This is a genomic window from Cupriavidus sp. FW305-F7 (genome assembly GCF_058782875.1).
In genome coordinates, this window is record NZ_JBYSYC010000039.1 from 1 (window position 1) to 85,451 (window position 85,451).

79 protein-coding genes and 3 tRNA genes are annotated in these 85,451 nt (G+C 65.6%); 27 read left to right on the forward strand and 55 right to left on the reverse strand.

What is annotated here, in order from left to right; genetic code table 11:
• Window positions 1-102: 102 nt before the first annotated feature.
• The 11 genes from phoR to AC3WL8_RS29230 all read right to left on the reverse strand — a co-directional run bounded on the left by phoR (window position 103) and on the right by AC3WL8_RS29230 (window position 12,302).
• Entirely contained in the window at window positions 103-1,485 is a 1,383-nt protein-coding gene (gene phoR / locus AC3WL8_RS29180; RefSeq protein WP_013957279.1) for a phosphate regulon sensor histidine kinase PhoR, read from the reverse strand.
• Window positions 1,486-1,620: 135 nt separating this feature from the next.
• Window positions 1,621-2,328 (reverse strand): phosphate regulon transcriptional regulator PhoB, encoded by a 708-nt coding sequence (phoB, locus tag AC3WL8_RS29185; protein WP_013957280.1) that lies wholly within the window; start codon window positions 2,326-2,328, stop codon window positions 1,621-1,623.
• 28 nt (window positions 2,329-2,356) lie between these two features.
• Window positions 2,357-3,061, reverse strand: a complete 705-nt coding sequence (phoU, locus tag AC3WL8_RS29190) for a phosphate signaling complex protein PhoU (protein WP_013957281.1) — start codon at window positions 3,059-3,061, stop codon at window positions 2,357-2,359.
• Window positions 3,062-3,108: 47 nt separating this feature from the next.
• On the reverse strand, window positions 3,109-3,897 hold the full coding sequence (pstB, locus tag AC3WL8_RS29195) for a phosphate ABC transporter ATP-binding protein PstB (protein ID WP_013957282.1): 789 nt from the start codon (window positions 3,895-3,897) through the stop codon (window positions 3,109-3,111).
• 52 nt (window positions 3,898-3,949) lie between these two features.
• On the reverse strand, window positions 3,950-4,849 hold the full coding sequence (gene pstA, locus AC3WL8_RS29200) for a phosphate ABC transporter permease PstA (RefSeq protein WP_013957283.1): 900 nt from the start codon (window positions 4,847-4,849) through the stop codon (window positions 3,950-3,952).
• Window positions 4,846-5,814: a phosphate ABC transporter permease PstC gene (pstC, locus tag AC3WL8_RS29205; RefSeq protein ID WP_011615657.1), complete on the reverse strand. Its 969-nt coding sequence runs from the start codon at window positions 5,812-5,814 to the stop codon at window positions 4,846-4,848. The genes pstA and pstC overlap by 4 nt, the downstream gene beginning before the upstream one ends.
• Before the next feature lie 118 nt (window positions 5,815-5,932).
• On the reverse strand, window positions 5,933-6,964 hold the full coding sequence (gene pstS / locus AC3WL8_RS29210; protein WP_211979906.1) for a phosphate ABC transporter substrate-binding protein PstS: 1,032 nt from the start codon (window positions 6,962-6,964) through the stop codon (window positions 5,933-5,935).
• Between the two features lie 231 nt (window positions 6,965-7,195).
• A complete protein-coding gene (gene glmM / locus AC3WL8_RS29215; RefSeq protein ID WP_153954723.1) occupies window positions 7,196-8,539 on the reverse strand; it encodes a phosphoglucosamine mutase in 1,344 nt (447 codons plus the stop codon).
• A gap of 58 nt (window positions 8,540-8,597) precedes the next feature.
• A complete protein-coding gene (folP, locus tag AC3WL8_RS29220) occupies window positions 8,598-9,464 on the reverse strand; it encodes a dihydropteroate synthase (RefSeq protein WP_492379411.1) in 867 nt (288 codons plus the stop codon).
• 135 nt (window positions 9,465-9,599) lie between these two features.
• Window positions 9,600-11,483 carry an ATP-dependent zinc metalloprotease FtsH gene (gene ftsH, locus AC3WL8_RS29225; RefSeq protein ID WP_013957288.1) on the reverse strand — a complete coding sequence of 628 codons (1,884 nt, stop codon included), beginning with the start codon at window positions 11,481-11,483 and terminating at the stop codon, window positions 9,600-9,602.
• 153 nt (window positions 11,484-11,636) lie between these two features.
• Window positions 11,637-12,302: an RlmE family RNA methyltransferase gene (locus AC3WL8_RS29230; protein ID WP_010814316.1), complete on the reverse strand. Its 666-nt coding sequence runs from the start codon at window positions 12,300-12,302 to the stop codon at window positions 11,637-11,639.
• Between the two features lie 299 nt (window positions 12,303-12,601).
• Here AC3WL8_RS29230 and AC3WL8_RS29235 point away from each other — a divergent pair, with 299 nt between their 5' ends.
• Window positions 12,602-13,105: a YhbY family RNA-binding protein gene (locus AC3WL8_RS29235; RefSeq protein ID WP_010814317.1), complete on the forward strand. Its 504-nt coding sequence runs from the start codon at window positions 12,602-12,604 to the stop codon at window positions 13,103-13,105.
• Between the two features lie 86 nt (window positions 13,106-13,191).
• Here AC3WL8_RS29235 and AC3WL8_RS29240 read toward each other — a convergent pair whose 3' ends face one another.
• The 15 genes from AC3WL8_RS29240 to gloB form a co-directional block, all read right to left on the reverse strand.
• A complete protein-coding gene (locus tag AC3WL8_RS29240) occupies window positions 13,192-13,695 on the reverse strand; it encodes a DUF4149 domain-containing protein (protein ID WP_211979910.1) in 504 nt (167 codons plus the stop codon).
• 54 nt (window positions 13,696-13,749) lie between these two features.
• Window positions 13,750-14,226: a transcription elongation factor GreA gene (gene greA, locus AC3WL8_RS29245; protein ID WP_013957290.1), complete on the reverse strand. Its 477-nt coding sequence runs from the start codon at window positions 14,224-14,226 to the stop codon at window positions 13,750-13,752.
• Window positions 14,227-14,474: 248 nt separating this feature from the next.
• Window positions 14,475-17,723: a carbamoyl-phosphate synthase large subunit gene (carB, locus tag AC3WL8_RS29250; protein WP_013957291.1), complete on the reverse strand. Its 3,249-nt coding sequence runs from the start codon at window positions 17,721-17,723 to the stop codon at window positions 14,475-14,477.
• A gap of 100 nt (window positions 17,724-17,823) precedes the next feature.
• Window positions 17,824-18,501: a leucine efflux protein LeuE gene (gene leuE / locus AC3WL8_RS29255; protein WP_013957292.1), complete on the reverse strand. Its 678-nt coding sequence runs from the start codon at window positions 18,499-18,501 to the stop codon at window positions 17,824-17,826.
• A gap of 38 nt (window positions 18,502-18,539) precedes the next feature.
• Window positions 18,540-19,676, reverse strand: coding sequence for a glutamine-hydrolyzing carbamoyl-phosphate synthase small subunit (gene carA, locus AC3WL8_RS29260; RefSeq protein WP_013957293.1), 1,137 nt, complete (start codon window positions 19,674-19,676; stop codon window positions 18,540-18,542).
• Between the two features lie 334 nt (window positions 19,677-20,010).
• Window positions 20,011-20,421, reverse strand: coding sequence for a RidA family protein (locus AC3WL8_RS29265; protein ID WP_013957294.1), 411 nt, complete (start codon window positions 20,419-20,421; stop codon window positions 20,011-20,013).
• Between the two features lie 48 nt (window positions 20,422-20,469).
• Entirely contained in the window at window positions 20,470-20,895 is a 426-nt protein-coding gene (locus AC3WL8_RS29270; RefSeq protein ID WP_013957295.1) for an acyl-CoA thioesterase, read from the reverse strand.
• Window positions 20,892-22,580: an AMP-binding protein gene (locus AC3WL8_RS29275; RefSeq protein WP_211979911.1), complete on the reverse strand. Its 1,689-nt coding sequence runs from the start codon at window positions 22,578-22,580 to the stop codon at window positions 20,892-20,894. The genes AC3WL8_RS29270 and AC3WL8_RS29275 overlap by 4 nt, the downstream gene beginning before the upstream one ends.
• A 59-nt stretch (window positions 22,581-22,639) precedes the next feature.
• Window positions 22,640-23,809: an acyl-CoA dehydrogenase family protein gene (locus AC3WL8_RS29280; protein ID WP_013957297.1), complete on the reverse strand. Its 1,170-nt coding sequence runs from the start codon at window positions 23,807-23,809 to the stop codon at window positions 22,640-22,642.
• Window positions 23,810-23,815: 6 nt separating this feature from the next.
• Window positions 23,816-24,667, reverse strand: a complete 852-nt coding sequence (locus AC3WL8_RS29285) for an enoyl-CoA hydratase family protein (protein ID WP_013957298.1) — start codon at window positions 24,665-24,667, stop codon at window positions 23,816-23,818.
• A gap of 35 nt (window positions 24,668-24,702) precedes the next feature.
• Entirely contained in the window at window positions 24,703-25,506 is an 804-nt protein-coding gene (locus tag AC3WL8_RS29290) for an SDR family NAD(P)-dependent oxidoreductase (RefSeq protein WP_013957299.1), read from the reverse strand.
• On the reverse strand, window positions 25,503-27,857 hold the full coding sequence (locus AC3WL8_RS29295) for a bifunctional salicylyl-CoA 5-hydroxylase/oxidoreductase (protein ID WP_153954719.1): 2,355 nt from the start codon (window positions 27,855-27,857) through the stop codon (window positions 25,503-25,505). Before AC3WL8_RS29295 ends, AC3WL8_RS29290 begins: the two co-directional genes overlap by 4 nt.
• 171 nt (window positions 27,858-28,028) lie before the next feature.
• Window positions 28,029-29,921, reverse strand: coding sequence for a propionate--CoA ligase (locus AC3WL8_RS29300; RefSeq protein ID WP_041228002.1), 1,893 nt, complete (start codon window positions 29,919-29,921; stop codon window positions 28,029-28,031).
• 184 nt (window positions 29,922-30,105) lie between these two features.
• Window positions 30,106-31,788, reverse strand: coding sequence for a transglycosylase SLT domain-containing protein (locus AC3WL8_RS29305; protein ID WP_013957302.1), 1,683 nt, complete (start codon window positions 31,786-31,788; stop codon window positions 30,106-30,108).
• Window positions 31,789-31,930: 142 nt separating this feature from the next.
• Window positions 31,931-32,731: a hydroxyacylglutathione hydrolase gene (gene gloB / locus AC3WL8_RS29310; RefSeq protein ID WP_211979912.1), complete on the reverse strand. Its 801-nt coding sequence runs from the start codon at window positions 32,729-32,731 to the stop codon at window positions 31,931-31,933.
• A gap of 12 nt (window positions 32,732-32,743) precedes the next feature.
• On the opposite strand from gloB, the gene AC3WL8_RS29315 reads away from it, so the two are divergent.
• The 6 genes from AC3WL8_RS29315 to AC3WL8_RS29340 all read left to right on the forward strand — a co-directional run bounded on the left by AC3WL8_RS29315 (window position 32,744) and on the right by AC3WL8_RS29340 (window position 36,631).
• Window positions 32,744-33,544, forward strand: a complete 801-nt coding sequence (locus AC3WL8_RS29315) for a methyltransferase domain-containing protein (protein WP_211979913.1) — start codon at window positions 32,744-32,746, stop codon at window positions 33,542-33,544.
• Between the two features lie 71 nt (window positions 33,545-33,615).
• On the forward strand, window positions 33,616-34,053 hold the full coding sequence (gene rnhA / locus AC3WL8_RS29320; protein ID WP_013957305.1) for a ribonuclease HI: 438 nt from the start codon (window positions 33,616-33,618) through the stop codon (window positions 34,051-34,053).
• Window positions 34,054-34,102: 49 nt separating this feature from the next.
• On the forward strand, window positions 34,103-34,843 hold the full coding sequence (gene dnaQ / locus AC3WL8_RS29325) for a DNA polymerase III subunit epsilon (protein ID WP_211979914.1): 741 nt from the start codon (window positions 34,103-34,105) through the stop codon (window positions 34,841-34,843).
• A 90-nt stretch (window positions 34,844-34,933) separates the two neighbouring features.
• Window positions 34,934-35,008 (forward strand) — tRNA-Val (locus AC3WL8_RS29330).
• Between the two features lie 272 nt (window positions 35,009-35,280).
• Window positions 35,281-35,985: a VIT1/CCC1 transporter family protein gene (locus AC3WL8_RS29335; RefSeq protein ID WP_211979915.1), complete on the forward strand. Its 705-nt coding sequence runs from the start codon at window positions 35,281-35,283 to the stop codon at window positions 35,983-35,985.
• 1 nt (window position 35,986) lies between these two features.
• Window positions 35,987-36,631 (forward strand): hypothetical protein, encoded by a 645-nt coding sequence (locus tag AC3WL8_RS29340; protein WP_211979916.1) that lies wholly within the window; start codon window positions 35,987-35,989, stop codon window positions 36,629-36,631.
• A gap of 720 nt (window positions 36,632-37,351) precedes the next feature.
• Here the strand turns inward: AC3WL8_RS29340 and AC3WL8_RS29345 are convergent.
• Window positions 37,352-37,957: a cysteine hydrolase family protein gene (locus tag AC3WL8_RS29345; RefSeq protein ID WP_211979917.1), complete on the reverse strand. Its 606-nt coding sequence runs from the start codon at window positions 37,955-37,957 to the stop codon at window positions 37,352-37,354.
• A 310-nt stretch (window positions 37,958-38,267) separates the two neighbouring features.
• Between AC3WL8_RS29345 and AC3WL8_RS29350 the strand changes: the two genes are divergently transcribed.
• Window positions 38,268-40,265: a sensor domain-containing diguanylate cyclase gene (locus AC3WL8_RS29350; protein WP_249221183.1), complete on the forward strand. Its 1,998-nt coding sequence runs from the start codon at window positions 38,268-38,270 to the stop codon at window positions 40,263-40,265.
• 40 nt (window positions 40,266-40,305) lie between these two features.
• Here the strand turns inward: AC3WL8_RS29350 and AC3WL8_RS29355 are convergent, their stop codons facing one another.
• From AC3WL8_RS29355 to AC3WL8_RS29380, 6 genes are all read right to left on the reverse strand, one after another.
• Entirely contained in the window at window positions 40,306-42,033 is a 1,728-nt protein-coding gene (locus tag AC3WL8_RS29355; protein WP_211982287.1) for an ABC transporter substrate-binding protein, read from the reverse strand.
• Between the two features lie 119 nt (window positions 42,034-42,152).
• The gene (locus AC3WL8_RS29360; RefSeq protein WP_013957313.1) at window positions 42,153-42,461 is read right to left on the reverse strand and encodes a DUF2160 domain-containing protein; all 309 of its coding nucleotides are present in this window, start codon (window positions 42,459-42,461) and stop codon (window positions 42,153-42,155) included.
• Between the two features lie 42 nt (window positions 42,462-42,503).
• Window positions 42,504-43,334 carry a carbohydrate ABC transporter permease gene (locus tag AC3WL8_RS29365; protein ID WP_013957314.1) on the reverse strand — a complete coding sequence of 277 codons (831 nt, stop codon included), beginning with the start codon at window positions 43,332-43,334 and terminating at the stop codon, window positions 42,504-42,506.
• Window positions 43,327-44,211 carry a carbohydrate ABC transporter permease gene (locus AC3WL8_RS29370; RefSeq protein WP_013957315.1) on the reverse strand — a complete coding sequence of 295 codons (885 nt, stop codon included), beginning with the start codon at window positions 44,209-44,211 and terminating at the stop codon, window positions 43,327-43,329. Before AC3WL8_RS29370 ends, AC3WL8_RS29365 begins: the two co-directional genes overlap by 8 nt.
• Window positions 44,208-45,314 (reverse strand): ABC transporter ATP-binding protein, encoded by a 1,107-nt coding sequence (locus AC3WL8_RS29375; RefSeq protein WP_013957316.1) that lies wholly within the window; start codon window positions 45,312-45,314, stop codon window positions 44,208-44,210. The genes AC3WL8_RS29370 and AC3WL8_RS29375 overlap by 4 nt, the downstream gene beginning before the upstream one ends.
• A gap of 1 nt (window position 45,315) precedes the next feature.
• A complete protein-coding gene (locus AC3WL8_RS29380) occupies window positions 45,316-46,446 on the reverse strand; it encodes an ABC transporter ATP-binding protein (protein ID WP_013957317.1) in 1,131 nt (376 codons plus the stop codon).
• 156 nt (window positions 46,447-46,602) lie between these two features.
• On the opposite strand from AC3WL8_RS29380, the gene AC3WL8_RS29385 reads away from it, so the two are divergent.
• Window positions 46,603-47,373, forward strand: coding sequence for a DeoR/GlpR family DNA-binding transcription regulator (locus tag AC3WL8_RS29385; RefSeq protein ID WP_153954679.1), 771 nt, complete (start codon window positions 46,603-46,605; stop codon window positions 47,371-47,373).
• 91 nt (window positions 47,374-47,464) lie between these two features.
• Here the strand turns inward: AC3WL8_RS29385 and purU are convergent, their stop codons facing one another.
• Entirely contained in the window at window positions 47,465-48,331 is an 867-nt protein-coding gene (gene purU, locus AC3WL8_RS29390; RefSeq protein ID WP_013957319.1) for a formyltetrahydrofolate deformylase, read from the reverse strand.
• A 96-nt stretch (window positions 48,332-48,427) separates the two neighbouring features.
• Window positions 48,428-49,315 carry an NUDIX hydrolase gene (locus tag AC3WL8_RS29395; protein WP_153954678.1) on the reverse strand — a complete coding sequence of 296 codons (888 nt, stop codon included), beginning with the start codon at window positions 49,313-49,315 and terminating at the stop codon, window positions 48,428-48,430.
• Window positions 49,316-49,371: 56 nt separating this feature from the next.
• Between AC3WL8_RS29395 and glpK the strand changes: the two genes are divergently transcribed.
• The 4 genes from glpK (at window position 49,372) to AC3WL8_RS29415 (ending at window position 53,494) form a co-directional block, all read left to right on the forward strand.
• Window positions 49,372-50,943 carry a glycerol kinase GlpK gene (gene glpK / locus AC3WL8_RS29400; protein WP_013957321.1) on the forward strand — a complete coding sequence of 524 codons (1,572 nt, stop codon included), beginning with the start codon at window positions 49,372-49,374 and terminating at the stop codon, window positions 50,941-50,943.
• Window positions 50,944-50,983: 40 nt separating this feature from the next.
• Window positions 50,984-52,588, forward strand: a complete 1,605-nt coding sequence (locus AC3WL8_RS29405) for a glycerol-3-phosphate dehydrogenase/oxidase (RefSeq protein WP_114132479.1) — start codon at window positions 50,984-50,986, stop codon at window positions 52,586-52,588.
• A 78-nt stretch (window positions 52,589-52,666) separates the two neighbouring features.
• Complete coding sequence (locus tag AC3WL8_RS29410) at window positions 52,667-53,044, forward strand: MliC family protein (protein ID WP_013957323.1); 378 nt, start codon at window positions 52,667-52,669, stop codon at window positions 53,042-53,044.
• 69 nt (window positions 53,045-53,113) lie between these two features.
• Window positions 53,114-53,494 carry a hypothetical protein gene (locus tag AC3WL8_RS29415; protein WP_013957324.1) on the forward strand — a complete coding sequence of 127 codons (381 nt, stop codon included), beginning with the start codon at window positions 53,114-53,116 and terminating at the stop codon, window positions 53,492-53,494.
• 55 nt (window positions 53,495-53,549) lie between these two features.
• Here AC3WL8_RS29415 and AC3WL8_RS29420 read toward each other — a convergent pair whose 3' ends face one another.
• The 6 genes from AC3WL8_RS29420 to AC3WL8_RS29445 all read right to left on the reverse strand — a co-directional run bounded on the left by AC3WL8_RS29420 (window position 53,550) and on the right by AC3WL8_RS29445 (window position 55,974).
• Window positions 53,550-53,831 (reverse strand): hypothetical protein, encoded by a 282-nt coding sequence (locus tag AC3WL8_RS29420; RefSeq protein ID WP_041228006.1) that lies wholly within the window; start codon window positions 53,829-53,831, stop codon window positions 53,550-53,552.
• 77 nt (window positions 53,832-53,908) lie between these two features.
• Window positions 53,909-54,133, reverse strand: coding sequence for a hypothetical protein (locus AC3WL8_RS29425; protein WP_010814355.1), 225 nt, complete (start codon window positions 54,131-54,133; stop codon window positions 53,909-53,911).
• 113 nt (window positions 54,134-54,246) lie between these two features.
• The gene (locus tag AC3WL8_RS29430) at window positions 54,247-54,654 is read right to left on the reverse strand and encodes a YXWGXW repeat-containing protein (protein ID WP_013957326.1); all 408 of its coding nucleotides are present in this window, start codon (window positions 54,652-54,654) and stop codon (window positions 54,247-54,249) included.
• Between the two features lie 117 nt (window positions 54,655-54,771).
• Entirely contained in the window at window positions 54,772-54,975 is a 204-nt protein-coding gene (locus AC3WL8_RS29435) for a hypothetical protein (RefSeq protein ID WP_010814357.1), read from the reverse strand.
• A 68-nt stretch (window positions 54,976-55,043) separates the two neighbouring features.
• Window positions 55,044-55,448, reverse strand: a complete 405-nt coding sequence (locus tag AC3WL8_RS29440; protein WP_114132474.1) for a lysozyme inhibitor LprI family protein — start codon at window positions 55,446-55,448, stop codon at window positions 55,044-55,046.
• Window positions 55,449-55,512: 64 nt separating this feature from the next.
• A complete protein-coding gene (locus AC3WL8_RS29445) occupies window positions 55,513-55,974 on the reverse strand; it encodes a CopD family protein (protein WP_041228008.1) in 462 nt (153 codons plus the stop codon).
• A gap of 305 nt (window positions 55,975-56,279) precedes the next feature.
• Here AC3WL8_RS29445 and yfiR point away from each other — a divergent pair, with 305 nt between their 5' ends.
• From yfiR to yfiB, 3 genes are read left to right on the forward strand one after another with little or no spacing between them, the layout of a single operon-like run.
• Window positions 56,280-56,879 carry a regulatory sequestration protein YfiR gene (yfiR, locus tag AC3WL8_RS29450; RefSeq protein WP_013957329.1) on the forward strand — a complete coding sequence of 200 codons (600 nt, stop codon included), beginning with the start codon at window positions 56,280-56,282 and terminating at the stop codon, window positions 56,877-56,879.
• Entirely contained in the window at window positions 56,876-58,141 is a 1,266-nt protein-coding gene (gene dgcN, locus AC3WL8_RS29455; protein WP_211979921.1) for a diguanylate cyclase DgcN/YfiN, read from the forward strand. The genes yfiR and dgcN overlap by 4 nt, the downstream gene beginning before the upstream one ends.
• An 8-nt stretch (window positions 58,142-58,149) precedes the next feature.
• Entirely contained in the window at window positions 58,150-58,671 is a 522-nt protein-coding gene (gene yfiB / locus AC3WL8_RS29460) for an outer membrane lipoprotein YfiB (RefSeq protein ID WP_211979922.1), read from the forward strand.
• A 16-nt stretch (window positions 58,672-58,687) separates the two neighbouring features.
• Here yfiB and AC3WL8_RS29465 read toward each other — a convergent pair whose 3' ends face one another.
• From AC3WL8_RS29465 to acs, 6 genes are all read right to left on the reverse strand, one after another.
• Complete coding sequence (locus AC3WL8_RS29465; protein ID WP_013957332.1) at window positions 58,688-58,963, reverse strand: hypothetical protein; 276 nt, start codon at window positions 58,961-58,963, stop codon at window positions 58,688-58,690.
• 51 nt (window positions 58,964-59,014) lie between these two features.
• On the reverse strand, window positions 59,015-59,863 hold the full coding sequence (locus tag AC3WL8_RS29470) for a D-amino acid aminotransferase (protein WP_211979923.1): 849 nt from the start codon (window positions 59,861-59,863) through the stop codon (window positions 59,015-59,017).
• Window positions 59,864-59,981: 118 nt separating this feature from the next.
• The gene (locus tag AC3WL8_RS29475) at window positions 59,982-60,503 is read right to left on the reverse strand and encodes a GNAT family N-acetyltransferase (RefSeq protein ID WP_492379419.1); all 522 of its coding nucleotides are present in this window, start codon (window positions 60,501-60,503) and stop codon (window positions 59,982-59,984) included.
• A gap of 337 nt (window positions 60,504-60,840) precedes the next feature.
• Window positions 60,841-60,931, reverse strand: a tRNA-Ser gene (locus AC3WL8_RS29480).
• Window positions 60,932-61,016: 85 nt separating this feature from the next.
• Window positions 61,017-63,068, reverse strand: coding sequence for a VC_2705 family sodium/solute symporter (locus tag AC3WL8_RS29485; protein ID WP_013957335.1), 2,052 nt, complete (start codon window positions 63,066-63,068; stop codon window positions 61,017-61,019).
• 100 nt (window positions 63,069-63,168) lie between these two features.
• Complete coding sequence (gene acs, locus AC3WL8_RS29490) at window positions 63,169-65,151, reverse strand: acetate--CoA ligase (RefSeq protein ID WP_211979952.1); 1,983 nt, start codon at window positions 65,149-65,151, stop codon at window positions 63,169-63,171.
• A 284-nt stretch (window positions 65,152-65,435) separates the two neighbouring features.
• Here acs and AC3WL8_RS29495 point away from each other — a divergent pair, with 284 nt between their 5' ends.
• The 4 genes from AC3WL8_RS29495 to murI all read left to right on the forward strand — a co-directional run bounded on the left by AC3WL8_RS29495 (window position 65,436) and on the right by murI (window position 69,683).
• Complete coding sequence (locus AC3WL8_RS29495) at window positions 65,436-66,395, forward strand: DMT family transporter (protein ID WP_013957337.1); 960 nt, start codon at window positions 65,436-65,438, stop codon at window positions 66,393-66,395.
• Between the two features lie 112 nt (window positions 66,396-66,507).
• A complete protein-coding gene (locus AC3WL8_RS29500; RefSeq protein WP_013957338.1) occupies window positions 66,508-67,053 on the forward strand; it encodes a TIGR00645 family protein in 546 nt (181 codons plus the stop codon).
• A 201-nt stretch (window positions 67,054-67,254) separates the two neighbouring features.
• Window positions 67,255-68,778, forward strand: coding sequence for a fumarate hydratase (locus tag AC3WL8_RS29505; RefSeq protein ID WP_010814713.1), 1,524 nt, complete (start codon window positions 67,255-67,257; stop codon window positions 68,776-68,778).
• A 95-nt stretch (window positions 68,779-68,873) separates the two neighbouring features.
• Window positions 68,874-69,683, forward strand: coding sequence for a glutamate racemase (gene murI / locus AC3WL8_RS29510; RefSeq protein WP_211979954.1), 810 nt, complete (start codon window positions 68,874-68,876; stop codon window positions 69,681-69,683).
• A gap of 73 nt (window positions 69,684-69,756) precedes the next feature.
• On the opposite strand, the gene AC3WL8_RS29515 is transcribed toward murI, so the two are convergent.
• Window positions 69,757-72,057, reverse strand: coding sequence for an AAA family ATPase (locus AC3WL8_RS29515; protein WP_013957341.1), 2,301 nt, complete (start codon window positions 72,055-72,057; stop codon window positions 69,757-69,759).
• Between the two features lie 486 nt (window positions 72,058-72,543).
• On the opposite strand from AC3WL8_RS29515, the gene AC3WL8_RS29520 reads away from it, so the two are divergent.
• The 4 genes from AC3WL8_RS29520 (at window position 72,544) to AC3WL8_RS29535 (ending at window position 74,999) form a co-directional block, all read left to right on the forward strand.
• Entirely contained in the window at window positions 72,544-73,203 is a 660-nt protein-coding gene (locus AC3WL8_RS29520) for an energy transducer TonB (RefSeq protein ID WP_013957342.1), read from the forward strand.
• A gap of 62 nt (window positions 73,204-73,265) precedes the next feature.
• Window positions 73,266-73,994 (forward strand): MotA/TolQ/ExbB proton channel family protein, encoded by a 729-nt coding sequence (locus AC3WL8_RS29525; protein ID WP_013957343.1) that lies wholly within the window; start codon window positions 73,266-73,268, stop codon window positions 73,992-73,994.
• A gap of 21 nt (window positions 73,995-74,015) precedes the next feature.
• Complete coding sequence (locus AC3WL8_RS29530; protein WP_013957344.1) at window positions 74,016-74,429, forward strand: ExbD/TolR family protein; 414 nt, start codon at window positions 74,016-74,018, stop codon at window positions 74,427-74,429.
• Window positions 74,430-74,669: 240 nt separating this feature from the next.
• Window positions 74,670-74,999 (forward strand): hemin uptake protein HemP, encoded by a 330-nt coding sequence (locus AC3WL8_RS29535; RefSeq protein ID WP_211979955.1) that lies wholly within the window; start codon window positions 74,670-74,672, stop codon window positions 74,997-74,999.
• 274 nt (window positions 75,000-75,273) lie between these two features.
• On the opposite strand, the gene AC3WL8_RS29540 is transcribed toward AC3WL8_RS29535, so the two are convergent.
• The 3 genes from AC3WL8_RS29540 to AC3WL8_RS29550 form a co-directional block, all read right to left on the reverse strand.
• Complete coding sequence (locus AC3WL8_RS29540; RefSeq protein WP_041228012.1) at window positions 75,274-75,681, reverse strand: heme-binding protein; 408 nt, start codon at window positions 75,679-75,681, stop codon at window positions 75,274-75,276.
• A 158-nt stretch (window positions 75,682-75,839) separates the two neighbouring features.
• Window positions 75,840-76,133, reverse strand: coding sequence for a hypothetical protein (locus AC3WL8_RS29545; RefSeq protein ID WP_492379412.1), 294 nt, complete (start codon window positions 76,131-76,133; stop codon window positions 75,840-75,842).
• A gap of 276 nt (window positions 76,134-76,409) precedes the next feature.
• A complete protein-coding gene (locus AC3WL8_RS29550; protein ID WP_013957348.1) occupies window positions 76,410-76,757 on the reverse strand; it encodes a hypothetical protein in 348 nt (115 codons plus the stop codon).
• 162 nt (window positions 76,758-76,919) lie between these two features.
• Between AC3WL8_RS29550 and AC3WL8_RS29555 the strand changes: the two genes are divergently transcribed.
• Window positions 76,920-77,006: transfer RNA gene (locus AC3WL8_RS29555), tRNA-Leu, on the forward strand.
• 138 nt (window positions 77,007-77,144) lie between these two features.
• Window positions 77,145-78,143 (forward strand): site-specific integrase, encoded by a 999-nt coding sequence (locus tag AC3WL8_RS29560; RefSeq protein ID WP_492379413.1) that lies wholly within the window; start codon window positions 77,145-77,147, stop codon window positions 78,141-78,143.
• A 227-nt stretch (window positions 78,144-78,370) separates the two neighbouring features.
• On the opposite strand, the gene AC3WL8_RS29565 is transcribed toward AC3WL8_RS29560, so the two are convergent.
• Together AC3WL8_RS29565 and AC3WL8_RS29570 are read right to left on the reverse strand one after the other, a co-directional pair.
• Entirely contained in the window at window positions 78,371-78,925 is a 555-nt protein-coding gene (locus tag AC3WL8_RS29565; protein WP_492379414.1) for a hypothetical protein, read from the reverse strand.
• A 738-nt stretch (window positions 78,926-79,663) separates the two neighbouring features.
• Window positions 79,664-79,978 carry an H-NS histone family protein gene (locus tag AC3WL8_RS29570; RefSeq protein WP_492379415.1) on the reverse strand — a complete coding sequence of 105 codons (315 nt, stop codon included), beginning with the start codon at window positions 79,976-79,978 and terminating at the stop codon, window positions 79,664-79,666.
• 158 nt (window positions 79,979-80,136) lie between these two features.
• Between AC3WL8_RS29570 and AC3WL8_RS29575 the strand changes: the two genes are divergently transcribed.
• On the forward strand, window positions 80,137-81,492 hold the full coding sequence (locus AC3WL8_RS29575) for an ATP-binding protein (protein ID WP_492379416.1): 1,356 nt from the start codon (window positions 80,137-80,139) through the stop codon (window positions 81,490-81,492).
• Window positions 81,493-82,329: 837 nt separating this feature from the next.
• On the opposite strand, the gene AC3WL8_RS29580 is transcribed toward AC3WL8_RS29575, so the two are convergent.
• Together AC3WL8_RS29580 and AC3WL8_RS29585 are read right to left on the reverse strand one after the other, a co-directional pair.
• Window positions 82,330-84,579, reverse strand: a complete 2,250-nt coding sequence (locus tag AC3WL8_RS29580; RefSeq protein WP_492379417.1) for a hypothetical protein — start codon at window positions 84,577-84,579, stop codon at window positions 82,330-82,332.
• Window positions 84,576-85,409 carry a hypothetical protein gene (locus AC3WL8_RS29585; protein ID WP_492379418.1) on the reverse strand — a complete coding sequence of 278 codons (834 nt, stop codon included), beginning with the start codon at window positions 85,407-85,409 and terminating at the stop codon, window positions 84,576-84,578. Before AC3WL8_RS29585 ends, AC3WL8_RS29580 begins: the two co-directional genes overlap by 4 nt.
• Window positions 85,410-85,451: the final 42 nt, after the last annotated feature.

Sequence of the window (85,451 nt, forward strand, 5' to 3'; positions counted from 1 at the left end):
AAGTTAACAGCTCGACACCTTGTTTACAACCCCTGCAAAGAAAAATGCCGTTCAGACTTAACTGAACGGCATTACCGCCGCGGCGGGGTTTTCCTTTACGGGTCAGGCGGCGCGGCGCGAGGTGTCCGGCGACTGCGGCGGCGCGGTCGGGCCGGTGCCTGGCGTTGGCATGTCCGCACCCTCCCCAGCCGAACGCAGGCTGCGCTCAAGCGGAAAGATCACGCGGAACACGCTGCCCCGGCCCTCCTCGCTGGTCACGCGCAAGTCCGCATGGTGGCGTGACAGCACGTGCTTGACGATGGCCAGCCCCAGCCCGGTGCCGCCGGTGTCGCGCGAGCGGCTGCGGTCCACGCGGTAGAAGCGCTCGGTCAGCCGGGGAATATGCTCGGGCGCAATGCCCAGGCCGGTATCGGCCACGGAGAACACGGCATGGCCCTCTTCCCAGGCCAGGCGCATGGTGATACGCCCGCCATCCGGCGTGTAGCGCACCGCGTTCGACACCAGGTTGCCCAGCGCCGAGAGCAGTTCGGTTTCCGCGCCGCGCACCCCCACGGTCGGGTCGATATCGGCCGAGACCTGGTGCCGTCCCTGCGAGAGCGCCTCGGCGTCGTGGCTCAGGTGCGCCACCATGGCACGGATCGGCACGATGTCATTGCCGGGCGGCTGCGCATCGCTTTCCAGCTTGGCCAGCGCCAGCAGGTCTTCGACGATGCTCTGCATGCGCACCGACTGCGCCAGCATCATGTCGATGTAGCGGCGCCGGTCGTCCTCCGACACCGGCAGGTCACGCACGGTCTCCAGGAAGCCGGTCAGCACCGTCAGCGGCGTCTTCAGTTCGTGCGACACGTTGGCAACGAAGTCGCGCCGCATCGCCTCGGTGTTTTCGAGCTTGGTGATGTCCTGGGTGATCACCAGCTTGCGGTTGTCGCCATAGGGCAGGATCTGCACCGCGATCACGCTGTGCTTGTGTTCGCCCATGTCGCGCATCACCAGCGGATCGTCGAAACGCTGCCGGGTCAGGTAGTGGACGAACTCGGGGCGGCGGATCAGGTGGGTGATGCGCTGGCGCACGTCGCGCCGCGCGTTCAGGCCGAAATGCTGCTCTGCCACGTCGTTGCACCACTCGATCTGGTCGGCGTCGTCCAGCATCAGCACTCCGTTGGGCGAAGCCTGGATGGCCTGGATAAAGCGCGTGTGCTGCTGCTCGACCTGCAGCACCTGGGTGCGCCAGCGCTTGACGAGCCGGTGCAGCCGGTAATACACCTCGCCCCAAAGCCCGAGTGCACTGGGGATCTCGCCGTAGACCGGCGCATCGAGCACCTTCCACAGGCGGTTGATCTGGTACAGGTAGTAGAACAGCAGCCCGAGCAGCGATACGCACGCCAGCGCCAGCGCCGGCACCGGGCCCACGGCCAGGTAGACACCGGCGGACAGCACCAGCAGGCTGATCAGGATGGCCACGGAACGGGCCCAGATGACATTCATGCGCAGGCTTCAGGCTCGCAGCCATGGAAGGCTGCAGGGTTGCGACGGAGTGTGCCACGAATTCGCCGCGCCCTGCCAGCAGCGTGGGCCATCCTGGCCGGACGGTACGTCAGCCGCCCGGCCATGCCCGGCGCGTCAGGCGCCGGGCGTGCGCGCCAGGCGGTAGCCACTGCCGCGCACGGTTTCGATCATATTGCTGTAGCCGCCGGGGGTGAGCGCGGCGCGCAGGCGCTTGATATGGACATCGACGGTGCGCTCCTCGACAAAGACATGGTCGCCCCAGACCTGGTCGAGCAGTTGCGAGCGGCTGTGCACGCGCTCCGGATGTGTCATCAGGAAGTGCAGCAGGCGGAACTCGGTCGGACCCAGGTCCAGCTTGATCGCGCCGCTGTCGTCCTGGCCGGTGACGCGGTGCGTGGCCGGGTCCAGGCGCAGGCCGTTGATGGCCACCACGTCGTCGGTCAGCTGCGGTGCGCGGCGGCGCAGCACGGCCTTGATCCGCGCCAGCAGTTCCTTGGGCGAGAACGGCTTGGTGACGTAGTCGTCGGCGCCGGCCTCAAGCCCCATCACCTTGTCCTGCTCATCGCCGCGGGCAGTCAGCATGATGATGGGGATCTGGCGGGTGCGGTCGTTGGCCCGCAACTCCTTGGCGAAGTTCGCGCCCGACTTGCCCGGGAGCATCCAGTCGAGCAGCACCAGGTCGGGCAGCACATCGCTCATCAGCGACAGCGCCTGCTCGGCGTTGTAGGCCCGGATCGGATAGTGCCCCGCGTGCTGCAGGTTTACCGCGATCAGTTCGGCGATCGCCGGTTCGTCTTCGACAACGAGAATACTGCTTGGCATGTGTATTGTTCTCCGTGGGCGGCTGAGTTCAGCTCAGCGCTTCGCGCTCCATGTCCTCGCGCGAGACATGGCGGACGTCCGTCCCCTTGACAATGTAAATGATAAATTCCGCGATGTTCTTGGCGTGATCGCCAATGCGCTCCACCGCCTTGGCGATAAACAGGAAATCCAGCGCGACCGAGATCGTACGCGGGTCTTCCATCATGTACGTGATCAGCTTGCGCACGAAGCCGCGGAATTCCTCGTCGATGGCCTTGTCGTCCTTGACGATGCGCGCCGCCGCCACGGTGTCCAGGCGCGCAAAGGCGTCCAGCGCCTGGCGCAGCAGCGAAATCGCCATCTCGCCCGAGAGCTTGACCTCGGCGTAGTTGATGCTGTGCGCCGACGCGTCTTCCATGATGTGCTTGGTACGCTTGGCGATCTTCTCGGCTTCGTCGCCGGCGCGCTCCAGGTTGGTGATGGTCTTGGAGATGGCCATCACCAGGCGCAGGTCGCGCGCGGTCGGCTGGCGCCTGGCGATGATGTTGCCGCAGTCGGCATCGATCTCGACTTCCAGCGCGTTGAGCTGGATCTCCCGGGCGATGACCTGGTCCGCGGTCTCGCCGTCGAAGTCGGTCAGCGCGCGCATGGCGAGTTCGATCTGCGACTCGACCAGGCCGCCCATCTGCAGCAGCTTGGTGTTGATCGCGTTGAGGTCAGCGTCGAACTGGGTCGACAGGTGCTTGTCTGGCATGGGATTCTCCTGGCCGCTTATGGATATGCTACGCCCTGCGGTGACGATCAGCCGAACCGGCCGGTAATGTAGTCTTCCGTTTCCTTGCGGTGCGGCTTGATGAAGATCTTCTCGGTCTCGCCGAACTCGATCAGCTCGCCCAGGTACATGTAGGCGGTGTAGTCGGAGCAGCGCGCCGCCTGCTGCATGTTATGGGTGACGATCACGACCGTGTACTCGTCCTTCAGTTCCGCGATCAGCTCTTCGATGCGGCCAGTGGAGATCGGGTCCAGCGCCGAGCACGGCTCGTCCAGCAGCAGCACTTCGGGGCGGATGGCAATGCCGCGCGCGATGCACAGGCGCTGCTGCTGGCCGCCGGACAGGCCGTAGCCCGACTGGTGCAGCTTGTCCTTGGCTTCGTTCCACAGCGCCGCCTTGGTCAGCGCCCATTCCACGCGGTCGTCCATCTCCGAGCGCGACAGCTTCTCGAACAGGCGCACGCCGAAGGCGATGTTGTCGTAGATCGACATCGGGAACGGCGTCGGCTTCTGGAACACCATGCCGACCTTGGCGCGCAGCAGCGCGATGTCCTGGCGGGCGGTCAGCAGGTTTTCGCCGTCCATGTTGATCTCACCCTCGGCGCGCTGTTCGGGGTACAGCGCATACATCTTGTTGAAGGTGCGCAGCAGCGTCGACTTGCCGCAGCCCGATGGCCCGATGAAGGCCGTGACCTTGCGGTCCGGGATCGACATGTTGATGTCTTTCAGCGCATGGAACTGGCTGTAGTAGAAGTTCAGGTTGCGCACGTCGATCTTGGCGCGTACCGAATCGGGAATGTCGATGACGGTGGAGGTCATTGCGTTTCTCGCTTGCAGTCTTTGGGGCGGGACGGATTACCGGCCGCGCCGCTTATTTCTTGAACAGGATGCGCGCCAGGATATTCAATGCCAGCACGCCGAGCGTAATCAGGAACACACCCGCCCAGGCCAGCTGCTGCCATTCGGTGAACGGACTCATGGCAAAGCGGAAGATCGTCACCGGCAGGTTGGCCATCGGCTTGTTCAGGTCGCTGGTCCAGAACTGGTTGGACAGCGCGGTGAACAGCAGCGGCGCGGTCTCGCCGGCGATACGCGCGACGGCCAGCAACACCCCGGTCACAATCCCGGCGTAGGATGACTTCACGGTGATCGACAGCACCATCTTCCACTTGGGCGTGCCGAGTGCGAAGGCAGCCTCGCGCAGCGCGTTGGGCACCAGGTTCAGCATGTTCTCGGTGGTGCGCACCACGATCGGCACCTGCAGCAGCGCCAGCGCACAGATCCCGGCCCAGCCCGAGAAGTGGCCCATGCGGGTCACCACCAGCGCGTAGACAAAGAGGCCGATCACGATCGACGGCGCCGACAGCAGGATGTCGTTGATAAAGCGGATAAGGCTGGCCAGCGGCGAGCTCTTGCCGTACTCGGCCAGGTAGATGCCGGCCAGGATGCCCAGCGGCGTACCGAACAGCGTGGCCATGCCGACCATCACGAAGCTGCCGAAGATGGCGTTGGCCAGGCCGCCGCCGGCTGTATTGGGCGCTGGCGTCATCTGCGTGAACAGGTCCAGCGACAGGCCGCCCACGCCCAGCGTGACGGTGGTCCACAGGATCCACGCCAGCCAGAACAGGCCGAAGCCCATCGCCGCCAGCGAGGCGGTCAGTGCGTACAGGTTGGTGCGGCGGCGGCGCGCCTGCAGCCGGGTGCGGATGGCATCCGCGTCGGGGCGGACCGCCGGGATCGATACGGTAGACACGGCTTGACTCACGCTCATTTGGTTCCCTCATTCTTTGCCAGTCGCAGCAGCAGCAGCTTGGACAGCGCCAGCACCACGAAGGTAATGAAGAACAGGATGAGGCCCAGTTCCATCAGCGCGGCGGTGTGCAGGCCGGCGCCGGCTTCGGCGAACTCGTTGGCCAATGCCGAGGTGATGCTGTTGCCCGGCGAGAACAGCGAGGCGCTGTCCAGCAGGTTGGTATTGCCGATCACGAAGGTGACGGCCATGGTCTCGCCCAGTGCACGGCCCAGGCCCAGCATCACGCCGCCGATGACGCCGGCGCGGGTGTAGGGCAGCACCACGTTCCACATCACCTCCCAGGTGGTGCAGCCCACGCCGTAGGCGGATTCCTTGAGCAGTACCGGGGTGACTTCAAACACGTCGCGCATCACCGAGGCGATGTACGGGATGATCATGATCGCCAGAATCACGCCCGCACACAGCAGGCCGATGCCCAGCGGCGCTCCCTGGAACAGCTTGCCGACCACCGGCAGCTGGCCGACCGTGGCGGCCAGGGGCTTCTGGAAATACTCGCCGAAGATCGGTGCGAACACGAGCAGGCCCCACATGCCGTAGACGATCGACGGCACTGCGGCGAGCAGTTCGATGGCGGTGCCCAGCGGGCGGCGCAGCCAGGCGGGCGACAGTTCGGTCAGGAACAGCGCGATGCCGAAGCTGACCGGCACCGCGATGATCAGCGCGATCAGCGAGGTCACGATGGTGCCGTAGATGGGCACCAGCGCACCATAGACATCGGCGGGAGGATCCCACTCCGCGGTCCACAGGAAGCGCGCGCCGAAAGTCTGGATCGACGGCCAGGCGCTGATCGCGAGCGAGACGATGATGCCGCCCAGCAGCAGCAGCGTCACGATCGCGGCGCCTCGCGTCAGGCCGCCGAACAGGATGTCGCCCATGCGGCTCGGGGGCTGGACGTTGCGGATCTCGGAGGGGGTAGTCGCCATGTCGGGAATTCAGGGTGGATCGCCGCTCCCGCCTGGGCGGGAGCCCGGTGTCCGGGCCAGTTGCGGGCAGCCCGGCCACCGGCCCCGCACTCACGCGGGGCCAGCGATGCCGTCAGGATCAGTACAGCGCCTTGCCCGAGGCGTCCTTGACGCTGGTCTTCCAGGTCGAACGGATCTGGTTCACAACGTTTTCCGGCAGCGGCACGTAGTCGAGGTCGGCAGCCATGTTGGCGCCGCTCTTGTAGGCCCAGTCGAAGAACTTCAGCACTTCGGCGCCCTGCGCGGCCTTTTCCTGGTTCTTGTGGACCAGGATGAAGGTGGCGCCGGCGATCGGCCAGGCTTCCTTGCCCGACTGGTTGGTCAGGATCTGGTAGTAGCTCTTGCTCCAGTCCGCACCGGCGGCGGCGGCCTTGAAGGCGTCGTCACCCGGCTTGACCACGGCACCCGACGCGTTCTTCATGTTCAGGTGGGTCATCTTGTTCTGCTTGGCGTAGGCGTACTCGACATAGCCGATCGCGCCATTCAGGCGCTGCACGAAGGCGGCCACGCCCTCGTTGCCCTTGCCGCCGGTGCCGCCGCCCGGCCAGTTGACCGTGGTGCCTTCGCCCACCGCGCTCTTCCATTCCGGGCTGACCTTGGACAGGTAGTTGGTGAAGATGAAGGTCGTGCCCGAACCGTCGGCGCGGCGCACCGGCAGGATGTCCTGGCTCGGCAGCTTGGCTTGCGGGTTCAGCGCCTTGATCGCGGGGTCATCCCACTTCTTGATCTTGCCCAGGTAGATATTGGCCAGCACTTCGCCCGTGATGGTCAGTTCGCCCGGCTTCACGCCCTGCAGGTTGATCACCGGCACCACGCCGCCGATCACGGTCGGGAACTGGACCAGGCCCTGCTTGTTCAGGTCCTCGTCCTTCAGCGGCGCGTCCGAGGCACCGAAATCGACCGTCTTGGCCCCGATCTGCTTGATCCCGCCCGACGAGCCGATGGATTGATAGTTGACCTTGTTACCCGTTGCTTTTTGGTATGCGTCGGCCCACTTGGAATACACGGGCGCCGGGAAAGAAGCGCCTGCACCGGTAATTTCCGCCGCGAACGCAGTACCCGCCACCACCATCGAAACGATGCCTGCCACGGCAGTCTTGACCAGCTTCATATGTCCTCCAGAGAACATTGGTTGGGAATGACAAATTTTTGACAAGACGAACTCTATGCTCCCTGTATGACAATTCCGTGACATCTTCAAATCTTCTTGGAACCGGCCTCCAGCAAGGGATCGCCGCTGCCATCCGGCTGTCATGCCGGCCCAATATTACGGCGGTTAATTGCGATATCTGGCAAAAAAACGCCGGGACTAGCCCGGCGTTCCTGGTCAAGGTGCGGCGTATCAGGCGCCCAAGGCATCCGCCAGCCGCCTGGCCGCGCGCTCGGCCATTTCGGCCTGCTCGGCCTCGACCATCACGCGCACCACCGGTTCGGTGCCGGAGGCACGGATCAGCACCCGGCCGCGTCCTTCCAGCTCAGGCTCGACCGCCGCGCGCGCGGCCTGTAGGCCGGCATGCGACTGCCAGTCGAAGCCCTTCTGCACGCGCACATTGATCAGCGTCTGCGGGAACAGCCGTACGCCCTCGAGCAACTGCGCCAGGGTCTTGCCGCTGCGGCGCAGCGCGGCCAGCACCTGCAGCGCCGACACGATGCCGTCGCCGGTGCTGTGGCGGTCCAGGCACAACAGGTGGCCGGAACCCTCGCCGCCCAGCGTCCAGCTGCGCTTGTTTAACTCTTCGAGCACATAGCGGTCGCCCACCTTGGCGCGCACGAATTCCACGCCCTGGCGCTTGAGCGCCAGCTCGACCGCCATATTGGTCATCAGCGTGCCCACGGCACCGGGCACCGCCTGGCCGGCGGCCTGGCGGTCGCGCACGATCAGATACAGTAGTTCGTCGCCGTTGTAGAGACGGCCGTCGGCATCCACCACCTGCAAGCGGTCGGCGTCGCCGTCAAAGGCCAGGCCCAGGTCGGCGCCATGGGCCTTGACAGCCTCAATCAGCTTGCCCGGCGCGGTGGCGCCGTAGCCGTCGTTGATATTGCGGCCGTCCGGCTGGTTGCCGATCGAAATCACGTCGGCGCCCAGTTCATGGAACACGTGCGGCGCGATGTGGTAGGCCGCGCCATGGGCGCAGTCGACCACCAGCTTCAGGCCGTACAGGTCCTGCTCGTGCGGGAAGGTGCTCTTGCAGAACTCGATATAGCGCCCGGGGGCATCGTTGATGCGGCGCGCGCGGCCCAGGTCATCGGATGGCGCGCACACCATCGGCTCTTCGATGGCAGCCTCGATCTCCGCCTCGACCTCGTCGGGCAACTTGTCGCCGTCGGCCGAAAAGAACTTGATGCCGTTGTCGTAATAGGGATTGTGGCTGGCCGAGATCACCACGCCGGCGGACAGCCGCAGCGCCCGCGTCAGGTAGGCGATGCCCGGCGTCGGCAGCGGGCCGGTCAGCAGCACGTGCACGCCAGCCGAGGTAAAGCCGGCCTCCAGCGCCGCTTCCAGCATATAGCCGGAAATGCGCGTGTCCTTGCCGATCAGCACGGTCGGCTTGCCTTGCCCGGTCTTGGCGCCGTGGGCCAGCACCTTGCCGGCAGCATGGCCCAGCCGCATCACGAAGTCCGGCGTGATCGGCGCCTCGCCGACCCTGCCCCGCACGCCATCTGTCCCGAAATACTTGCGTGTCATTCGCTGATTCCCTTTCTGTACTCTGATCGTTGTTCTGTCCGCAGTGGCCGCGGCCGGTTCAGGCCGCGCCAACGGACTCGTTGCGCACCGCCCACCAGGTCTTCGCGGCATCCACCGTCTGCTCCACATCATGCACGCGCACGATAAATGCTCCGCGCTCCAGCGCACACACCGCGGCGGCAATGCTGGCCGCAACACGCTGCTGCGGCGGCCGGCCACCGAGGACGGCGCCCAGCGTGGACTTGCGCGAAATGCCCGCCAGCACCGGCAGGCCCTCCAGCGCCAGCCGCGGCAATTGGCCGAGCAGGCGCAGATTATGATCGGGTGTCTTTCCGAAGCCAAACCCCGGATCGAGGGATATGCGCGCGTCGTCGATGCCGGCAGCGCGCAGCACGGCAATGCGCTCGGCAAGGAACCCGGCCACCTCGGCGACCACGTCGTCGTAGTGCGGGTCTTCCTGCATGGTCTGCGGATCGCGCTGCATATGCATCACGCACAGGCCCGCCTGCCCCGCCGCCACGGCCTCGACCGCGCCCGGCATGCGGAAACCCCAGATATCGTTGATGAGATCGGCTCCGGCCGCAAGTGCGGCGCGCATGACCTCGGGCTTGTAGGTATCGATCGACAGCGGCTTGCCGCAGTTGCGCAGCGCTTCCACCACGGGGATCACGCGTGCCAGTTCGTCCTCAAGCGGCAGCGCGGCCGAGCCCGGGCGGCTCGACTCGCCACCGATATCGATGATGTCCACCCCCTCCTGGATCATCTGCTCCGCGTGGCGCAGCGCCGCATCGCGGCTGGCGTGCTGGCCGCCGTCGGAGAACGAATCTGGCGTGACATTGAGAATGCCCATGACCAGCGGGCGCTGGTCCAACGCATAGCGGAAACGTCCGCACTGGAAGTACCGGGTCTGAGGAGTCTGCTGCAAGGTCGGAATACTTGAGGAAAGTCTGTGCGCGAACCCGTCGCGCAAAAGGAAAAGCCGGTGCACCAGGCACCGGCTTCGGATACAGCCACTACACAGCCACCACCACTACGTCGTCAGCCAGACGAAGTCGCGGGATCAGGCCGTGGCAGGCGCGTTGGTCGGCGCCACCGGCGAGCCGCCCGAAGGCGTGCTGCCGCCACCATTCTGGCCCGACGCACTGCGCGGCGGACGCGGCGGCTTGCCGGCCATGATGTCATTGACCTGGTCGGCATCGATGGTTTCCCACTCCATCAGCGCGTTGGTCATGGCTTCGACCTTGTCGCGGTTCTCTTCGAGCAGGCGCTTGGCCAGCGCGTATTGCTCGTCGATGATGCGGCGGATCTCGGCGTCGACCTTCTGCTGCGTGGCTTCCGACACGGTCTTGGACGACAGCTTGCCGAACATGCCATCCTGCTCGGTATCCACGTAGACCATGGCGCCGAGCGAATCGCTCATGCCGAAGCGGGTCACCATGTCGCGGGCGATCTTGGTGGCGCGCTCGAAGTCGTTGGACGCACCGGTGCTCATGGCGTTGAGGAAGACCTCTTCCGCCGCACGGCCGCCGAAGAGGATAGCAACCTCTTCCAGCATGCTGTCCTTGTACTTCGAATACTTGTCATGCTCCGGCAGCTGCCAGGTCACGCCCAGCGCCCAGCCACGCGGCATGATCGTGACCTTGTGCACCGGGTCGGCCTTGGGCAGCAGCTTGGCCACCACCGCATGGCCCGACTCGTGGTAAGCCGTGGCACGGCGCTCTTCCTCGCGCATGACCGTCGACTTGCGCTCCGGACCCATGTAGATCTTGTCCTTGGCGTCCTCGAAGTCCTGCATGTCGACCACGCGCTTGCTGCGGCGGGCGGCAAACAGCGCGGCCTCGTTGACCAGGTTGGCCAGGTCGGCGCCCGAGAAGCCCGGGGTACCACGCGCGATCACCGAGGCGTCGACGTCGTTGCCGATCGGCACCTTGCGCATATGGACCTTCAGGATCTGCTCGCGGCCGCGGATGTCCGGCAGGCCCACATAGACCTGGCGGTCGAAACGGCCCGGACGCAGCAGCGCCTTGTCCAGCACGTCGGCACGGTTGGTCGCGGCGATCACGATCACGCCCGAGTTGGCCTCGAAGCCATCCATCTCGACCAGCATCTGGTTCAGGGTCTGCTCGCGCTCGTCGTTGCCGCCGCCCATGCCGGCGCCACGATGGCGGCCGACCGCGTCGATTTCATCGATGAACACGATGCAGGGGGCCTGCTTCTTGGCGTTCTCGAACATGTCGCGCACACGGGCCGCGCCCACGCCGACGAACATTTCAACGAAGTCGGAACCCGAGATGCTGAAGAACGGCACCTTGGCCTCGCCGGCGATGGCACGTGCCAGCAGCGTCTTGCCGGTACCCGGAGGGCCAACCAGCAGCACGCCGCGCGGGATGCGCCCGCCCAGCTTCTGGAACTTTTGCGGGTCCTTCAGGAAGTCGACCAGTTCGACCACTTCTTCCTTTGACTCATCGCAGCCGGCCACGTCCTGGAACGTGACGGCGTTCTGGTTTTCATCGATCAGGCGCGCACGCGACTTGCCGAATGAGAAAGCGCCGCCTTTGCCGCCACCCTGCATCTGACGCATCATGTAGAACCAGAACACGATGATCAGCAGGGTCGGCCCGAGGTAATACAGGGCCTGGACCAGCACGTTGGGTTCGTCGTCCGCCTTGCCGGTCACCTGGACGCCGTACTTCATCAGGTCGCCGACCATCCAGATGTCGCCCGGCGAGATGATGGTGTACTTGGCGCCCTCCTTAGGCGAGACCACCAGGTTGCGGCCCTGCACGTCGACACGCGACACCTTGCCGTTCTTGGCGTCATCCATGAACTGCGAATAGGTGACGCTGTCCTGCGCACGGGGCTTGTCGAACTGCTTGAAGACGGTAAACAGCACCAGCGCGATCACTAGCCAGATTGCCGCCTTTTGAAACAGGTTGTTATTCAAGGCCGAACTCCTTTGCAATTGCCTTGCCAACGGATAGCTGCATTGTAATGCAGCGCCCGCCCTCGGGGGGAAACAGAGAAACTATGATGCCGATAGCACCGGGTGGGGCACTTTCCACGCTTCTTTTTTCGCCCTGGCTTGTATCGAGACCGGTCAATCCACTGCCTTGAGGTAGCGCCCAAGGATAAAGGTTTCGGAAGACTTGTCGCGAGACGCCTTGGGCTTGCGTTTCGCAACCACTTTGAAATGCCGCTTGAACTTCTCCACGATCTGGCTGTAGCCGCTCCCGTGGAAGCACTTTACCAGCAATGCCCCCTCCGGCTTAAGGTGGGCCTGCGCAAATTCCAGCGCCAGGTCGCACAGGTACTCGATCCGTGCTGCATCAGCGAAGGCTACACCGGACAAATTGGGGGCCATGTCGGACAAAACAAGGTCAATCTTGTTACCGCCGGAGGCGTCCAGCACCACGCTTTCCAGTTCGCGGAAGACCGATTCCTCGCGGAAGTCACCCTGGATGAAAGTGACGTCGGCGACAGGTTCCATCGGCAGCAGGTCGATCGCGACCACGGCGCCATCGATCCTGCCGTCCTTGGCCCTGGGCGAGTCCGCCAGCTTGTTGCGGGCGTACTGGCTCCAGCTGCCGGGCGCCGCGCCCAGGTCGACGATCACCTGTCCCGGGCGGATCAGCTTGTCCTGCTCGTCGATCTCCTTGAGCTTGTAGGCCGCGCGGGCGCGATAGCCCTCGCGCTGCGCCATTTTCACGTACGGATCGTTGATGTGGTCGTGCAGCCACGAATGATTGAACTTGTTTTTTGCCATGCCAGTTACCAGCCTGTTCCCTGCCCCCGCCCGCCGGTCAATGCCATCCGCGAAGGTTTTCCTACTGTTTTGATGATTTTGCTGCCCGACAGTGCCGGATTGACGGATAATACGCGCCAATCCGCATCCCGACCGCCAGCTCGCCTTATCAGCGGCCGGCTTGCCGCCCCCCGGGGCGGCCGTCGGCAGCCTGTCCTTGCCCGACCCGCCGTGTCACGACCGGCGCGGGCTGCAGCGCCCGATTTCCAGCGCCCAGCGCTCTATCACTATTTCAAGCGCCTAATAATCAGCGCCAACCTATGCCCGCTCTACAACTAGTCCCTGCCCAGCGCTCTGACCTGCGCTCCCGTGCCCATGCCCTGAACCCGGTCGTGATGGTCGGCGCCGAAGGCCTGACCCGTGCCGTACTGGCCGAGATCGACCGCAGCCTGGCCGCCCACGACCTGATCAAGATCCGCGTGTTCGGCGACGATCGCGATGCGCGCATCGCCATCTACGAGGAAATCTGCGACCAGCTCAGCGCCGCGCCGATCCAGCATATCGGCAAGCTGCTGGTGGTCTGGCGTCCGGGCGAAGCGCGCCTGAAGGAAAACCAGGCCGAAGACCTGGGCCGCCACACCCCCGCCCGCCGTGGTGGTGCGGCCCCGCGCACGGTGACGGTCAAGAAGCCCAGCGCTGCGCCGAACCGCCGTCCGACCCGCAAGGAAGTCACGGTGCTTGGCAACGAGCGCGTCACCGCCGGCGGCAATGTGAAGCGTTCGCGCGCACGCCCGACCAGCCAGAAGAAGAAGGCGCTGGGCTAAACACTGCCAGCTGAAGCATGACGGGGTCGCCGCCAGGCGCCCCCGATGCCGGCACGCCACGCCTGTGGCCGTGCCGGCGGCCGGTCTCACTCCCCGGCCGAACGCGGCGCCGAAGCGCGCCACACCAGCACCAGCGCCAGCAGGCTTTGCAGCAGGTAGAAGGCGCTCGACACGCCGTGCAGCATGCCGAACTGCGCCTTGTAAGGCGATTCCGAAACGCCGACACCCAGCGCCAGCGCCTTTTCCTTCAGGCCGGCCATGAACGGCTGGGTGCCGAAGTAGCCCGCCAGCACGCAGCACAGCATGCCCAGCACCAGCCAGCGCAGGCCGCGATAGCGGTGGGCGCCGCGCCGGATCATCACGTTGCACAGCACCAGCTGCAACACACCGATGGTGACCCCGACGATGGCTTCAGTATGGAACAGGTGCCCGGCGATCATGCCCGCCGTCTCGCGGCTGGGCAGCACCGAAAACAGCGTCGGCGCCACCATGTAGCCGACGGTCCAGAGGCTGCCCGCCCACACCACCGTCAGCAGCAGGAATATGCGGTGCGGCAGCGGCGGCAGATTGTTATAGGAATTGGAGAACACGTGCCGGTCTTTCCGGGGGCCGGGCCAGGTGCAAGCCTGCCGGCCGGGCCGGCGTCAGATATAGCGTACGGTAATGACTTCGTACTCGCGCTCGCCGCCAGGGGCCAGCACGGTTGCGACGTCGCCTTCGAACTTGCCGATCAGCGCACGCGCGATGGGCGAGCTGACCGAGATCTTGCCGACGTCAATGTCGGCCTCGTCATCGCCCACGATCTGGTAGCTGACGGGACTGCCGGACTCCAGGTCCTCCAGGTCAACGGTCGCGCCAAAGACGATGCGGCCGTCGGTGTCCAGCTGGGTCGGGTCGATGACCTGCGCGGCCGACAGCTTGGCCTCCACTTCCAGGATGCGGCCTTCGATAAAGGCCTGCTTCTCCTTGGCGGCGTCGTATTCGGCGTTTTCAGACAGGTCGCCCTGTGCGCGGGCTTCCGAGATTGCATTGATCACCGCCGGACGCTCGACAGCCTTCAGGCGCTGCAGTTCCTCCTTCAGGAGCTCTGCGCCACGCTTGGTAATCGGAATGGTGCTCATGTCTTCGTTCAACAAAAAAATGAGCCGCAGCGGAGCTGGAGCCATCCCTGGCCAATGCTGCCAGGGCACTTCCGCTCAACCGCGGCTTTCAGACAGGACCGAATGCGGGCACGCCGCATCGATCGACGAATTTGACGTAGTTTAGGCCAGGAAGCCCGCCGGCAGCAACTCCGGCGGGCTTCCTGGCCTTGACCGGGCGCAATGCGCCCGGCCAGTGGCGATGTGCCGCTTGCCTTACGTACGGGGCTTCAGGCCAGCGAGGCGTGCAGGCTCTGCAGGTCGTAGACCTCCAGGCTCTGCATGTGCTTCAGGCCCTCCACCGCGGCGCGGGCGCCGGCGATGGTGGTGTAGTAAGGAATGCGGTGGGCCAGCGCCGAGGTACGGATCGAGCGCGAATCGGCAATCGCGGTGCGGGTCTCGTCCACGGTGGTGAACACCAGCGCCAGTTCGCCGTTCTTGATCATGTCCACGATATGCGGACGGCCGTCCTTGACCTTGTTGACCGTCTTGACCGGGATACCGGCGGCCTCGATGGCCGACGCGGTGCCGCGGGTGGCGACGATCGGGTAGCCCATGTCGTGCAGCATGCGGGCCACGCCGACTGCGCGCGGCTTGTCGCTGTCCTTCACGGTGATCAGCACGGTGCCCTTCTCCGGCAGGCGCGAACCCGCGGCCAGCTGGCTCTTGAACAGCGCCTCGCCGAAGGCCTTGCCCACGCCCATCACTTCGCCGGTCGAACGCATTTCAGGTCCGAGGACCGGATCGACGCCCGGGAACTTGTTGAACGGGAACACCGCTTCCTTGACGCTGTAGTACGGCGGGATGACTTCCTCGCCGATGCCCTGCTCGTCCAGCGACTGGCCGGCCATGCAGCGCGCGGCGATCTTGGCCAGCTGCAAGCCGGTGGCCTTGGATACGTACGGCACGGTACGCGAGGCGCGCGGGTTCACTTCCAGCACGTAGACGGTATCGACGCCGTCGTTCTGCTGGATCGCGAACTGCACGTTCATCAGGCCGACCACGTTCAGGGCGCGGGCCATGGCGGCGGTCTGGCGCTTCAGTTCGGCCACGGTCTCGGCCGACAGCGAGTACGGCGGCAGCGAGCAGGCGGAGTCGCCCGAGTGCACGCCAGCCTGCTCGATGTGCTCCATCACGCCGCCGATGAAGACGCGCTTGCCGTCGGAGATCGCATCGACGTCGCACTCGATGGCGTCGTTCAGGAAGCGGTCCAGCAGCACCGGGGAATCGTTCGAGACCTTGACGGCCTCGCGCATGTAGCGCTCGAGGTCGCGCGGCTCATGCACGATTTCCATGGCGCGGCCGCCCAGCACGTACGACGGGCGCACCACCAGCGGGTAGCCGATCTCTTCGGCCAGGCGCAGCGCTTCGTCCTCGGCACGCGCGGTGCGGTTGGGCGGCTGGCGCAGGCCCAGCTCCTGCAGCAGCTTCTGGAAGCGCTCGCGGTCTTCGGCCGCGTCGATCATGTCGGGGCTGGTGCCGATGATGGGCACGCCGTTGGCTTCCAGGTCCAACGCCAGCTTCAACGGGGTCTGGCCGCCGTACTGCACGATCACGCCGACGGGCTTTTCCTTGTCGACGATTTCCAGCACGTCTTCCAGCGTCAGCGGCTCGAAGTACAGGCGGTCCGAGGTGTCATAGTCGGTCGACACGGTTTCCGGGTTGCAGTTGACCATGATGGTCTCGTACCCGTCTTCGCGCAGCGCCAGAGCGGCGTGCACGCAGCAGTAGTCGAACTCGATGCCCTGGCCGATCCGGTTTGGGCCGCCGCCCAGCACCATGATCTTCTTCTTGTCGGTCGGCTGCGCTTCGCACTCGCCATGCTCGGCCTCGTAGGTCGAGTACATGTAGGCGGTGTTGGTGGCGAACTCGGCCGCGCAGGTGTCCACGCGCTTGTAGACCGGGCGCACGTTCTGGGCGATGCGCGCCTCGCGCACGGCCTTGGCATCGGTCTTCAGCAGCTTGGCCAGGCGGCGATCGGAGAAGCCCTTCTGCTTCAGGAAGCGCAGCTCGGCGGTCGACAGGCTGTCCAGCGTGCGCGCCTTGACCAGGCCTTCGGTCTTGATGATGTCTTCGATCTGGGCCAGGAACCAGGGGTCGATGTCGGTCTCGGCATAGACCTCTTCCAGCGACATGCCCAGGCGGAACGCGTCGCCCACGTACCAGATGCGGTCGGGGCCGGCTTCGCCGATTTCCTCGACAACCTCATCACGGTCCGACGACTTTTCATCCAGGCCGTCCACGCCCACTTCCAGGCCGCGCAGTGCCTTCTGGAACGATTCCTGGAAGGTGCGGCCCATGGCCATCACCTCACCCACCGACTTCATCTGAGTGGTCAGGTGGCTGTCAGCCTGCGGGAATTTCTCAAACGCGAAGCGCGGCACCTTGGTGACCACGTAGTCGATCGACGGCTCGAACGAAGCCGGGGTCGCGCCGCCGGTGATCTCGTTCTTCAGCTCGTCCAGCGTGTAGCCCACGGCCAGCTTGGCCGCGACCTTGGCGATCGGGAAGCCGGTGGCCTTGGACGCCAGCGCCGACGAACGCGACACGCGCGGGTTCATCTCGATGACGATCATGCGACCGTCCTTCGGGTTGATCGAGAACTGCACGTTGGAACCGCCGGTGTCGACGCCGATTTCGCGCAGCACGGCCAGCGACGCGTTGCGCAGGATCTGGTATTCCTTGTCGGTCAGGGTCTGGGCCGGGGCCACGGTGATCGAGTCGCCGGTGTGGATGCCCATCGGGTCCAGGTTCTCGATCGAGCAGATGATGATGCAGTTGTCCTTCTTGTCGCGGACCACTTCCATCTCATACTCTTTCCAGCCCAGCAGCGACTCTTCGATCAGCAGCTCGCGCGTCGGCGACAGATCCAAGCCGCGCTTGCAGATCTCTTCGAACTCTTCGCGGTTGTAGGCAATGCCGCCGCCGCTGCCGCCCAGCGTGAACGACGGGCGGATCACGATCGGGTAGCCGCCGCTGCCGGTTTCCTGGGCAATGCGCGACTGCACGGCCATGGCTTCGTCCATCGAGTGGGCGATGCCCGACTTGGCCGAACCCAGACCGATCTTGGTCATGGCGTCCTTGAACTTCTGGCGGTCCTCGGCCTTGTCGATGGCTTCCGGCGAAGCGCCGATCAGTTCGACCTTGTACTTCTCCAGCACGCCGTGGCGATACAGGTCCAGCGCGCAGTTCAGCGCGGTCTGGCCGCCCATGGTCGGCAGGATCGCGTCCGGGCGCTCCTTCTCGATGATGCGCTCGACCACTTCCCAGGTGATCGGCTCGATGTAGGTCACATCGGCCGTGTTGGGATCGGTCATGATGGTCGCCGGGTTCGAATTGACCAGGATGACCTTGAAGCCTTCCTCGCGCAGCGCCTTGCAGGCCTGGGCGCCGGAGTAGTCGAACTCGCACGCCTGGCCGATGATGATGGGGCCCGCGCCGATGATCAGGATGCTCTTGATGTCTGTGCGTTTTGGCATTGCACGCTCTCTTTGTTGGCCGGCCCGCTTGCATGCGGGCCGCGCCGGTAATCAGGGAATCCGTCCGGATTCGAAAAGGTCAGCTTGTCCGCCGCCGCGCCTAGTTCATGGTGGCCGTCGCCAGCTTGGCGCCGAAACCGATGAACATCGCCCCCACCCCGCTCGACATGCCGGCCGACAGGCGCCGGCGGCGCCGGAATGCGTCGGCCAGCTTCGCGCCCACGAAGATGATCGTGGTCAGGTAGGCGAAGCTGCAGATCTGGCAGACCAGCCCCAGCACGCCGAACGACAGCACCGGGTAAGCGAAAGCCGGATCGACGAACTGGATGAAGAACGAGATGAAGAACAGGATCGCCTTCGGGTTCAGCAGGCTGATCAGGAGCGCCTTGCGGAACGGATCGGACTGGTCGGCCGTGCCCGCCGGCACGGTCGCGGCCGCGGCCGCATCGCCGCGCGCGGCCCAGTTGCGCACCGCGCCGCGCAGCATGTTGAAGCCGATCCACGCCAGGTAGGCCGCGCCGATGTACTTCACCACGTAGAACAACGCCGGGCTGGCCTTGAGCAGCGAGGCCACGCCCGCTGCCGACAGCACCATCAGCACGAAGTCACCCAGGAACACCCCGCATGCGCCCTTGTAGCCGGCACGCACGCCGCGCTGCGCCGCCACCGACAGCACATACATCGAGTTCGGCCCGGGCAGCAGCACGATAAAAATCGTGCCCAGCACATAGGTCCAGAAATCGGTGATGCCGAAGGCGGTATGTATGAAGGCGTTCATGGGATGTCCCTGAGGTCTGCGCTGTTCTTCTTGCCCGCTTACTTGCGCGCGTCCGTCATCAGCTTGATGAAGCGGTCGAACAGGTAAGCCACGTCGTTCGGGCCGGGCGAGGCTTCCGGGTGACCCTGGAAGCAGAAGGCCGGCTTGTCGGTCAGCGTGAAACCCTGCAGCGAACCGTCGAACAGCGACTTGTGCGTCACGCGCACGTTCGACGGCAGCGTGTCCGCGTCCACCGCGAAACCGTGGTTCTGCGACGTGATCACCACGCGGCCGTCGTCCAGGTCCTTGACCGGGTGGTTGGCGCCATGGTGGCCGAACTTCATCTTCAGGGTCTTGGCGCCGACCGCCAGGGCCATGATCTGGTGGCCCAGGCAGATGCCGAAGGTCGGGATGCCGCGCTCGATGAACTCGCGCGTGGCGGCGATGGCGTAGTCGCACGGCTCGGGGTCGCCGGGGCCGTTGGACAGGAACACGCCGTCCGGATTCAGCGCCAGCGCGTCGGCGGCACTCGCCTGCGCGGGCAGCACCGTCACCTTGCAGCCGCGCTCGGCCAGCATGCGCAGGATGTTGTACTTGACGCCGTAGTCATAGGCGACCACGTGGAACTGCGGCTTGTCCTGCTTGCCGTAGCCTTCGCCCAGCTTCCACTCGGTCTGGGTCCACTCGTACGGCTCCTTGACCGAAACCACCTTGGCCAGGTCCATGCCGGCCAGGCCGGGGAACGAGCGGGCCAGGTCGATGGCCTTCTGGACATTGTCTTCGCCGGCCAGGATGCAGCCGTTCTGGGCACCCTTTTCGCGCAGGATACGCGTCAGCTTGCGCGTATCGATGCCGGCGATGGCCACCACCTTTTCCTGCTTCAGGTAGTGGGCAAGGGTGTGCTCCTTGCGGAAGTTCGAGGCCAGGATCGGCAGATCCTTGATGATCAGGCCGGCGGCATGGACTTTCGTGGCTTCGACATCCTCAGGATTGACCCCGTAGTTACCGATATGCGGATACGTCAGCGTGACGATCTGCCGCGAGTAACTCGGGTCGGTGAGGATTTCCTGGTAACCGGTGATGGCGGTGTTGAACACCACTTCACCGATGGTATGGCCGGAAGCGCCAATGGAATAGCCACGAAAGACCGTGCCGTCTGCTAGCGCGAGAATGGCGGACGGAAAAGACGGTAACACGGGTAGGCTCCTGCTGGACTCACCCCGTGACCGACCAATCGACGCCTCGTGCCTCCCAGGCTGGATCCGTGACGGCGGCAGCGGCATTGCGCCGATGCGGTCGGATCCGGTCGCGACCTGCTTCTTGCGTCACATTGAATGCGGACAGCAAAGGCGGCGCGGATGGGGGCGGCGGAAGGTGGAAAGCGGTAGGCGCTAGGGTGAAGGGTTCTGAAAGCGAAACTTTCGAATTATATCCCGCGCCACCCATTTTCTCAAGTTTTCAAGGACTTGCACGCGGCAGCGGGCGGCGCCACCACGCCGCCGGCCGCCGTCCCGGCCTGTGCCTGCTACGTTACGCCTGCGGCGGCACGACCGCCGTGACCTCGATTTCCACCTTGGCGCGCGGCTCCACCAGGTCCGCGACCTCGACCGCCGTCATCGCCGGGAAGTGGCGGCCGATGATGGCCCGGTAGTGCTGGCCGATCGCCCCGTAGGCGCCGACATATTCCGCCTTGTCCTTCACATACCAGGTCATGCGCACGATATGCTCGGGCAGCGCGTCGCCGGCCGCCAGCACGGCAACCACGTTGCGCAGCGCCTGCGCCACCTGCAGGCCGAAGTCGTCGGTCTCGAATTCACATTTGCCGGTCCAGCCGATCTGGCCGCTGACAAAGAGGAGGCGGCTGCCGACCTGCATTTCGGTCATGGTGCCGTTGGCGTAGCCACGCGGGGGCGCCCAGTCGGGCGGCTGCAGGATGTTCATGATGCGTTTTCCTGTTGATATCTGTATGAGTGGATGGAATTCCGGGATTCAAGCCGTCGCGACCAGGTAGGACGACATGGCCTCGCGCACGGCATCGGGCAACGGCTGCGGAGCAATCGAGCCGGTATCGACGCAGACCAGCCGCTGCGTCACTTCCATGCGGGTATCGTCATGCGGGCCGGCGAAGCGGATCGCGAGGGTAAAGCTGGACTGACCCAGCTTCAGCACGCGCAGCTCCCGTGTCAGCACCTCGCCCAGCCGGCTCGGCGCCAGGAAGCGGCACTCCAGCTCGGCGGTCGGCACGCCCGCGTGGCCCTCGCCATGCATGGCATCGAAGGGCCAGCCCAACGCCTCGCTAAACCAGTCTTCGATCAGATCGTTGAGCATCTCGAAATAGCGCGGGTAGAACACGATGCCCGCGGCGTCGCAGTGCTTGAAGCGCACCAGGACGGTGCTGCGGAACACGGGGCTCATGGCTTCCCCGCCTGGTTAGTGCCGCCATTGCCACCGCCATTGCCCTGCTCCGCCATCTGCCGCAGCCGGAAGCGCTGCAGCTTGCCGGTCTCGGTGCGCGGCAGCGCCGGCACGAACACAATGCGGCGCGGATACTTGTAGGGTGCGATCTGGCGCTTCACGTAGTCCTGCAGCGCGGTGCGGGTAGCGTCGTCCGCCGCCACGCCCTCGCGCAGCACCACATAGGCCATCACCACCTGGCCGCGCCCGTCGTCGGGCGCACCGACCACACCGCATTCGGCCACTGCCTCGTGCTGCATGAGTGCGCTTTCCACCTCCGGCCCGGCGATGTTGTAGCCGGCCGAGATGATCATGTCGTCCGAACGCGCCTGGTAGAAGTAGTAGCCGTCCTCGTCGACGAAGAAGGTATCGCCCGGCAGGTTCCAGCCCGCCTTCACATAGTTGGACTGGCGCGGATCGTCCAGGTAGCGGCAGCCGGTCGGCCCCTGCACCGCCAGCTTGCCGACCTGTCCCGGCGGCAGGGGCTGCATGTTCTCGTCGACGATCTGCGCGACATAGCCCGGCACCACCCGCCCGATCGCGCCCGGCCTGACCTCGGCGCCGGCGCTGGAGATAAAGATATGCATCATCTCCGTGCCGCCGATGCCGTCGGTCATCTCGATGCCGGTGGCCGCCTTCCAGCTCTGGCGCGTGGCGTCCGGCAGGGCTTCGCCGGCCGACACGCTCTTCTTCAGGCTGGACAGGTCATAGCGCGGCGCCAGCGTTGCCATCTGCCGGTAGAAGGTGGGCGCGGTAAAGACGATGGTGGCGCGGAAATCCTGGATCAACCCGAGCAGCGTCTCTGGCGTCAGCTTCTCGGCCAGCACGGCGCTGGCGCCGATGCGCAGCGGGAAACACAGCATGCCGCCCAGCCCGAAGGTGAACGCGATCGGCGGCGTGCCGCAGAACACGTCGTCGGGCTGCGGGCACAGCACGTGGCGCGGGAACAGGTCGCACATGGCCAGCACGTCGCGATGGAAGTGCATGGTGCCCTTGGGCTGGCCGGTGGTGCCGCTGGTAAAGGCGATCAGGCAGACATCGTCGCTGGCGGTGTCGCAGGCCGCGAAGGCATCCGGCTTGCCCGCCAGCGCCGCCTCCAGCGAACCCTCGCCTTCACCGTTGAAGTACAGCGTGCGCGCCAGGCTCGGGCAGTGGAATTCGCCGCCCTCCTGCTGGTTGGCTTCGAGCTCCTCGCGCAGCCGCGCATCGCACAGCGCGGCGCCGACCTGGGCCTTGTCGATGATCTGCTTCAGCTCCTTGGCGCGCAGCAGCGGCATGGTCGGCACCGCGACCAGGCCAGCCTTGAGCGTGGCCAGCCAGCTGGCGGCCATCATCAGGTTGTTGGGTCCGCGCAGCAGCACGCGGCTGCCGGGCACCAGTTGCATGTCCTCGACCAGCACATGGGCGATGCGGTTCACCAGCGCCGCCAGCTGCGCATACGTGACCGTCTCTATCTGTCCGTCGCGGCGATGGCGGATGGCGATGCGCTCGCCGCGGCCTTCGCGCACGTGGCGGTCTAGCAGCTCCACCGCGGCATTCATCCGCTCCGGGTAGTCGGTATCGGCATTGAAGCGGAACACCGGCCACATTTCGGGCGGCGGCAGGCGGTCGCGCGCGAAGGTATCGAGGTGGGCTGTGGTCGCCATGGCTTGTCTCCTGTCTGCTCTGTATCGGTACGGCAGTTCGTGGGTAGCTCGCGGGCGCGTCAGGCTTTGCGCCCGGCCAGCGTCTCGCGTGCAATGATCAGCTTCTGCACTTCGGTGGCGCCTTCATAGATACGCAGCGAGCGGATCTCGCGGTACAGGCTTTCCACCCGCGTGCCGACCTTGACGCCCAGGCCGCCGAACATCTGCACCGCACGGTCGATCACCTGCTGCGCGTTCTCGGTCGCCACCATCTTGGCCATGGCCGCCTCGCGCGTGGTGCGCTGGCCCTTGACATCGCGCAGCCAGGCCGCGCGGTAGGTCAGCAGCGCCGCGGCATCGATCGCGGTGGCCATGTCGCCGATGGCGGCCTGGGTCAGCTGCAGGTCGGCCAGCACGCCGCCGAACATCGGACGCGCGCAGGCGCGCGCCAGTGCATCGTCCAGCGCGGCGCGGCCAAAGCCCAGCGCCGCCGCCGCAACCGAGGCACGGAAGATGTCGAGCGTCATCATCGCCACCTTGAAGCCCTGCCCCGCTTCGCCCAGCCGGTTGCCCACGGGCACGCGGCAGTTGTCGAAACGCAGCGTGGCGAGCGGGTGCGGCGCCATCACGTCGATGCGCTCGGCGATGGTCAGGCCTGGCGTATCCGCATCCACCACGAAGGCGGAGATGCCGCGCGCGCCCGGCGCCTCGCCGGTGCGCACGAACACGCAGTAGAAGTCGGCAATGCCGCCGTTGGAAATCCAGGTCTTGGCGCCGTCGATCACATAGTGGCTGCCGTCGTCCGACAGCCGTGCGCTGCACTGCATGGCGGCCACATCGGAACCGGCCTCCGGCTCGGACAGTGCAAACGCGGCAATCGCCTCGCCGCGGGCCACGCGCGGCAGGTAATGCGCGCGCAGCGCAGCGCTGCCGGCCAGCGAGATCGCGCCCGAGCCCAGCCCCTGCATGGCAAAGGCAAAATCGGCCAGGCCGTCATGGCGCGCCAGGGTTTCGCGCAGCAGGCACAGCGAGCGTGAATCCAGCGCCGGCAGCGCGCCGCCGTGCGCGGCCGGCACGCAATAGCGCAGCCAGCCGGCCTCGCCCAGCTGGCGCACCAGCGCGCGGCAGGCGGCGTCGGTATCGCTGTGGTCGACATGGAGGTGTTGCGCGCACCAGGCGTCCAGTTCGCGCTCCAGTGTGCGGTGCGCGTCGTCGAACAGCGGCAGGTCGAGATAGGTCTTGTCGGACATGGCGCTTCAGTCCCCTTCGAACACCGGCTTGGTCTTGGCGACGAAGGCCTCGTAGGCGCGGCGGAAGTCGCGCGTCTGCATGCAGATGGCCTGGGCTTCGGCCTCGGCCTCGATGGCCTCGTCGAGCCCCATGTTCCATTCCTGGTGCAGCAGCTTCTTGGTCACGCCGTGGGCAAAGGTCGGGCCAGCGGCCAGTTGCGCGGCCAGCGCATGGGCCTGGGCCAGCACCGCTTCGGACGGATGCAGCGCATTGAAGAAGCCCCACTGCAGGCCCTCTTCCGCGCTCATCGAGCGGCCGGTGTAGAGCAGTTCGCTGGCACGCCCCTGCCCGATCACGCGCGGCAGCAGCGTGCACGCGCCCATGTCGGCGCCGGCCAGGCCGACGCGCGTGAACAGGAACGCGGTCTTGGCCTGCGCCGTGCCCAGGCGCATGTCGGAAGCCAGCGCCATCATCGCGCCGGCGCCGGCGCAGATGCCGTCGACCGCGCTGACTACCGGCTGCGGGCAGGCGCGCATGGCCTTGACCAGGTCGCCGGTCATGCGCGTGAAGTCGAGCAGCTCAGGCATGGTCATGCGCGTGAGAGGCCCGATGATCTCGTGCACGTCGCCGCCCGAGCAGTAGTTGCCGCCGGCGCCCGTCACCACCACCGCCTTGATGTCGCTGGCATAGCACAGGCCGCGGAACAGGTCGCGCAGCTCGGCATAGGAATCGAAAGTCAGCGGGTTCTTGCGCTCCGGCCGGTTCAGCGTCACGGTGCCGACCTTGCCGTCGCCGGACACCGACCACAGGAAGTGCTTCGGCTGGTAGCCGGCAAAGCTGCGCTTGTGGTGGCGCATGTCGAGTGCGATCTCTGTCATGGGTTTCTCTCGTTGTCTGTTGCAGTCGGTGAGGTTCAGCCCGCCATCACTTCGCCGCCGGCGACGGGGATCGCCTGGCCGGTGATCGCGGCCGCGGATGGCTGGCACAGCCAGGCCACCGCGTCGGCCACTTCCTCGGGCTGCACCAGCCGCCGTTGCGGATTGCGTGCGGCCAGCTCGGCGCGCGCCTGTTCCTCGGTACGGCCGGTCTTGCCGACGATATTGGCCACCGCGTCGCGCACGATGTCGGTTTCGGTATAGCCCGGGCAGACCGCATTGACGGTCACGCCCTTGGCCGCGGTTTCCAGCGCCAGCGCGCGCGTCAGGCCGATCACCCCATGCTTGGCCGCGCAATAGGCGCTGACATAGCCGTAGCCGATCAGGCCGGCCGTGCTCGCCACATTGACGATGCGGCCCCAGCCCGCATCGAGCATCGCCGGCAGCGCCGCCTGCGTGCACAGGAAGGTGCCGGTCAGGTTCACATCCAGCATGCGCTGCCACAGCCCGGCATCGGTCTTCAGGAACGGTGCGCTGTGCGCCTGGCCGGCATTGTTGACCAGCATCGACACCGGGCCGGCCTGCTCGGCGGCGGCGGCAAAGGCGCGCGCCACGCTGCCGGCATCGGCGATATCGGCCGTGACAAGGGAGACCACGGCGCCTGCGGGAGCAAGCTTACGCAGCGCTTGCACGGTCGCCTGCAACGCGCCGGCATCGCGGCCCAGCAGCGTCACGCTGGCGCCGTCGGCCAGCAGCCGGCGCGCGATGGCCGCGCCGATGCCGCGCCCGCCGCCGGTGACCAGTGCGTGGCGCCCTGACAGTGAACCCGTGCTGCGCGTCATCCCTGCTTCTCCTGCGCCGCGGCGCGTTCCAGGTTGGTTTCCAGTTGCCGCTTGCCGGCCTGGTACTGCTTGGGCCAGGCGATATCGCGATAGCCGATGCGCGCCGCTTCCTGCAGCGTCCAGGCCGGGTTGGCCAGGTGCGGCCGCGCGATCGCGCACAGGTCGGCACGGCCCGCGGCGATGATCGAGTCGACGTGGTCGGCCTCGAAGATCGCGCCCACGGCAATGGTGGCGATGCCGGCCTCGTTGCGGATGCGGTCGGCAAACGGGGTCTGGTACATGCGGCCGTAGACCGGCGCCTGGTCCGGGCTGACCTGGCCCGACGAGCAGTCGATCATGTCGGCGCCGGCGGCCTTGAAGGCGCGTGCGATCTCGATCGCGTCGTCGGGGGTGATGCCGCCTTCGACCCAGTCGTGCGCCGAGATGCGCACCGACATCGGCTTGTGTTCCGGCCACACCGCACGCACCGCGGCAAACACCTCGAGCGGGTAGCGCAGCCGCGCGGCCAGCGAACCGCCGTATTCATCTTCCCGCGTATTGGTCAGCGGCGAGATAAAGCTCGACAGCAGGTAGCCGTGCGCGCAGTGCAGCTCCAGCCAGTCGAAGCCGGCCTCGGCGGCGCGGCGCGCGCTGGCGACGAAGTCATCGCGCACACGCTCCATGTCTGCGCGCGTCATCTCGCGCGGGGTCTGCGACTCGCCCGGCAGGTAAGGCAGCGGCGAGGCCGAGATCACCGGCCAGTTGCCTTCCGGCAGCGGATGGTCCATTGCCTCCCAGCCGAGCTGCGTCGAGCCCTTGCGGCCCGAGTGGCCGATCTGCATGGCGATGCGGGCATCGCTGTTAGCATGCACGAAGTCGACGATGCGGCGCCAGGCGTCGCGCTGTGCGTCGTTCCACAAACCCGGGCATCCCGGCGTGATGCGCGCATCGGGCGACACGCAGGTCATCTCCGCCACCACCATGCCGGCGCCGCCCAGCGCGCGCGAACCCAGGTGGACCAGGTGGAAGTCGCCGGGCACGCCGTCGGTGCACGAATACATCGCCATCGGCGACACCACCACGCGGTTCTTCAGCGTGACGCCGCGCATGCGGAACGGCGTGAACATCGGCGGCAGCGGCAGGTGCTCGCGCAGTTGCAGGCTCTCCGGTTGCACGCCGGCCTGCCGCGCCAGCCAGTGCTCGAACTGCGCCACGTAGTCCGCATCGCGCACGCGCAGGTTCTCATGCGAGATGCGCTGCGAGCGCGTCAGCAGGGAATAGGCGAACTGCTCCGGCGGCAGGCTGCCCGCGTAGCGCTCGACGTTCTCGAACCATTCGGTCGAGTTGCGCGCCGCGTTCTGGATCTTCAGCACTTCCACGCCGCGCGTGGCTTCGTAGCGCGACAGTGCATCGGGCAGGCCGTCATGACCCCTGCCACGGATCTCTTCGGCGAGGTCAATGGCATCTTCCAACGCCAGCTTGGTGCCCGAACCGATCGAGAAATGCGCGGTGTGCGCGGCATCGCCCATCAGCACCACCGGCACGCGGCGGCCGTCGGGCAAGGTGTTCCAATGCACCCATTGGCGGCAGATCACGCGGGGGAAGCGGATCCAGATCGCCGAGCCGCGCAGGTGCGCCGCATTGGTGATCAGCTTGTTGCCGTCGAGGTAGCGCGCGAACAGGCGCTCGCAGTAGGCCACGCCCTCTTCCTGGCTCATCTGCTCGATGCCCGCCGCACGCCAGACTGACTCCGGGGCCTCGACAATAAAGGTCGAGGTGGTGTCGTCAAAGCGGTAGGCGTGCGCCTGGAACCAGCCGTGCTCGGTCTTCTCGAAGGCAAAGGTGAAGGCGTCGAACAGCTTGTGCGTGCCCATCCAGACAAAGCGGCACTGGCGCGTGTCGATGTCAGGCTGGAACGTGTCGGCGTAGCGGGTGCGGATGCGGCTGTTCAGGCCGTCCGAGGCGATCACCAGGTCGGCCTGGTATTGCATCGCCAGCGCCTGGTCGTCGGACACGTCGGTCTCGAACACCAGCTTCACGCCCAGCGCCTCGCAGCGCGCCTGCAGGATATTGAGCAGGCGCTTGCGGCCGATGCCGATAAAGCCATGGCCGCCGGAGCGGATGGTGCGCCCGCCGATATGGATGTCGATATCGTCCCAGTGGTTGAAGGCCGCGTTGATCTCGGCGGCGCTGACCGGGTCGGCTTCCTTCAGGTTGTCCATGGTGGCGTCAGAGAACACCACGCCCCAGCCGAAGGTGTCGTAGGGCCGGTTGCGCTCGACCACGATGACCTCGTTGGCCGGATCCTGCAGCTTCATCAGCAGGCCGAAGTACAGGCCCGCCGGGCCACCACCAATACAAAGCACTCGCATCTGTCGCCTCCTGCCGGCTGCGCCGGGCACCTTTGCCAGGATCACACCGCCATCTAGATGATGTCTAAATATTTTATGCTTCAAATATTAGACTGCATCACGGCCGATGGCAAGGGTGGGATGCGGAGTGCCCCGCAAGGCACCCACAGCGCCACGCCCTCAACCCGCCGTCTAGCCTTTCAGCGCTGCCTGCAACTGTTCCAGCGCACCCGGGTCCTCGATCGTGGTCAGGTCGCCCGGGTCGCGCCCTTCGGCCACTGCCTGCATGGCGCGCCGCAGCAACTTGCCGGAGCGGGTCTTGGGCAGCGCATTGACAAAGAATACGCGCGCCGGCCGCGCCACGGCACCCAGTTGCTGCTCCACCGTCTTCATCAACTCGCCTTCCAATGCCAGCCGCGCTTCGGCCGTGGCCGTGCGCGCCGGATCGCGGGCGATGCAGAATGCCATCGCCACCTGCCCCTTGAGCGCGTCCTGCACGCCCACCACCGCCACCTCGGCCACGGCGGAGTTGGACGACAGGCTTTCCTCGATCTCGCGGGTGCCCAGCCGGTGGCCGGCCACGTTGATCACGTCATCGGTGCGGCCCAGGATAAAGACGTAGCCGTCGGCGTCGCGCACGCCCCAGTCGAAGGTGGAATAGCACAGCCGGTTCGGCACCGCCTGCCAGTAAGTGCGCACGAAGCGGTCGTCATCGCCCCACACGGTGCTCATGCATCCGGGCGGCAACGGGCCATCGATGGCGACCACACCCTTCTGGTTAGGCGGGCATTCCGCGCCGGTGTTCTCGTCGACGATTTTCAGGTCATAGCCATAGGCCGGCACGCCGGGCGAGCCCAGCTTAGGCGGCAGCGCCTCGATGCCGCGCTGGATCGCGAGGATCGGCCAGCCGGATTCGGTCTGCCAGTAGTTGTCGACCACCGGCTTGCCCAGGCCGTCCTGGATCCAGCGCGCGGTGGGCTCGTCCAGCGGCTCGCCGGCCAGGAACAGCAGGCGCAGGCTGGACAGGTCGTAGCGGGTCAGCCAGGCCGGGTCCTGCTTCTTCAGCACGCGGATCGCGGTCGGCGCGCTGAACATCAGGTTGACCTTGTATTGCTCCACCAGCCGCCACAGGATGCCGCCGTCCGGGCGGATCGGCGTGCCTTCATACATCAGCGTGGCCATGCCGGCCAACAGCGGGCCATAGACGATATAGCTGTGCCCCACCACCCAGCCGATGTCCGATGCGGTGAACATGGTGTCGCCGGGCTTGCCGCAGAAGATGTACTCCATCGACGTGGCCAGCGCCACCGCGTAGCCGCCGGTATCGCGCTGCACGCCCTTGGGCTTGCCAGTGGTGCCGGAGGTGTAGAGCACGTACGACGGCTCGCTCGATTCCAGCCACACGCACGGCACCTGCACGCCGGCCACGCGCTCGCGCCAGGCGGCATAGTCCTCGTCGCGGCCCTCGGTACGGGGCATTTGCGCCAGTTGCCGGTCCACCAGCAGCACCTTCCCGGGCTGGTGCGACGAGAGTCGGATGGCCTCGTCCAGCAGCGGCTTGTAGGGCACCACCTTGCCGGCGCGCGAGCCGGCGTCGGCGCTGACCACCACGCGCGGCCGGGCATCCTCGATGCGCGCGGCCAGGCTGACCGAGGCAAAGCCGCCGAACACCACCGAATGGATCGCGCCGATGCGCGCGCACGCCAGCATGGCAAAGGCGGCTTCCGGGATCATCGGCATGTAGATCAGCACGCGGTCGCCCTTCTGCACGCCCAGGCCCTGCAGGGTCGCAGCCATGCGGCTGACCTCGTCGTGCAGCTCGGCGTAGGTATAGGTGCGGGCCTGGTCGGTCTCGGTCGAGACCCAGTGCAGCGCCGGCTGGCTGGCGCGGGCCGCCAGGTGGCGGTCGACCGCGTTGTGGCACAGGTTGGTGCGCCCGCCGACGAACCAGCGCGTAAAGGGCGCGCGGCTGTTGTCGAGCACCTGGACGAACGGGGTTTCCCAGTCGATGCGCGCCGCCTGTTCAGCCCAGAACCCCTCGGGGTCGGCCAGCGAACGGGCATGCACGGCATGGCTTGCCGTCATGTCTGTCTCCTCCGCGTCTGCGGTCATTGTGATGATGACCGTAGTTTGCCACCGGCGCGGGTGCGCGTGGACACAGATTCGGAGAGGGGTGGGCGCCGGGGCCTGGCACATGAAAAAAAAGGGGCGTGCCGACGGCATCGCCCCTTCTTGCGCCGTGCGCCGGACCAGCCGGCGCCCGCATTTGTCAGCGAGCCTTGGCCCCCTTGGTGCCGGCCTTGGCCGACGCCTTGACGGTCGGCCCCGGCTTGGACTCGCGCGCCGCGCGCGCCGGCGCCGCCTTGGCTGCCGTGTGCCGCGACGAGGCCTCGACGGTGATGCGCTTGCGCGGCTCCGCCTTGCCCTTGGCCGAGGTCCGCACGATGCCGCCCTTGCTGCTTCGCTCGGCGCGCTCGGAATGCTCCGCGCGCTCGGCACGGTCAGCCTGTTCGGCCCGCGCCGCCCGCACCGCGCCGGCGCCGCGCACCGGCACCATCAGCACCAGGCTCTGCCCGGCGACCAGCTTGGTGCCGGAGAGCTTGTTCCACGACTGCACCTGTCCCGCCGAGACGCCATAGCGCCGCGCCACCGAGGCCACGGTGTCCCGCCGGCTGGCACGCACCACCACGCGGCGCGCATCCGGCAAATCAGGCTCCATCGCCAGCATGGCGCTGTCGGCCAGGGTCGCGCTGATATCCTGGTCGTGGCGGCCCGAGCGCGGAATCATCACGGTCGAGCCTGCCTTCAGGCGCATGCCCTTCGGGATGCTGTTGATCTCGCGCAGCGTATCGGCGTCGACATTCAGCCGTGCCGCCAGCGCTTCGATGCGCTCGCGGCTGTCCACCGTCACCGCCGACCAGCTCGACAACCCGCCGCGGTAGGTGTTCAGGTTGTACTGGAAGCGCTCGGCGTTATCGAACGGCAGCAGGATCTGCGGGTTGGACGCGCCCAGGATCACCGGCCGATTGAACGACGGGTTGAGCGCCTTGAACTCCTCCACCGACATGTCCGCCAGCTTTGCCGCCAGGTTCACGTCAATATCGCGCGAGGTGGTCACCGTGACAAAGTACGGATGGTCCGGGATCTCGGGCAGCTTGACGTTATACGCGGCCGGGTTGGCGATGATGTTCTTGACCGCCTGCAGCTTCGGCACGTAGTAGCGCGTCTCATTCGGCATGGGCAGGCTGGCGTAGTCGGTCGGCAGCCCGCGCGCCTGGTTGCGCGCAATCGCGCGCGACACCGCGCCCTCGCCCCAGTTGTACGCCGCCAGCGCCAGGTGCCAGTCGCCGAACATGTCATAAAGCCGCGCCAGGTAGTCCAGCGCGGCATCAGTCGAGGCCAGCACGTCACGGCGCTCGTCGCGGAACATGTTCTGCTTCAGGTTGTACGACCTGCCGGTGCTCGGGATGAACTGCCACATGCCCGCTGCCTTGGCAGTGGACTGGGCCTGCGGATTGAACGCGCTCTCGACGAACGGCAGCAGCGCCAGCTCGGTCGGCATCTTGCGCCGTTCCAGCTCTTCTACGATGTGGTACAGGTAGCGGCTTGAGCGCCCGACCATCCGCTCCATGTATTCCGGCCGCTGCGCATACCACTGGGTGCGGTCATCGACCAGCGTACCCTCCAGGTCCTGCATGGCAAAGCCGCGCCGGATGCGGTCCCAGATGTCGTTGGACGGGCCGCGCAGCCAGTCCAGGCCACCTTGGTCGACATTGATCGTGGAAGCGGAAGAAAGCGCCGATTTGTCGCTGAGCGAATTGAGCGGGTCCTGGCGCTTGGCGGTCTGGGCGGTCGCGGCGCCATAGGCGCCATCAGGCGGCGTGGGGGTGCTGGCGCACGCTGCAAGCAGCGCGGCGCACGCGACCACCGCCAGTAATCGACCAATTTTCATTAAGTTCTCGAATCGCGACGCCAAAAGGATGCGTGATGCTAAAAAAAACCGCGTATCGCGTCAATCAGATTTTCCATATAGCCAATCTCCGACGGGCAGCCGGAAAGCCTTGCGGCGCAAGGCCCGGCAGGCCGGGCAGCGCTCAGCGGAAATTGTCCTTCCAGCCGCGCAGCGCACCGAACGCCTGCGCATCGCCCGTGGCGGCCCCGCCCTGCGCCGCCACTGCCGCCCGTACCGCCGGCTCGCGCGAGCGCAGGAAGGGATTGACCTCGCGCTCATGGGCGATGGTGGTCGGCAGCGTCGGCCGGTCCGCCGCGCGCAGCGCGTCAACCCGCTGCTCCCACGCCGCCAGCGCGGCATTGGCCGGCTCCACCGCCCGCGCAAAGCGCACATTGCTGCGCGTATATTCGTGCGCGCAATAGACGCGGGTATCACCCGGCAGCGCCGCCAGCTTGTCGAGCGAGTCCAGCATCTGCGCCGGCGTGCCTTCGAACAGACGCCCGCAGCCACTGGCGAACAGGGTATCGCCGCAGAAGACCGCCGGGCCGGCTTCGCCCAGGTCACCCACATAGGCGATATGGCCGGCGGTGTGCCCGGGCACGTCCAGCACGCGCAGCGTCAGCGCCGGCGTCTGCAGCGTCACGACATCGCCTTCGCGCAGAGCCTGGGTGCGCCCGCCGATGCGTTCGCCAGCCGGCCCCAGCACCGGCATCGGCGCGCCCGACGGCGTGCGCGGGTGCGCCGCCAGCAGCTCGGCCACCCCGCCCTGGTGATCGCCGTGGTGATGGGTGATTACAATAGCGCCCAGAGCCAGACCGTTTCGCGCCAGGAAGCGCTCCACCGGCGCGGCCTCGCCGGGATCGACCACGGCGGCGTGACGCCCGTCGTGGATGGCCCAGATATAGTTATCCTGGAACGCCGGGATCGGCTCAACCTTCAACATGCGCATGCTCCTATGTCCAATCGTCCCAATCATTCGATTGTAAGCTGGGAAGACTGGCTGGCCTCGCCGCCCGGTGAGTACATGCTGCGCTGGGAGGCGCAGCAGTACGACCGGACCGTGACCGACATCTTCGGCTACCACGCGGTTCAGATGGGCCTGCCCTATATTGACACCCTGCGCGAGAACCGGATGCCGTTCTCGGCGCTGGCGCTGGACCCTTCCAGCGGACCGCACGGGCCGCGTGCCGCACATCCCGACGCGCGCCAGCTGCTGTGCCGCTTCGACGAGCTGCCGTTCGACACCCAGAGCATCGACCTGGTCACCCTGCCCCACATCCTGGAATTCGCCGAAGACCCGCACGAAGTGCTGCGCGAGGTCTCGCGGGTGCTGATGCCCGAGGGGCGCGTGGTGGTCACCTGCTTCAACCCGATGAGCCTGTGGGGCGCGCGCCAGGGCATGAACCGGCTCGGCGCCACGCCCTTCCTGCCGACGGACGCGCAGCAGATCGGCTTTGTGCGCATCAAGGACTGGCTCAAGCTGCTCGGCTTCGATATCATCCGCGGCCGCTTTGGCTGCTACTGCCCGCCCTACCGCACCGACCGCTGGCTGCAGCGCGCCGCCTTCATGGAAAAGGCCGGCGACCGCTGGTGGCCGATCTTCGGCGCGGTCTATATGATCTCGGCGATCAAGCGCGTGCGCAATATCCGCCTGGTCGGCCCGGCCTGGAAGAGCAAGCCGGCACTGGCCCCGGTGTCATCGCCCGTGGCCACACCCACCGGCACGCACGGCAAGACCCCCGGCAAAGAGCGCTGACGCGGTCCAGCGCCCTTCTCCTGCCCCCTTCAATGCGCCACCCGCCCGGCGGGTGGCCACCATGGAATCACATGCAAGAAGTCACGATCTACTCCGACGGCGCCTGCAAGGGCAATCCCGGCCGCGGCGGCTGGGGCGCGGTGCTCATCGCCGGCACCAGCGAGAAAGAACTGTTCGGCGGCGAGCCCAACACCACCAACAACCGCATGGAAATGACCGCCGTGATCGAAGCGCTGCGCGCGCTCAAGCGGCCCTGCGTCGTGCGTGTCTATACCGACTCGCAGTATGTCCAGAAGGGCATCAGCGAATGGCTGCCCGGCTGGAAGGCCCGCGGCTGGAAGACCGCCGACAAGAAGCCGGTCAAGAACGCCGACCTGTGGCAGGAGCTGGACACCCTGGCGCAGCCGCACCAGATCTCCTGGCACTGGGTGCGCGGCCACAACGGCCACCCCGGCAACGAACGTGCCGACGCGCTGGCCAACCGCGGCGTCGAATCGATCGGCCGCTGATCCCTTTCGCTAACAAGAAACCGCGGAGCGCCCGCGCCGCTCCGCTAGAATGCCCGCCATGCGACAAATCGTTCTCGACACCGAAACCACCGGCCTGAGTGCCGCCACCGGCGACCGCCTGATCGAAATCGGCTGCGTCGAGCTGATGAACCGCCGCCTGACGGGGCGCCACCTGCACTTCTACGTCAACCCGGAACGCGATATCGACGAGGGCGCGATCGCCGTGCACGGCATCACGGTCGAGTTCCTGGCCGACAAGCCCCGCTTTGCAGAAGTCGTCAACGACATCCGCGAGTTCGTCCAGGATGCCGAGCTGATCATCCACAACGCGCCGTTCGACCTGGGTTTCCTCGACATGGAATTCCAGCTGCTGGGCCTGCCGCCGTTCCGCCAGCATGCCGGCAATGTGATCGATACCCTGCGCGAAGCCCGCCAGATGTTCCCCGGCAAGCGCAACTCGCTCGACGCCCTGTGCGACCGCCTGGGCATCAGCAACGCCCACCGCACGCTGCACGGCGCCCTGCTGGATGCCGAGCTGCTGGCCGAGGTCTACCTGGCCATGACGCGCGGCCAGGATTCGCTGGTGATCGACATGCACGACAGCACGGCGGGCGCAGGCGGCGCCATCGCCAGCGCCGACCTGTCGCGCCTGGCCCTGCCGGTGCTGCGCGCCACCGATGAAGAACAACAGGCCCACCTCGCCCTGCTCAAGGGGTTGGACAAGGCCAGCGGCGGCAAGACTGTGTGGCAGGAGGCCCCGGCGGAAGCACCCGGAAGCCTGGCTGCCTGACAAAAAAGTTCAAAAAGGGCTTTACAAGATACAGAGACCTCTGCATAATCTCATTTCTCTGCTGCACGACGGCAACGACGACGCAGACAGGGGTGGTTAGCTCAGCGGTAGAGCACTGCCTTCACACGGCAGGGGTCACAGGTTCAATCCCTGTACCACCCACCAGACAAATGGCGAGCAACTGCCTAAGTTGCCAGGAAACCCAGACAGCGCAAGCTCTCTGGGTTTTTTGTTGTCCGGCGTTTGCCCAGGTTTTCTACCCTCCCCGGAAAACCGTGGTTCACGACGCCAATCAAGGCAGGCTGGCCTGGCATATTTGCGCCTGGCGCGCATACTTGTCCACAGAACGACAGGCCTGGCAGGCACAGTCGCCCTCGCCCCCACCGGGCCATCCCTATCGCCCATCCGATCATCGACGCAGCTTTCGGGAGTCCGCCATGCCCGATTCACCCAGGACGACGATCCATGCCGGCGCGACCGTGCCACCGGAGGATGCGCAGACACGGGAGCCGGTGCTGGACGTGGTCGACCGCGTCTCCGAGATGTGCTTCGGCCTGTTCATGGCGCTCACTTTTGTCGGCGCGGTGTCGAGCGGCACGGGCGGCCCGGATGCCAGCCGCACCATGATGCATGCCGCGCTGGGCTGCAACCTGGCCTGGGGCATGGTGGACGCGGTCATGTTCCTGATCCGTACGCTGGCAAGCCGCGGCCAGCGGATCTCCCTGGCGCTTGCCGTCAGGAATGCTAGCGACCGGGCCACTGCGATCGGCCTGATTCGCGATGCGCTGCCTCGCGCAACGAAGTCGCTGGTCACCGACAAGGAACTGGAAGCCATGCGGGCACGGCTTGCCGCCGCCCCGGCGCTGCCGCCCCGCCCCCGCCTGAACATGGCCGACCTGCTGGGTGCCGTGCGCATCTTCTTTATCGTTGTGCTGACCACGTTTCCGGTCGCACTGCCGTTCGTACTGCTGGACAACGTCAGACTGGCGCTGCTGATCTCGCGCGGGCTAACCCTGGCCATGCTGTTCGTCGCCGGGTGGGCGCTGGGCCACTATGCCGGCTTTGGCGGCTGGGTCACTGGCGCAGCCATGACGGCGCTGGGCGTCGTCATGACCATCGCCATCATCGCGCTGGGCGGCTGAGATGCGAGGCGCGATCCTGCTGCTTGCCACCGCCCTTGGCGCGGGCGCGGTACAGGCACAGGAGCCGCCCCAGCCCGCGCCGGATGCCGCCGGGCAGGCGGCCGGCTCACCCTGGACCTTCTCGGCAACAGGCTACTGGAACATGCCGCGCCAGAGCGGCGACTACCTCTCCGGCATCTTCATCGCGGAAAGGAAGCAGCTTCACCTCGAGGCAAGAAGCAACTACGAGGCAGTCCATTCGCAGTCAGCCTTCATCGGCTGGACCTTCTCGGGCGGCGAAACCATCCAGTTCAAGGCGACACCCATCGTTGGCTTCGTGGGGGGCTCCACCCACGGCCTGATCGGCGGGATCGAGGCCAGCGTGGCAGTGAGCAAGTTCGACTACTACATCGAAGCCGAATACCTGGACGCGCGCGGCGAGGAACCGGGCTATCTCTACGCCTGGAGTGAACTTGGCTTCCGCCCGGTCGAATGGCTGAGGCTGGGCCTGGTCGCGCAACGCACCCGGATCTACGGGAGAGACCGCGAACTCCAGCGAGGCGGCTTTTTCCAGGTCACGGTGCGCAGGTTCACGGCGGGCTTCTACTGGTTCAACCCGGGCTCGACGGACCAGGTCGCGATCCTTTCGCTGGGCGTGAGCTTCTAGGCCACAGCCACGTCGCGACGCAACCTTTCCGTTGCCAGCGACAAGGCTTATCTCATTTCCGGCCACTCACCTGCCGGCTACCTTGACTGCTCCGACCTGCACCGGAGCACGCCTTGCCATCCGCCTGCCTCCCCACCGCGACCGAAACAGAACCCGCCCTGCCCTGGACCGGCCGCAACCCGGTCAGTGCCGGCTGGTTCGAGATGCGCCCGGCGCGCGTGCCGCGCGATGCGCGGCCGGTCTATGACGAAGACCTGGATTGCATCATCGGCTACCACCGCAGCTTTGCCTCGGTGGCGTCCACCTATGACCTGGCGGGCGCGGTCGTGGCGCTCGATGCATGCGTGGGTGCAGATGGCGCGGGGCGCGCACCGCTGCTGGTTGCCGGCACGCTGTGGCAGCCGCGTGTGCGCGGCATGACGCGCAGCGGCGCCGAGGGCGAAGGACTGGCAGCGCCCGCGACAACGCTGGCGCGGCTGCGCGGGCGCTTCATCGCACTGGCCCGGCAGCCGCTGCACTTCACGCTGGCCGCGCTGGCGGACACGAGCCGCGGTTCGTGCCGCTGCATATCCTGCGGCTGGCGATGCGCTGCGGCTCGCTGCGGCAGCGGACACGGCACGCTTTGTCGCGCCGATCACCCGGCGGGGCGTGCGGACCGCGCTGGAATTGACGCCGCGGCGACCATACCGTGCTGCGCGTGCGCACCTGGCCCATCGCTGCTTAGCCGTGCCAGGCCCCTGCGTCTGCAACGACCGTGGCAAAGCGGTCATTCAACGCGGCCAGCGTGCTGCGGTGAAGATCGGCCGCAGGTACCGCGGGGCCGCCGAGCGGGTCAGGCAGGTCGCGCGTGGCGCAGGCAGCGGCCACCACGGTGCTGCGATAACCGTGGTCGAGCGCCGAGCGCACCGTGGCGCTGACACACATATGCGTCTGGAAGCCGGCCACGATCAGCTCCTTGCGGCCGAGCCTGGCTAGCTCGTCGGCCAGGGTGGTGTCGGCGAAGCTGTTGGGCAAGCCCTTGGTGACGGTAATCTCACCGGCCTGCGGCCCCACCCCTTCGATGAAGGCGGCATACGGCCCGGTCGGATCGAACGCCTTGCTGCCCGGCCGCCCGTGATGCGCGACATGGATCACCGGCGTGCCGTGGCTGCGCGCCAGCGCCAGCAACTGCGCGCAGGCAGCCACGGCCGCGGGCATGCCGACCAGCGGCAGGCGGCCGTCGACGTATTCGCGTTGATGGTCGATCAGGATCAGGACGGCGGCATCCCAGGCGGAAGGGGTGCGGCTGGCGCCGGCCAGGTCAAGCAGCGTAGTCGGTGTAGTCATTGGCGTTTTGGGCTGGAAGGAATCAGGAACCGCGAGACGGGCCTGCCACATCGCGGGCCATCCCGCATGCTAATGCCAAGCCGGAATCCGTGCATGAGTGCGCGTGGCGATCTCGCCACCGGCCACGCCCTTCCCTGTAGCGCGGCAGGCACGTTACGCGTACAGCCGGGCACGCGGTTGCAAACAGTTGCGAATTTCATCTTGACATCTGCTAATCTTGATTTCACGTCCCGGACAGGAATCTCGGGTCGGCAACACGATGCGGCCGGGACGGGAATACGGGTCAGTGCGCACAAGAAATAAGTCAATCATGCAGCACTCTTTGAAGTACCGGATGGCGTTCGCCACGGCGGGTGTGGTGACGCTGATCATCGTGCTGCGCGCGCTCTACGCGCAGTACTACGCCTACGACGGCCTGAAGACCCTGCAGCAGACGCAGCAGGACACGCTGGTCAAGATGGTGGCCGAGCAACTCGATGAAAAACTGCAGGGCCGGGCCGCCGTCCTGCGGCGCGTGGCGCGCCAGCTCTCCCCCATGCTTTCGGCAAAGCCGGCCGAGCTGCGCCGGGCCGTGGAAGGCCTGGTGGAAATGCCCGAGGCCTTCAACGCCGTCTTCCTGGCCGCGCCCGACGGGCACCTGGTGTTCAGCACCGCCGTGCCGGATGGCGTGCGCCTGCGCGTGGACGATCGCGATTACTTCCGCGATATCCAGCAGGGCCAGGCGTTCGCGGTGTCGGACCTGATCCAGGGCAAGCAGACCAATGCCCCCGGCGTGGTGCTGGCAGTGCCGCTGCACGGGCCGGGTGGCGAGTTGCGCGGCGTGCTTGGGGGCGTCCTGAACCTCGCGGACAGCAACTTCCTGCGCGAGCTTGCGCACAGCCGCGTGGGCACCACCGGCAGCTTCTGCCTGGTTTCCGCCGGCACCAATCCCCGCTATGCAATGCATCCGGACGTTGCCCGCGTGCTGAGCCCCGCACGCGCGCTCGGCGAAGCCTGCGGCGCCGACCACGCCCCCGCCTTCCTGGAAATCCTGACGCCGACGCAGCCGATCGTGGCGCGCTACCTGCTGGCATCCAACGGCTGGGAGGTGGTGGCGGTCCTGCCGGCAGCCGAAGCCTACGCGCCGCTGGTCGCGGTGCGCCAACGGACCCTGGTCATCGGCGCCATCACCATGCTGCTTGCCGCCGCGATGATGTGGCTGGTCATGCGCCGGCTGCTTGAACCGCTGCAGCGGCTGCACCGCGCCGTGCGCCAGATCGGCACCAACCCGGCAGCGGTGGCGGACCTGCCCGCCGGCCGTGCCGACGAGATCGGCGAACTGGCCGTGACCTTCGCCGAGGTGGTGGCGCAGTTGTCGGAGCGCGAAGCCGCGCTGAAAGCGGCCAAGGACCGCGCCGCCGAAAGCGAGAAGCGCATCGAGGCGATCGCCAATCATGTGCCGGACTTTGTCTCGTTCATCGACATGCAGCAGCGCTATGTCTTCGTCAACCAGGCCTATGCGCAGCGGTATGGCGTGCCGGCGCAGCAGATCGTGGGGCTGTCGCTGCGCGAACTGTGGGGCACCCAGGAATACCTGGCCTGCCAGCCGTACCTGGAACAAGCCCGGGCCGGGCAGTCAGTTACCTTTACGCGGGAAAGCGCCGACGGCACCGAATGCATGGAGATCACCTACCAGCCGGCCTGGAACGATGCCCAGGACACCGTCATTGGCCTGCACATGTTCGGGCGCAACGTCACCCATGAGCGCGAAAAACTGCGCAGCCTGGAAGCGCAGACCATCTCCGACTACCTCACCGGCCTGCTCAACCGCAAGGGTTTCGACCGGCGCCTGGCCGAATGCATGGCCCGCGCCAGCGCCGACGGGCGCTCGCTGGCGCTGCTGCTGGTGGACCTGGACGACTTCAAGGGCGTCAACGACAGTTTTGGCCATCCGGTGGGCGACAAGTTGCTGGTCGCCTTTGCGCAGCGGCTGCGCGCCTGCGTGCGCAAGGGCGACGCGGTCGCGCGCATCGGCGGCGATGAGTTTGCTGTGATCCTGGACGGCGTTGCCGACCGCCAGGCCATGGCGTCCATCGCCAACACCGTCGTGCAGGACGCGCGCTTGCCCTTCGTGATCGACGGTCACACGCTGGCGGCCTCGGCCAGCGTCGGCTCGGCCATCCATGACGCGCGCCACACCATGACCGCGAGCGAGTTGTTCATGCACGCCGACATGGCGCTGTACGAGGCCAAGCGGCATGGCAAGGCGCGTTATGCGGTGCAGGCGGCGGCAGAGGCCCAATCGGAAACATCGGACTTGACCACGTAAGGCATTCAACCGTCGCCGGCAGCATCAACGCTTCGGCGCCTCAGCGCACCTTCCCCTCCTTCCACGCCTGCAGCAGCTTGTCGTAAGGAATGGTCTCGCCCTTCGGCTTTTCGTCGGCCAGCTTCTTCCACGGCGCATGGTCGTTCGACAGCCACTTGCCCGGATCTCCCTTCGGGTTGAGCTTGGGCGCGCAGTTGCTCATGCCCGCGCGTTGCAGCCGCGCCATGACCTGGTCCATCTCTTCGGCCAGCGTGTCCATGGCGGCTTGCGGCGTCTTCTCGCCGGTCACCGCGGTGGCCACGTTCTTCCACCACAGCTGGGCCAGCTTCGGATAGTCGGGCACGTTGGTGCCGGTCGGCGTCCAGGCCACGCGCGCGGGGCTGCGGTAGAACTCGACCAGCCCACCGTACTTGGCCGCGTTCTTGGTCAGGTAGTCGTGGTGGATGTCGCTGTCGCGGATAAAGGTCAGCCCGGTCAGCGACTTCTTCAGCGAGACCGTCTTGGACGTGACGAACTGCGCGTACAACCAGGCGGCCGCCAGCTTGTTGGGGTCGGTGTTCTTGAAGAAGGTCCACGAGCCCACGTCCTGGTAGCCGTTCTGCATGCCCTGCTTCCAGTACGGGCCGTACGGCGACGGCGCCATGCGCCACTTGGGCGAGCCGTCGGCGTTGACCACCGGCAGCCCCTTCTTAGTCATGTCCGCGGTGAAAGCGGTGTACCAGAAGATCTGCTGCGCCACCTGGCCTTGCGCGGGGACCGGGCCGGCCTCGGAGAAGGTCATGCCCATCGCCTGCGGCGGCGCGTACTTCTTCATCCAGTCGATGTACTTGGTCAGCGCATAGACCGCCGCCGGGCTGTTGGTGGCACCGCCGCGCGACACCGAGGCGCCGACCGGCGTGCACTTGTCCTCGGCGACGCGGATGCCCCACTCGTCCACCGGCATGCCGTTGGGCAGGCCCTTGTCGGCGGTGCCGGCCATCGACAGCCAGGCGTCGGTGAAGCGCCAGCCCAGCGACGGGTCCTTCTTGCCGTAGTCCATGTGCCCATAGACCTTCTTGCCGTCGAGCTCCTTCACGTCGTTGGTGAAGAAGTTGGCGATGTCCTCATAGGCCGACCAGTTGGTCGGCACGCCCAGGTCATAGCCGTACTTGGCCTTGAACTTGTCCTGCAGGTCCTTGCGCGCAAACCAGTCGGCGCGGAACCAGTACAGGTTGGCAAACTGCTGGTCGGGCAGCTGGTACAGCTTGCCGTCCGGCGCGGTGGTGAACTTGGTGCCGATAAAGTCCTTCACGTCCAGGCCGGGGTTGGTCCATTCCTTGCCGGCGCCGTTCATGTAGTCGGTCAGCGGCAGGATCGAGCCGTAGCGGTAATGCGTGCCGATCAGGTCCGAGTCAGAGATCCAGCCATCGTAGATCGACTTGCCGGACTGCATCGAGGTCTGCAGCTTCTCGACCACGTCGCCTTCCTGGATTAGGTCGTGCTTGACCTTGATGCCGGTGATCTCCTCGAACGCCTTAGCCAGCGTCTTGGATTCGTACTCGTGCGTGGTGATGGTTTCAGACACGACGCTGATCTGCGTGACACCCTTGGCCCTGAGCTTGGCGGCGGCATCGATGAACCACTTCATTTCGGCCTGCTGCTTGTCCTTGGCCAGCGACGAGGGCTGGAACTCATTGTCGATCCACTTCTTCGCTTCCGCCTCGCCTGCCCAGGTGGACCCGCAAGCCAGCGCAGCCGCGCAGGCAAGGGCTGACATCCCCAACTTCACGTGCACTTTCATTGGTGTCTCCTCAAGAATTCCCCTCCCCGGCTATGGTCCTGGTGGCGGCCCCGGGGCAGGGATAAGCCGCAAACCCTCCATCCAACCGTGATGCCTCCGATCCCCGGCTAGCCCTTGCGCATGATCAGCGCCAGCACCAGCATCGATACACCGAAGCTGATCCAGACCGACGGCTCTTCGGACAGCGACAGCCACGCGGTGACCTTCTCGCCCAGTCCTACCCACGCCAGGTTGACCCAGGCGGCGCACATCAGCCCGATAAACAGCCGGTCGCCACGCGTGGTCGCGATCGGCAGGAAGCCCTTGCGCAGCACCGAAGGCGCGCGTATTTCCCAGATAGTCATGCTGATCAGCATGACCACGATGCAGCCGAAGAACACCGCTACCGGCGTCGTCCAGACCATCCAGCTCAGCATTGCGCCGTCTCCTTGTGTTGTGATCAGGGTTGCGCCGTGCGCTTACACGCGGCCCATCGCGAAGCCCTTCGCGATGTAGTGCCGCACGAACCAGATCACGATGCCGCCGGGCACGATGGTCAGCACGCCGGCCGCGGCCAGCACGCCCCAGTCCATGCCCGATGCCGACACCGTGCGCGTCATGGTGGCGACGATGGGCTTGGCGTTGACCGAGGTCAGCGTGCGCGCCAGCAGCAGCTCCACCCAGCTGAACATGAAGCAGAAGAACGCCGCCACGCCCACGCCGGCCTTGATCAGCGGCAGGAAGATGGTCAGGAAGAAGCGCGGGAACGAGTAGCCATCGACATACGCGGTCTCGTCGATCTCGCGCGGCACGCCCGACATGAAGCCTTCCAGGATCCACACCGCCAGCGGCACATTGAAGACCAGGTGCGCCAGCGCCACGCCAAGGTGGGTATCCATCAGCCCGATGGTGCTGTAGAGCTGGAAGAACGGCAGCAGGAACACCGCGGGCGGTGTCATGCGGTTGGTCAGCAGCCAGAAGAACACATGCTTGTCGCCGATGAACTGGTAGCGCGAAAAGGCATAGGCCGCCGGCAGCGCCACGCTGATCGAGATCACCGTGTTCATCGCCACGTAGATCATCGAGTTGACGTAGCCCGAATACCACGACGGGTCGGTGAAGATGGTCTTGTAATGCTGCAGCGTGAATTCCGCGGGCCACAGCGACAGCGTGGAGACGATCTCCTCATTGGTCTTGAACGACATGTTCACCATCCAGTAGATCGGCACGATGGCAAACAGCAGGTAGACCAGCAGGAAGCCCGCGCGCCACCAGGTGGCGCGGTTGGCGGGGGTGCGCAATTCAGCCATGGGGCATGTCCTCGCTGCCGGCGGTGCCCGCGCGCTGCATCCAGTTATAGAGGATGAAGCACATGAGCAGGATGATCAGGAAATAGACGATGGAAAACGCCGCCGCCGGGCCCAGGTCGAACTGGCCCACGGCCTTCTGCGTCAGGTACTGCGACAGGAAGGTGGTGGCGTTGCCGGGACCGCCGCCGGTCAGCACGAAGGGCTCGGTATAGATCATGAAGCTGTCCATGAAGCGCAGCAGCACCGCGATCATCAGCACGCCGCGCAGCTTGGGCAGCTGGATATAGCGGAACACCGCCAGGCGCGAGGCGCCGTCGATCTGCGCGGCCTGGTAGTAGGCGTCGGGAATGGCGCGCAGGCCGGCGTAGCAGAGCAGCGCCACCAGCGGCGTCCAGTGCCAGACGTCCATCACCAGCACCGTGATCCAGGCATCGAAGGCGCTGCCGGTGTAGTTGTAGTCGAAGCCCATCGCCGCCAGCGCGGCTCCCAGCAGGCCGATATCGGTGCGCCCGAAGATCTGCCAGATGGTGCCGACCACGTTCCACGGGATCAGCAGCGACAACGCGATGATCACCAGCACCGCCGATGCCTTCCAGCCCCTGGCCGGCATCGACAAAGCCAGCAGGATGCCCAGCGGGATCTCCACCAGCAGCACCGCCAGCGAGAAACCGAGCTGGCGCAGCAGCGCGTCGTGCAGCTCGCCGTCGCGCAGCACAGTGCGGAACCACTCAGTGCCGACAAACACGCGCCGCTCGGGCGAGATGATGTCCTGCACCGAGTAGTTGACGATGGTCATCAGCGGCAGGATGGCGGAGAACGCCACGCACGCCACCACCGGCAACACCAGCAGCCAGGCCTTCTGGTTGACGGGCTTCATTGGACCAGTTCCTCGTTGACGTAGTAGCAGGTATGGCGGTTGAACACCGACAGCCAGGCGGTGTCGCCCGGGCGCAGATCGGCTGCCTCGATACCCAGCCGCGCGCGCAGCGTGCCGGCCAGTGCGCCCGCCTCCTGCACGCCGCCAGTCAGAAGCCAGTAAGTGCCGATATCCTGCGCGCGCTCGACCCGCACCGGCACCGCCTGCGCGTCGCTCTCCGGCGCCAGGCGCAGATACTCGGGCCGCACGCCGATGCGGAAGCTGCCGGCCTCGCGCAACGCCGCTTCGACTGACGGCGACAACCCCGGCATGTAGCGGCGCCCGGCCAGCTCGACCGCGCCGTCGCGCCACTGCCCGGTCAGGAAATTCATGCCCGGCGAGCCGATGAAATGCCCGACGAAGGTATGCGCGGGCCGCTCGAACAGCGCATCGGCCGGCCCCACCTGCACCGCCTTGCCGCGCGACATCACCACCACCTGGTCGGCAAAGGTCAGCGCCTCGGTCTGGTCGTGCGTCACGTAGATCAGTGTCAGGCGGAACTCGTGATGGATTTCCTTGAGCTTGCGCCGCAGCTGCCATTTGAGCTGCGGGTCGATCACCGTCAGCGGCTCGTCGAAGAGAATGGCCGACACGTCCTGGCGCACCAGCCCGCGCCCCAGCGAGATCTTCTGCTTGGCGTCCGCGGCCAGGCCGCTGGCGCGGCGATCGAGCGTGGCCGACAGGTCCAGCATCTCGGCCACGCGCCCTACCCGCTCGCGCACCTGGGCTTCCGGCACGCCGCGGTTGCGCAGCGGGAAGGCCAGGTTCTCGCCGACAGTCATGGTGTCGTAGATCACAGGGAACTGGAACACCTGGGCGATATTGCGCGCCTGCGGCGTGGCAGCGGTCACGTCGCGGCCGTCGAAGGCGATGGTGCCTTGCGAGGGCCGCAGCAGCCCGGAAATGCAGTTCAGCAGCGTGGTCTTGCCGCAGCCGGACGGGCCCAGCAGCGCATAGGCGCCGCCGTCTTCGAACGTGAATTGCAGCGGCAGCAGCGCGTAGTCCTCGTCGGTACGCGGATTCGGCACATAGGAGTGCGCCAGGTCCAAGTCGATGCGCGCCATCTCAGCCCCCTGCCCCGGCAGCCGCGGCCGCGCCGCCGGGCACGTCCGCGGCCAGCCCGCCCGGCCGGCGCGGCGCGTGGATGCGGCGCCCGTCGGCGTCGAACAGGTAGATCTGCTCGGGCAGCAGATGCAGCGACAGCGGCTCGCCCAGCGCCAGGTCGAGCACGCCGGCGAACTGCGCCACCAGGTTGCCCACCGGGGTATCGGCGTGGACAAAGGTGTCCGAGCCTGACAGCTCGGCCAGCGCCACGCGCCCGGGCACCGCCACCGCACCCGGCTCACCGGCCAGGCGCAATGCCGACGCGCGCACCCCCACCGTGACCGGGCCGTCGTGCCCGCCCGCGCCGGGCACCGGCACGGAGATATCGCCGGCCAGCGTGACCCAGCCGCCCTGCAGCCTGCCCTCGACCAGGTTCATCGGCGGATCGTTGAACGCACGCGCCACGCGCAGCGAATCGGGATAGTGGAAGACCTGGGGTGTCGGGCCGTACTGCAGCAGTTCGCCGGCGTCCAGCACCGCGGTATGCCCGCCCAGCAGCAGCGCTTCGCCGGGCTCTGTGGTGGCATAGATCACGGTGGCGTCGCCATGCGCGAACAGCTGCGCCAGTTCCTCGCGCAGTTCTTCGCGCAGCTTGTAGTCAAGGTTGACCAGCGGCTCGTCCAGCAGCATCAGCGGCGCCTCCTTGGCCAGCGCGCGCGCCAGTGCCACGCGCTGCTGCTGCCCGCCGGAGAGCTCGGACGGATAGCGGTCCAGCAGGTGGTCGATATGCAGCCGCCCGGCCAACTCGCGCACGCGCGCGGCAATCTCTGCGGCCGGCGCCTTGCGCCGCAGCCGCAGCGGCGAGGCGATGTTGTCGAACACCTTGAGCGACGGGTAGTTGATGAACTGCTGGTAGACCATCGATACATTGCGCTCGCGCACCGGCATGCCGGTCACGTCGTGGCCGTCGACCAGCACGCGGCCGGCGCTGGGCCGGTCCAGCCCGGCCATCACCCGCATCAGCGACGTCTTGCCCGCTTGCGTGGCGCCCAGCAGGATGGTCACCGCGCCCGGAACCGGCACGAGTGTCATCGGATAGAGATACGCCTGCGAACCTGCCTGCTGTGCGACGCCTTCCAAACGTAGCTGCATCCGGTCTCCATGTTCGATATGCTTCCCGCATCACAGCTTTGGCGCGATGCAGGCGCACAAGTCTTGGCTTTACGTTCGTTTTAGCAACAAAACGAACTTAAAACAATAGTGCACTGCATCATTTGTTTTCGTTTCTGTTTGAACTAGAATCCCGGCATGACCCTGAATCCCCGCCAGACGGCCCTGCTCGAAGAAGTCCGCACCCAGGGCTTTGCCTCCATCGACGAACTTGCGCGCAAGTTCGGCGTCACGCTCCAGACGGTACGCCGCGACGTCAACCTGCTGGCCGAGAACGGCATGCTGGCGCGCTTCCATGGCGGGGTGCGGGTGGAGGGCTCCACCACCGAGAACATCGCCTACCGGCAGCGGCAGGTGCTCAATGCCGAGGGCAAGGCGCGCATCGCGCGCGCGGTGGCCGCCGTGGTGCCCGAGGGCTGCTCGCTGATCCTGAACATCGGCACCACGGTGGAAGAGATAGCGCGCGAGTTGATGCACCACCGCGGGCTGCGCGTGATCACCAACAACCTGAACGTGGCCAATATCCTTGCCGACAACCCCGATTGCGAGGTCATCGTCGCCGGCGGCGTGCTGCGCTCACGCGACCGCGGCATCGTGGGCGAGGCCACGGTGGAGTTCATCCGCCAGTTCAAGGTCGATATCGGGCTGATCGGCATCTCGGGCATCGAGACCGACGGCACACTGCGCGACTACGACTTCCGCGAGGTCAAGGTGGCGCGGACCATCATCGAACATTCACGCGAGGTGTGGCTGGCAGCGGACGCCAGCAAGTTCAACCGCCAGGCGATGGTGGAACTGGCGCACGTGTCGCAGGTCGACCGGCTCTTTACCGATGAGCCGCTGGCAGCGCCGTTCGACCAGATCGTTGCCGACAGTGGGGTGAAGTGTGTGGTGGCGGAGCGGGACTGACCCGCTGGCCCGGCATCCCCGCGCCGGCGGGGATGCGGCCGCCGTGAAGCGGCAGGATTCCCGCGGGCGCGGGAACCGGGGGACGGCGAGCTTACTTGAACACCACGGTCTTGTGGCCGTTCAGCAGGATACGGTGTTCGGCATGCCACTTGACCGCGCGCGCCAGTGCCACGCATTCCACGTCGCGGCCGACGGCGGTCAATTGCTCCGGGTCCATGCTGTGGTCCACGCGCTCGATCTCCTGCTCGATGATCGGGCCTTCGTCCAGGGCGGCGGTGACGTAGTGCGCGGTCGCCCCGATCAGCTTCACGCCGCGCTCATGCGCCTGGTAGTACGGCTTGGCGCCCTTGAAGCTGGGCAGGAACGAGTGGTGGATATTGATCGCGCGGCCGGCCAGCTTGCGGCACAGGTCGTCGGACAGCACCTGCATGTAGCGCGCCAGCACCACCAGGTCGATCTTCTGCTCCTGCACCACGTCGAAGACGCGCGCTTCCTGCGCGGCCTTCTGCTCGGCCGAGGCGTTCATCAGCGGCAAGTGGAAGAACGGCACGTCGTAAGACGCCGCCAGCTGGTAGAAGTCGCGGTGGTTCGAGACGATGGCCGCGATCTCGACCGGCAAGCCGCCCACCTTGGCGCGGAACAGCAGGTCATTCAGGCAGTGGCCGATCTTGGACACCATGATCATCACGCGCGGCTTGACGGCGGCGTCGTTCAGTTCCCACTGCATGCCGAACTGGTCGCCCACCGGCGCGAACGCGGCCTTCAGCGTGTCCAGGTCCGGGCCGCCGGCGGCCGGCGTGAAATGCACGCGCATGAAGAAGCGGCCGGTGTACTCGTCACCGTACTGGTCGGAATCGACGATATTGCAGCCGTGCTGGAACAGCAGGCCCGAGACGGCATGGACGATGCCCGGCTGGTCGGGGCACGAGAGGGTCAGGATGAATCCGGTGTTGCTCATGGTGTGTTGTTCTGTCGGAATGGCGCGGCGCAAGGCCGGGAAAATCAGGTCAGCGAGGTCGGCAAGACCGGCACAGGCGGAACCCGCGGCGACGGCTCAGGCGCGCTGGTCAGGACCGAGCCAGCCGCGCCGCCCAAGGGCATCCAGCGTCACCAGTGTCGCATCGACCGTCATGGCGCCGGCCGACATGATAGCAAGCAATGCGACCACATCGACGCACCGGTGCTCGCTGACCTCGCCATCCTGGTTGCGCGGCGTGAAGCCGGGCGGCAGCAGCAGGTCGTAGACGCAGACCTGCTCCCACTGTACGCCTTCGGGCAGGTCGCGCAGCACCTCGATCACGCCGTGGGCCTGCGCGCCCTGCGCCAGCGCGGGCGGGATGCCGGATTCTTCCTCGCATTCGCGCACCAGCGTCGCCAGCGGATCGCTGCCGTGCGGCATGCCGCCGGCAACCAGGTTGTCCCACATGCCGGGGTCGACCGACTTGGCCGGGCTGCGCCGCGAGATCCACAGCGCGGGACCGCCATCCACATCGCCATCGACAATACCGTTCATGTGCGAGGCAAAGGTCAGCAGCCCGAGAAAGCGCGCCGCCGCGCGTTCCACCACGCCGAGTGCGGGCGCGTCCAGCGCGGGCGTGACCGCGAACAGTTCATCGCGCCAGCCGCGCACGTGGCCGGCATCGGCCAGCTGGCGGGCCAGCGCCTGCAGCGCGGCGCTGCGCGCGTCAAAGTCATTGCGCCCGGGCAGCAGTTCAACCGCCGTGGTGCCATCGGCCAGGCGCTCGTCCGGGCCGAGGATGGCGCCCATGCCACGCAGGATTGCCGCATGGGCGCGCGGCAGCCAGCCAACCTGCTGGCCGGCCACCATCAGGCGCAGCTTGGCGGCGGCATCGAAGCCGCTGCGCGCCGCCAGCGAGGCGGCAATCTGCGCGGCGAGGTTGCCCGCGGGGTCCGCGGGCGGCAACGAAGACGTTTCAGCCATCAGGAATCCATGCGCCGGCCGGGCCGGCGCGCTTTGTCATTGTCAGGATTGAACGCATGAACCAGCCAGCCGCGCAGGCCCAGCGCCCTGCATCGTCCCAGCTTCCCACCGAGCCGCAATATGTGCTGGCGCTCGACCAGGGCACCAGCAGCTCGCGGGCCATCCTGTTCGACCATGCCGGCAATGTGGTGCGACTCGCGCAGCGCGAGTTCCGCCAATATTACCCACATCCCGGCCATGTCGAGCACGACCCTTACGAGATCTGGCAATCGCAGCTGGCGGTGGCGCACGCGGTGCTGGCCGATGCCGGCATCTCTGCCTCGCAGGTGCGCGCCATCGGCATCACCAACCAGCGCGAGACCACTGTGCTGTGGGACCGCAAGACCGGCGAGCCGGTCGGGCGCGCGCTGGTCTGGCAGGACCGCCGCACCGCGCCCATGTGCGAGGCACTGCAGGCCGCCGGCCACGGCGAACTGTTCCGCGACAAGACCGGCCTGATCATCGATGCCTACTTCTCCGGCACCAAGCTGCGCTGGATGCTCGACAACATCGAAGGCGCGCGCGAACGCGCCCAGCGCGGCGAACTGGCCTTCGGCACCGTCGACAGCTGGCTGATCTGGCAGCTGACCGACGGCGCGCGCCATGTCACTGATGTGTCAAATGCCTCGCGCACGATGCTGTTCAATATCCACAGCTTCGAGTGGGACGACGCGCTGCTGGCGCTGCTCGACATCCCGCACGCGCTGCTGCCCGAGGTGGTGGCGTCCAGCGGCGAGGTGGCGCGCACCTCGGCGCGGCTCTTCGGCATGCAGATCCCCATTGCCGGCATCGCCGGCGACCAGCAGGCCGCCACCTTCGGCCAGGCCTGCCTGTCGCCGGGCATGGCCAAGAACACCTACGGCACCGGCTGCTTCCTGCTGATGAATACCGGCTCGCAGCCGGTCACGTCGCACAACCGGCTGCTGACCACGATCGGCTGGCAGATCCGCGGCCAGACGCAATATTGCCTGGAAGGCGGCGTGTTCATGGGCGGCGCCACCATCCAGTGGCTGCGCGACGGCCTGAAGATCATCAACAGCGCGCCCGAGGTCGAGCCGCTCGCGCGCCAGTGCGACGACACCGGCGGCGTGGTGCTGGTGCCCGCCTTTGCCGGCCTGGGCGCGCCGCACTGGGACCCCTTTGCACGCGGCACGCTGGTCGGCATGACGCGCGGCACGGGCCGGCCGCAGATCGCGCGCGCCGCGCTGGAATCGATCGCGCTGCAGAGCGTCGATGTGCTGGAAGCCATGCAGAAGGACGCCGGCATCTCGCTGGCCGAGCTGCGCGTGGACGGCGGCGCCTCGCGCAGCGACCTGCTGATGCAGATGCAGGCCGACCTGCTCGGCACCCCCGTGGTCCGCCCGCGCGTGACCGAAACCACCGCGCTGGGCGCCGCCTACCTGGCGGGCCTGGCCACCGGCTACTGGAGCGATCCGGCAGAGATCGCGCAGCAATGGCAGGTGGAGCGGCGCTTTGAGCCGAACCTGTCGGCTGACGCGCGCGGCCACCGGCTGGCGCGCTGGCATCGCGCCGTCGATCGCGCGCGCGACTGGGCGCGCGAGGACCAAGCCAACGGCAGCCACGCCTGAGCGCCGGCCCACCCCGAACATACTCCCCAAAAAATGCGTCATGCAGAGAGTCTCCACCCCGATCCAGCCCCCCGACCGCGCCGCCCTGCTCGCCACCCTGGAGCGCGAGCCGCGCTGGGATGTGATCGTCATCGGCGGCGGCGCCACCGGCCTGGGCACCGCAGTCGATGCCGCCTCGCGCGGCTACCGCACGCTGCTGGTCGAAGCCGCGGATTTTGCCAAGGGCACCTCCAGCAAGGCCACCAAGCTGGTCCATGGCGGCGTGCGCTACCTGGCCCAGGGCAATATCAGCCTAGTGCGCGAGGCCCTGCACGAGCGTGGCCTGCTGGCGCGCAACGCGCCGCACCTGGTGTGGCCGCTGGGCTTCGTGGTGCCGGCCTACCAGCTGTTCGACCAGCCCTTCTACGGCATCGGCCTCAAGGTCTACGACATGCTGGCCGGCGACCTCAACCTGGCCGGCAGCCGCTGGCTGAATCACCGCGAGGTGCTGGCTGCGGCGCCCAACCTGGCCGAGCACGTCGGCGGGCGTCCGCTGCGCGGCGGCAACCTGTATTTCGACGGCCAGTTCGACGATGCGCGGCTGGCGGTGGCGCTGATGCGTACCCTGTTCGACGTGGGCGGCACCGCGGTCAACTACATGCGCGTGACCGGGCTGAGCCAGCAAGGCGGCGTGATCAGCGGCGTGACCGTGCAGGATGCGCTGGGCGATGCCACCTTCCACCTGCGCGCCGACTGCGTGATCAACGCCACCGGCGTGTGGGTCGATGCGATCCGGCAAATGGAGGACGGCCACGCGCGCGCCATGGTCGCGCCCAGCCAGGGCGTGCACCTGACGCTGCCGCGCAGCTTCCTGCCGGGCGAGCGCGCCATCCTGATCCCCAAGACCGACGACGGCCGGGTGCTGTTCGTGGTGCCATGGAACGGCCACACCATTGTCGGCACCACCGACACGCCGCGCCGCGACCTGCCGCTGGAGCCCGACGCCGGAGCCGACGACGTCGATTTCATCCTGGAAACCGCGTCGCGCTACCTTGCCAGGGACCCGACCCGTGCCGACGTCACCAGCGTCTGGGCCGGCCTGCGGCCGCTGGTGCGGGCCACCGGCGAGGCCTCGACCGCGTCGCTGTCGCGCGAGCATACGATCCTGGTTTCCAAGGCCGGGCTGATCACCGTCACCGGCGGCAAGTGGACCACTTACCGCAAGATGGCCGAAGACGTGATCGAGACCGCGATCCAGCGCCAGATGGTGCGCGCGGCCCCGTGCGTGACCGCCGAGCTGCCCCTGCACGGCGCGGCGGGGCTGCCGGCCGGGCTGCCGCCGCCGGATTCAGGCTCGCCGGACCGCTACTACGGCAATGAGCTGGACCTGCTGCGCGCGCTGCCCGGATATGACCGGATGCTGGCACCGGCGTCGGGCCTGACCGAGGCGCACGTGCGCTTTGCGGCCCGGCACGAACTGGCGCGCCGGGTCGAGGACGTGTTGGCCCGCCGCAACCGCGCGCTGTTCCTGGACGCGCGCGCCGCCGTGGATGCCGCGCCGGCCGTGGCCGCGATCCTGGCCGAGGAACTCGGCGAGAGCGAGGCTTGGCAGGCGCGCGAAATCGAGAGCTTCCGCACGCTCGCCGCCGGCTACATGCTCGGCTGACCCGGACGCCGGCGCAACCGCCGCCGGCGCCGTCCATCTCAACTGGCTGACACACCACCTATTGACCAAGGCAAACCCATGACCACTCGCCCGATCCTGTCCTGCGCCCGCGCCGTGGCCCTGCTCGCAACCGTCGGCGCCTGCGCCGCGGCGCACGCCGCCCGCGCGCCCGGCATCGAGGGCGTGCGCTTCCCGGACGTGCGCACCGTGCGCTACCAGTGCGACGGCGGCAAGACGCTTTCCGTGCGCTATTTCAACAGCCCGGACAACCAGGCGGCGGTGTTCCGCATCGAAGGCAAGCCGGTGCTGGCGGTCAGCACCGTGTCGGCCTCCGGCGCGCGTTATGTCGGCGGCCGCTACGAATGGTGGACCAAGGGCGAGGAAGGCACGCTGCGCGACCTGATGCAGGCCGAAAACGCCGCGCCAGCGCTGGCCAACTGCCACGCAAAGCCCTAAGCGCCACGTCACCGTTTGAGGTGGCGGCGTTCCGGGCGATAATGCGGGGATTGAATCAGGGAGAACACCATGGACGAGATTGAAGATCTGTCCGATCTGCCGATGCCCCGCTTTATCTGGGGCTTCGCTGTTATCGCAGGCAAAGGCGGCGAGGTCATGCACGACGAGTTCGAGTATCTGACCCACACCCGCAGCCCGCGCTTCACCTGCCGCGTAGTCGAGCTAGAAGACATGCCGGCGGAAAGCGAGGAAGACGCCATCGATGGCCGCATCGTCCATGATGACGATCCGAGCCGGATGTTCTATATCACCGATGCCGGCATGGCGCTGGTCAATTTCCAGCTGTTCGACAAGATGCCGGACAAGCAGAAATTCAAGCGCATCTGCGACGAAGCCATCGCCAACTGGATGCTGCGCCGCGAATTCCTTGACGAAGAAGAAGAGGACTGACCCGCTCGTGACCTGATGGGGTCAGACAGGTGGCCGCGGGCGCGGCCACCATGTTTCAGCTCTCGGCCTGCTCCGGCGGCAACGCGCCCGCCAGCAGTTCATTGAGCAGCCCGGTCATGCCACCGGGGTGATCCACGGCAAGCGCCTGCAGGCGCTTGACCAGCGTGCCGTCCAGCTTGCACGCAAAGGGCACCAGACCTTGCTCCTGGTCCAGCCGGCGCTGTTCGCGCCGGTCCGGGCGCGCAGCGCCGCCGGGAATACCCCGCCCCGCCGTAGCCTGCTTCAGGCTGTTGGCGATCTTCAGGCCCTTGTTTTTTTCCAGGTCCGTTTTCTTCACGGCATTATCCGAAAGTCTGTAGAGGCCGGTATTGTACGCACCCGCGGCACCCACCGGCCGCAAGGCGACCGGCGCCGCTATTCGTTGCCGACTTCGATCAGTTCGGCGGCCACCCGCTGGATTTCCGCATAGACCGGAATGGCCTCCATCGGCCCGGTGCAGCCCACGGCCGTGGCCTGGCTGGCATCGGCGCCAGGCGGCAGGAACACAAAGGCCATGCCGGGCTGCCAGCCGGGATGCTTGCGCAGGCTGTCATTGAGGATGTCGAGATACTGCGCGCGCGTGAAAACGTGCTTTGCCATTGCTACCTCCGGTATCCGCTGCCGATGCGCCGCGCGGGCGCGGTTGTCATGGCGGCGATCGTAGCATGGCAAGGCCGCCCGGCGTCACCGTGCGGCGCCGGGCGGCTGGCGCATCAGCACTCGCCCTTCTTGGCGTGGCCGGGCGGGCAGTGATAGCCCTTGTCCTTGTGGCCCTTGTCCTTGTACCCGCCCTGGTCCCAGCGCCCCGGCACCAGCACCCAGCCGTCGCGCGACTGGATCCAGCGCGGCGACTCATAGATATAGCCGGGGCGTTCACGTTCCCAGCGCCCCTTCTTCCAGGCGTGCTTGTGGTAGTGGTCATCCCAGTCCCAGTAGCCCGGCACCCAGACATAGCCTGAGCGCGGCGTGGGCACGACCTCGTAGATCGGGGCCGGCGGTGGTACGCCGATGGCAACGTTGACCGACACCTGGGCCATCGACCCCGCACTGAACGTCAGGCCGGAACCCAGCAGGGCCGCCAGCAGGAGGGCCCTGGCCGGCCGGAGCGCGCGATGTGTCATGGGAGTCCTTTCTAGTGGAGGAACATGCCCACAGTCTAGCGCGCACCGATCCCGGCGCATTGTAAGAAACGGTATCCGTTGATCACAAAGATGCCGGCGCGCAACACTGGCCCCAGCCTAGTGGTCTTCGGCCATCGCCTTGAGCTGGGCCTCGCCCGCTACCCGCGCGGCATCCGAGGTGGTGAAGGTGTCGTCCGAGACGATGGCGCGCCGGATCTGCTGCGCGCCGAAGTCCACCAGCGCGATGACCCACACATAGCGCCCCGCCTGGGGCGCCGTTTGCACAAAGGCCTTCAGGTTGTTCCGCGATTCACTTGCCATGATCCATCTCCTGGTGAGACGTGCCGCAGCACAGGTGTCTGGGGAACTCTAGCACATGGCTGGCCCGCTCACCGGGCTGCGGCCTCCGTGGCGAAGTCACGCAATTCGCGCGCCCGCGCGGCCGTCATCCGGGCCATGCAGGTCGCCCCGGCCACGCGCGCGGCGGTGCCGCCGGCCGGATTGGCCATATAGGCGCAATTGGCCTGGCGGAACTCCAGCCAGACACGCTGCGCCACCCGCAACTGGCCGGTGCGCGGCGCTTCCAGCCGCCGCAGCAAGGCTTGATAGGCGCTGTTCAGCGCCACGTCCTGGACCCGTGTTTCGGCCGCGGCGCACCCGAGCATGTCGGCAGTCGACATGGCCTTGGCCATGCAGCGTTCATATTCAGCGCTCAGGCCATTGCTTTGCTCAGCGCGGGCCGGTGCGCCCGCCACGGCAAGACCAAGGACGGCAAGACATGCGATGACGCGCATAACGGCTCTCCCTTTGCCTGGTGGTGACGCGACGATGCTGGGCCATGCCGGGGCATCGGGCCGCTCAGGCCAGCCAGCGCCCCAGCGTGGCCACGGCGATATTGACCAGCCCGAGCACCAGGTTGGTCCCGACCGCCTGCCGGATGCGGTTCAGCGCGGCACCGGCGGCCGGCCAGTCCTGGGCCTCCACGGCCCGGCCCAGCACGCGATACGGCCCAAACCACACGTAGCAGAAAATCACCGTCATGACGAGGCCGATGCCCATCATCAGGTGCCAGTTGCGTGGGGAAGCGGACATGCCCACTGCGGCCATCATCGCCGCGCCGCTCAGCAGGATCGCGATCACCGCCGCCCACACCCACGGGAAGAAGCGGGCAAACACGCCGCGCCAGAGCCGCAGCCGCGGCGGCGGCTCCAGCACGGTGCCGGCCACGGGCCGCAGGCACAGGTAGGCAAAGAACATGCCGCCCACCCAGACGGCAACGCCGGCAACGTGCAGGAAGCGGAAAAGCGGGTCGGAAATCATGGCGGCAAGCGGCGGCGAGGCGCGCGTTGGGGACGATGGCCCCATTCTAAGTGTTGTGTCCGCCACGGCGAAGCGCTGCGCGCGTTCCAGCCTGACTTCAGGAAAACAACGAAAAACCGTTAAACATTCCGTATCACGCCGCGTCGCAAACTGGCCCCACGGAATCATGCCCGCACAAGCGCGTTCCGGGGCCGAGCCCACCCGCGGCTAACGCTTGACCGCCCGGAACCGGCCCCCGGACAATAACCGCGGCTGCGGCCAGCCCGCCACCCACACCGGCCGTACCGAACCTCCTGCCCCAGACCATGGCTCCTGCCCCAGCCAGCGCCCTTCCCGGTGCCGATTCCGCCCGACGTCCCCCGCTGCTGCGCCGCGCCCTGCCGGCCCTGCTCGCCGTGACGCTGGCGGTGCTGCCAGCCATGCTGCCGCCGGCGGTGACGGCGCAGCCCGCGCCGCAGCGCACCGACCTGGTCGCGCGCGTGGTCTTCAGCCTGCTGGGGTATGCACGCTGGCCGGTCGAGCGCGACCCCGTGCGACTGTGCGTGGACAGCACCAGCCACTATTCCGCACGGCTGATGGAAGGCGGCACGCTCGCCAACGGCCGGTCGGTGCGCACGCGCCAGGTCGACGTGCTGGCCGACATGCTGCATCCGGCCTGCGATGCCCTCTACGTCGGCGCCATGAACGAAGCCCGCCGCAAGCGCCTGTCGGGCGAACTGACCGGCCGCCCGGTACTGGTGATCGCCGAAGAAGACTTCGAGTGCGAGGTCGGCAGCATGTTCTGCCTGAACATCCGCGACCAGCAGGTCTCGTTCCGCGTCAACCTTGACACGCTCGCGCGCAGCGGCGTGCATGTGCACCCCGGCGTGCTGCAGCTGGGCCGCCGCAAGGGAGCGCCGTCATGAGCGCGCACCAGCCGGCGCGCGGCAACGGCGCCCGCCCCACCCTCTACAGCGTGCTGCGCCGGATCCACCTGGGCGTGGCGCTGATCGCGGTATTCACTGCCGGGGTCTCGCTGACCGCCCTTGGCCTGACCGCACTGCGCGTCTATGCCGAACACAACGTGCGGCTGGTGGCCCGCTCGATCGCCTACACGCTGGAAGCGCCGGTCGTATTCCGCGACCAGGCGGCCACCGGCGAGACACTGGCGGCCATCGCCGCGTCCGAGGACATCGCGCGCGCCACCGTCTACGACCACGACAACCACGTGCTGGCCGAATGGCAGCGCCCCGGCCAGGCGCCACTGACCGGCTTGCGCCACGTGCTGAGCGAGTGGCTGAGCATGGGCGTCGTGGAACAACCGATCCTGCACCAGACGCAACCGGTCGGCATGCTGCGCGTCAGTGGCAACGCCCGCAACCTGCTGCATTTCCTGCTGCAGGGCGCGCTCGGCCTGCTTGGCTGCCTGCTGCTGACCGCCGTCGGCGCCCACTACCTGGCCAGCCGGCTGCTGGTGCAGATCGTCGAGCCGCTGCGCAACCTGATGCGCGTGGCGCACGCGGTGCGCTCCAAGCGCGATTTCGCGCAGCGCACGCCGCCAGCCAGCATCGCGGAACTCAATGCCCTCAGCGAGGACTTCAACGGCCTGCTGGACGAACTGCAGACCTGGCAGAACCAGATGCAGCACGAGAACCGCTCGCTCGCCCACCGCGCCAACCACGATGCGCTGACCGGCCTGCTCAACCGCGCCGCCTTCGTCGAAGCGCTGGAGCACGCCGTGCGCCATGCCGCGGCCAACGACGAGTACGCGGCCGTGCTGTACCTGGACAGTGACGATTTCAAGAACATCAACGACCGCCACGGCCATGCTGCCGGCGACGCCGTGCTGGTGGCCGTGGCCCAGCGCATCCGCACCAGCCTGCGCGCCAGCGACACCGTGGCGCGCATCGGCGGCGACGAATTCGCCGTGCTGGCCGCAGCGCTGCGCGCGCCGCGCGACGCCATCCATATCGCCGAGCATATCCTGCAGGCGATGTCCGCCCCGATCGACCTGCCCGACGGCAGCACGGTGCAGGCGTCGCTCAGCATCGGCCTGGCCGTTTTCCCTGTCCACGCACAAGGCAGCCAGGCGCTGCTGCACGCGGCCGACGCCGCCATGTACGGCGCCAAGCGGCGCTCCGGCGGCACCTGGCAAAGCGCCGAGCCGCGCCTGGACGTCACGCAGTGAGAACCCCCATGCCCGAACGCCCGACCCTGCCCTGCTGGAAGTCCCTGTGGAAACTCTGGGTCGCCGCCATCGTGCTGACGGGGCTGTCGCTGGCCGGCTGCCAGACCGCGCCGCCAGCCACCGGGTTGTCTCCGGCCCAGGTCGCGGTGCTGAAGCAGGAAGGTTTCGCGCTGACCGATGAAGGCTGGGAACTCGGCCTGTCAGACAAGCTGCTGTTCGGATTCAATGAGGACCTGATCGACGCTGAGCGCGCCGCCAATGTGCAGCGCCTCGGGCGGGCGCTGAAGGGCGCGGGCATCGAGCGCCTGCGCGTGGATGGCCACACCGACGAAGCGGGCTCGGCCGAATACAACCAGTCGCTGTCAGTGCGGCGCGCCGAAGCCGTGGCAAGGCTGCTGGCGGGCGCCGGCTTTGCGCCGGAAAGCATCGAAGTTCGCGGACGCGGCAAGAGCCGCCCGGTGGCCGACAACCGCACCGCCGCCGGACGCGCCGAAAACCGGCGCGTCGCCATCGTCGTATCGGTCGACTAGGACGGCGGCCGGCGCTTCAGTCCCCGAACGGATTGGGCGCGCGGTTCTCCGGCGCTTCGCTCAGGTCGAACTCGTCGCGAACCTTGTCGACCACCGCGCGGATGCTGGCCTCGTAGCCGGACGCATTGCCGAAGCCCGTCATATTCCAGTTGCGCCCGCGGGCATCGCGCGCGTGCGGCACAGGCGCCGGCACCCGGACCTTGGCGCCGTCCTCGCCGATTTCATAGATTTGCTGGATGCGCCGGCTAACCTCGTCCTGCAGGGCACGCCGGCCACGCTCACGCTTGGCCATGGCTGACTCCTCGATGATTCCCGAGGCATCCTAGCACGCACGCAAATCCGCTCAAAGCGCAGCCTTGGCAGCCTGGTACGCAGCGTAAAGCCGGGCAAAGACCGGCCCTGGCACGCCCTTGCCAATGGCGCGGCCATCGATGGTCACCACCGGCAGCAGCTCCTTGCTGGCCGACGACAGCAGCACCTCATCGGCGGCGAACACCTCTTCCCTCGCGATGCGGCGCGCCTCCAGCGCAATCCCCATCGCGGCACAGACCTCTTCCATGAACCCGTAGCGGATGCCTTCCAGGATCAGGTTGTCCTTGGGCGACGCCATCACGCGGCCTTCGCGCACCACCCACACATTGGACGCCGACGCCTCGGTCAGCCAGCCATCCCGGAACTGGATCGCCTCGATCACGCCGTGCTCCACCGCATGCTGCGCCGCCAGCACGTTGCCCAGCAGCGACGTCGACTTGATCTGGCAGTTCAGCCAGCGCCGGTCCTCCATCGTCACGCACGCCACGCCCTGCTCAAGCATCTGCGCCGACGGCAACGCCATCGGGTTGGTCATGATCAGCACCGTCGGCACGACCTCCTTCGGAAACGCATGCGTGCGCCTGGCGACGCCGCGCGACACCTGGATGTAGACCAGCTGGTCCGACAGGCCGTTGGCCTGGACCACCTCTCCGACCAGCTTCAGCCACTGCCCGGCGCTGTACGGATCGGGAATCCCGATGCCCTCCAGGCTGCGGTGCAGGCGGGCCAGATGCTGGTCCCCGCGGAATGGCTTGCCGTTGTAGTAAGGGATGACTTCGTAGATGCCATCGCCAAAGATGAAGCCGCGGTCGAGGACGGGGATGCGGGCTTCGGAGAGGGGGATCAGGGTGCCGTTGAGGTGGACGATGGGGTCGGACATGGGGGCAAGTGCCAGAGATCGAAAGAGATGCCTGATTCTTTCACGAGCAGGCAGGCAGGTTCATGCAATTTGCGCATGAGGTTGGCTACCCATGCCATGTCGGCGCCGGCGCGCAGGCTCAGGCTGGCGGCAGCGCTTTCGACAACAGCACAGTCGTAAAGCCGCTGTCCCAGCTCTCGTCAGGATAGAAATCGATCTCGGCATAACCATGGCGCCGGTAGAACGCGCGGCTTTGCACGTTGAACGTGTCCGTCTCCAGCCTCGCCTCGCGATGCCCGGCGCGGGCAATCTCGCCTTCGGCGTGGGCCAGCAACGCCCCGCCCAGCCCCATGCGTTGCCATGTCCGCCCGACATGTAGGGCCCAGATAAAGTTGTTTTCCCAGTCCACCATGGCCGCGGGCACGCCATCCACGCAGGCTACGCGGAATGCCTGCAGGCGCGCTTCGACGTAGCTTCGGGTCTTGCCTTGCCGTTCAAAGGCGGCTGCCGCAGCGGCTGTCAGTTGCGGCTTCCAGGTGCCGAGGTAGGTGTCGGTCAGGATGTCTTCCACCGCTTGCGCGTCTGCGGGCAAGACGGGGCGGATTTCGAGTTGGAAGGTGAGTTTGGTCATGGCCGAGAGGATACCGGGCACCGGATACATGGCGGAAGCCCTCTCACGGACACAGAACTTTGGCGGACAGAACAACTGGATCGGCACGCCCAGCCAATCCGGCGCGCCGGGATGGAAGCCATGCCTTCGTGGCGGTGACGGGCATGGCCATGTCGCCCTGCGGCAACACCTCTATTTAGAGGGATGCGCGATACAAGGTCCTATACGACCATCCTCACGGGCGATCCCGCGACTCGCCCACTACTACTTCAGCCCTCGCCTACCCTGGCCGAGGGCTTTTCTTTGAGCTCGTCAGGCATTACGAAGCCACCGGAGACTGGAAACAAAAAAGCCGCCCAGACGGGCGGCTTCGCTTTGCACAGTGTTCTGGCGGAGAGAGGGGGATTCGAACCCCCGATAGGCTATTAACCTATACACGCTTTCCAGGCGTGCGACTTAAACCACTCATCCATCTCTCCGGGAAGTCCGAGATTATAGCAGAGTTGCCCGGCGAATCCAGTGCTTCGTCGCCGTATCTCGCCTTACTTGACAACCCCATCCGCCCTATCCCTTGCGCAGGTAGCTCACCAGCCGGTCGATCACCGGCGCATTGCGTGGCGTTAGCAGGCTGACGATGATGGCCACGGCGAAGCCGGCCGGCACGCCGAAGGCGCCGGAGGCGATCGGGTCGACGCCGAACCAGCGGTTGCCGAAGATGCCGGTCATGCGGGTGAAGAACGGGTAGTTGACGATGATGTAGTAGACCGCCATGCCCAGCCCGGCGGCCATGCCGGCGACGGCGCCGGCGGCGGTGGTGCGGCGCCAGAAGATGCCGAGGACCAGTACCGGGAAGAAACTGGAGGCAGCCAGCGAGAACGCGGCGCCGACCAGGAACAGGATATTGCCCGGGCGCAGCGATGTGACATAAGAGGCAAAAAGCGCCACGCCCAGCAACACGATCTTGGCGGTGGTGACGCGGCGCTGGTGGCTCGCCTGGCGGTCGACCATGTGATAGAAGACGTCGTGCGAGAGCGCATTGGCGATGGTCAGCAGCAGGCCGTCGGCAGTGGACAGCGCCGCGGCCAGGGCGCCGGCGGCGATCAGGCCGGAGATCACGTATGGCAGGCCGGCGATTTCCGGGGCGGCCAGCACGATCATGTCGGGCTGGAGCAGGATCTCGGCCCATTGCACGATGCCGTCGCCGTTGACATCGCGGATGCCGAACACTGGTGGATCGACCTTGCGCCATTGCACCACCCACTGCGGCAATTCGGCGTAGGAGGTGCCCACCAGGTGCTGGAAGAACTCGTATTTCACCAGCGCAGCCAGCGTGGGCGCGGACACGTACAGCAAGGCGATGAAGAACACGGCCCAGGCCACGGAGTTGCGCGTTTCCTTGACCGACGGCGTGGTGTAGAGCCGCGTCAGGATGTGCGGCAGGCTGGCGGTGCCGACCATCAGGCAGAACACCAGCAAGACAAAATTCAGCCGCTTGGTCTTGCGTTCCTGCTCCGATGCCGCGGGATAGGGCTCGGTCGATGACAGCGAATGGCGGCTGCGGGCCAGTGCGTCGGCCCGCTGCTGGTTCCATTGTTGCTGTGCCGCAGCGGGGTCGCGCGGGAATTCCAGCCGTTCGCGCTCCAGCGACTTGATCTCGCGCAGCGGGGCATTGCGCGTGCGCAGGTCCTGCAGGCGCGCGTCGAGCGCGTCGCGCTCCTGGGCAAAGGAATCGGGCAGTCGGGCGATGCGCTCCTGCAGCAGGATGGCCTGCTGCCGGTAGTACTCGCGCACGGCCTGCTCGGCCGGCTCGCGCTCCAGCTGCTGCTCGCGCGCGTCGAGTTGCGACAGCAGCGTGCCGTAGCTGAGCTGCGGCAGCGCTTCGTGGTGATGCTTCCAGGCGATCATCGATACCGTGACCAGGAAGGCCACGATCATCATGATGTACTGCGCCACCTGCGTCCATGTGACCGCGCGCATGCCGCCAAGGAACGAGCACACCAGGATGCCGGCCAGCCCGAAGAAGATGCCGACGGCAAACTCCACGCCGATAAAGCGGGTCACCACCAGCCCCACGCCCTGGATCTGCGCCACCAGGTAGACGAAGGAGCAGAGCGAAGCCGCCAGCACCGCGATCGCGCGCACTGGCAGGTTGCCGCCCGGCTTGCCGTTGCCGTAGCGCGCTGCGAGGAAATCCGGAATGGTGTAGCCGCCGTACTTGCGCAGGTACGGCGCCAGCAGGAAGGCCACCAGGCAGTAGCCGCCGGTCCAGCCCATCACATAGGCCAGCCCTTCGTAGCCCGAGGCAAACAGGATGCCGGCCAGGCCGATGAAGGACGCCGCGCTCATCCAGTCGGCGGCAATCGCCATGCCGTTGAACAGCGCCGGCACGCGCCGCGAGGCTACGTAATACTCGTTCAGGTCAGAGGTGCGGCAGATCAGCCCGATGCAGGCATAGATCGCGATGGTGATGAAGAGGAAGACGTAGCCGAGCCACAGCGCATCGGCATTGGAGCGTTCCAGCAGCCCCATCATGCCGACGAAGCCGAACAACCCCAGCGTGAACAGGCCGTAGTACAGCAGCAACCGTCGGCGAAAGCGCGACTGGGCTTCAGGCATAGGGGACGGTCCGTGGTCGGTGGGGGGCTATCGTAACAAACCCGCCGGCGCGGGAACGCGGCGGCGGGTTCAAGGGCTCGATCGGGCCGAAGCTAGACGATCACTGCGCCTGCTTGAGCTGCTCCAGGATGGCCGGATTCTCCAGCGTCGAGGTGTCCTGCGTGATCTCCTCTCCCTTGGCCAGCGACCGCAGCAGGCGCCGCATGATCTTGCCCGAGCGCGTCTTGGGCAGGTTGTCGCCGAAGCGGATGTCCTTGGGCTTGGCGATCGGACCGATCTCCTTGCCGACCCAGTTGCGCAGCTCGGTGGCGATCTTGACGGCCTCTTCGCCAGTCGGACGCGAACGCTTGAGCACGACGAAGGCGCAGATGGCCTCGCCGGTCATGTCGTCGGGGCGGCCCACCACGGCCGCTTCGGCCACCAGCGGGTTGGACACCAGTGCCGACTCGATCTCCATCGTGCCCATGCGGTGGCCCGACACGTTCAGCACGTCGTCGATGCGGCCCATGATGGTGAAGTAGCCGGTGTCCTTGTCGCGGATCGAGCCATCGCCGGCCAGGTAGAGCTTGCCGCCGAGCTCTTCGGGGAAGTAGCTCTTCCTGAAGCGCTCCGGATCGCCCCAGATGGTGCGGATCATGGCCGGCCACGGGCGCTTGACCACCAGGATGCCGCCGTTGCCGTTGGGCACGTCATGGCCGGTCTCGTCGACGATGGCGGCCATGATGCCCGGCAGCGGCAGCGTGCACGAGCCCGGCACTAGCGGCGTCGCGCCCGGCAGCGGCGTGATCATGTGGCCGCCGGTCTCGGTCTGCCAGAAGGTGTCGACGATCGGGCAGCGCTCGTTGCCGATGTTCTTGTAGTACCACATCCACGCTTCCGGATTGATCGGCTCGCCCACGGTGCCCAGCAGGCGCAGGCTGGACAGGTCATATTGCTTCGGGTGGATCTTGTCGTCGGCCTCGGCGGCCTTGATCAGCGAGCGGATCGCGGTGGGCGCGGTGTAGAAGATGCTGACCTTGTGGCGCGCGATCATGTCCCAGAAGCGGCCGGCGTTCGGGTAGGTCGGCACGCCCTCGAACACCACCTGGGTGGCGCCGGCGGCGAGCGGGCCGTAGGCGATATAGGTGTGGCCGGTGACCCAGCCGATGTCGGCGGTACACCAGAACAGGTCGTCGGGCTTGATGTCGAAGCTCCACTTCATCGTCATCAGCGCCCACAGCAGGTAACCGCCGGTGCTGTGCTGCACGCCCTTGGGCTTGCCGGTGGAGCCGGACGTGTAGAGCACGAACAGCGGGTGTTCAGCGCTGACCGGCTCGGCCTCGCAGGTATCCGGCTGGCCGGCGCTGACGTCTTCCATCCAGCGGTCGCGGCCTTCGGTCCAGGCAACCTTGCCGCCGGTGCGGCGGTAGACGATCACGTTCCTGACGGCCTCGCAGCCGCCCAGCGCCAGCGCATCGTCGGCAATCGCCTTCAGCGGCAGGGCCTTGCCGCCGCGCATCTGCTCGTCGGCGGTAATCAGCGCCACCGCGCCCACGTCCACCAGCCGCTCCTGCAGCGACTTGGCCGAGAAGCCGCCGAACACGACCGAGTGCGTGGCGCCCAGGCGCGCGCAGGCCTGCATCGCGACCACGCCTTCGACCGACATCGGCATGTAGATCACCACGCGGTCGCCCTTCTTGATGCCGAGCGCCTTCAGGCCGTTGGCAAAGCGGCACACCTTGCCGTGCAGCTCGCGGTAGGTGACGCGGGTCACGGTGCCGTCGTCGGCCTCGAACACGATCGCGACCTTGTCCGCATTGCCGTTCTGCAGGTTGCGGTCCAGGCAGTTGTAAGAGGCGTTGAGCTCGCCGTCTTCGAACCACTTGTAGAACGGTGCGTTGCTTTCGTCCAGCACCTTGGTGAAGGGCTTGTTCCAGTGCAGCAACTCGCGCGCATGGCGCGCCCAGAAGCCTTCATAGTCGCGCTCGGCTTCGTCGCACAGGGCGCGGTAGGCCTCCATGCTGGGGATCGCGGCCTGGCTGGCGAAGCCTTCAGGCGGGTTGAACACGCGATGCTCTTGCATCACCGATTCGATGGCGGACATAGGCTTGTCTCCTGATTTTGGAATGGCTTTGGCTGCCAAGTTACGCCCGACGGCTTACTTAAACCTGACGGTGGGCCCAGGGGTGTGCCTGCAACTTGTTGCAATGCAGCGGGAAAAGTCCCCGCACGCGTTGCGAAAGTGCAGCCTTCTCCATTAGGCTAGCACAGCTATAATGCCGCGAGTTCCATACCTGAATGCGGCGCTTACCCTTGCCGCTCCCGCCGGCTCAGCATCTGCCGCGCCAAAGCGCCGCGGCGCCCTGCCGGACGACCAAGGCCGTACCCGTGCCCGCCAATCCTTCAGCATTCTCCCCGGTCTACGCCCTCTTCCTGATCGCCTCGATGGCGCTGGTCGGCAGCAATGTCGGACTCGGCAAATCGATCATCGCGCATGTGCCGGTGCTGCTGTTCGCGCTGCTGCGCTTTATCATCGCCATCGTCTGCCTGGCGCCGTGGTACCGGCCCGCGCGCATGCGCCTGGTCTCGCGCAGGGAATGGCTGAACCTGTTCCTGCAGGCGTTCTTCGGCACCTTCCTGTTTACGCTGCTAATGCTCAATGGCGTGCGGCTGACCAGCGCCATGGCTGCCGGCGTGATCACCAGCACCATTCCCGCCACGGTGGCGATCCTGTCGTGGCTGCTGCTGCGCGAGCGGCTGTCGCGGCGCACGGTGGCGTCGGTGCTGCTGGCGATGACCGGCATCGCGGTGCTGAACATCGCCCGGGGCGATGCGCACGGTGCCGGCAGCGGCAGCCAGGCATGGCTGGGCAACCTGATGATCCTGGGCGCGGTGGTATGCGAGTCGATCTACGTAATCCTGTCGCGCCGGCTCACGCAGACCCTGGCCGCGATCGAGATCTGCGCCTACACGCACCTGATCGGCGGGCTGCTGATGCTGCCGCTGGGGCTGGTCCCGCTGCTGAGCTTCGATGCCGCCACGGTGCCGGCGCAGACCTGGCTGATGCTGCTGTGGTATGCGCTCTCAGCCAGCGTGTTCTCGTTCTGGCTGTGGATGAAGGGCATCCGCCATGTGCCGGCGCAGCTGGCGGGGGTGTTCACCTCGGTGCTGCCGGTGGCGGCTGCCACCTACGGCATCGTCTTCCTGGGCGAGCAGCCGGGCTGGCCCCATGGGGTGGCGCTGGCGTGCGTGCTGGCCGGGATCGTGCTGGCCAGCTGGCCGGGGCGGATCGCGCGCGGCGCGTGGCGCGGCAAGGCGGCCGGCGCCGATCCTGGCGCCGCGGGTTGAGCCACGCCGGCGACGAACGGTAACGGTATTCGGCTACGGTCGGTAACGCCGCCCAGTCATCGGCGCTTGGTACAATCCACGCCGATTTTCAACTCGCCGACACCGCCCGCCAATGGCCTCCAATCCCATCACCGCCAAGCCGCAGACCCTGCGGCCGATCCCGAGCATCATCTTCGCGTCGCGCTGGCTGCAGTTGCCGCTTTACCTGGGCCTGATCGTTGCCCAGGGCGTCTATGTCTACCACTTCCTGGTTGAAGTCTGGCACCTGCTGGCGCATGTGACCGAGTTCGACGAGAGCAAGATCATGCTGGTGGTGCTGGGCCTGATCGACGTGGTGATGATTTCCAACCTGCTGATCATGGTGATCGTGGGCGGCTATGAGACCTTCGTCTCGCGGCTGGGCATCGACAACCACCCGGACGAGCCGGAATGGCTGGACCACGTCAACGCCGGCGTGCTCAAGGTCAAGCTGTCGATGGCGCTGATCGGGATTTCGTCGATCCACCTGCTCAAGACCTTCATCGATGCCGAGCAGCGCACGACGCATACCATCATGTGGCAGGTGGCCATCCATATTGCCTTCCTGCTGTCGGCGGTCGCCATGGCCTGGGTGGATCGGATGGTGACACATCCGGTCGGCGCACATGATAAGCATTAATCACATTAACGCGCCATCGGACACCTAGTCCCAGCCAGACCGCGGCCATGTGCCGCGGTTTTTGCTTTTGGGCCCGCCCCCACGCAACTAGCGGCGCTTGCCGCACATTATCGGCTGTGGACGGATGTATGCAGCCGGGCAGACCGCCGCGGCTCAGTGTATGATTTGCGGCTGTGTTTCACCGCTGCCCACCCCCACAAAATGACTGTCATCAAGCAAGAAGACCTCATCCAGAGCGTCGCCGACTCCCTGCAGTACATCAGCTACTACCACCCGATGGACTACATCACCAGCCTGGGCCGCGCCTATGAGCTGGAGCAGAGCCCGGCGGCCAAGGACGCGATCGCGCAGATCCTGACCAACAGCCGCATGTGCGCCGAGGGCAAGCGCCCGATCTGCCAGGACACCGGCATCGTCACGATCTTCGTCAAGGTGGGGATGGACGTGCGCTGGGACGGCGCCACCATGGGCCTGACCGACATGATCAACGAGGGTGTGCGCCGCGGCTACACGCACCCCGACAACGTGCTGCGCGCGTCGATCGTCAGCCCGCCCGAAGGCGGCCGCAAGAACACCAAGGACAACACCCCGGCGGTGATCCACTACGAAGTGGTGCCGGGCAACACCGTCGACATCCAGGTCGCGGCCAAGGGCGGCGGCTCGGAGAACAAGTCCAAGTTCGTGATGCTGAACCCGTCGGACTCGATCGTCGACTGGGTGCTGAAGACCGTGCCGACCATGGGCGCCGGCTGGTGCCCGCCGGGCATGCTGGGCATCGGCATCGGCGGCACCGCCGAGAAGGCCATGGTGATGGCCAAGGAATCGCTGATGGAGTCCATCGACATCCAGGACATCATCGCCCGCGGCCCGAAGGACTGGGTCGAGGAACTGCGCGTCGAGCTGTACGAGAAGGTCAACGCGCTCGGCATCGGCGCGCAGGGCCTGGGCGGCCTGGCCACCGTGCTGGACGTCAAGATCATGGCCTGCCCGACGCACGCCGCGTCCAAACCGGTCGCGATGATCCCCAACTGCGCCGCCACCCGCCACGTGCACTTCACGCTGGACGGCAGCGGCCCGGCCAAGCTGGAAGCGCCTGACCTGTCGCAATGGCCGAAGGTCGAGTGGGCACCGAACACCGAGACCTCCAAGCGCGTCGACCTGAACACGCTGACGCCGGAAGAAGTCGCCTCGTGGAAGCCGGGCCAGACCCTGCTGCTCAACGGCAAGATGCTGACCGGCCGCGACGCCGCGCACAAGCGCATCGCCGACATGCTGGCCAAGGGCGAGAAGCTGCCGGTGGACTTCAAGAACCGCGTGATCTACTACGTCGGCCCGGTCGATCCGGTGCGCGACGAGGCCGTTGGCCCGGCCGGCCCCACCACCGCCACGCGCATGGACAAGTTCACCGAGATGATGCTGGCCGAAACCGGCCTGATCTCGATGATCGGCAAGGCCGAGCGCGGCCCGGTGGCGATCGAGGCCATCAAGAAGCACAAGTCGGCCTACCTGATGGCCGTGGGCGGCGCCGCCTACCTGGTGGCCAAGGCGATCAAGGAGGCCAAGGTGGTCGGCTTCGAAGACCTCGGCATGGAAGCGATCTACGAGTTCGACGTCAAGGACATGCCGGTGACGGTTGCGGTGGACAGCGAAGGCACCTCGGTGCACAAGACTGGCCCGGCCGAATGGCAAGCCAAGATCGGCAAGATCCCGGTCGCTGCGCTGTAAGCAAGGCAACGCGGTAGAATCTGCCGTCGCGCTCGAAGAAAGCCGGGTTCCGACCCGGCTTTTTTCTGCCCAATTTTCTGTTGCCCTCCCCTCCCGTGAACCCCGCACCCATCGGCGTCTTCGATTCCGGCCTCGGCGGCCTGTCCGTGCTGCGCGAGATCCGCGCGCTGCTGCCCCATGAATCGCTGCTGTACCTGGCGGATTCAAAATACGCGCCCTATGGCGAGAAGCCCGAGGCCTTTGTCGAGGCGCGCACGCTGCAGGCCTGCGAATGGCTGCTCGGCCAGGGTTGCAAGGCGCTGGTGATCGCCTGCAATACCGCCACCATGCATGCGGTGCAGGCGCTGCGCGAGCGGCTGACGGTGCCGATCATCGGCGTCGAGCCGGGCCTGAAGCCCGCCGCCGCGGCCAGCCGCAGCAAGGTCGTAGGCGTGCTGGCCACCGCCAATACGCTCAAGAGCGCCAAGTTCGCACGGCTGCTGGCATCGCTGGAAGGCGAAAGCCACTTCCTGTGCGAGGCGGGCCTGGGACTGGTGTCGCTGATCGAGCAAGGCGAGACCGACGGCCCGGCCGTGCGCCAGCGCCTGGACGCCTACCTGACGCCCATGCTGGAGGCCGGCGCCGACACGCTGGTGCTGGGCTGCACCCACTACCCTTTTCTCTCCCGCACGATCCGGGCGATGGTTGGCGACCAGCTGGCACTGGTCGACACCGGCAGCGCCATTGCGCGCCAGCTGGCGCGCAAGCTGGCCGAACACAAGCTCGCCGCCGCGCCAGATGGCACCCCTCACGACCGCTTTGCCTCCACCAAGGACGCCGCGCACCTGCGTGCGATGGCAGCCACGCTGCTGCAGGTGGAAGCGGATGCGGAAACGGTGGTGATCGAGCCGGCGCCGGCGCTCTGACCGGCGCCCTTAGAACCCATTTCATAATGAAGAAGGGGCGCATGCGTCCCCTTCTTCATTATGAAATGGGTTCTTACTGCAGGAAGCCCAGTGGCCGGTGCTCCCGCACCTCGGGCTTGATCGCGTGTTCCTGGCGCAGCTGTGCCAGGAACTCATCCGGCGTCAGCGCCTCGCCCAACAGCACGCACTGGCGCTTGACCGTGGCGAAGTCGCCCGGCGTCAGGCAATCCATCATATCCAGCTCACGGCGCATGCTGTCGGTCAGGCCGGCGGCGTCGCCGTCAAGCGCCTCGTCGACAAACATCGCCACGCGCTGCGCGGGCTTGAGGGCCAGGAAGCGGATCTTGAACGAGAAGCGGCGCAGCGCGGCCTCGTCGATGCGATCGAACAGGTTGGTGGTGCAGATAAAGATGCCGTTGAAGCGCTCCATGCCCTGCAGCATCTCGTTGACCTCGGAGATCTCATAGTTGCGCACCGCCTGCTGGCGGCTCTGCATGAAGCTGTCGGCCTCGTCCAGCAGCAGCACCGCCCCATCCTCTTCGGCGCGCGCAAACATGGCGGCGATCTGCTGCTCGGTCTCGCCCACATATTTGCTCATCAGGTCGGAGGCGCGGCGGATCATCAGCGGCAGGTCCAGCTCGGCCGCGATATGCTCGGCCAGCGCGGTCTTGCCGGTGCCGGGCGGGCCGTAGAAGCACAGCGTGCCGCGCTGGCGCACGCGCAGCGCGTCGACGATCTTGACCACCTCGTAGCGGGTTTCCAGGTGCAGGTTTTCCAGCCGGTAGTGCGTGACCACCGGCCGCGCCTCGGCCTCGGGGCGCAGCCCCATGGCGCGGTCGGCGTGTTCCAGCTGGCGCAGGATCAGCGCTTCCACCGGCTCTTCCACGTCGGGCCGCGCCAGCTCGACGAAGCGCGCGGCCGACTGCACCTGTGCCGGCGTCAGCGTCTTGCGCCCGGCCAGCCCGGTGATAAAGGCGTCGCTGACATCCAGCCCGCCCAGGTGCTTGCGGATGATGTTCTCGCGCACCAGTGGCGGCGGAATCTTCAACTCCAGGTGGAACTGGAAGCGGCGCAGGTAAGCGGGGTCGATCTGGCGGATCGAATTGGAGATCCAGATCACCGGCACCGGGTTCTGCTCGAGCGTCTGGTTGACCCAGGCCTTGCCGTTCACCGAGGCGCGCGTGTCTTCCTGGCCGAACAGGCTCATCAGCTCGCGCGCGCTGCCGGGGAAGACGTCTTCCACCTCATCGAACAGCAGCGCGGTATGGGCACGCCCGCGCAGGAAGGCCTGCGACACCTGCAGCGAGCGGTAGCGGTCCTTGCCCGACAGGCTGTTGCCGTCGCGGTCCAGGCAATCGACTTCGTACAGCTCGCAGCCCGCCTCGCGCGCGAGCAGCCGCGCAAACTCAGTCTTGCCGGTACCGGGCGGGCCATAGATCAGCACGTTGACGCCGCTGGCGTGCTGGCGCGTGGCATTGCTCAGCAGCGCGCACAGGTAGCGCGCGTCGGTCTCGACATGGGGATAGTCGGCAGTGGTCAGCGTGGGCGGCGCGGCCGGGCGGGTGAAGACCGCCATCATCTCGGCCTCATTGGCGTAATTGCCCAGCAGCACGTGCAGCAGCCGATCGGACAGCCGCATCAGGTCGCCCAGGTCGGTCACGCTGTTTTCCGGCAGCGGCTGCTCGATCAGGTTCAGCGTCTCCAGCCGCGAGCCGGGCCGCAGCGAGGCGGCCACGTCGGCCGCGCCGGCGCCGGTCAGCCCGGCCAGGATCTGGAACGCTTCCTGGCTGTGCGCCACCTTGCAGTCGACCATCACCGCGCGCAGGTCGCGCTTGTACTTGGCCAGCGCCGCGTACAGCAGCAGCTTGCGCTCGTGCTCGGGCAGGTCCAGCACACGGCTGAGCATGTCGATATTGCGCACCAGCAGCACGCGCTCGCCTTCCAGCCGCTGGGCGATGGCCGCGGCCGACGCGTCGAACACGGCGAACATGTCCTTGGCGTGGTGCTTGACGTACTCGTCCAGGTAATAGAACAGCGCGCTTTCATCGAACGCACTGTTCCACTGGCCGTGGCGGTCCAGGAATTCCTCAGGGGTCAGGCGGGCGGTGCCCTTCCAGGCGGGCATGTCGGCGCAGCGCGCGGCCAGGAAGCGCTGCACGCGCAGCACCACGCCGTACGGCCAAACCATCTCCTGCGCGCTGACGGTCAGGACATCGTTGATATTGCTGCGCAGGTTGAAGCGCGGGCCCAGTGCGCAGACCACGCGCAGGGCAAACTGGGCGCACATCCAGTCCAATGCTGAGCTGGACGATGTGCCAGGCATGGAGCGCAGAATCGTCGATCGGTCATCTTCAGCAAAACGTGTGAAGTCCATGGACGGGTCCCCGAGCGCGCTGTGCGCGATGGCGGGGCCGCGACCGGCGCACCGCCACGTCTGCAGTTTCTTCCTATGCTAGCGCGCTTTGGTGCCAACCGCGCATCCCCGTGCGCAACGGGCGCCGGCGATTGTGGCCTGGGGCACCGAAGCGCAGCCAAGTGCCAGAGCGCGCCAGCGCGCGTGCACCACTGCATCACCTCCCGAAATGCTGCCTGGACTTGCCGGTATAACGTGCCGGGGCAGAAAATTCCAGTTGCGACGCACAAATCACAACAAATAAGAATCATTATCGTTTATACTGGCCAGCTGACACGCTGCCCCAGAGTGGCGCTCCCACGGCAACCCAGTTGAAGGAGCGTTTATCATGGAATTGCTGCTTAGCCTGCTGGTCGGTTGCGGCATCTCGCTAATCCTGTTTTATCGCAAGTGACGGCGCACAGCGCCGCTGCGGTGCCACCGCTGGCAGACTTTTGTTGTTGACACATGTTCGACCAACGCTTCCTCAAGATTACGCTCGCCGTACTGCTGTTCCACGTCGGCCTGCTCTACCTGATCCAAAGCGGCCTGGGCCGCAAGCTGACCGAGGCGGTGATCTCGCCGGAAATCGTCGCGCGCATCATCCCGCTGGAGCCTCCCAAGCAGGAAGCCCCGCCGGAGCCGCCCAAACCCAAGCCCAAGCAGGAAACCCCGCCCAAACAGGTGAGGGTGACCACGCCCAAGCCCACCCCGCCGCAGCCCAAGCCAACCCCGCAGCCGGTAGCCAGCCTGCCGCCGACGCCGAACGCGCCCGAGGCCCCGCCCGCGCCGCCGGCACCCCCAGCACCGGCCGCTGAGCCCGCCCCGGCACCGGTATCCGCCGCGCCGCGCGCAGTCGGCATCGGCGAAATCCAGTGCACGCCGCCGCAACCGAAGTATCCTTCCCAGTCACGCCGCATGGGCGAGACCGGCAAGGCCGTGGTGCGCCTGACCACCGACGAAAGCGGCAAGGTCGTGAAGACTTCCGTCGTATCCTCGAGCGGTTCGTCGCGCCTGGACCAGGCCGCCGTGGAAGCCGTGCAGTCCATGCGCTGCAAGCCTTACCTGGACAACGGCCGCGCCGTCGCCGTCACGGCCCAGCAGCCGATCGGCTTCGAACTGAACTGACCGCCCCAGATTTCCGATCTCTGATCTGACTTAAACCAAGCGAACTCACCAGGAACCAACACATGCAGGACCTCGGACTCTCCCACCTCTGGACGCAAGGCGACTTCGTCATGCGTGCGACCGCGATCATTCTGCTGATCATGTCGCTCGCCTCATGGATCGTGATCCTTACCAAGGCGTGGGATCTGGTGCGCCTGAAGAAGATGGCGCACGGCGCGGAAAAGCGCTTCTGGCACTCGGACGATTTCGACCACGCGCTCGAAACCCTGGGCGCCAGCGATGCCAACCCGTTCCGCACGCTGGCCATCGCCGGCAAGGAAGCCGCCCAGCACCATCGCGCCAGCCAGCCGCAGCTGCACGACGTGATGGACATCTCCGACTGGCTGACCCGTTCGCTCAAGAGCTCCATCGATGATTCGGTGGCGCACATGCAGTCGGGTCTGGCAGTGCTGGCCTCGGTGGGCTCGACCGCACCGTTCGTCGGCCTGTTCGGCACCGTGTGGGGCATCTACCACGCGCTGATCGGCATCGGCGCCTCGGGCGTGCCGACCATCGACAAGGTTGCCGGCCCCGTGGGCGAGGCGCTGATCATGACCGCCTTTGGCCTGGCCGTGGCGATTCCCGCCGTGCTGGGCTATAACGCCCTTACCCGCGGCAACAAGTCGGTGATCTCGAAGCTCAACCGCTTTGCCCACGACCTGCACGCCTACTTCGTCACCGGCGCGCGCGTGCGCCCCACCGGCGCCCGCACCGAAGACGGCACCGTGCGCCTGGCCGCGGCACAGCGCTAAACCGCTAGCAAGGAAGTCATCATGGCATTCGGTACTCTCGACAGCGACGACGACGAGGTGATGAGCGAGATCAACATGACGCCACTGGTCGACGTCATGCTGGTGCTGCTGATTATCTTCATCATCACCATCCCCGTGATCAACCACGCGGTGAAGATCGACCTGCCGCGCGCCACCAACACCCCGAACGACCCGAAGCCGCAGAGCATCAACGTCTCGATCGACGCCAGTGGCAAGGTCTTCTGGAACCAGGTGGAAGTGGACCAGGCCACGCTGGAAAGCAATATCGCGCTGGCCGCGCAGCAGCAGCCGCAGCCTGAGCTGCACCTGCGCGCGGACCGCGAGGTGCGCTACGAGCGCGTGGCCGAGGTCATGGCCGCCGCGCAGCACGGCGGCCTGGGCAAGATCGGCTTTATCACCGAACCCAAGCAGTAGGCGGGCGCCACCAGGCGCTCCGGAACGGCAAAGGGCACCTCAGGGTGCCCTTTGCCGTTGATGCCGCCGATTCGTGCGACCAGCCTGCGCTGCGTCGTCGCCGCGGCCCCTTCCCCGCCGCTCATGGTCGTTCCGCGAATCTTAGTCGGAAGCTATTGTAATGATAACGATTCTTATTTAATATCTTTCCATCGACTGCGCCATGACCGGCGCGCCCTTTTTGCAGAACGGAGCCAGAAGATGAGCACACTTTCCCTGCCGCTGTCGCAACCGCGTGAAGTCACCCGCCGCCGGCTGTCGCTGCGCCGCGTCGAGGTCGCCGCGCAACCGCGCCGCGAGGCCAGCGCGAAGGCAGCACCGTCGACCATCGCATCCGTGAAGTCCGCGGTAGCGGCCCTGCCCGCCCGGCTGGAGGCACTGGTGCGCGACAGCCTGTCGCCGGCACCTGCCGGCGAGCCGGTGGCCCTGGACGCCATCATGCACGGCGCCAGCACCCTGCCGATCCTGCACAACGGCGAGGTCTACACGCTGCGCGTCACGCGCTACGGCAAGCTGATCCTGACGAAATGACGCGGCCCTGGGGCGCGATACCGCAAGGTTGAAGCCAGAGGGAAGCGATCGAGACCCGCGTTGGGCGCGGGTGCCACGTACGTGGCAGTAAAAACTCTTGTGGGGACCACCTCGGAACGAGGTGTTGGGGCAGTAGCCAGGTACTGGTGTCGCGGGCGGGATTCAGACCCCACGCCGGACCGACCGTACCCAGCCATGCCCTCTTTTATGCCGCCCCGCAGGCCATGCCTGCGGGGCATTTTCATGTGCCGGCACAGTGGCCGGCGCAAGGGCTTTACAGGCCCAGTGCAGCGATGCCGGCACGCGCGATCTGCGCGTCTTCGGTCGACTTCACGCCCGACACGCCCACGGCACCGACCACCTGATCGTTGCAGACGATGGGCACGCCGCCCTCCAGCATGCCTTGCAGCACCGGCGCCGTCATGAACGAGTAGCGGCCGTTGTTGATCATGTCTTCGTAGACCTTCGACTCACGACGGCCCAGCGACGAGGTACGGGCCTTCTCGCCGGCAATGTAGGCCGAGATCGGAGCGGCACCATCCAGGCGCTGCATCGCCAGCATATGGCCGCCATCGTCCACCACGACGATCGACACGGCCCATTGATGATTCTTCGCCTCGGTTTCCGCTGCGGCCATGATCTTCTTCACGTCGTCTGCCGTCAGAACCGTCTTTTGCTGCATGCCACTCTCCTGGTCATTCATTTGGTTGAGGCCGAAGTATAGCGCCGCGCCCCGGCCATCGTCATGACAGGCGCCCCGTTGCGGTGCGCCGGGGCACGGGCAAAAACAAGAATGGCCCGCGTTCAGCGGGCCATTCATCATGCACGGACAACAGCGATTCAGGCGCCGTCTGTGAACGGATCCGGCTTGCCCATGCGTGCGCCGTCGGTAAACGGATCGGGCTTGCCGATGCGCGCGCCATCGGTGAACGGATCGGGCTTGCCGAGGCGGGCACCGTCGGTGAACGGATCCACCTTGCCTATCTTGGCACCATCGGTGTATGGGTCCGTCTTGCCGACCCTGGAGCCGTCCAGGTATGGATCGACCTTGCCGACGGAGGCAAATGCGGAGGTGGAAAGCGCGCCCAGCGCGGCCAGCGCTGCGACGGCAGCAACGGCTTGTGTGATCTTCATGGATATTCCCCTTGCTATTCTTTGGTTGGCGGAGGCACCGTGCAGCACTTTGGGGCGCCGTCATCACGATGTCACGATAACAGTTTAGGGGGAAACCCTTACATCGATAGAGGCGATGCTTTGAGCAGTCTGTTCAAATAATTTGACTACTCTGAGCAAGGGGGCGAATTTCCGGGAACTGGCTCCAGCGCCTCATGTCGCAGTGCGGCAGGAAAAAGGAAGGGGCCCCCGGAGGGCCCCTTCTCTTTCAAAAAGCTTGCGTAGATCGAACGACGATCAGTCGTCGCGCCAACGGCCGTGACCATGACCATGGCCACGATAGTATCCCGGCGGGCCATAGTAGCCGCGGTGGCCGCCGTAATAACGCGGCGGGCCGTAGTAGCCAGGACCGTAGTAGACCGGACGCGGGCGTACCACCACCGGGGGCGGGCCGTAGTAGACCGGCGCAGGCGCCACCACGACAGGCGGCGGTGCATAGTAAGCCGGGGCCGGCGGATAGTAGGCCGGCGCGCCAACCACCACGCCCGGCACCCCAATTGCCACGCCGACGCTCACATGGGCCATTGCTGCCCCGGACGCAAGCCCGGCTGCGACACCGAATGCTGCGAGCCACCAACGTTTCATATCCGCCTCTCAAAGTGAGATTTCTCTTACTCCGTATTGTAGGGCTTCGGAATTTTCCAGGTGCAACGGCGAGGTCGACATTGTTACCAGCCGTAACAGTGGCGTCACATTTTTCGCGCTTGCATCCGGGATGCGGAGCCACCACAATACCGGGCTTGCCGTGCGGCCGTGGAGAAATTGGTAGACTCAGCAGACTTAAAATCTGCCGCCTTTCCAGGCTTACGGGTTCGAGTCCCGTCGGCCGCACCAGTAAAATCAACGAGTTACAGCTGGGTGGCCGCTCTTCCCTAGTACGATACGGACGTTTTGCTGCAATTTTGCTGCAATCCGCTCCGCTCCACCACGCTTATGCGCCTGTCATTTCTTCACTACGAAAGGACAGGCAACATGGCAACCATCAAGCAGCGGGGCCCCTCCCAGTTCCAGGCCACCGTGCGGCGCAAGGGCTACCCGAGCCAAACCAAGACGTTCGAGACCAGGGCAGCAGCCAGGGCCTGGGCCGCCGATGTGGAAGCGGAGATGCGACGCGATGTCTTCATTGACCGTTCCGAAGCCGAGCGCACCACGCTACGGGAACTGCTCGAGCGCTATCTCTTTGAAGTGACGCCCACGAAGCGAAGCTGCAAGGTGGAAGTCAAGCGCCTCAAACAACTCCTTCGCCACCCAATGGCTTTGCGAACCCTCGCCAGCCTGCGCAGTGTTGACTTCGCCAAGTTTCGCGACGAACGTCTCAAGGCCGTGTCCGCTGACACGGTCCGACTCGACCTTGCCCTGCTCTCCGCAATCTTCAACACCGCCAGGAAGGATTGGTCCATCGCGGTCGACAACCCGATAACCCTCCTGCGCAAGCCCCAGCCCAGCCGAGGCCGTGCGCGGCGCCTGGAAGGCAACGAAGAGGCGCGCCTGCTCGCAGTGGCAGACCCGGAACTCCGGCTTTGCATTGTCCTGGCTGTTGAGACTGGCATGCGGCAGAGCAGCATTGCAGAATTGACGTGGGACCAGGTCGACTTGCGGGACCAGGTCATTTATCTGGACAGAACGAAGAACGGCGACGCCCTAGCGGTCCCGCTCTCGGCAGCCGCCGAGGCCGTGCTGTTCGTGCTTCCCCGCCCTCTCCACGGTGGCCGCGTTACCGCTTTCCGCGACGGCGCAGCGCTGGGAAGAAAATTCCGTCGCGCGTGCGCGAAGGCCGGCATTGCGAATCTTCGCTTCCACGACTTGCGGCATGAGGCGGCATCGCGCGTCGCCCCATACATGCCGGCCACAACGCTCGCAAAGGTCTTGGGATGGAAAAGCATCACCATGGCGATGCGATACTACAACCCCACCGCCAACGAACTGGTAGATGCCCGGCGCAAGGCCGAGACACAAGCGGCTACAGCGTAAGTCGCACGGAGGCCACGCGCCTAACCTAATTTCGCCCAGCGTTAGTCAGGCGGCGAGAAGGTCATTGGGCGGCGCGTGGCTGACCGTGCAAAGAATCTGAAAGGAAGGAACTCCGCCAGTTGCGGCCCAAGCCGCGGACCCACTCCGGTTGGCGACGACTGGGAGTTCTAGTCGGACAGCAGTGGCACCTGAACCCGCTCCGTCTGGGACCCGCAAATCAAAGCCTCTCATTCTGCGTGACCTAACTCCGGCACTTTGTCCTCGCTGGCAAGCGCCGGCATGGGGGCGGGTGCATGCGCCTCGCAGGTCGCGATGATGCGGCACGCCAGCTCCTCTGCCGACGCGCAGCGGTAGGATGCGAACCGGTCCGCGCTGCTCGCCGCCTTGCTCGCCCGGATGACCCACTTCCCGGATATGTCCCGCGCCAGAACCGGTATCTGGGACATCGGGATGAACCACGTCACTTCGAAACCCGAAAGGGCTTCGTCACATAGCGCAGCAACTAGATAGGCCCGGCGAGCTTCATTGAAGGTGGTCTGCCTAAGTTCGAAATGGGCCAAGTTACCACGCTCCTTGGTTCCTGGCTTGTACAGGGTAACGGTCCGGCACTTCAGTTGGATGGCGACAGCGTTGCCGCTCTCCTTGTCGAAGAACAAGACATCAATGCCGTCGTCATCCGCGAGCGGCTGAAATGGGGAAAGCCGGCCGTCGCTCGCCTTCATGACCGCATTGACGAGCAGGTTCTCCCCGATGGCACCAATTTGTGTAGAAGACAGAGGCATGTGTCGAACGCTTTTGTAATGCCGTGCCCATTGTCAGTTCATTCCGGTGTGCTTGCCAAGCGGCACGCCCTACTTTAGCGGTCCTCACCACATTCTCTACACCCGCGGCTTCTTCGCCTGCGCCTGCAGCAGCTCCAATTCCACTGCGCCGTCCTGCTCCTCGGCCAAGTATTTGCGCAAGATGTGTTAGACCATCAATCGCAGCCTCGCACGCACCCCCTACGCCGCCGGTCGTCGTTTCAACTCCGGGAATAAAACCAGGAACGCCTTGTCGAAGTTGCGTCGCAGAGCCGGCCAGACTCGGCATGCAAGTGTTTTCCCGGCACACCCCACCGGCCGTGAGCGTACTCGTTCCGGAATCCTCTAGCCTTGTGGGCGCGTTCAAACCAGCCGCTCAGTTGCTTTTGCCCCTCATCATGTGCACCCGACCAAGCGGAGCCCACCAGCTGCTCCAGGACTCTCAGTCGCTCTTCCAGTTTTGGGGTTCTCGGCTTTAGCAGCGTACGAATCCTAGAGTCGTCGTCGTGTGCCCAATAGCGAAGCTGCAAGCCTACATTGAAGTCGAGTCTGGCAATTGCATGGACGAGCCGACCAAGCAAGAGATGAAACGCATTCTCAAAGTCGGCCTCCGCAATCTGACGCCCTGCATCTACTCGTTTAGGCGAGACCATCAGAGTTCTACCTCGAGCCTAACGTGTATGAGTCGCTTTAGACATGGCGTCCGGAGCAATTGACGCCCTACTCTTCAGCGATGAGGAACCGATTCGGATTCTTCCCGAGCCATGCCGGTGCTCGGCCGCGGCCCGACCAAGTCTTGCCAGTCCTCGTGTCGCGATACTTGGGCGGCTGGGGTTCCTTCGCAGTCTTCGGCGCTCTGCTACCAGCGGGCCGGCCACGACGACGCTTACCAACGATGTCGTCCACAGACAGGCCATACTCATTCATCAGGGCGCGGATTTTCTCGATGACGCCTGCGATTTCGGAGGCTCGCATTTCCGCGAGTTTGGCTTCCAGGGCGTCCTTCTGGGCGAGCAGTTGCTTGTACGTTGCCATGCGTTCTCCGGTTGAGGGGGCATTGTAATAATAGCGTGATTCTTCTCCATGCCAAGCGTTCCGCGCAGATGCCGGGGAATGGCATAATTCTCTCGAACAATCAATTCGGAATGACCTCGCCACCGCCCTTCGCGCTGGCACAGCAAGAGAACGCTTAGATGACCATAGTCGATTCCTTGAATTTCCGTGACTGGAGTGGGAAGGAACGGGAAGTGAATTTCCTTTCGTCCAGAATAGATTCCTCTCGAAACTTCGAAGTCACAGTTGTCACGGGGCAAAACGGTTCTTACAAAAGCACGTTGCTTCGGGCACTGGTCGGTGCGCTTACCGTTCCCGGCAACGCCGATTCACTGCGTCTGCGAGACGAGCCCGCATTTCCACACCACATCATCTGTTCATCAGGGTCAGTTGCGGACCGCTTCCCATCAAAGGAAACGCCTGGAGGTCGGAGTTCTGAGTTTGACGTACCCCAGTACTCCTATCTAGGGCAGCGTGTTGGCACAAACCTGCTTAGCAAGAAGAGACCTCTCGAAACGCTACTTACCTTCGCTCTTGCGCTTGAGAAGGCTCACCGATTCGAATGGAAGTTCTTTGAGAAGGCACATCGATTTGCTGGAATTCTGCCGGACGTAGAGTTCGAAATCGGGTACAAGAGAAACAAGGAGAGATTGCCGAAAGACATACTCGGCAGTGTTCAGGCGATAGCGAGTCAGGACCCTTCGCCTCTCCACACGAACCCGAAGCATGGTCTTCCGAACACCTCCCCTGCCACAGCGACCTGGTTGCTGGATGAGTTTCATTACGACGAGTTCAACGAGCTGCAACAGCTTTTGAACAGCTCGGGGAAAAAAAAGCGGCAGTTGAGGTGGAATGTCAGCGGTGCACAATGCGACTCCGCTTCCAACGCAGCCATTCGACTCGGTCTGTTACTGGACCTTTGGAGCCTTTTCGATGCTAAGGTTCGCTCGAGCACAAACGCGTCTAGATTCTCTGCTTACGACCTGAGCTCGGGCGAATACCACATGTACACAAGCATTCTTGGATTGGGCTTCGGCATTAACGAGATGTCCGTGGTTCTGCTTGATGAGCCCGAAAACAGTCTCCATCCCCAGTGGCAACGTGAGTTCATGGAGACGGTGTATGAGCTCTGCGACGAGACACTTCGGCACGGGCATCTTATAGTTTGCACCCATTCTCCATTAATTGTCGGTACGGCTTTGGAGAGCAGTACAGTAGTCGACTTGACCGGCGAAGCTCCGGTGGTTGAGCGAGCGCCTTTTGGCGCATCTTCAGATGAAGTACTTCTAACTCAGTTCGGCGTCGGTTCGAGTCGCAATCGCATCGTAGTTGACACTGTTCAGCGCGCCGTCTCTATCGTTGAGAGAAACGGCTTTGAACACCCGGACTTTCTGGCGATGACGGAAGCCCTTTCGAACATCCGGTCCACTTTGCGCTCCGATGACCCGATGGTAGATATTCTCAATGCCCTGCTAGATGAGGGCACTGCTCAATGAACATTGGATTTGAGAGGATTGACCCCACCCCGTCCTACCCAGCCGGAACGAGCGCCGCCAGCCTTGCGGGACGCCTATGGTCAGACAATGTCGTAGTAGTAAATAGCTTTAAGGAAGCTATAAAGAAGGCCTTACGAGATGCGCAGTTGGGGAGATGCGCATTCTGTCGGAGAGTACTCTTTGACGACTACGCAACCCACATCGAACACTTCGTTGAAAAGGCGGAGCATCCTGAGTACACCTTTGCAATTGGCAATCTCTCAGTTTGTTGTGGCACGTGCAACGGGCAGAAGAACGCTACAAATCTGCGATTCGTCGCAGCGATGAAGAAGCGGGCGAAACGTCCCGGCGCTGCACCCCAAAACCTTCGCTGCCGCACGCTCGCGACCAATCCTGTGGCTAACTCGTCACTCCCCCTGAACTCTGGAGACTATCGCTGGGTCCATCCGCATGTCGACAAGTATTCTTTGCACATCAAAATTGAAAAAGGGTGGGTGTTCGTCGGGAATTCTCCCAAAGGTATCAGGACTATCCGAGGAGTAAACCTTAACGCCCTCTATAGAATCGAACAGCGAGCGCTGTTCGAGCGGCTGACCACGCGCGGAGGAAGGCTTTCTATGCTAGTGGGTGCCATTGGGGCGCTTAATGAACACCGAGCAAGCGAAGTTGCGGCGGCTGTAGCAAAGGTTTTGCGAAGGCGCAAACCTTAGCCAGGTTGCTGGTGGTGCAGAGCGGCTTTTAAGTTCCCCAGAACCGTACCAATACTTGGGCACCGCTCTGATACCAGGTCTTCCCTGCCCTCAGGTTAAAAACGTCCCAAGTGCAAGATTCGCAGCGTTAGTCTGTAGGTTCATCGTTCCTCCCGCGTCGTTGCTCTCGCAAGGCTTCATAGGTTTCCTTTAGCAAGCCGGACCCGCGTTCTGCATAGGCATTGCATATCCACTCGGCGTCTTCAATTTCGCCCGCCTGCGCCAACTCGGTTACGCACTGAACTACATCCTTCTTCTGGTAGTCGGGTAGAAAGCCGGAGATAGCTGCACGGAATATGACCGCGACCTCCTTTGGGTACTTGCTCGCGAGTCCAGCCAGCCGCTCTATTAGAATCGGTCCGTGATGCTTTAGCTGTACATGAGGCGCTGCCTCCGCCCACATATCAACGAAAGGCATATTAAGGTCGTCGATGAATACGGCAAGTTGGCTGAGCGCCGACTGAAGCTCTGGTATTACTCGACCGCTTTGCGCGACTCGCTCAGAGATATGCTTCCAGAATTTGAGTATGCGTGGCGCGTGCGGTGAAGAGCCGTTTTTTTCCCTAAGGGTCCAGAAGAACCAGCATAGGTGCGATAGCTCCTTGACCTTAAGCTCAGCAACGAGTTCGCAAAGCAAACCGTCGCTTGTGATTTCCTCCTGGCCCTCCAGATACGCCAGCGCCAAGAACTGCAAAGCTCTATCGGCTACCTGGTTCGGCAGTCCTTCGGTGTAAACCATTTTCCTCAAGTGGCCGCCGCTAACTAGCTTTTCGAATAGCCATCGGTAAAGGTACCTCTGATATGAGAACCCTTGGGCCGCACATCTCCAAGCGACATCGCTAGACAACGAGAACAGCCGGTCGAAGTTGCCTTCCGTCCATTCGGCATTCAGATAGTGCAGGTTCACGCAGTACAAACCGCATAGCGTTGCAAAATCCGCGTTCAGACCGGCTTCACTAGTCGTGAGCTCAGACTCGAGAAGCGGAGAAACTGCGGCCCAGCATGTTTCGGGAAGCAGACCATCGGCCAGTTCCTGACGTCGCAGTGCAAGGGCTACCTGAATTAGCGCTTCTAGCGTACGGCCTCTCGGCGAATTCATCGCCCGCGAAACGGCGTCTCTTGATTCCTTCGCTTCTTGTGGAGCCGTAGCGGAGAGCACAAGCTTGATAACTTCGAAGGCCTCTCGACAAAGCTCGGGCGGGAGCTGGCGTTCGGGACGGGACCCCGCCTTAAGAAGGTCGGCAATGTCGCCTATGACCCAAAGTATCGATGGCTCCCATCCCTCTTTTCGGTCGCTGTCCAAATCCTTATTGAACGACGCAGAGGACGCGATGGAATGAACCAGCGCCAACGTCGACAGCCAATCAATCTCTCGCTTGTCGTCTGACCAACGCTCTATCAGTCCTCTTAGCAGACCATGCTGGTATGGGCGCGCTAGGTCCGCAAAAAGATGGATTCGGTTAGCAAATCCATCTTCACTGGCCCGTACTGCGCCGGTGATTGCTGCCGCGAGGCCGCGATACGTTGACCCGTCCCACGCACTGGGGTCCGGCACAAAGTCAGCAAGAAATTGTGTCAGCGCTTTGTCTGACATTCCGACCAATGCATCAGACGTCACGGGACTGCGGTCGCCGACCCATCCACCTGACGTGTAGGAATGAAAGTCGGGATGGTCGCGCACTGGGCCCCAACGTGCGACCAAAGCCTTGTACTTTGCGTCAAGCTCCGAATCCCCCAGGCCGATGGCGGCGTGTAGTATGTCTCGACGATTGCTCTCATCCCATTCCTCCTGGCGCGACTGGTCCGCCCAGTCCCCTCTAACACTGTCTACAAATTGTAGGAATTGGGATTTCTCGGTCGCAGAGAACTCGGTGAACGTTTTTTTTATGAACCAGAAGAGCTCGTGCCAATAGCTAAGGTTGAGGAACCATTCTGGCTTAGCATGCTTCCAGAAAACGGCGCGAACATCTACGTAGCGTTCGCCGCAGACGAAGATGCCTACGCGCACCAGCGTCGAGTATGGCGAACCCAGAAGGGTGTCCACAGTGCTGACGGCCTCTTCAGCATTAGCGCTTGTCGCCCCCAAAGCTGCATCACGTAGAGCATCAACCAGCACCGCCCGGAATTCGTCCTTGTTGGCGTCCTGCTCGTGCTCCTCAATTGCAGAGCGCCAGATATACGAAAACCGGTCTTCATCGGGGGTACCGACGCACTCAATGTAGCGCTGAGCGAGCATCACAACTGCAGCAGTCCCGCAGCGCATCCCAAGCTTCCTTGCAGATGGCCTTAGAACTTCTGCAAGATGATAGGTATCTAGAACTCCTGCCATGTCGCTCACAGTGACTCCTTCGAACGTCGCAACATTGTCAGTGCGTCAACCAAAGCCAACGCCATCTCGCCGTGAACAGGGTCGGGACTATCTAGTAAGCGATTCAGCAGCTTTTCACCCAGTTCCTGCCCCACTACATTTGCCTCGACGGCCTCTGCTAACCACGCCCGCGCCATATCAATGTCATTCGCAGTGATTGCGTCAAGCGGTAACTGGGAGAAGATAGTAGCCAACGACCACCAGGTTCTCCAGTTGTTCAATCCCCGCTCTTTCGAATCGGAGGTGATGCTGCGAACGATTTCGGCCGTGCGCTTTGCTTGGTCACCACTGATTGCCGCAGAAATGTGCTCAAGGTAACGCAGTGCGGGCCATCCCTCCGCCTGATAAAGATTGCCCCGCTCACTTTCGAGCACCTTCACTTTCGGGTTATGGGCAACATTGAAGAAGCCGGCGACGTCAAGCTCGTCGAACCAGACCAAGTCTTTCAGGGAATTAACGAAATAGGGCGCAAGTTCGGGACGCTTCTGCACAAGACGTACCGCCGACTCCCGATTGACTGCAGTTGGTGTCGCAACATATCTGTCGATGTGAGCCTGCAAGTCCAAAAGGGTAGGGTCACGAACGTCAAGCTCAGGACTCCAGGCCTTAAACACTTCCACTAGCTCCAGGTAACCTTTGGAGTCGATACAGTAGGGAAGAACGCGAACGCCGCACTGGTGTCTAAAAAACTGCTCAATGAATCGTGTTTGAACCAACTCAGTCGAACGATAGGCATACAGAAGATAGTGGCGCGGCTCGGCCTTACCGAGCCTGTCAGATTTCTTGTGTGTTGAGGTCATGAGACGATATCGAAAGAAACGCCCTTATGACCGAAACAACAA

Bases quoted from the DNA above. Each gene is read 5' to 3' on its own strand.
- AC3WL8_RS29385 (WP_153954679.1), top strand. From the start codon at position 46,603: ATGACCCTGAATCCCCGCCAGACGGCCCTGCTCGAAGAAGTCCGCACC.
- pstS (WP_211979906.1), bottom strand. From the start codon at position 6,964: ATGAAGCTGGTCAAGACTGCCGTGGCAGGCATCGTTTCGATGGTGGTG.
- acs (WP_211979952.1), bottom strand. From the start codon at position 65,151: ATGTCCGCCATCGAATCGGTGATGCAAGAGCATCGCGTGTTCAACCCG.
- AC3WL8_RS29360 (WP_013957313.1), bottom strand. From the start codon at position 42,461: ATGCTGAGCTGGATGGTCTGGACGACGCCGGTAGCGGTGTTCTTCGGC.
- AC3WL8_RS29235 (WP_010814317.1), top strand. From the start codon at position 12,602: ATGCCCGCTCTACAACTAGTCCCTGCCCAGCGCTCTGACCTGCGCTCC.
- AC3WL8_RS29440 (WP_114132474.1), bottom strand. From the start codon at position 55,448: ATGCGCGTCATCGCATGTCTTGCCGTCCTTGGTCTTGCCGTGGCGGGC.
- AC3WL8_RS29465 (WP_013957332.1), bottom strand. From the start codon at position 58,963: ATGGCCAAGCGTGAGCGTGGCCGGCGTGCCCTGCAGGACGAGGTTAGC.
- AC3WL8_RS29405 (WP_114132479.1), top strand. From the start codon at position 50,984: ATGCAGAGAGTCTCCACCCCGATCCAGCCCCCCGACCGCGCCGCCCTG.
- AC3WL8_RS29265 (WP_013957294.1), bottom strand. From the start codon at position 20,421: ATGAACATCCTGCAGCCGCCCGACTGGGCGCCCCCGCGTGGCTACGCC.
- AC3WL8_RS29540 (WP_041228012.1), bottom strand. From the start codon at position 75,681: ATGCAGCAAAAGACGGTTCTGACGGCAGACGACGTGAAGAAGATCATG.
- phoR (WP_013957279.1), bottom strand. From the start codon at position 1,485: ATGAATGTCATCTGGGCCCGTTCCGTGGCCATCCTGATCAGCCTGCTG.
- AC3WL8_RS29370 (WP_013957315.1), bottom strand. From the start codon at position 44,211: ATGAAGCCCGTCAACCAGAAGGCCTGGCTGCTGGTGTTGCCGGTGGTG.
- AC3WL8_RS29470 (WP_211979923.1), bottom strand. From the start codon at position 59,863: ATGTCCGACCCCATCGTCCACCTCAACGGCACCCTGATCCCCCTCTCC.
- AC3WL8_RS29550 (WP_013957348.1), bottom strand. From the start codon at position 76,757: ATGAAACGTTGGTGGCTCGCAGCATTCGGTGTCGCAGCCGGGCTTGCG.
- AC3WL8_RS29585 (WP_492379418.1), bottom strand. From the start codon at position 85,409: ATGACCTCAACACACAAGAAATCTGACAGGCTCGGTAAGGCCGAGCCG.
- dnaQ (WP_211979914.1), top strand. From the start codon at position 34,103: ATGCCCGCCATGCGACAAATCGTTCTCGACACCGAAACCACCGGCCTG.
- rnhA (WP_013957305.1), top strand. From the start codon at position 33,616: ATGCAAGAAGTCACGATCTACTCCGACGGCGCCTGCAAGGGCAATCCC.
- AC3WL8_RS29345 (WP_211979917.1), bottom strand. From the start codon at position 37,957: ATGACTACACCGACTACGCTGCTTGACCTGGCCGGCGCCAGCCGCACC.
- AC3WL8_RS29560 (WP_492379413.1), top strand. From the start codon at position 77,145: ATGGCAACCATCAAGCAGCGGGGCCCCTCCCAGTTCCAGGCCACCGTG.
- AC3WL8_RS29230 (WP_010814316.1), bottom strand. From the start codon at position 12,302: ATGGCAAAAAACAAGTTCAATCATTCGTGGCTGCACGACCACATCAAC.
- AC3WL8_RS29315 (WP_211979913.1), top strand. From the start codon at position 32,744: ATGTCCAATCGTCCCAATCATTCGATTGTAAGCTGGGAAGACTGGCTG.
- AC3WL8_RS29530 (WP_013957344.1), top strand. From the start codon at position 74,016: ATGGCATTCGGTACTCTCGACAGCGACGACGACGAGGTGATGAGCGAG.
- AC3WL8_RS29365 (WP_013957314.1), bottom strand. From the start codon at position 43,334: ATGGCTGAATTGCGCACCCCCGCCAACCGCGCCACCTGGTGGCGCGCG.
- carB (WP_013957291.1), bottom strand. From the start codon at position 17,723: ATGCCAAAACGCACAGACATCAAGAGCATCCTGATCATCGGCGCGGGC.
- AC3WL8_RS29280 (WP_013957297.1), bottom strand. From the start codon at position 23,809: ATGTCCGACAAGACCTATCTCGACCTGCCGCTGTTCGACGACGCGCAC.
- purU (WP_013957319.1), bottom strand. From the start codon at position 48,331: ATGAGCAACACCGGATTCATCCTGACCCTCTCGTGCCCCGACCAGCCG.
- AC3WL8_RS29350 (WP_249221183.1), top strand. From the start codon at position 38,268: ATGCAGCACTCTTTGAAGTACCGGATGGCGTTCGCCACGGCGGGTGTG.
- AC3WL8_RS29515 (WP_013957341.1), bottom strand. From the start codon at position 72,057: ATGGACTTCACACGTTTTGCTGAAGATGACCGATCGACGATTCTGCGC.
- AC3WL8_RS29425 (WP_010814355.1), bottom strand. From the start codon at position 54,133: ATGGCAAAGCACGTTTTCACGCGCGCGCAGTATCTCGACATCCTCAAT.
- AC3WL8_RS29525 (WP_013957343.1), top strand. From the start codon at position 73,266: ATGCAGGACCTCGGACTCTCCCACCTCTGGACGCAAGGCGACTTCGTC.
- AC3WL8_RS29445 (WP_041228008.1), bottom strand. From the start codon at position 55,974: ATGATTTCCGACCCGCTTTTCCGCTTCCTGCACGTTGCCGGCGTTGCC.
- AC3WL8_RS29415 (WP_013957324.1), top strand. From the start codon at position 53,114: ATGGACGAGATTGAAGATCTGTCCGATCTGCCGATGCCCCGCTTTATC.
- AC3WL8_RS29295 (WP_153954719.1), bottom strand. From the start codon at position 27,857: ATGCGAGTGCTTTGTATTGGTGGTGGCCCGGCGGGCCTGTACTTCGGC.
- pstA (WP_013957283.1), bottom strand. From the start codon at position 4,849: ATGAGCGTGAGTCAAGCCGTGTCTACCGTATCGATCCCGGCGGTCCGC.
- AC3WL8_RS29535 (WP_211979955.1), top strand. From the start codon at position 74,670: ATGAGCACACTTTCCCTGCCGCTGTCGCAACCGCGTGAAGTCACCCGC.
- AC3WL8_RS29475 (WP_492379419.1), bottom strand. From the start codon at position 60,503: ATGTATCCGGTGCCCGGTATCCTCTCGGCCATGACCAAACTCACCTTC.
- phoB (WP_013957280.1), bottom strand. From the start codon at position 2,328: ATGCCAAGCAGTATTCTCGTTGTCGAAGACGAACCGGCGATCGCCGAA.
- AC3WL8_RS29500 (WP_013957338.1), top strand. From the start codon at position 66,508: ATGGCCTCCAATCCCATCACCGCCAAGCCGCAGACCCTGCGGCCGATC.
- AC3WL8_RS29575 (WP_492379416.1), top strand. From the start codon at position 80,137: ATGACCATAGTCGATTCCTTGAATTTCCGTGACTGGAGTGGGAAGGAA.
- AC3WL8_RS29430 (WP_013957326.1), bottom strand. From the start codon at position 54,654: ATGACACATCGCGCGCTCCGGCCGGCCAGGGCCCTCCTGCTGGCGGCC.
- glmM (WP_153954723.1), bottom strand. From the start codon at position 8,539: ATGACACGCAAGTATTTCGGGACAGATGGCGTGCGGGGCAGGGTCGGC.
- AC3WL8_RS29435 (WP_010814357.1), bottom strand. From the start codon at position 54,975: ATGGCAAGTGAATCGCGGAACAACCTGAAGGCCTTTGTGCAAACGGCG.
- AC3WL8_RS29300 (WP_041228002.1), bottom strand. From the start codon at position 29,921: ATGACGGCAAGCCATGCCGTGCATGCCCGTTCGCTGGCCGACCCCGAG.
- AC3WL8_RS29380 (WP_013957317.1), bottom strand. From the start codon at position 46,446: ATGCAGCTACGTTTGGAAGGCGTCGCACAGCAGGCAGGTTCGCAGGCG.
- AC3WL8_RS29410 (WP_013957323.1), top strand. From the start codon at position 52,667: ATGACCACTCGCCCGATCCTGTCCTGCGCCCGCGCCGTGGCCCTGCTC.
- AC3WL8_RS29395 (WP_153954678.1), bottom strand. From the start codon at position 49,315: ATGGCTGAAACGTCTTCGTTGCCGCCCGCGGACCCCGCGGGCAACCTC.
- AC3WL8_RS29545 (WP_492379412.1), bottom strand. From the start codon at position 76,133: ATGAAGATCACACAAGCCGTTGCTGCCGTCGCAGCGCTGGCCGCGCTG.
- pstB (WP_013957282.1), bottom strand. From the start codon at position 3,897: ATGACCTCCACCGTCATCGACATTCCCGATTCGGTACGCGCCAAGATC.
- AC3WL8_RS29570 (WP_492379415.1), bottom strand. From the start codon at position 79,978: ATGGCAACGTACAAGCAACTGCTCGCCCAGAAGGACGCCCTGGAAGCC.
- AC3WL8_RS29520 (WP_013957342.1), top strand. From the start codon at position 72,544: ATGTTCGACCAACGCTTCCTCAAGATTACGCTCGCCGTACTGCTGTTC.
- dgcN (WP_211979921.1), top strand. From the start codon at position 56,876: ATGAGCGCGCACCAGCCGGCGCGCGGCAACGGCGCCCGCCCCACCCTC.
- glpK (WP_013957321.1), top strand. From the start codon at position 49,372: ATGAACCAGCCAGCCGCGCAGGCCCAGCGCCCTGCATCGTCCCAGCTT.
- AC3WL8_RS29505 (WP_010814713.1), top strand. From the start codon at position 67,255: ATGACTGTCATCAAGCAAGAAGACCTCATCCAGAGCGTCGCCGACTCC.
- greA (WP_013957290.1), bottom strand. From the start codon at position 14,226: ATGAGCACCATTCCGATTACCAAGCGTGGCGCAGAGCTCCTGAAGGAG.
- AC3WL8_RS29375 (WP_013957316.1), bottom strand. From the start codon at position 45,314: ATGGCGCGCATCGACTTGGACCTGGCGCACTCCTATGTGCCGAATCCG.
- AC3WL8_RS29305 (WP_013957302.1), bottom strand. From the start codon at position 31,788: ATGAAAATTGGTCGATTACTGGCGGTGGTCGCGTGCGCCGCGCTGCTT.
- AC3WL8_RS29285 (WP_013957298.1), bottom strand. From the start codon at position 24,667: ATGACAGAGATCGCACTCGACATGCGCCACCACAAGCGCAGCTTTGCC.
- AC3WL8_RS29290 (WP_013957299.1), bottom strand. From the start codon at position 25,506: ATGACGCGCAGCACGGGTTCACTGTCAGGGCGCCACGCACTGGTCACC.
- pstC (WP_011615657.1), bottom strand. From the start codon at position 5,814: ATGGCGACTACCCCCTCCGAGATCCGCAACGTCCAGCCCCCGAGCCGC.
- AC3WL8_RS29270 (WP_013957295.1), bottom strand. From the start codon at position 20,895: ATGAGCCCCGTGTTCCGCAGCACCGTCCTGGTGCGCTTCAAGCACTGC.
- AC3WL8_RS29275 (WP_211979911.1), bottom strand. From the start codon at position 22,580: ATGGCGACCACAGCCCACCTCGATACCTTCGCGCGCGACCGCCTGCCG.
- yfiB (WP_211979922.1), top strand. From the start codon at position 58,150: ATGCCCGAACGCCCGACCCTGCCCTGCTGGAAGTCCCTGTGGAAACTC.
- phoU (WP_013957281.1), bottom strand. From the start codon at position 3,061: ATGCCAGACAAGCACCTGTCGACCCAGTTCGACGCTGACCTCAACGCG.
- AC3WL8_RS29340 (WP_211979916.1), top strand. From the start codon at position 35,987: ATGCGAGGCGCGATCCTGCTGCTTGCCACCGCCCTTGGCGCGGGCGCG.
- AC3WL8_RS29485 (WP_013957335.1), bottom strand. From the start codon at position 63,068: ATGCCTGAAGCCCAGTCGCGCTTTCGCCGACGGTTGCTGCTGTACTAC.
- yfiR (WP_013957329.1), top strand. From the start codon at position 56,280: ATGGCTCCTGCCCCAGCCAGCGCCCTTCCCGGTGCCGATTCCGCCCGA.
- AC3WL8_RS29335 (WP_211979915.1), top strand. From the start codon at position 35,281: ATGCCCGATTCACCCAGGACGACGATCCATGCCGGCGCGACCGTGCCA.
- gloB (WP_211979912.1), bottom strand. From the start codon at position 32,731: ATGTTGAAGGTTGAGCCGATCCCGGCGTTCCAGGATAACTATATCTGG.
- AC3WL8_RS29565 (WP_492379414.1), bottom strand. From the start codon at position 78,925: ATGCCTCTGTCTTCTACACAAATTGGTGCCATCGGGGAGAACCTGCTC.
- leuE (WP_013957292.1), bottom strand. From the start codon at position 18,501: ATGAACGCCTTCATACATACCGCCTTCGGCATCACCGATTTCTGGACC.